This window comes from Clostridium autoethanogenum DSM 10061, assembly GCF_001484725.1.
Lineage (GTDB): Bacteria > Bacillota > Clostridia > Clostridiales > Clostridiaceae > Clostridium_B > Clostridium_B ljungdahlii.
In genome coordinates, this window is sequence record NZ_CP012395.1 from 1,095,759 (window position 1) to 1,211,101 (window position 115,343).

The following is a 115,343-nucleotide window of genomic DNA, read 5'->3' on the forward strand; positions in this document are numbered from 1 at the left end:
TAGACTTGCCTATTGGATGGTAAGTTGAGTCATTCACCTCAATCTCAATGTTTGTACCATATTTTTCTTTCCAATCAATACCTACAATATTACTATCATCATATACAATAGCATTTGAATCACCACGTAATACTTCTGAACCTTGTATAACTGAATCATCTGTTGTACGCATAATGATTGGATTCTCATTAAAATATTCACATAAAGAAATCTTATCTCTTCCTTGCCAAACATAAAATATATCTTGATTTGTACTACACTTTCCTTTCAAATCACAAGATATCACTTCTTCAATTTCTCCATATTTAACTGAGATATTTACTATATCACTTTGAATGCTATTTATATTCATTGATAAATCTGTAATGAATCTTATAGCTTGCTTCTTATCTTTTAACTCAATAAGTGGATCAGAACTATAAGTTTTACCATCAAAATCAACCAAAAATATATTATCTTCATACTTTTGCAATTTTTGCGGCATAGGTAGGAAATCATAATTCGTTCCAGTTTGAACTTTTAATTTAGAATTAACAATTTTCCTTCCATTATTATCACACCATTTTATATATTCTTGCAATGACAAGTATGCACTACTCCACATTTTAGAACCACTACTATAACCTATTGTTATTTCACTATCTTTAAGATTCGCTTTACAAAAGACATGCCCTGGAGAGTACATTCTTCCAGTACTTCTATCTATAGTCTGGCTAACATCTGAGCCTGCAGAAATCTTATAAGATTCTCCTGATTCATTATATCGATTTAACATACCAGAGTTAAATATATCAAAATCATTCAGACCAGCTAAAACCCTATTCATATCATAACGAGGTATCTTTTCATATCTACTTGTAAAACTCTCTACAATACTTTCATACATAGCCTCACTTTTTATTTGTGAATAGATAAAAAGTAGCTTTGTTTCCTTCTGATAATGTACAATATATAATAAGTGTTCTTCATTTTTAATCAAATCTGAATCCAACCATTTTGGTGTTGATAACCCTTTAGCCACTGCAACAATGGTATTTTCTTTCTTATTTACGTAAGGTTCTATTTCTAAATTACAACTTTTAGGTAAATCATTGTTTATATTAAAATCTTTTACTCTGTATATTTTGGCATGACAATTTGGTCGTACACCATATAGAGAAAAATTACTTAAAGTTGCTTTTTTATCTGATGTTTGCTGATATTCTTCAATATATTCCTTATTTTCAGCTTCACGTCTAATCTTACTTTCGCTTATATCAACTATAATATCTTGCCATATAGCATCGGATGCATATAGCTTCTTATTTTCAATTATAAGATCTTCATCATTCATTGCTATAAATTTTGCTGCTCCTACATTAATCGCATTTGTTCTTGCAAATCTTCCAATAAATTGCAAAGTATTAGCTAAAGACCTATGAGCTACATGAATAGCTGCAATTTTTAAATTTGGAAAATCAAACCCTTCTCCCAACATATCAACACAAATTATTCCGTCTATCTCGCCCTTCTTTAATTTTCTAATAAATTGTTTAGCTATAGCATTAGACATAGAGCTATCTATTCTTCTCAATCTTAATGATGTCTCTGATGAATATAATTTTTCTAATTGTTTTGCTTTATCCTTCGTATCTGTTCTAACCATTATACAATGCTTATATCCTTGAGCTTTATCAGCTAGAAAAATTTCTTCTGCTTTACGAGCAATTAATACATCCTTATTTTCTAAATCTTTATCAATTGGTATGTATGTAATTTCACCAAATATTTCATCCTGATATGCTAAAGCAAGTGAATATTTAAAAATTAGGTTTCCTTTTATTTCTTTTCGATCCATTCGAAATGGTGTTGCCGTAAAAAGTATCTGTCTAGCTCCTATTGTACTTATCAGAATTTGTTGCCAAGTACGTGCTGGAGAATGATGTGCTTCATCTATTAGAACCAAATCAAATTCAACAGTCTTATTTTCTAATATAGAGTTTGCTCCCTGTGGCGTTGCTACAATAACATCTGCCTCTAAGCAAGTTTGTTCATAACTACTATCATATAGATGTTGTAATTCAATCACTACTGGTTTTGCCATTTTTTTAGGCACAACCTCTGCTTTTATTAAGGTATTCAGATTAGAAAAATCCTCAAATATTTGCTCTCTTACCATTCTACTTGGTGTTACAACTAGTACCTTTTTACTACGTAAAATATAGGGTGACATCATTAACACTGCTGTCTTTCCTGAACCTGTTGGCATTACAACAATTCCAGGATTTTTCTTCTCAATAGTAAAGTATGATGCTATTGCATGTATCGCACCAATCTGTGCATTTCTTAACCCAGGTATTGTTTCATTGCCTATAGGATATTTTATAAAATTATAATTATCTGAAAAATACATTCAAATGACACCTCATTTCTTATGTACATTAACGTTTTAGTGCTCCCTTCAATTACACCCTATATCTCAATTTTTGATTTTGCCTTCCTCTATAATCTTTAAATTTCTTTAATATACTCTTTATATATCTTTCTATTATCATATTTACTTAAACTTCATAAAAATTCAATTTTTTTATTATATAAGTCTCATTAAATATATCCCGTCACACCACATTTTTTAATAATCTCTATAACTTTTCAATATTACTATGTTGCAACCTTATTTATGCTACTGTTTTTCTATACGTATCTCAGTTTTGCATAATCTATGAACTGATACTATCCCTCTAAATTTTATTTAACTTTTGTCTAATCATATTAACTTCTAAATATAAACATTATCTAGATTACATTCCCACTCCAGATACACCCACAATTTAATTATTATATATATTTCTACAAAAAAACTATATTTCCTCTAAATTATGGTCATAATGCATAAAATAGCAAATATAATTTACATATACCTAGAAGCATCAAAATTAAACCTCTAAGGGCGTAAAGACTATTGCTTCTTCTTTGCAAAATGTTGCATATAAAATGTATATTATAGATATTGATAAAAGTAATTACACATATTTTGAAAATTAAACAAAAGCACCACAAAATTCAGCTTGAATAATGTGGTGTTCAATTAAAATATTCAATTTTTATAATCAATTTATTAAAAAAAGTAATTTAGTAAATTATCAGTACCCTTTGTATTATCTACTTTATTTAATTGAAAATTATACTTAATTTCACTTTCAAGTTCTAATTGTTCATAATAATTTTCTATTTGATGCTGCTCTTCATCATCATCTTCTTGTTTTTTCTTTTGTTTTAATTCTCTAGCTTTTTCAATTTCAGCTAGTTTCTTAGGTGATGGTACAGATCCGCAACTTTCAACCCATAATCCATCTTCATTAAAAGTTATAGTAGCTGGGGTTGGAATATCACCTCGAGCTGCAAGAAAACTATTATGAGCAGGCTGCTGTGCAAAAAATCTTTTATAACACTGTCAACATACTTCTTTTTTTCTGGATTAGCAGCCATTTCTTTCTGCAATTTAAGTGGTATTGTTATAGTTGTCATTGTTCCAAATTCATCACAAACAACACTTGTAGAATTATGTTTACCGTCTAAACTACTAATTAAGTCTTGTTCATTCATTATTTCCTTAAAATCACACTTAGTATTTACCTGCTGCTTTAAGTTTCTTTCTAAGTTAAAATTATTGTTTAACAGACTACTTACTTTTTCCATGGCAAATTCCACCCTCCATAAAATACACATATCATTTACTGTATCTTTTTAGAAATAATATTCGTAATATTAACTCCATAGTTATTACATAAGTGTTTTAAATATATATTATTTTTAAATATCACGCTATTAACTTTTTATAGCTAATCTCTATAGTGCAAGTCAACCATTTACATCCTGCTAAATAAAACAGGGAAAATTGGACTTCTCCAATACGATCATATGCCATAAAATCTACCCCTTATTTTTATGCTTTTTTACACTAATTTCACCTTTAACTTGAATAGTATCTTTATCATTATTTTGCTCTTTTGAATCAACTTTATTATGTACTTCAACTGTTTTATCATCTGCATTACGCTTATTTTCTGTAGGTTTTGTCGGATTATCTTTTTCCTTGAGTTTATCCAATTGCTTTTTATATTCTCCAATTCCTTTTTGAATTAACTTTGCACTTTGTGATGTTTTTTTTATCTCAGACGAAGTATAATTTAATGCTATTTCAGCTTGTCCCATATTTCCTTTTGCTTTAGCCTTTTTATATTCAGAATATGCAACTCTTCCATTTCTTTCATGAAACGAAGCTGACATAAGTCCCATCATAACTTCTTTATTTATACTCTGAGATTTGTCATAAGCTTCTTCTTCCGTTTCTTGTTTAGTATCTTCTTTAGTTTCTGATTTTTTATCCAACTTATTAGACTTTTCTTCTAACAAACGTTTTTGAATTTCCTTAATTGACTCATCTTTTGTTTCTTCAGAAACATCACTTTCCTCAATTTTTTTCATTTGCTGCTGCAGCTGTAATTTTTCTTTATCTAGAGAACTTGACTTGCCAATGCTAGTACTTGCTTTATGTTTCATATTATTAATCATTGTATTTGATATAATATTTATTTTCATGTATATACCTCCATTTCGTCAAATAAAATTATATATAAATTCTCGGAAAGTATTTACTTAAAATAATATATATTGTTGTGAACATGCTTTTATTTGTAGTGAATATATATCAAATTTGAAACATAATATTTAATATAAACATATTTTCTCTGCTTTCAACATATGTATTTCCAAAATATTTGTCCGCAATATTTTGTATGTTCATCATACCTATTCCATGATTTACGTAATCACATTTATCAGTAGAAATATGCTTCTCTTTTATATAGCCTTTCATACTATTTTTTATTTCAAACACTATAAATGATTTATTAATAGTACTCGTTATATGTATGTATTTTTTTATGCTATTATCTGTAATTTTTTCACAAGCTTCTATCGCATTATCCAATGCATTACCAAGTACTATACATAAATCAAAAGGATCAACTTTTATTTTACTAGGTATCTTGGCATCACACTTAAAATCTATCCCTTTGTCTATACTTATATTATATTTCTCACTTATAACGGCATCTGCAAATGAATTTCCTGTATTTACACTTAAACTAATTTTTTCTAATGAACTGGTTATTTTTTTCAAATAGTTTTCTGTACTTTTTATGTCACCCTGAAGTAATAAATTTTTGATACAAATCAAATGATTATTTATATCATGTCTAAATGTTCTTGTATTTCTAATTTGTACTTGTAAATCTTTGTAATGCTGAGTTTGTATGCTAAATTGTTGTTTTAAGAGTAATTCCCTTTCTCTTATAATAGTTTCTTGTGCAATTTTAGCTAAAGTTATTACTGTAAACACGGCACAAATTAATCCAGTGAATGCAAACCCCAACATCTTGATATTACCTATTAAAGAATCTCTCATATTATTTTTATAATAGAGTTTAAAGTATTCACATATTAATGATACTATGAATACATTAGGAACAACAAAAAATATCGTATACTTAAAATTCTTAAATTTATAATCAAAATAATGATTTTTCACTATAAAATTGAGTATTAAGAGATACAACAATTGTAAAATAATTAAAAATATATAATTAATTATTGCTCTCACTTGTTCTGTTTCATAAGATGAATTTGCTATAATAACGTAATAATCTATCATATAAGCCACAGGAATTGTGACATACTGAATAAGTTCATTGAAACAAACATATGCTATAGTTATTATGATTTTTTTTAGGTATGTACCTTTACAAAATATTAAAGAAAAGATAAAAATCCATATAGCTGTTGGTATCCATTGATACACACTTTCAATGTTAAACTTACTTACAATTAGAAAAGGTATATTACATGTTATTAACATTAATATAATTACATACTGGGATTTTACTTTAAATCTTAAAAATTTTTCTAGTAATATATATGGAATAAAGAAATTCAGTATACATGAAGCAAAAAATAATAGATTTTTTATTATACTAAAAACAAGCATATTCTATACTCTGCCTTTCTTTATATATCTTAAAAACGCTCTAGAAAATTCATCATATTTACCTTTTGCTAATATTATTTTTGTATTATTATCAAGCACTATTTCAGTCTTGTTAAATTTCATTACATATTTAAAGTTTACTATGTAACTCCTATGACACCTAAAGAAACTTTCTTTAGGAACCTGTTTTTCCACATTTGCTATCTTATCATAATACTGTATAATTTGTTTTTCAGTATGTATACTTATAATTCTATTTTGTACCTCAAAAAAACTTATATCATCTAAAAGTACCTTTATTGTAGTATTTTTTCCCTTATTAACTATAATGCACTTTTCATTATTTTTTTCATCATCAAACATCTTTAAAATTCTATCTACAACTTCTAATATTTTTTTCTCATCTACAGGCTTTATAAGATACTGAAATGCACATACATCAAAGGCTTCAAAAACATATTCTCTAAAAGCCGTTATAAAAATAATCTTGGTAGTATTATTGTTTTTTCTTATTTTTTTAGCTATATCTATTCCAGAAAGCTTGTCCAGCTTTATATCTAAGAACACAATATCAAAATAGTATCCAGAAGAAATCAATTTTTCTCCACTACTATACTCTTCTATCTCATAACAAATATTGTCATAATTATTTTCTAAAACATTTCTAACTTTCTTTACAATATCTATCCTTTGAAATACTTCGTCATCACAAACTGCAATTTTAATCATAAGTGCCTTCCTTTCTATAACCAACTTTTATTATTTTATCATATATCTATAGATATAGGTTTACGCCCATCCGCATGAGTATTTAATACAAATCACCCTTTAAATACTTGCCTTGCTGCTTCATAAAGCAGAAAAAATTTGTACTTCTCCATAATTTGCTGTAAATTAATAATTATTAATTTAAATATTTTAAGGAGTAAAGATATGAAGGGAACTATTCAAAATTTAAATATAAATGAGCATCATTGTTCACTATACCTTCCACCTAACTATAATATACTTGATGTTAATTATCCTGTTGTATACATGAATGGAGATAATAATACGGAAGAAATAATAAATTCTATAGAATCTCATTTTGATGTAGACTGCAGTGGTTTTATACTTATAAGTATTGAATCAAAAAACTGGAATCATGATTTTTCTCCATGGCCTGCACCAGCCTTATCAAAAAACAGAGAAGACTTTAGTGGAGGTGCCTATGAATATCTAAGCAGCCTTACTAAAGTTATCAAACCTTTTATATATGCACATTACAGGACAAAAACTGAACCTGAAAACACTGTACTAATTGGATATTCCCTAGGTGGACTTGCGACTTTATACAGCCTTTACCTATTTGGAATCTTTGGAAAAGTAGGAAGCTTGTCTGGTTCATTATGGTATGATGGGTGGATTGAATTCATGAGTTCCAATTCTCCTATAAATACTGCTTCAAAAGTATACCTTTCTCTTGGCAAAAGTGAAGAACGCAGTAGAAATCAACATATGGCCAAAGTTGGAGATTGTACTCAAAAGACCTTTTCTATATTGTCAAAGCAGCTTGTCTCTGCAGAAAACATACTACTGGAATGGAATAATGGCGGCCATTTTACTGAAATTTCTAAAAGATTTAGTAAAGCACTGTTATGGCTTATGCATATATAAGTATACTGAATGGAATAGGCTTCCACCATAGCTTTCTCACCATCCTATATCTATATTCTATCATAGGCTAACCTTATTTAAACGAAAAGTCTTGAATATTAAAATTATAGATTTCCTGAGGTACGAAAGAAATCATCTTTATTTGTTCTTTGAACCTTGTTATTTTCAAAAGCTTTGCTTCGCAGAGTTTTTATTATATGATTGTAATATGATATTCATATATAAAAATATGCAAATACAAATAAAATTGGAGGCATTAATGATGAATAAAACATCAAATATATCTCATTATGATATTAAACTTAATGAGGTAAAAGAAGTGCTTTATAATTCGCTTCTAAACAATTATGGTATAAAAGAAATATTGAAATTAGCTCATAATTATTTAAAAAATGCTATTACCATTTGTAATTCCACTTATTCCATAATAGAAAACTATCCTAAAAGTGAATATATAGAATTGCTTGATGATAAAAATGGGACCCTCTACTTGCCATTAACTAATTTAAAAACCATGCAAAAAGAAAAACTTATGGAGAAAATTTTTGAAGCAAAAAGTGCATTTTTCTTTGAATCTAAATATTATAATTACCACATGATTTTCTGTCCAATACGTATTCGTAAATCAGTGGTTGGCTATATCTGTGTACGTGACACAAATAGAAATTTTACTGATTTGGATATTGCAATCGTAGATATTTTATCAGGTATTTTATCCCTAGAGATGCAGAAATGTGATTTTTATTATGGAACCTATGAAGCTCAATCTGAATATCTCTTAAGTGATTTAATAGAGAAGACAATTGATAACCCTGAATACTTCAAGGAGCGCTTTAATCAATTAGGACATCCTCTTTTATCTAACTTCTGGTTCTTAATAATTTCAAGTACTGATAAAAAGGATTACAATTCTTCTAAAGCAAGCTATCTGCAAAATCAATTGCATGTTATTTTTCCAGCAGATTTAGTAGCCTACTATAATAGGCATTTAACTGTACTTATTAGCAAAAATTCAAATGAACCCTTTAGTCAATTAGAAAAATTTAAGCTCAACAGTTTTCTTCATTTCAATTATTTTATTGGCTCCTTAAGTTATTGCTGTACTAACCTTTTAAATCTTCGCCAATACTATCATCAAGCATATAATCTTTTAAATACTCCATCTGTAGTAGAAAAAGCTTCTAAGTCCAATCAATCTATTATATATTATGAAAATGAAGTAACAGACTCCCTTCTGCTGCATTGTATTGATAGACACTTTTTATTTGCTGCAATTCATCCAGATATTCTTTTTTTACTTGAACATGATAAAAAATTCAACAGTGAACTGTTTTTAACTTTGCGTACATATTTGGAGCAAAATCGCAATTCAGTGAAAACTTCAAAAGCACTTCATATTCATAAAAGTACATTTTTTTATCGTCTAAATAAAATCACAGAATTGCTTCATTTGTCACTAAATAATTATGAAAGATTATATAATTATGAACTTTCTCTTCATATTCTTGATTACTTAAATTTAACAGATACAAATAAATAATGCGAAGTAAGAGTACCTTGGAACATTAAACAAAGATAATAAATCTAAATTGTTCCTTTATCACTGTTACTTCGCTCTAAGAATAGATCAAGATAAAATTTTCTCTGCACCTTGGGAATTTTGATTCAATATAAAATTATATAGTTTTAAATTGTATTTTTTCATATTTCTCTAGTTTTTTATTTACAACTGCTCTTTTTTCTGAATCACTGAAAAATCCACCTTGTGTTTCCTTGATTTCTTCTAAGTGCTTTGCACGGCCAGCTACAGTTGTTCTGTCTTTTAACAAACCATCCTTCTGAATTACAAACTTCCACTTTCCATCTTCCGTCTTTTCTAAATTTCCACCGGCTCCACATACCTGACATTCAACTGGGTAATGAGTTCCATCCCACTGCTTTTCTCCAAGAACCAATGCATTTGAATGACAATTTGGACACCACCCCATATCTTCATCACCAAGCCATGTTCTTTTTTCTTCCGGAGTATTTACAGCTTTCATAATATTATCTCCAATTTTAGCTGCACGCGCAATAAGTTTATCATCAAGCAAACACTGTGCAGGTGCTGGAACCCTTGTTGCAAGAAGCATATCAACGACTTTGAAATCACAGGTAAACATAGTTGCTTGCATACTTTCAAGTGCCATAGATTGCCATGAACGTGTGGAACCGCCAACTGCAATTAATGCACTAACTCTAGCTTTGTGTTCAATAGCCCCTATTGTTTCTAAGAACGATGTCTCACAACTTAAATTTCTTGTCATAAATCTTAAATAAGTAGCACATGTTATAAGATCATAAGTTGGAGAAGGAAAAATAACTGCATCAGCATTTAACATTACCTCATTGATTTTTTTCTTGTCATCCTTCTTATCTAAAACACATCCAATATATTTACCTTCAGACATAGCTTTGGTACATGAAGTACATCCTGTACAATCCATAATATTATAATCTCTAAGGTTTATCATAGTTACATCTGAGCCTTGATTTTCACAACTTAATAATGCTTCCTTTAATAAAATTTCACTGTTGCTATTTTTACGCCCTGCTGTAATGCCTAATATTTTTTTACTCATCCTTACTTTTCCTCCTAAATAAATTTTCTATTTTTATCTGCATTTTGTTTACAATAACACCAACATACCATACTCCAACAAGCATAGCTGCACCTATCTGAACTGGCAGTGTTCCTAACTTTCCATATCCTACTGGTGCAAGTATAGTAAGACCAATTGCCCATCCACAAAGCAGTGCTGGACAAAAAACCCACCTTTCTAACAATGCTGAAATTATCACTCCAAGTCCACCTAAAATAAAAAGCGTTATAAATAAATTTATATCTTTATTAAAAGGCAAATAATTCATAATAAAAAGTGCAAATGCTGCCCAAAAATCTCCCATTAAAAAGCCAAAAGAAATTTTAACAGCATCTGAAGCTTTATTTCCATTTGTTACATACAAACCTGCACAAATAAGTGCAACTGCACCAGTTGTAACACCTACATATGGTGCAAGCACTGCCCAAATTGGCGGAAATAGCGCAATACAAAAAGCTAATATAAATACCCCTCGTTTTAATTTTTTCATCTCTTACCAGTTATCCTTTTCTTCTGAGTATACTTTGGGAAGAATTGCTGTAAGATTAGAAAATTCTTTAATGTTATGTCCAAATAGCATTTTAGGCATTATATCCGGCACAGCCGCTCCATCAGGAATTAACTTAACAACTTTTCCTTCTTTATTAAGACCATATCCCATCCAAAATCTTGACTCAAGAATAATACCACCATCTACTTTTCTACACTTATGTGTCATAAAAGCTGGTGCCTTGCCCTCTCCTACTGCACATACCATAGCAGCACATCCTTTTGTGCCAATTTTATTCATATCATAACCTAAATCACCTGGTTTTTTAAAGCAAAGTGTCAGCGGATCTGGTCCCATACCAATGTCCTCTAAAATACTATGATTTACTCCCCAAGTTTTCTCGCTGCAAGGTACTTTAGGATCTTTTACATACTCAGGTTTATCCGCTCTTGCATAATAATGATCCTCTTTATCCCAAATTTTATAACGCAGATCACTTCCTATTGAATGCCATCCAAACCACCAACTAAACATCTCAGGTGTAACACCTTCCATATAAGTTGAATTAGTTACATAACCTGTGCCATTTTGGGCTACACAGTATCCAACCTGAAAGCCAGGCACCTCTTCCTCTAAAAACAAGTTACGGTTTTCTATAGCTAAAGCTCCTCTATTATCTGCTGCGGGACCATTCCATATATCTAACTTTTCCTGTGGAATCTCAGCAAGCGGCATATAATAATATTTTGCATAAGGTAATTTTTTCTCTTCCTCTGTAATTACACTTGACATCTATCTTTCCCCTTTCTTTATACTTCTTCAATATACTCTGCGGCACTTTCTCCAGCCATACGTCCTGAATTAATTGCAAATCCCATGCTGTTACCAGGAAGAGTAAAATTATAGCTGTCTCCATAAATTGTATTAGCATCAGTACCAGCGCTATAAAGTCCCTCAATTGGATTAAAGCTTTCATCTAAAACTTCACAATATTTATTGATACGAACACCACCAATTGTTCCATAAGCTCCAAGGTAGAATTTTCCAACTAAATATTTTCCCTTTCCAGTGATAGGATGGAGATATGCCTGTTTTTTATGGAATTTAGTGTCTACTCCCGTTTCACAGGCTTCATTATATTCATCAATAGTATCTTGTAATTTTTCAGCATCAATATTAAGTTTTTTAGCAAGCTCTTCTACTGTTCGTGCTTCAAAATATGATTCATAACCTTGTTCTACTGCCTTAGCAATCTCTCCATCAACTGCAAGGAAAGCATCTGCTGGATGAACAATATCAAAAATATCTGGACCATTCTTTTTATAATGTTTTAAAATTCCTTCATCCATAATGCAGTAAGCATAATTGCCCGGCTGCATTGCAATGGCATTTCCAGTAAATGTAGTATTTCCCATATCTCCTTCATTCATAAAACGATCACCAAGTTGATTAATTAAAAGATTTGGCTGACGCAGCACTGCATCTAGTAAAAACCAGTTTAAATTATCAGGAAGCTGATAAATTGCCTCAATATTTTCTCCATATTTCATTGCACCTGCTTCCCACATCATTTTCAAGCCATCACCTGTTATTCCAGGAACCATAAATGGGAAATAATCTTCTCCAATTGTCAAACCAAATTCAGATTTTATCATATTCTTGTTATTGCCAAAACCACCAGTTGCAACAATAACAGCTTTTGCCCTGACTTCAATAATATTACCTTCACTATCTTGTGCTTTAACACCACATATTCTTCCATTTTCCTTTATTAAAGAAACCACTGGTGTTTCCAATAGGATTTTTGTTCCAAGTTCTTTTGCACGTTCTGTCATTATTTTTGCCATTCCACTAGCTGCACGTGGTCCAATAACTCCATTTTCCGGCTTAACTATATGCCAAGTTGCCGCTGATTCTTTAAAATAGCGAAATGCTCCTGCAAATTCTACTCCCATATCCTGTAACCATTCAATTGTTTCTGCACTCTTATTAAAGTATGTCTGAACTAAATCCTCATCTACACGATAATGAGTATATTTCATATGCATGTCAAGGGCTTCTGCTACACTTATATTGTTAAAGTTATCTTTCTGAATTTTAGTATCTATTCCAAGTGGTCCCATACCCATGTTTGCTGCTCCACCTGTTGTACTAGATTTTTCAAAAAGAATAGATTTTAAATTGTTCTCTCCAGCTGTAATAGCTGCTGCCAGTCCTGCTGGGCCTCCTGCTGCGATTATAATATCTGTTTCCATCTTTTTCATAATAGTACCCTCCTTTGACTTTTTAATCTCTGATATTTTCTCAGATGCTTTATTATTATCTTTTTTAAGTGGAATAACAAGCTTAGTTCTGTGTCTTTTTAAATTGTGCCGTTTTTTCTTCTCTGTGTCCTCTTCTGTTATATTTTTACTTCCTTTTACTCTTGTTAGTTTTGTAGGAAGTTTAGGGGTTTTGCCATTTACCTTAACAATTGCATTATTGGGACATTCATCTATACATATGCCGCATTTAGTGCAATCAAATTCGTCAATCATGGAAATATAGCCCTTTTTTGCTTCAATACAATCCTCTGGACAAACTTCCAAGCATTTTCCACAACCTTTGCATTTTCTAGGATCTACGTATATATTTGTAAAGGCTAAACACTGGCCAGCAGGACATCCCCTCTTCTTTATATGCTGCTCTACTTCTAATTTAAATTCTGTTATTGCACTTGCTGCTGGTTCTCCTGAGCATTTTCCTAATGAGCAATTACATGAAAATTTCATTGCACTTGTTAACTCTTCTACCATAGCAAGATCCTCTTTCTCTGATCTGCCTTTTATCATGTCATCAAATATAACATCAAGCTGATATAATCCTTCACGGCAAAAAGTACATTTTCCACAGCTTTGCTTTCTAAGATTTTCTAGTTCTTTTTTTGTTTTTTCTACTATGCAATCATTTTCGTAAATTATATGAATAACACCACTTCCATAGGAGTTTTCCTTTATAATGCCATTATTTAATACATCTAATCTATAAAAATGGTGGTTAATCATAACCGATTTAACCTTAGCTGTGTCTAAAAAATCCACAAGTTTTGTACCGAATTTAACTTCCTTAGGTACATCTTCATCTACTGCTATAATAATTCCTGGTGCTGTGCCCGTAATTTTATCGGCAATTCCGGCTAAAGTTTCTAAATTAAAAATAATATGCTCTTTATGTGCCCTTACATCAACTAGTTCACCTACTTCTACTCTAAGTTTTACTCCTGCTGTTTTTGCACTGGCTAATAATTCAGCTTCATTATCCGTATTACGAAGTTCTAATAGGGCCTCTTCTGCTCCTGATGCCTTTGCTAATACTGAAAGACCTGCTGCAAGTCCAGCTGGATTTGTTTTTGCCAAAATATTAAGCATTCCATCTGTATCCGAATTGTTTAGTGCTCCAACTATAACTTTACAATTAGGTTTTTCCTTTATCATATCTAAAACTTTCATAGGACTTGTGCCATAATCATACATTCCCTGTAAACATGATAGTGCAGCTTCTTTTCCAATCTTTTCTGCCAATATAAGTGCCTCAGTATTATTAGTTAGCATTTTTGTTCACCTCCACTTCATTGCTTATAGAATAATCGCTCCAAACACGATGCTTTGTAATATCAAATCTAAGGTCACACTGCAAGCATCTTCCTGCCTCACTGCAAATATCATCATTACAAAGTCCTTTATTTACATCATTAAAGTTATTCTTTCGCTTATCTGCTTGTACAATGTCTTCTTTTGCACGCCTTAAATACCCAAATCCTTCTATTCTTCCAATGTTTGAAAGCTTTTGTTCCTCAGGTGCTAACACTTCTGAAATGTCTCCATCTCCTCCAAGGAAACGATCAATTTCACTGGCAGCAGCTCTTCCTGATGCAACTGCCTCAATTACAGTTTTAGTTCCATACACTGCATCTCCACAGGCAAAAATTCCTTCTACACTCGTCTTAGCACTTTTCCCAATTTCAACTGCAATGGAATTTCCACGCCCAAGTTTTAACCCTGCATCTTCATTAATTGCAGTTCTCTGTCCAACTGCAAATATAACAGTATCTGCATTAATAATGTGCTCTGAATTTGGTTCCTTTTCAATGATGGCTTTACGATTTTCATCAAAATAAAAGTTCTTAACATTGCAGAAAGCAGCACCGGTAACTTTATCATCACCAACAATTCTCTCAAAAGTTTGTCCAGGATGTACAAAAATACCTTCTTCACCAGCCTGTAAAATTTCCTCATCATCAGCTAACATCACTTCACGTTTTTCTAGACATGCTAAATGAACTTCTTCTGCCCCAAGCCTTTTAGCAGTTCTTGCACAATCAAAAGCAACATTTCCACCTCCAAGAACAATAACATGCTTTCCAATTCCAGTATCTTCCCCCATTGAAGCCTTTCGCAAAAATTCTGTATTAACTGTAATACCATTGAGCTCATTCCCTTCCATAGGAAGACGTACTCCATTATGGGTTCCTATAGCCATAAGTACTACATCAAATTTCTCCAATAATTCTTTAGGTTTCTCTACTCTAGTATTTAATTCAACTTTAACCCCAACTTCTTTTACATAGTTGGCTTCTTTGTCTACAATCTCACGAGGCAACCGATAAGATGGAATTCCATACTGCATTTGCCCACCAAGCCTTGGATATGCTTCTTTCAAAACAACTTCATGTCCCTGCTTAGCCAAATAAAATGCTGCTGCGAGTCCAGCTGGACCACCTCCAACTACGCAAACTGTTTTTCCTGTTGATGGAAGATGCTTACTGTTTTTCTTCCATAATTTATTATTGTCATGTTCTGCAGCAAATCTTTTAATATCACGAATAGACACAGCTTCATTAACTTCACCACGCCTGCATTTGCTTTCACATGAATGTGCACATACACGACCTAAACATTCTGGGAAAGGAAGTTTTTCATGTATTACTGCTGTAGCCTCGGCAAATTTACCTTCTTTTGCAAAACGTAAATACTTAGGTATATTCGTACGTACAGGACAAGTAGCTTCACATGGAATTAAAGTATCACGTTTTTCAATTGGAGAATAATTTAACATGTCACGAATAGTTCCTGTTGGACAAACCTCTGCGCATGCTCCACAAAAACAGCAATCAGAATCTTTTAATAGTTTATCCTGAAGAGTTCCTACATATGTTTCCATGTCCTTCTTATTGTATTGAAGAACCTTTACTCCCCTCAAATCATTACAAGCACGCACACATCTTCCACACAGTACACATCGATTCATATCATGAATTAAGAGAGGATTTTTTTCATTGCTTTGAAATCCTTTTACTCTTGTCCTCATTCTTGTTGCCGATACTTCCATATATTGTATCAATGTCTGAAATTCACATCTTCCATATTTGGGGCAAGTTGAACAATCTTCAGGATGAGCTGCAAGCAATAATTCCATTGCTAACTTTCTTAAATGATCAATCTTTTCACTTTTTGTACAAATATTTAGTCCATCTTCTACTTTAAGTGTACAGGAAGTAAAAACTCCTTCCCTTCCTTGAACTTCAACTATGCATAAGCGGCAGGATTCAATTTCTGGTAAATCCGGATGATGACACAAATGTGGAATATAAATTCCATTTTGAAGTGCTGCTTCTAAAACGCTTACACCTTGAGGAACTGTAATTTCTTTTCCGTCAATTATAATATTAACCACTTCTCTACCCCTTCCTTATCTTTAATTAGTTATAAACAATATATAATAATTGTTATTTCTTTAACAATTATTATATATTGTTTTTTTGATAAATACTTCCTTTGAATATTGAAAAATTAGATTTAAAAATAGGTAAATTTCAGACATTTGTCTTAAATTTAAATTAGAACAGTAAAACAAATAAATTTTTGATTACTTTACACATTATCTAGCTTCATTTTGCGAACACTTGTTCTTTTAGGAAAAATGAGTTATAATTAATTCATAAAAGTGCAAAGATTGGTGATGAAGTATGGAAATAGGTGAAAAGTTAAGAATTTTATCTTCTGCAGCCAAATATGATGTATCTTGTTCATCTTCGGGCTCAAATAGACATTCAAAAAAAGGCAGTCTCGGTTCAGCAGATGTAAGCGGTATATGCCACAGTTTTACTCCAGATGGACGATGTGTATCCCTGCTTAAGATACTTCTAACAAATTGCTGCATATATGATTGTTCTTATTGTATTAATAGAAAATCCAATGATATTGAAAGAGCTTTTTTTACTTGCGATGAAATTGTAGATTTGACAATGAACTTTTACAGACGCAATTATATAGAAGGCTTGTTTTTAAGTTCATCAATTGTGAAAAATGCCGACTTTACCATGGAACTGCTTACAACTGTTGCTTATAAACTAAGAAATGAATATAACTTCAGGGGTTACATTCATATGAAAGCAATTCCCGGAGCTGACAAAGACCTTATAAAAAAGGCCGGTTCCCTTGTAGACAGAATGAGTGTAAATATAGAACTGCCATCAGCAAAATCGCTTAAATTATTGGCACCTGAAAAAAATAAGCACGATATTTTTAAACCTATGGGAGATATTAAAAATAATATTATTGCAAATAAGTATGACCGTAGAAAATATAAAAATTCATCTATATTCGTGCCTGGAGGACAAAGCACCCAGCTTATTGTGGGAGCTACAAAAGAAAATGATTTAAATATACTGAATTTAACAGAAAATTTGTATAACAAATTTGATCTAAAAAGAATTTACTATTCCGCATATGTTCCTGTTAATAGCAATCCCAATCTTCCAGATATTAAAACTCCACCTACTTTAAGAGAACACAGATTGTATCAAGGTGATTGGCTGCTGAGAGTTTATGGATTTAAAGCAGAAGAATTATTAAATGAAAAAAATCCTAACTTTGATATCAACTTTGATCCTAAAACAACCTATGCCTTAAACAATATTCATCTATTTCCTGTTGAAATAAATAAGGCTCCTTATAACATTCTTATAAGGGTTCCTGGAATTGGTATACGCGGTGCACATAAGATAATAAGTGCCCGCAGAATTGGTTCACTAGACTTTTTTGATCTAAAAAAACTGGGCATAGTAATAAAAAGGGCACAATATTTTATTACTTGCAAAGGCAGATATTATGGAGCTGTGAAATTTGATGATATGCGCATTAAGAAAGCTCTTTCTCCTAAAGTTGATTTAAATTCAATAGATAAGGGAAAACAACTAAGTTTCTTTGATAATATGAACAATTTAACTATCCCTAAAATTTCATCGAATAATAAACTGCTTTTGTTAAATGATAAATCCACCTCAATTACTGGTGAATTATAGGAGGTTCTGTCTTGAAAGAATATATATATGATGATACTTTTGAAGGTTTACTTACAGCTATTTTCTATGCCTACAGCTGCAGAGAAAATTGTATCATAACAAAGTCAAGAGACTATATACCTTCATTTCTCAATGAAATTTTAAATATTCCAACTGAGTACGATAAATTTGATAGAGTTTATAAGAGCATCATAAAAAAACTTAACAAAAAAGTTTTAACAAATATTTATTACTTATATCTTTGTGAAATTTCAGATTCCAGTTCTATTGCTTTAAAGTATCTTAAACTTTGCTATAAATATGGTACAAATATTAATTTGGCTAAAAATAATGATATTATAATTTTAGTTGACAAGTATACTAGAAAAGTTACTTCTGAAGCTCATAACTTCAATGGATTTGTAAGGTTTAAAGAAATAGCACCATTAAGTTTTTATGCTCCTATAGAACCTGATCACAATATTTTACCATTGATACTCAATCATTTTACAAAAAGATTTTCCGACCAGAATTTTATAATTCATGATTTAAAAAGAGAACTGGCAATCATATACAACAAAAAGGCAGCTATCATAACTGAATTTAAAAAGGAAGATGCTAAAATTTTAAACTCAGCAGATGGCAAATTTGAAGCCCTTTGGAAAACTTTTTATAAATCCGTCAACATAGAAGAACGCAAAAATTTAAGGCTGCGCAGCCGCTGCATGCCAAGAAGATATTGGAATCATCTTACGGAATTTAAATAATAAAGTATATTTTCACAACACATTCAAAGTCTATATTCATATAAAGAAGACTATATCTACAATCCTTTTTGTTGAATCATTCAGTCTTGTCATCAGACTAAAAACATTTCCTGATGAATCTGAAATGTCTTTTACTATACCAGTAATATTATTAACTAGTTTTCCTCCATTCTTTATCTCCTCTTTCATTTTTAAGCTCAATGACTTTGTCTCATAAACAACATCATTTATGATTTTTGTGGATTTCATCAAGTCATCAACATCTCCTAAAACTTCTTCTAATGTTGATTTACTTGATGCTGTTTACTGATTTCTGACTTTTCTTCTCTTAAATTACTTATCTTAATTTACAATTTTAAAGGATATTTTCCATAGGTTCTTCCAGCTTCCATAAACATTTCAACCTTTTCTATTGGAGTGTTCATTGGAATTTGGCAGCCTGTGCTTAAAACATATCCTTTTTTAGAATCATGTCCTTTTCTAATACATTCTTTAACTGAGTTGAAAATATCTTCTTTTGTTCCTTCATACATAACATCCACTGGTGGAACATTTCCTGTAATAACCACTCTGTCCCCCATTATTTCTTTAGCTTCTTCTAAATCTTCATAATCGTCGATACTAAAATTAGAAACACCTGCATTTACAACATCTTTCCAGATATCCTTGCTTTTGCCACAAATATGTATTGCAGGAGAACTTCCTGTCTTTTCTTTTATTCTATCAATATTTTTCTTAAGGGCAGGTAATGAAAACTCTCTAAATTGTTTTGGACTTATAAGACTAGTGGATGAAACTGGATCTGCAAATCCAATAGATACACCTAACTTAGACACTTCATCTATATATCTATTATTACATTCTGCTATTATATCCATTAAAGTATGAACCTTTTCAGGACACTTAATTATCCATTTTAACAAATTTTCTGTTCCAACTACTGAAGCTGCAACACTAAAAGGCCCTGACATAGCAGCCCCAACATCTACTTCATCCATAAGTGCATTTTTAGTGAGCTTTATAGCTTCAATTAAAACTGGCAAATTACCATCTTTTAAAGGATCAATAATTTTGAGAGATTCTATTTCCTCTACAGATTTAATTGCTGGCTCTATTAGATAAGATATGCCATGATCAGGATACCCTATTTGGGCTCCCATGGCTTCAGCAACTCCTCTAAGACTAGTTGATATACTTGCCCCATCGTGACGAAGTCTTTTAAATAAAGCTATTTCTAGATCCGCCATAAGTTGTGGTGAATGATAATATTCACTAGCTTTAACTCCAATAAAAGGTGTCATGGTAACCCCCATATCAGGTACACATACTATTCTATCAATTTCTTCTCCTTTAGAAAAAGCTTGTACTCTTTCTTTTGGTGTCATTTCTTCTTTAATCAACAAGATCAACTCCCTACTTTATGTCTTTAGTTGAATTCTATCATTACAATAATAATTTTTCTATAACCATATTAAATACCAATAGGTCAAACTCTTTCTATAAGACTTTAATATATGGTACAAATATTAATTTAGCTAAAAATAATGATATTATAATTTTAGTTGATAAGTATACTAGAAAAGTTACTTCTGAAACTCATAACTTCAATGGATTTGTAAGATTTAAATATGCTTCATATGTTTATATCTCTAACTTTCATCAATTTTTAATATAATAAGAGGAAGATATTAAAACCTTCCTCTTAATCATAAAATTACTTTTTTATTAACTCCTTAATTTCATTTTCAACTTCAGTAGTTACAGCTCTTGTTCCACCAAAAATCGTAACATTTTTTAATTTAGCATCTTCTAAATATTCTTTTTGTTCTTCTGTAAGACTACTTGCCACAAGTATTACAGGTGATTTATTATTTGCTGCATAACTGCTGCCTGCTAACGCATCTGGGAAGTTTTCTCCTGACGCTACAGATACCTTTTCCACTGATGTATTAAAGTATTTTGCTACATTAAGAGAAGTTTCATATCTATCCTGTCCACCTATTCTTACTACATTTGTTTTGCCTACTGAAGCTTTAAACTGATCTTCAACTCCTACACTTACGGCTCCTTGTAAGCCTATTACATAGACTTTACTTGGCTTTATAGTTGAAATTTCCTTCTTAACTACATCTGGATTTTTATCTTTACTTACCATAAATATTGGGTATTGATTTACTGCTGCAGTACTACTTACTGATATTGCATCTGGATAATTGTCTCCTGATACAATAATTACTGGTGTTCCTTCTTTAACTCCTACTGTATCAGTAATTTTTGCTGCCGTTTCATATCTGTCTGCTCCACCTATTCTGGTGATATTACTAAAACCAGCTGCATTTATTTTAGCTTCCATATCCTTGCTTACTGAACCTATTCCTCCAAGAACATATACATTTCCTGTGGGATTCATATTTTCCTTCATATAAGTTATTACTTTTTCTTGATCTTCAACATTTTTTCCTACTAACAGTATTGGTGCTTTTTCCTTGTAGGCTAATACACTTCCCGCTAGTGCATCTGGATAATTGTCTGAAGATGCAAAAATGACCTTTGAAACCTTATCCTTATATGTCGCTTTTGCAATAGCAATAGCTGTACTTACTTTATCTTGTCCATATATTCTTTCTAATATCGCTTTTGCAGGTGATGGTGCTGTTCCACTGCCACCACTTGATCCTCCACTGGAGGATGATGTTGTGTCCTTTACTGTAATTACCAAAGTCTGAGCATTTCCTGCACTAAAATTAAAAGTTAATGTAGTTGTTCCTATACTTTGTTGTGACAAGTAATTTTTCTTAATTGTTACTGCATTATCTTTTACTTCATAGTCTGTTCCATTTACTAAAGTTTTGCTTAGGTTTACAACACTTACTAAAGTGTTGCCATTTAAAGTCATTGTTGTGCTTACATCTGCTTGTTTGGAAGTATTTTTATCAAACTCTGCTGTAATTGGATTTATTGTTGAATTTTGTACTGGTGGCACTGATTTATTCATTTTAAAATCATGCTTTACAATTTCCTTTTCCACAGAAATAGTAGGGCTTGTGTATTTATCATAGCCATCTTTGGATGCTACTATATAATAATCCGTATTAGGGAATACCATAAATCCATAAGCTCCAGCAGCATCACTTACTTGTGGGTTTTCATTATTGTTAGGTTTAAAACCATTTATAGCTGGAAGTTGCACTACAGTATCTGGTTTCCTACCTGAAGCTATATTTCTTGGAGTGTTTGCATAATAAAGTATTACATTAGCTCCATTAATTGCCTTTCCATTTGATGCATCTGTTATTATACCATAAGGATCAATTAATGTACTGTTTAAGCTTACATCCCCATTTTCAGAAACCTTAACATCAATAGTTCCGATAATAATTTTCTGCCCAAAACCTAAATCAAAAGTTACATTAATTTTTGATTCCGTACCCTTTGCTAAATTTTCAATTTTAATGGTTCCATCTGATGAAATTGAAGTTCCTTCTGATGAAAATCCTAGTTTCGAGATATTTATTACTGGATTTACTTTACCATCTGGAGTTCTTAACACTATAGCTTCCTGTGATTTCACTGACACAGTTTCAGTTCCATCAACTTCTTTTGTTACCTTTGTTTCTATACTTTCGACTTCCTTACCTGTTTCTGGATCTATAACAGTACCTTTTGAGATTATTTCAGGTGGCGTCGGTGTGTGTCCGTCTGCTGTTACTGTTACATTTGCTGTCGTTCCACTGCAAAGTGTCTTTAACCCATTTACATCTACTGCTACCACACCTACATATAAGTTTTCTCCTGCTGTCCAGTCAAAGGTAGCTGTCTGTATTCCTTTTGCTATACTTGTTTTTCCTGCCACTGTATCACTAATTCCTGGTGCTGATCCTGCCTTTGCTACTATTTCATAGTGATCTACTGTGACTGTCCCTGAATCTGTCCAGCTTACTGTTACACTGCTCTTTCCATCATCATTTACTCCATTATCTGCACTTGTTGGCTGGTTTACTGTAAATGCTGCTGGTACTATTGGTGAATTTACTGTTACTGTATACGTCACCTTTGTTGTTCCATCCTCTGCCGTCACTACTATCTTGTCTCCACTTACTACTGGATCATGCAATCCTGTTTCATCAAAGCTCTCATGGGATTCTCCCTTAGTCAGTGCTGCTACAAAATCTGATTTTGTCGTCCCATATGGTACATTTGTTATTGTTTCATTTGATGTGCCTCCTGCACTTACCGTATAGCTCCCTGATGTTACCGTTGCTACCGTGCTCTTTGGTGCTGGTTTTACTGTAATTGTATACGTCACCTTTGTTGTTCCATCTTCTGCTGTTACCACTATCTTGTCTCCGCTTACTACTGGATCATGCAATCCTGTTTCATCAAAGCTCTCATGGGATTCTCCCTTAGTCAGTGCTGCTACAAAATCTGATTTTGTCGTCCCATATGGTACATTTGTTATTGTTTCATTTGATGTGCCTCCTGCACTCACTGTATAGCTCCCTGATGTTACCGTTGCTATCGTACTCTTTGGTGCAGCATTCACTGTAATTGTATACGTCACCTTCGTTGTTCCATCTTCTGCCGTCACTACTATCTTGTCTCCACTTACTACTGGATCTGATAACTCTGATACATCCCAAGTCTGGCTTGCATTTCCTTTTGTCAATTCCGATTGAAATGCTATTTTTGATGTACCATATGGTACATTTGTTATTGTTTCATTTGATGTGCCTCCTGCACTTACCGTATAGCTTCCTGACGTTACCGTTGCTACCGTGCTCTTTGGTGCTGGTTTTACTGTAATTGTATACGTCACCTTTGTTGTTCCATCTTCTGCTGTTACCACTATCTTGTCTCCGCTTACTACTGGATCATGCAATCCTGTTTCATCAAAGCTCTCATGGGATTCTCCCTTAGTCAGTGCTGCTACAAAATCTGATTTTGTCGTCCCATATGGTACATTTGTTATTGTTTCATTTGATGTGCCTCCTGCACTCACTGTATAGCTCCCTGATGTTACCGTTGCTATCGTACTCTTTGGTGCTGGTTTTACTGTAATTGTATACGTCACCTTTGTTGTTCCATCTTCTGCCGTCACTACTATCTTGTCTCCACTTACTACTGGATCTGATAACTCTGATACATCCCAAGTCTGGCTTGCATTTCCTTTTGTCAATTCCGATTGAAATGCTATTTTTGATGTACCATATGGTACATTTGTTATTGTTTCATTTGATGTGCCTCCTGCACTTACCGTATAGCTCCCTGATGTTACCGTTGCTATCGTGCTCTTTGGTGCAGCATTCACTGTAATTGTATACGTCACCTTTGTTGTTCCATCCTCTGCTGTTACCACTATCTTATCTCCACTTGCTACTGGATCTGATAGCTCTGATACATCCCAAGTCTGGCTTGCATTTCCTTTTGTCAATGCCGATTGAAATGCTATTTTTGATGTACCATATGGTACATTTGTTATTGTTTCATTTGCTGTGCCTCCTGCACTTACCGTATAGCTCCCTGATGTTACCGTTGCTACCGTGCTCTTTGGTGCTGGTTTTACTGTAATTGTATACGTCACCTTTGTTGTTCCATCTTCTGCTGTTACCACTATCTTGTCTCCGCTTACTACTGGATCATGCAATCCTGTTTCATCAAAGCTCTCATGGGATTCTCCCTTAGTCAGTGCTGCTACAAAATCTGATTTTGTCGTCCCATATGGTACATTTGTTATTGTTTCATTTGATGTGCCTCCTGCACTTACTGTATAGCTTCCTGATGTTACTGTTGCTACATTTGATGCTGTATGTCCATCTGCTGCTACTGTCACATTTGCTGGTGTACCAGTGCACAATGTCCTTAACCCATTTATATCTACTGCCACCACTCCTACATATAAGTTTTCTCCTGCTGTCCAGTCAAAGGTAGCTGTCTGTATTCTATTTGCTATGCTTGTCTCTCCTGGCACTATATCACTAACTTCTGGTGCTAATCCTTCCTTTGCTACTATTTCATAGTGGTCTACTGTGGTTGTTGCTGAATCTGTCCAGTTTACTGTTACACTGCTCTTTCCATCATCATTTACTCCATTATCTGCACTTGTTGGCTGGTTTACTGTAAATGCTGCTGGTGGAACTGGTTCTACAACCGATGAATTCCTTGGAAATGGGGTGTTACATACAACAAAATCACTTGCATTATCATCTGTATCCCACCCATTTCCATTGCCACTACCGATATATGGCGTACTGCCATCATTTGCCTTACGTAAAAGACTCTGAGTAACAGATTGCGTCGGAGCACTATTTCCTTCTGAATAAGAGTACTTACCAATCCCATACCCTACTGCATCAATAATATTCGCACTTCTTGGACTTCCAGTTATATCAGTAAATGTTAAAGCATCTTGTGTATTAGCAAGAATAACTTTTTGCTGAGATGTATTTATTTTAAAATTATATAACACATCTTCTCCTACAGGTATATCTTGACCAACACTCCCAGCAATCGCTGACACAATTAAATAATATCCATGTGCTTGAATAGTACCAGTAAGGTTTATTTTAACACTATTAATAGATTTATTCTCCTGACATTGGAGGGACCAGGTAGATAAATCTACACTGGAATTTGTAGGATTATATAATTCTACAAATTTACGATTATAGGTTGGATTACCTACATCCAAACCTCCTCCAGCATAAATTTGGCTAATCACAACATGATTTGCCAAAGCTGCATACACTTTATTTCCTCTACTAAAAGGCACGCCCCACATGATTCCTACTAACATACATATGACCTGTATTAATGAAATTAATCTTTTCTTAAATACATTCAAAATTTCTACTCTCCTTTACTAAATCTACTTATAGTTTCCATATTGAAATTACCCTTAATCGTCGAAACCTCAGGACGTACAAAATCCGTCTGTATATCCTATCTGTTATAAGACACTTGCACTTAGCTCAATTAGATTTCGCATCAAGAAAAGCAAGCCTGATAATAGTACGCTTCTTGATCCCCATCAAGTGGAAGCATTGGAGTCATAAATATATGAAAAATACCAACTTTCTCTTGCTCTATCTCATATGTGCCTTGATTTATAAATATATCTTTCTTTCTTTTAAAAATAAGGGTAAATGGATCTCTTTTAGCATTAGACATCTTATATTTTCCCTCTGAAACCTTCACTAGAACAATTTCAAAAAAATTTTCTTCGTCATCAGAAACCTTGAAAATATCACCTACACTAAAAGTCTTATTTGTAAAGGCGCCCAACATTATAATCTCTCTCCTCGCTATCAACATTATTAATCTCTTGAAGGATACAAGCCCTGAAGGGCAATAATGTAATTCATAGCAACATATGGAGACATCGTGTTAATAGACTGTCCAGCACCTGTTGCAGCAGTAGTCCCACCGATAGTACCTAATGTACCTGTTACTGCAGCGGATGGTATATTTATTGTACCTCCTGGCATTTGCACATTATCTCTATCGCCAGAAGCAGGCTCCTTATATATAGGTGTACTATTACCACTAGTTGGATCTTGTGTCAACGCAAGATAGGTTTTATCAGTTGGTGTAGTAACAGTTGCTGTATTAGGACTTGCCGGAATAGTGTAAGTCCCAGTTCCAGCCGCTGTACTCAAGTTCATTCCTTGTGTCTGTGCAGTAAAAGTATGGTTATGAGGCGGCAAATTATCAGTTGTTAATTTGACTGCAGACAACCCTCCATATTGTCCCAATGTAGAAGTTATCCTTCCATAAATTGTTGGAGTACCACAACCAATAGGTACAGCACCACGAAGATCCGGCAGTGCAAAGGTACTTGACCCATTTCCTCCATAATTAGTACCTAGTATCGAATATAGTGCCGTATACTGACTGATTTGGAGCATCTGCCCCCAACAAAAAGCCCACCCTTGTGGTGCAAAAGTGCCTGCAAATAATACAATTGATCCTATATAAGCTTCATCCATTTTGTTAATCTCCTTCCATTTTATTTATTATCTATAATCAAAGGCATAATTAAATACACCTGATTACCAACATTAGTAAATTAAATTATATATTGCATTTCACAAAAAATATTATTATTTTCAGTAATTTTAAAACCAAGTTTCTCATAAAATAAAAAAGCTTTATTATTAAACCAAATTACTTGAAGACTTAAATTTTTTCTTTCTTTTATAGCGTTCTCAATTATTAATTTCATAGTTCTCCTTCCAATACCTTGATTTCTATATTGCTCTAAAAGTCCTATTTCCAAAATACGATAGTTAGCCTCTCCACGATGTAAATATAACCTTCCTACCGATTCATCATTCAATTTTACTATATAAAATTCAGCCTTAGGATACATTCTCGCTAACTGCTGCTGCTGTATTTTAAACTGTTCTACTATAATATCTTCCTTTTTTTCTTCACTTAAATTGCTTATAAAATTTAATTCTGGTCGACCTTCTTTAAAAACTTTTAATAAAAATTCATAATCTTTTGGTTCAGCAGGACATAATGAAATACTATTACTTTCATTTTCATTCGTAGTTTCTTTCATTTTTATATAACCATCCTTTCGTTTAAGTTACAAAACATCATGGAAAATTTCTTTCAAACTTATTTTTCCTTCCATATCTAATTAATTAATTTATGCCTGAATCCTGGAATTTCATTAATAACATATTGAAAATTTACTTTCTTTACATTATCACCATTACCTATATTCATAATTTTTAAAGGTAATGTTAATGAACACTGTAGATATGATAACCTTTCTTCTTCAAAAACTTGTATATTGGTAAACAAATTTAAATTTTTATATCTTTTATCAGCATCAGATGGAATTTCAACTTCAACCTCCTCAAAAAAGTATTTTCCTTGCATTTCCATCCTTGCAGTACTCTTATTTAGCTGAAATATTTCATTTAAATGGTAGCAATAATCCTTATCTGCTCCTTCTACTCCCATCATTCTATCCATATCTCTTTTAGTGTCTAATAATCCTGCTTGAATAACTACATTTTCTGGTATTAGAATTCCATCTGGCTCCATTTGAGGGACTAAATTTAAAGTTATAGCAACTTGAGGTTCTTTCTGTAGTGCTCTCTGCATAGTTTCTGTAACAATCATATGAATAGGTTTGTCTCTATCTGCCTTATATTCAGCTGCATCACATTGAACTATCTTCTCAACATATTCCTCAACTTTAAAAGTTTTAATCACCTTTTTAAGATTTTCTACACTACGTAAATTTATTTCAAGTAAAGTAAATCCAACCTCACTGCTAGAAAAAATTGTGGTCAATGGCAGCATTAAAGTGGCAAATGGTCCTGTACCTGCATATAATATATTAATCTTCCTATTAGGGAATTTTTCTTTTGCACATTTCATTCCTAAAAATACTCCACGGACAAATTTCTTTGTTCTCATAAATTCTTTTATACACATTCCTGCCCAAACTGTTCCTATTGCCTTTCCTTTTGGTAAATAGTAATCCTCCCTACAAGCTTTATCATCTTCCTCTAAACCAGATACAGTTACAAAAAGATGGTATAAATCATCTGCAGCTTTTTTTATTTCTCCATAATTGTCTTCTTTTTTAAGCAGCAATCCTGTAATTCTTTTTAGTTCTTCTTTATAATCTTTCATAAACTACCTCTTAATATTTCTTTAAAAAATTATCAAAATACAACCTCGTATACAATTTATAATTATGGCATACAAAAATTAATATACATATACTCCTTTTGGAGTATTTTTTATATAAATTTTAATAAAGTAACTATAATCAAGATTATTTTAATCATACTCATAATTATGAAATATACTCTTTTATGCTTAATACTATATATATATTCTGCTAAGCGTATTTTTATTTAACGTCATATCTACTGTAATGATATTCTCTAGATACTATAAAACGGTTTTACCATTAATTTCTTGGCAATTATATTTATAATATTGGGTATTTCTTAAAAAAAATTAGCACAATTTTCTTATTTAATAAATTATTAATTATTTTTTTAATATAATAATATATTTTTTATATTATCTCGCATATAATTTTTATCACTTTCCATTTACTATCTAAATAATTCTTCTATATATACTTCAAAAGAAACCATATCTACCGTTTAATATCGTAGGTTCTATCAGAACACTTGTTCTGTAGTAAAAAATGAGTTATAATTAATTCATAGAAATGCAAAGATTGGTGATGAAGTATGAAAATAGGTGAAAAGTTAAGGATTTTATCTTCTGCAGCCAAATATGATGTATCTTGTTCATCTTCCGGCTTAAATAGACATTCAAAAAAAGGTAGTCTTGGTTCAGCTGATGTAAGTGGTATATGCCACAGTTTTACTCCAAATGGACGGTGTGTATCCCTGCTTAAGATACTTCTAACAAATTGCTGCATATATGATTATGCCTTAAACAATATTCATCTATTTCCTGTTGAAATAAATAAGGCTCCTTATATAACATTCTTATAAGGGTTCCTGGGATTGGTATACGAGGTACACATAAGATAATAAGTGCTCGCAGAATTGGTTTATTGGACTTTTTTGATCTAAAAAAACTTGGCATAGTCATAAAAAGGGCTCAATATTTTATTACTTGCAAAGGCAGATATTATGGAGCTGTGAAATTTGATGATATTCGCATCAAGAAGGCTCTTTCTCCTAAAGTTGATTTAAATTCAATAGATAAGGGAGAACAATTAAGTTTCTTTGATAATATGAACAATTTAACTATCCCTAAAATTTCATCGAATAATAAATTGCTTTTGTTAAATGATAAGTTCACCTCAATTACTGGTGAATTATAGGAGGTTGTGTCTTGAAAGAATATATATATGATGATACTTTTGAAGGTTTACTTACAGCTATTTTCTATGCCTACAGCTGCAGAGAATCTTGTATCATAACAAAATCCAGAGACTATATACCTTCATTTCTCAATGAAACTTTAAATATTTCAATTGAGTACGATAAATTTGATAGAGTTTATAAGAGCATCATTAAAAAACTTAACAGAAAAGTTTTAACAAATATTTATTACTTATATCTTTGTGGAATTTCAGATTCCAGTTCTATTTCTTTAAAGTATCTTAAACTTTGCTATAAATATGGTACAAATATTAATTTGGCTAAAAATAATGATATTATAATTTTAGTTGACAAGTATACTAGAAAAGTTACTTCTGAAGCTCATAACTTCAACGGATTTGTAAGATTTAAAGAAATAGCCCCATTAAGTTTTTATGCTCCTATAGAACCTGATCACAATATTTTACCATTAATACTCAATCATTTTACAAAAAGATTTTCCGATCAGAATTTTATAATTCATGATTTAAAAAGAGAACTGGCAATCATATACAACAAAAAGACCGCTATCATAACTGAATTTAAAAAGGAAGACGCTAAAATTTTAAACTCAGCAGATGGCAAATTTGAAACTCTTTGGAAAACCTTTTATAAATCCGTCAACATAGAAGAACGTAAAAATTTAAGGCTGCGCAGCCGCTGCATGCCTAAAAGATATTGGTCTCATCTTACAGAATTTAAATAATAAAGTATATTGTCACAACACATTCAAAGTCTAAATTCATATAAAGAACACTACCTGCAAAGCAGGTAGTTACAAGTGCTGACTTTGTAAATCCACTTGGAAAGTTTAATCCATTGATTTTACACTGTTACTAATTCACTAGCAATACTGCTTATAGCTTCATCCACAGAAGAAAGTCTCTTCTTTTCTTCAATTATTTGTTCAGAGGCTGAAACAGAATACGAAGCTGTATTGTTCACTGATTCAGCTACATTTTTCATGCAAGTAGATATTTTCTCCGATTGCTCCGACTGTATACTTGATTTTTCAGCTATGTACTCAATTCTTTTATCTACTTTTTCAATTTCCTCAGTTATTCCATTATTCTTTCGAGTGTCCTTTCGGAGGCGTCTACACCGTCTTTAATTCTTTCTTCGGACACCGTAATTGCTTTTAATATATTACCTGTTTCCTGGCCTATTTGTTGTACAAGAGTATTAATATCCATTGTTGCAGTCTTTGACTGCTCTGAAAGTTTCTTTACCTGATCCGCTACTACTGCAAAGCCTTTACCCTGTTCACCTGCTCTTGCCGCTTCGATTGCTGCATTCAACGCTAAAAGGTTTGTTTGTTCCGACACCTGATTTATAAGATTGACTATATCTACAATCCTTTTTGTTGAATCATTCAGTCTTGTCATCAGACTAAAAACATTTCCTGATGAATCTGAAATGTCTTTTACTATATCAGTAATATTATTAACTAGTTTCTCTCCACTCTTTGTCTCTTCTTTCATTTTTAGACTCAATGACTTTGTCTCACAAACAACATCATTTATGATTTTTGCGGATTTCATCAAGTCATCAACATCTCCTAAAACTTCTTCTAATGTTGATGAATTCTCCTGAGCATTAGCTGAAATACCACTAAGTTGAGAAGATGCACTTTCCATGCTAACTTTAGCTTCTTCAAATGCATGTGTAAGATTCTTAAGCAAATTACTAAGGTCATATTCCTTCTCAAGAGATTTTGCAAAACCCACTGCACCGATACATTTTCCATCTTCATCTCTTACAGGAAAGGTTACAGCCTTGAAAGGAAAACCATAAACATGTTCTGGTACTATTTGGCAGACTATTCTATTTTCACTTACTGTCTTATGTAGTGGATCATCTTTTGGCACATCCTCTCCAGTCTTAATGTCTGCAACCATCTTATCTCCAGGAAAATAGCCAAGAAATTTTTGGCCATCCATCAAACAAACCATGACATCTTCCTGTATTATTTCTTTTAAGTTAGGAAGTACCATCAAATAATTTCGATAAATACCTTTTGTTGATGAGAAAATCATAAATAACATACCTCCATTTCTATACATAACTTTTAATAAATATGTTTAATAAATTATATCACAGATTAAACCATTTATTTTGAGTAAAAACTATTTAATTCTATAATTTTCGACAGAATTATACTCTTATATGTATATTACTTAGCTGATTCCAAAATAACATTTGTAAAATTCAAATAATGAAAACTCTCTAAATTGTTTTGGACTTATAAGACTAGTGGATGAAACTGGATCTGCAAATCCAATAGATACACCTAACTTAGACACTTCATCTATATATCTATTATTACATTCTGCTATATAACTACTACCCCAGGGGTGCAAATACCGATCCTTGTTTTGAAACTAAAGCTTCTTTTGTAATTTTAATGAACTCATGACATGCCTTTGTTATATAATCTCCTTTTCTATAAGCCACAGCAAGTATGAAGTTTATGTCATCTATTAAAAAATAGTTCTTGTAATTGTTTGTGTTAAAAAACCTTATTACACTTTCTGGGACTAAGGTAAAGCCCATACCTGCATTTGCAAGATTATATGCAGTATCAATATTTCTAGTTTCAATAAGAATATTAGGTTCAAATTGTGCACGTTTAAACAATTCATCTGCAATAAATCTTATTCTATGCCCTGGTTTTATTAGGATGAATTTTTCATTTTTTAAGCAGGTGAAGTCGAACTTTTGCCTTTTTTCAATTTCTATAAGAGAGCGGGTATGCTGTCCAAGAGGAGCTACTAAAAATACCCTTTCAATTGATATAGGTTCATATACTATACGACTATCTTGTATTGGTAAATGCATAATGGCAATATCAATTTCTCCTGCAAAAGTTAAAGTAAGAGGGCTTGTAGATCTGTCAAATAGTTTTACTCCTAATTGTTTTTCCAATCTCATAATATACTCACTTAAGGATGGTTGTGATATATAAAGTTTTTTTGCTGCTTTAGAAAAACTATTTTCTTCTGCTATAGCTATTACATATTCTAATTGATGAAAATTCATAGTAATAAAATTCTCTCTTTGTACGAATTTTAATTTATTAAGTTAAGTCATTATAGTATTATCCTATCAATTATATAACATTAATAGTATTATTCAAATAATATTATTGAATTTATAATAGACTTGAGTATTATTTGATACAATATAAGAGGTAATATAACATGAAACTAATATCAAAATTAAACATTACATTTTCTGCTCTTAAGCATAAAAACTTTAGATATTTTTGGACAGGGCAGTGCCATTTCATTTAAAGAATATTGAAACTTGTAGTAACATTTAATACCAAAGATGAAATACTTGAAAATGTAGACATATTAGTAGAAGGTCCAAAAATCACTTCAATAGGTAAGGAACTTAGTGTACCTGATAAAACAGAGCTAATAGATTGTACCAATCTTGTAGCTTTACCTGGATTTGTAAATATCCATCACCATTTTTAACATATTATCAATACTTTAAAAGTCCTATAATTCTTTATTTATTCAAGTTTTCTTACATTAAATCATTGTTTTAATCGACCTTTTTTTAATTTATGTAATTAATTTTTTATTTGGTTATAGACATACTAAAAACCCTCAAGTACATCACCTATACTCAAGGGTTCTACTCAACTATATTTTCTTTTTTCAAATTTTAAACTTATTCATTTCTTCTATCATTTGGTTAGTCATATTATTGAGCACTTGTGCTGAAGAAGCCACTTCTTCTGTTGAAGCGTTCATCTCCTCTGATGATGCTGAAATTTCTTCTGATGATGCTGAAGATTCCATTGAAATTGAAGATAATTCATCTATTCTAGTCAAAATAGTTTTCTTATCATTTTCTATATTCTCAGCGGAACTTTTAACTGTTTCAATCTTAGGAATTACTTCGTCCACTGCTTGTACTATTTTCTTGAAGGATACTATTGAATTGCCTACAATTTTAGCTTGATTCATCATTTCATCACTCATCATACCAGATTCTCGAACTATAGTGTCAGCATTCTTGGATATTACATTAATTAATTTGCTAATGTTTTCTGATGAATTTTTTGATTGTTCTGCAAGTTCTCCTATTTCCTCTGCAACTACTGAAAATCCTTTTCCCGCTTCTCCTGCTCTAGCTGCTTCAATATTAGCATTTAATGCCAATAAATTTGTTTGTTCTGCAATACTATTTATTAAACTTGTGATTTCATTTATTTCATTTATATCTTTTCCAAGTGTCATAATTTTACTATAGAATTCTTTAAATGAACTGCTCACATTTATTACCGACTGATTTAATTCATTCATTTCCCTACTACTATCATTTGCCATTAAACCTATCGCTCTAGAATTTGAATCTACAACCTGTATTTCCTTAACTATTCCAGATAATTTTTCACTAAATTTATTAAGAATATCGGTTATATGTATTAGATTTTGTGATTGATTACTTGTTCCTTCCGCAACTTGAGATATTGCTTCTGTAACATTCTGTGATACATTTGCTATTTCTTCTGAAATAGACGATAAGTTTTCTGACTGCATATTAATATTTGAAGAAATCTCTTTTATTTTTTTAATCATGTTTTTTAATGACTCCTGCATTACTTTCATCGAATTAGTCATATCGCCAACTTCATCTCTTGATTTCAAATACTTAGTAGAAACTTCTCCACATAAATTGCCTTCTGCCAATAATCTCAAATGCTTAGAAGTTGATCTTATTCCTTTAGATATATTATTAGCAATTACAAAAATTACACCAAGTCCTATTAGTATAAATATTATGGATGATGTCATAACAGAATTTCTTAAACTGCCTAGTTCTGATAGTATCTCATTTTTTTCTACTTCAACTCCTACAGACCAGTCCGTTCCACTTACTGGAGCATAACCAATGTATTTCTCTGTTCCACCATATTTATATTCACCCATTCCTATTTGCCTAGCAATCATTTTATTTTCAATATCTGCTAAAGGCTGCAAGCTTGCATCTTTTTTTGACTCTTTAATCATATTTTTCATTTTTAGTACTGAATTTCTATCCTTATTAGCAATAGTAGTTCCCACTTTATTTATCATAAATCCAGTTCCCGTTTGTCCAAATTTAATTTGATCAGTTAAACCACTTAATTTATTACCATCTCGTGCTTCAATCAATACTCCCACAATTTCATTATTGCATTTAATAGGAACTGCATATAAAACAACAATCGTTCTATCAATTATGCTCACTGTTGGATCTGATACGTTGCTTTTACCTAATAGTGCTTTTTTAAAATAGCTCTTACTTTTAGAAATAGCACTTTCCCCTTGAGTATTATGTGAATTCCCATCCGTATCTACAATTGCCATCCTAATACTGCCAATTCTTTTGGATTCCTGTAAAAGAATTGGTAGTTTTTTTTGCCAAGGAATGTTAGGATCTTTTATATCATCTCTCGCAGCAATTGTCCCTAAGGTACTTAATTCACCATCTATCCTTCCTTGAATATTGCTTGCAGTTTGCTCTGCAATTTTAGGTAAAGTCTTTTTTAAATTAGACTTTAATGCATTTGATGAAGTCGTAAATGAAATTATGCCTAGCCCTATACATATAACTCCTATTAATAATGTAAAACATGTCATTAATTTTGTTTTTATACTTTCCATAATACCTCTCCTTGGTAAAATTAATACTTAAAAATAATTAATCATCTTCTATTGCTTAGTGACAGTTCAGTTACATCGCATATTTCGTTATAGCCTCTATTTTGAAGTAAAAAAGGATTTTTTAAGACAACAACGCTCAAGCTTTACGGCAAGGTACATGGCAATAGTTTCAAAATGTTTACGCATAAATGCTGCTGACATTTGATATCCACATTGATTTTTCTTCTTTAAGAAATATGCTTCAATTATTTTTTTGCTGTACTACTGTGGAAACTTATTCACATTAATTAATCTTAGTTTGTACGAAATTTAGGTAATTACATAAAACTGCAGCACCTTTTAGTCCTCATCATCCTTATAATAGTTAAATTTCCAGGTAAAAATAAAAGGAAGGCTTCCTGTAGATAAAGTGCTTCCTTTTATTTAAAGATTTGTTTTTGAACTTGTTCAGATGATTCATAACGTACATCTTGAGTAAGCTCTCTAATATTCTATAGAACGATTTCACTACTGCATACAATTCTAAACTGTACCAGAAACACTCCATTCTAGGCAGTAGCACCTCTTTATATGTATAAATAAAATTAATATATACTAAAGTGCAATCTTTTAATAATTAATTAAACTAATTTAATCAATTAATTTACAATATTACATTAAAAACGTTTTATATAGTATAGTTATAAATAGTACCTTAAATAATAATGCAAATGGATAAGTTGCACCATATCCAGTAGCCGCCTCATCACTACCTATTGCATCAACAGCAGCTCCCAATCCAGGTGTTGAAGTCATTCCTCCACATATAGATCCTGCTAATATAACCCAATTTAATTTAAATATGTATCTTCCAACTAAGAATCCCATTAAGATAGCTACACAGACTACTATCAATCCCATAAGAGCTAACATTGCTCCTGCTCCTGCAAATATGGTAATAACATTATATCCATAACTTAAACCAACTGTTGCTAAGAAACATACTAATCCAAACTGTCTTATTGCTCCTAATATTTTTCCATTCATTCTGAAGCTAATCATACCTATTTTACCTACGTTACTGAATACAAGAGCACTTATTAATACCCCTCCCGGCGTACCTAATGAAAACTTTCCTAGTTTTCCTAAACCAATATTTATTGATCCTATAAAGTATCCTACAAAACACACTAAGGCGAATGCAGCAAGATCAAAACCAATTTCTTTAATATTTCCCTTTTCACTATCAGCAGCAACTTCGCTCATAGCTGATGAAAACATTTCTTTTTCTTTTTCTATATCTATTCTAAAAAGTTTAGGAAGAATAGCCATAGACAATATAATTGTTACTACACCAAAAGGAAATGCTGCTGTAAATCCTGAGCTTACATCTGATTGGACAGCTTTAATAATTGATGATTTTTGTTCATCTGTTAACTTAGTAGTATTTTCTGGTGTTAATTTTCCCGATTTGTCAATCATTTTTAATACTTCTTTTTTCTGTTCAGTAGATAAAGAAGTATATGTTGATGCTATTTCATTTCCATGTCCTTTAGCAGCATCAAGTGAAGCCGCTAAACCTGGTGAACTTGTAAGAGCACCAGAATATATGCCAGATACCTCATGAGAATTAAAACTTTTATTAGTTTTTAAGAATACACAAGTTAGTGCAGCTCCTGTAAATGTAATTACTAAACCTACTATAATCAGTTTAGCTCCATATTTTTTTAATACACCTTTTATATCCTTTCCAGCTAAAAGGCCAACCGCACCAATAAATAAAATAAGAAATAAATTAAAAAGGTCTTGAGATATAAGTCCCTTATTTATTGCTTGTTGTGCTGCCTTGTACACTGGAGAACTACTCTTAATATTCCTTGCATATGTTAATACTGACCAACTTAAAGCAATACCCGAAAACAATGCTCCAGAAAGTCCAAAACGAAATTGGCCAATTCTTATTTTTCCAAATAAAATTCCTAAAAATACTGCAGCAAATAGTAATACAAATGGGTTGAGTATAAAATTACTTAAATTAAACATTTTTTAACACTCCTTCGTATATGATATAGCTTTTTATTAACTTACACCATTCTATTTAAATGACAAACGATTACATTAATATATTAAGTAGTAATATTTATTACTACTTAATATTGTCCCTTGTATAAACATAACCTTCCATTATTCTACGTGCTGTTCTAACAACTTTTACACATTCAATTTTTTTTCCATTCATTTTAGCTGCTGTCTCCATGACACCACCTGGATGTCCTATTCTTACCTTTCCATTATTGATTCTTGTTATCTTATTAACTAAAGTTCCTTCAATGCTTGCTGCTGTTGTTATACATACTGCACCTGTTATCGCTAGCGCCTTATGAGGTTTTTGCATTGACATCATTCTGACAACTAAATCCATATTATCTTTACTTATTTCTTTCCCACTTAAATCTACATATTTATTAGGCATTGATATTATTGTAGCTTTTGGTACTGCTGGAGATTTCTTTGTTGCCTCATCTTTGCTTGCAAATCCACATAGTTCTGCTGCTATAGAACGTATTTCTTCTATTAATTTTAAATTATTTTCTGTAAACTCATCTGGTAACTCAGTACCTTTTAAACCAATATCATCAGCATTTATAAATACTAATGGATTTGCAGCATCAACAATAGAAATACTTATTTTTCCTACAGAAGTTTCTATGGAATCTAGTACATTTCCTGTAGGTAATAATTTTCCTGTAACTGCACCCTCTGAATTATAAAATGAAAGATAAACTGGTGATCCTGGATTAGGTACTCCAGGTATATATGTATTACCTTTTTCTTTTGCTTGTTTATTTTCAATTTCTACTTCTGATACTATCAATTTATTTGTGTTTGTATTTAATATTTTAACTTTTGCTTTATTACCATCTGCCTTTATAATACCTTCATTAATTGCAAATGGTGCAACAGCTGAAGAAATATTCCCACAATTTCCTTTAAAGTCAACCATTCTGTCAGTTAAGCTAACCTGTGCAAATGTATATTCTACATCGTAATCTTCTTTATCTGATTTTTTTATAATTGCTACTTTACTAGTCAACGAATTTGCTCCACCTAATCCATCAATTTGCTTAGCATCTGGACTTCCCATAACTTCTAAAAGGAAATCACTCCATTTATTTTTATCTTTTGGCATATCCTCATATTTAAAGAATGCACCTTTACTTGTTCCACCTCTCATAAGAGTACATTGAGTTTTATTCATTATAACTCCTCCTTAAGCATTAAATTGTCAACATTTTTTGTTTAACATTGTATACAGTATACCTGTATACAATGTCTTTGCTAACTATATCATCTTTTTAACATAATTTAATTGACCGCCGCTTATCATTACTTCTTTTTGTCTATCTGAGAAAATAACAAAAGCCTTTATTTCAAATCCTTGAGTTTTATCTATTACAATAAACTCACCCTTACTAACTTGCTCTCTAACATTTTTAACAACCAATACATCACCTTGATTTATTTTGTCATAATCAGCCTTATCTTTAAATCTCAATGGCAAAATTCCATAATTAATTAAATTATCATGATGTATTCTTGCAAAAGATTTTGCTAAAATTGCTTTAACGCCTAAATACATAGGTGCAAGTGCAGCATGTTCTCTACTTGATCCTTGTCCATAATTTTCTGCCGCTACAATAATTCCACCATTATTTTCTTTTGCTCTTTTAGAAAATGTAGGATCTATTCCATTAAATACATATTGTGATATAGCCGGAACATTCGATCTTAATGGAAGAATTTTAGCACCTGCTGGCATTATGTCATCAGTTGTAATATCATCTCCTACTTTTAAAAGTACCGCTGTATTTATTTCTTCTTCTAAATCTCCTCTTAATGGAAGTGGTTTAATATTTGGACCCCTTCTAACAACAACATCATCTGTTTTATCTTTTGGTGCAATTATCATTCTATCATCAATAATTCTTTCTTTTGTGTCTTTTATTTTACTTATAGTTTCCAAATCTATGCCATCATAATCTCTTGGATCAGTAATTACACCAGTTATAGCACTAACAGCTGCAACTTCTGGACTTGCTAAATAAACTTTTGCATCCTTTGTACCACTTCTTCCAATGAAGTTTCTATTATTTGTTCTTAAGGAAACCCCTCCTGATTGAGGTGCTTGTCCCACGCCAACACAAGGCCCACAAGCACTTTCCAGAATTCTAGCTCCAGCAGAAATTAACTTTTGAAGTATTCCATCTCTAGCTATCATTTCAAAAACTTGTTTTGATCCTGGTGCTATGCAAAGACTTACATTAGGATTTAAGCATTTTCCATCTAAAATAGTTGCTGCTTTAGCTAAATCAGAATAAGATGAATTAGTACAACTTCCTATAAATACTTGACTTACCTTAACATCACTAACATCTCTTACCTTAACTACCTTATCTGGCATATGTGGTTTAGCAACCAAAGGTTCTATTTCATCAAGATTTATTTCTATTAGTTCATCATATTCAGCATCTGAATCAGCTTTAAGTTCTATCCAATCAGCTTCTCTTTTTTGATCCTTCATAAATTCATAAGTAACTCTATCACTTGGGAATACAGATGTAGTAACTCCTAACTCTGCTCCCATATTAGTTATAGTACATCTTTCTGGTACGCTTAAAGTTTCTACTCCTGAACCACTATATTCTATTACTTTTCCTACTCCATTTTTAACAGTCATTCTTCTTAAGAGCTCTAATATTATATCCTTTGCTGCAACTCCTGTTCTTAATTTTCCAGTTAACTTAACATTTATAACTCTAGGCATAACTAGATGAAATGGCTGTCCAGCCATAGCCATAGCTACACTCATTCCACCAGCACCTATTGCTATCATACCTAAAGCACTAGAAGTAGGAGTATGACTATCTGAACCTAGTAAAGTTTTTCCTGGTCTTGCAAATCTTTCTGAATGTACTTGATGACATATTCCGTTTCCTGGCTTTGAGCAGTATATCCCATATTTTGCAGCAATAGTCTGTAAAAATGCATGATCATCTGCATTTTCAAATCCTGCTTGTAATGTATTATGATCAATATAACTTACTGAAACTTCAGTTCTTACTCTTGGTATTCCTAATGCTTCAAAGGATAAATATGCCATTGTACCTGTAGCATCTTGTGTTAGTGTTTGATCAATTTTTATTGATATCTCTTCTCCAGCAATCATTTTTCCTTCTACTAAATGTGATTTTAAAATCTTTCTAGTTATATTTTCTCCCACTATTATTTACCTACCCTTCCTAAAAATTAAAATGTTTGCTTCACTAATTGTATACCTGTATACAATTAGTAAGCCAATTTTATACTACTTTATTTTACTTGCTTTATAACATCGATAATAGTACCATCTCTATATTCAACTACACCAACAATCTTGTCACCATATTCAATTGCCTTAGGCTTTCCTGTAATTTCTTCTGCCTTTTCTCTTAACTCTTCTATAGTACATACTGGAAGCTTTGCTTTCTTAAATTTTTCAAGTAAATCTTTTCTAAGAGGATTTACTGCTATTCCCCTGTCTGTAACTACTACATCTACTGTTTCTCCTGGAGTTATTATAGTATTTACTTTCTTCACAACAGTAGGTATTCTACCTCTAATAAGCGGACAAACTATCATAGAAAGTTTTGCTCCTGCTGCAGTATCACAGTGTCCTCCTGATGCTCCCCTAATTACTCCATCTGAACCTGTAATTACATTGACGTTAAAGTCTGTATCTACTTCCAGTGCACTTAATATAACTATATCCAATTTATTAGAAATACATCCATTATTATGTGGATTAGCATATAGGGATGAACTTATTTCATAGTGATCTGGATTTTCTCCTATGGATTTTGCTGCTATTAAGTCAAAGCTCTGTACATCACAGATTTTTGAAATAAGACCCTCTTTTTGCATTTCTACAAACTGGCCTGTAATTCCACCTAATGCAAAGCTGGCTTTAATATCTTTTTCGATCATCTTTTCCCTTAAAAATCTTGCTACTGCAAGGGATGCTCCACCGGAACCACTCTGGATTGAAAATCCTGGTACAAAATATCCTGAAGCTTCAATTGCTTCTGCTGCATACTGTGCAATCAAAAGTTCTCTTGGGTTCTTTGTATATCTTGTTGCACCGGATGCTATTCCCTTAGGATCTCCAATTGCATCTACCTTAACTACATAATCTACATTGTTTTGTTCTATACTTGCAGGTACATTTGGATATGGTACCAAATTGTCTGTAATAAGTACTACTTTATCTGCATATTCTGCGTCTATTTTAGCGTATCCTAGTGAACCACAAAAGGATTTTCCTGTATATCCATTGGCATTTCCATAGTCGTCACAGCTAGGTGCACCTAAAAATGCCACGTCTATTTTTAAATCTCCTGCTTCTATAGCTCTCGCTCTTCCACCATGGGAACGTATTATAATAGGTGTATCTAAAATTCCATTTGATATAGCTTCTGCAAGTGGTCCTCTAACACCACTAGTTATGATTTTAGTAACAACACCATTTTTTATGTGTTCAATTACTGGTTCATGGACACTGCTTAAAGAACTTGGCGCTAAAGTTAAGTTCTTTATTCCCATTTCGGCTATGACATCCAGCACCATGTTTAATATGTAATCTCCTGCTCTAAAGTGGTGGTGGAATGATATTGTCATGCCATCCTTTAATCCTGTCTTTATTACAGCTTCTTTTATGCTCTCAAGCAATTTACTTTCTCCAGGTTTTATACTGGATATTTTTCTTGCAAATTTTTTCTTTGTTGGTTTGAAATCAAATGGTCCCCCATAAGGTACCAGCTTTCCAATTCCTTCTATGTAATCTGGTATTTCTCTTCCTATTTTATTCTTAGTCAATGTCTTCTCCTCCTTCACTTACGCATATACCTGAAGCTTCTGCTAACATCAAAGCTCTCTGTGCACGTTCTATAATAGGTTTATCTACCATTTTTCCATTTAGTGAAACTACTCCAGATCCTTTTTCTGCAGCATCTTTTGCAGCTCTTATAACACGAACGGATTTATCTATTTCTTTTTGTGAAGGTGTATATATCTTATGGACAGGAGCAATTTGTCTTGGGTTTATTACGGACTTTCCGTCAAATCCTAACTGCTTTATAAGCTTTACTTCATTTATGAATCCTTCTTCATTGTTTACATCAGAAAATACTGTGTCAAAGGCGTATATTCCTGCTGCTCTGGCAGCTAATAATACATGGCTTCTTCCTGCAAGAAGTTCTATTCCATCTAAAGAACGGGTTGTCTTTAAATTAGTAACATAGTCTTCTGCCCCTATTGCTATTCCCATAAGTCTTTTGCTTGCTGTAGCTATTTCATAGGCATTCATAACTCCTATAGCGCTTTCAACAGCTGCCATAATTTTTGTCTTTCCAACAGGTATTCCTGATTGTTTTTCAATTCTTTCTATTTCCTTTTCTACATCTATAACATCTTGTGCACATTCTGTCTTTGGAAGTCTTATAACATCAGGTTGTGCCCTTACTATTGCCTCTAAATCTTCCATTCCAAAAGGTGTATCAAGTCCATTTATTCTTACTACTGTTTCTGTACCTTCATAATCTATGGATTTTAGTGCATTGTATACTAAGAATCTAGCTGTATCCTTTTCATTTAGGGATACTGAATCTTCTAAATCAAACATTAGAGAATCTGCTCCATATATATGTGCATCCTTAACCATTCCTGGATTGTTTCCCGGTACATACATCATTGTTCTTCTTAACTTGTACATTACTTTTCCACCTCCCAGTTGAATTTTGTTTCTTCTGCTGCCCTCATAACTGCAGCTTGTACCCTTGCTTTTATAACACAATCTAAGGCTCCTTTGTCATTGGCACCTACAATGGCACTTTTTACATCTAGTTCTTCTAAAGTGTCCATTATAACTTTTTTTATCTTGTCTCCAAATTGTTTTTCCACGGAACTTTTTAACTTTATAGCCACCTCATTCTCCGGATTAGGCTGTACTGATATTGTAATATCGCTGGACTCAAATGTTCCTGCTATAGCAGCTTTTTTTATTTCCATAAGTGAACCTCCTATATTAAATCTATTTATTTTGAATTTTATTAATTATCGGTATTGCCTCTTTTGAACACAAAAATCTGTAGGTAGTGTTCGGTACTAAATTTTTTACCTGTGAAAGTTTCTGCTCTTTATCAGATTTCTTACCTTATGCTGTAAATTTATTATTTCTTTTGTGCTACATCCATAACTGCTTTGGAAACTGCATCACAAACATTTCTATTAAATACACTTGGTATTATATATTCTTCATTCAATTCATCTTTCTTTACTAAATTTGCAAGACCTTTAGCTGCTGCAATTTTCATTTCATCACATATTTCCTTAGCTCTTACACTTAAAGCTCCCTTAAAAATTCCCGGGAAAACTAAAACATTGTTTATTTGATTTGGAAAATCTGACCTTCCTGTTGCTATAACTTTAGCTCCTGCTTTTTTTGCTTCCTCAGGCATTATTTCAGGTGTTGGGTTGGCTAATGCAAAAATTATACTATCTTTGTTCATACCTTCTACCATTTCACCAGTTACTACATTTCCAGCAGAAACACCTATAAAAACATCTGCATTCTTCATTGCATCTTTTAATGTTCCCTTTGCTAAGCCTCTATTTGTTACCTTTGCTATTTGTTTCTGAGGTTCGTTTAAGCAATTATCTCCTTCGTAAACTATACCGTTTATGTCACAAAGTACTATGTTTTTTACTCCTGCTGAAATCAAAAGCTTAGCTGTTGCAATACCTGAAGCACCAGCACCGTTTATAACAACTTTTATATCACTAATATCTTTATTTACTATTTTCAAAGCATTGTACAGGCCTGCTAACACTGCAATAGCAGTACCATGCTGGTCATCATGATATATTGGTATATCTAATTCTTCTTTTAACTTATCTTCAATATAGAAACATTCAGGTGCTTTTATATCTTCAAGATGTATTCCTCCAAATCCCGGTGCAATGTTTTTAATAGTATTTACTATATCATCAGGATCTGTAGAATCTACACATATTGGTATTGCATTTACATTTGCAAATCTTTTAAGTAACAATGCTTTTCCTTCAACTACAGGAAGACCTGCTGCTGGTCCTATATTTCCAAGTCCTAGTACTGCAGTTCCATTTGTAACTACAGCTACTGTCTTTCCCTTTATTGTATACTCATATGCCTTTTCTTCATCCTTGGCAATTTCCAGACATGGACCTGCTACACCTGGTGTATAAGCTACTGCCAAATCATCACCGTTTCTCAATGGCATTGTTCCAACGATTTCTATAGTACCGTGTTTTTCTCTATGTAATTTTAAGGATTCTTCTTTTACATTCATAACCATACTTTTTTAATCAAATTGCAAAATTCCAACAATCTGATTACACCTCCTTATTTTCCTATTTCTATTTTAATAGCTACTTCTAGAATTAAATAAATTTTTTAATATATAATGCCTTTTCATTTGCTTATAATTGTATACAGGTATACAATTGTAAGCAAAAAATATAAACATAAATTATTTTATATTACACTTTTATTCTTATATTTTACATCGTATACTTGTATACAATGTAAAATATAACTAGGAAAAGCTTTACTGTTTTTATAATAATACATATTTAAGAATTTTGCAATCGTTTTTTGTGAAATTTAAATATATATAGTATTTCAAGTCTAAAAATAGCTTATACTAGCCATATACATACAATTTTTAGCACATTAAAACTTTTAATAAGTTTTAACCTCAATATTTTTAAAACAATTTTGTTAGTATATTTTATCCGATGATTACCTACTCTACTACTCCAACTTCTCCAAATGTACGTTACGAGCAGCTACCTCCCTGAATAACGATTTTTCCTAAAGGATAACGCCTTCTAAGTGCTAAAGCACTAAGAATTCTGTTTCTAAGCATCAGGTGGAGTCAAAACTCAACCCGATGCTTAGAAATCTGTTTATGTATAAGTTATTTTTAATTAGGAACCCTATTTAACGAAAATCTAGAACAACGATTATCGTGCAATTAAAAAAACCACTTATTTGTGGTTTAAAAATGATTCTTACACTAGTTAAAATGCTATTTTGAATTAAGCAAAGTAACCTTCAATGTACTCTATAATGTATCTTTTTATTAACTTAACTATAACAATATGACAAAAAACACAGCCATATTTTCATTACTATTTGTACCGTTGGCAGTAATAGTTACAAAATAAAACTTAAAATAAATGAACTTCTTTTTCAATAAACTTCTTAGCATTTATAGTATGCTTTCTGCCTATTTTTTCAGCTAACTTTTCATCTTTTTTTTCAAAAGCTTCTATAAGTTCTTTATGTTCCTTCATAGCTTGCTCTCTTCTTTTATCCATAACCAAAGTAGCCTTTCTCAATTTTGATAAATATTGATAAATTTGCTTCATCTGATCTATAAGTCTTTTATTACCAGTTAAATATAGTATGATATTGTGAAATTCTCCATGTACTGACCAATATTGTGCTATATTTTCATCACCAATATACTGATCCATTTTACAAATTTTTTCTTTTAATTCGACTATCTGTTCTTCAGATATTCTAGAACATGTTAACCTAAATGCTAACCCCTCAAGTACTTCCCTAATTTGATAGATCTCTATAATATCTTCTTTTGATATTCCCTTAACAATAGTTCCTTTTCTAGGAATATTTTCAGCCAAACCTTCTATTTCTAGTTGTCTAAAAGCTTCTCTAACAGGTGTTCTACTAACTCCCATGTTTTCCGCTATAAAAGTTTCAACAAGTCTATCTCCTGGTTCAAGATTACCATCAATAATTGCCTTTCTTAATCTTTCAAAGACTATTTCTCTGATGGGTCTTAAATCTGTAACTTCAATTTTTTCAAATAGTGAACCCATATAATCTCCTTACTTAATTTAATATTTAATACCTTATCAACGATCACTTACAGTTATTATAATATATACATTTTTAAATTACAATTATTTGAGATCATTAGTTTGTGTCAAGTTCTAGTGGGCAACTTCTTGGTTAAAATTTTTCCATTATAAATTCAGTTAAAATCCTCCTCTCAATGATCTTTGCTCTCGGATAAAAAGGGCACACTTCTCCAAATGCCATTAAGTTAATGATTTTGCGTCAACTGAAAGCATATATGCTTTTGATTAGTGCTTCAACATTAGGTGCCAGCACTGCATTCATACATCTAAAATAGCGCAGGCAAATTGATAAATCCTCTCTTTATATGAATTTTAATTTATTAAATTAAGTCATTATAGTATTATCCTATCAATTATATAACATTAATAGTATTATTCAAATAACATTATTGAATTTATAATAGACTAAGAGGATTAATAATAGGAAAAGAGGATTTAATGAATGCAATCTCTTTAAATTCTACAGTTATTAATTTGGCAAAGATTGTTGGACCTTCTATTGCAGGTATCTTGATGGTGAAACTCGGTACTACTACCTGTTTCTTTATTAATGGAATAAGTTTTATACCTGTTATTTATGGAATATGTAGAATAAAAGTTAAAGAGAATAAGTTAAAGAGAAATAATCAGAATGTAATAAAAGAAATTAAAGATGGTATTAAATACATAGCAGACAATGATATTTTAAAATTTACAGTTCTACTTATGATTATAGTATGTGTATTTTCAGCAAATTCGGAAGTTATAATACCAGTATTCACAAGTGAAATACTAAAAATGGGAGCAAAAGAATACAGCTTTCTTTTATCAGCATTTGGTGTAGGAGCATTAAGCGGTGCTATTTTTATGGTACTAAGAAGTAAGCTTGGACTTAGCAAAGCCATACAAATTGGAGATGCAATATTAATATCAATAGCTCAAATATTTACATACTTTTTTAGGCAATATTATATAGTTGCTATTTTGATAGTGTTTATAGGATTTTTCTATTTGACATTTTTAAATATGTCAAATTCTATCTTGCAGCTTAATATAACAAATGAGTATAGGGGACGGGTTATGAGCGTATATTCTTTAATTACTTCAGGTTCTGCTCCTATTGGAAATTCATTTGCAGGAGCTGTTATGCAGCAGGCAGGTGCAGGCTTTGGATATTTTACATGCGGTTTATTTACACTACTATTAACAGTTACTTTATTAATCATGAAAAGCAAATCCAAGAATAGAATTTAAATAATAAAAAGCTATACAAGCATTCATAAAATTGGTAATATAATGTTAGAAGAAAAACAACTTTATATTTAAATCAGTGTCGAGTTAACCACTTTGAATATACTCATTCAAAGCGGTTTTTTTGTTTTCTAAGGGGGATTTTATTATGGAAGCATTACTTTTAAAGAATATTGGAACTGTAGTAACATTTAATGACAAAGATGAAATACTTGAAAATGTAGACATATTAGTAGAAGGTCCAAAAATCACTTCAATAGGTAAGAAACTTAGTGTACCTGATAAGACAGACATAATAGATTGTACCAATCTTGTAGCTTTGCCTGGATTTGTAAATACCCATCACCATTTATATCAAACCTTATTTAGAGGAATAAAAGAAGTTCAAGAAAAACCGCTTTTTCCATGGCTTATTGGATTATACGAATTTTGGAAAAACATAACTCCCGATGCAGTATATTATGGTGCTTTAGTTGGTTTTAGTGAACTATTAAGAACCGGATGCACCTTAACTTCAGATCATCACTACGTGTTTCCAAACAATCAGCCTCAAACTTTAATAGATGATGAAATCAGAGCAGCAAAAGAAATAGGAATTCGCTTTACTGCCACAAGAGGTTCCATGTCTTTAGGACGGGATCAAGGAGGGCTTCCTCCAATGACAGTTGTTCAAGAGGAAGATAAAATATTAGAGGATAGTTATAGACTTATAAGCAAGTATCATGATGTAAATGATTTTTCAATGACAAGAATCGCACTAGCACCCTGCTCACCATTTTCAGTTACGAAAGAGTTAATGCTTAAAACGAAGGATTTAGCTAGAAAAAGAGGAGTTATGATGCATACTCATCTTGCAGAAACGCTGGATGAAGAGAGATTTTGTATTGAAAAATACGGAAGAAGACCTTTTGAACTTATGGAGGAACTTGAATGGGTTGGCTCTGATGTTTGGTATGCACATGGTATATATCTTAGCGATGCAGAAATAGATAGATTAAGTGGAACAGGTATTGCACACTGTCCTTCATCCAACATGAAACTCAGCAGTGGAATCTGCAGGACTTCTGAAATTGTTCAAAAAGGCGGAAAAATAAGTATAGGGGTCGATGGAAGTGCTAGTAATGATGGTTCTAATATGTGGGAGGAAATTAGACGTGCCTATCTTCTAAATCATTTAAAGTATGGAACAAAAGGACTTAATGCTTATGAAATGTTAAAAATTGCAACAAGAGGTGGTGCAGATGTACTTGGAAGAATTGATACTGGAAGGCTAGATAGAGAAAAAGCTGCAGATATAATATTATTTGATCTTAGTGGAGTTGAATATGCAGGATGCCATGATCCACTTGTTTCGCTAGTATGCCTTGGAAACTCAAGTTATACAAAAATGACCATTGTTAACGGAAAAATAGTTTCAATAGATGGAAAACTTATTACCATGAATACAGATGAAATAGCAAAAAACGCCCATAAAATTGCTCAAGATATAGTTAAACATGAAAGAGAAAATAATCTGTAAGGCAAGGAACACCGATTAATAATAAACTTTGCTATAAGTATAGTACAAAAGTTACTGACGAAACTCACAAATTCATTGGATTTGTAAGATTTAAGGAGGTAGAACCCTTAAATAGAATTCCTATCTGCGGAACCTGCCTCCTTGTCTGATAAAAAATATCCGTCGCATCTTTGACTTGCTATTTTCTTTCAAATGCCTTATAAAAAGGTCTTGTAGTCATCGTAATTCTTTTTTAAAAGTTCCGGAGTGTTTAAGCCATATGGACATTTGCTCATACACTTGTTACAGTGAATACAATCCTCTATTTTTTTCATCTTCTCCTGCCATTCTTCTGATAAGTAAACATTCTGCGGTGCCCGTCGGAGAAGAAGACTCATCCTTGCACAATCATTAATTTGAATCCCAGCAGAACAGGGCATACAGTACCCACATCCACGGCAGAAATCTCCTGATAATTCTTTTCTGTCATGTTCAATCTGTTTTTTCATATTCTCTGTCAAAACTGGTGGATTATCATTATAGGACAAGAATTCATCTAGTTCATTCTCACGCTGTATACCCCAAATTGGAGCAACATGTTGAAACTGTGCAAGATATGCATATGCCATGGCAGAGTTTGTAATAAGTCCTCCTGATAAAGCTTTCATTGCAATAAAACCCATATTATTTTTCTTGCATGCTTCCACAATTTCTATATCTGCATTGCTTGCAAGATAAGAGAATGGGAATTGCAGCGTATCATATAAATTTGATTCTATTGCCTCTTTTGCTACTGCCAATCTGTGATTTGTAATTCCAATAAAACGAATTTTTCCCTGTTTCTTTGCCTCAATCATTGCATCATAAAGTCCCGATTCATCGCCAGGTTTTGGACAAAACGCAGGATTATGAAACTGATAGATATCAATATAATTTGTCTGAAGATTTTTAAGACTCTGCTCTAAATCCTTCCAAAAATCATTCGCATTTTGTGCTGCTGTTTTTGTGCTTATAGTAATCCTATCTCTTATGTAAGAAAAGGCAGCTCCAAGCTTTTCCTCACTGTCTGAATACGCTCTTGCAGTATCAAAATAATTGATACCATTATAAAATGCCTTCTGCAATAAGTATACGGCATCTTTCTTTGAAATACGCTGTATTGGAAGTGCCCCAAATCCATTTTTGCTTACAACTAGTCCAGTTTTTCCTAATGTTACAGTTTGCATATTATCGTCACCCTCCTTAAAACCCTAGATAATATTATACACTATTACTAATAAAATATTATGATTGATTTTCCAATACATCATTTAGAAGTTCTTTAAATGTAGTATTGTATTTGCTGAAAACCAAAATAAAATCACTGCAAGTCTGATATTGGAATAACTGGTTTTGGATTTTCAGAATGCTCTCCAATAATTTTCTCCATCCAAATCATATCATACCAGTTTCCAAACTTGTATCCACACTTTGTAAAATGTGCAACTTTCCTGTATCCTAAATGCTCATGAAAATACATGCTAGCATTTGTAAGATATGCATTATCAGTAGTTGTATAGGCTATACACGCATTCAAGTTAATGATATTTTGTCTCTTTAATATTTTTTCCAAAGCTAAATACAATTTTTTTCCTACACCTTTACCTCGACAGTCCTGACTTAAATATATAGTAGTTTCAACAGCCCAATTATATGCAACTCGTTCCTTAAATGATGAAACATATGCATAACCAATAATCTGATTGTTATCTACCGCTACTATGTATGGATATTTTTTTAATATGTTATTAATTCTCTCAGTAAATTCTTCAATAGATGGAACATCATATTCAAAAGAGATTGCACTATTCCTAACATAAGGCTCATATATATCCAAAATTTCTTTTGCATCTGCTTTAGTTGCCATACGCATTGTAACATTTGTCACTGCTTTACCTTCTCTCATAAAATATTAATTTGCAATAACGATCATACCAAACCTTCCACCCATAATTATAATTTAAACCTTTGTACAAGTTCATTAAGTTTCTGAGCACTGCATGCCTGAATTTGTGATGTTTTAGCCGCCTGTTCAATTCCCTGTGTAGTTTCATTTATACTTTCTTTTATCACAAATGCATCTTCTGAAGATTTCTGAGCTACTTCTGCCATATTCTGTGCTGCTTCACTCACCTGATTCATGGTTGCAGTAAGTTCTTGTGACATAGCCGCAATTTCTTCCGACGTTTTACTTACAAATTCAGCCTCACTATAATATTGATTGCCCATATTTCCAAAAGCTTTAAATTCTTTACCTACATCTTTATATACAAAATCCAATATATCATTGCTGTTCAATGACAGGTTTTTAAATGCTTCATGTACCTTTGAAATAGTGTCCTGAATACCAGTTGTTGCTTCTGAAGACTGCTCCGCAAGATTTCTTACTTCATCTGCAACTACAGCAAATCCCTTCCCTTTTTCTCCAGCTCTTGCTGCTTCTATTGCTGCATTTAATGCAAGTAAATTTGTCTGCTCCGCTATACTCGATATCGTATCAGCCATAATTTTTATGTTTTCTACTACTTTACCATCTTCAATTGCCTTCAATGTTTTTTCTCTTTTTTCATTATAGACTTTTGTTGTTTGTTCGATTGCCCTGTTACCACTTTTCTGTACGGTTAAAGCATGCTCTTTTGACTGGTTTGCACTATTACTTCCATCTAAAGATTTTTGTGAAAGCTCACTTATACTCGAATTTACCTCCTGAATAGATGCTGTAATTTCTTCAGTAGATGCACTTGTTTCTTGTGCTCCAGATGCAATATCGTCCACAGCATTTTGCATGTTTTCAGTTTTAGAATAAAGCTCCTCAACAGTAGCAGATAATTCTTCGCTGGCTGCACTCATATCCTGAGAATCTTCCATTATATTCTCAATAAGATTTTTTATATTGTCTCTAGCATTTGTAAGCGCAACTACAGTTTCTCCAAATTCGTCTTTTCTAGCCATTGAAGATTTATATGATAAATCATATTTCTCTAATTTATGTGCAAAATTAAGTATGTCATGAAGTACCTTGTTTATGTCATTTGATGTAAGCAATCCTATCAATATCGCAAGGCCAAATCCAAAAATTACCAATACAGTCATTATTGCACTTGACATATTATATAATTTTATATCGTCTTGATTATCGTTTTTTGCATAATTGAGATTTAAGTTTATTAAATCATTTAAACTTTTAGACATATTTTCTCTCATAGGTGTAGCTTTATTTATCAATTCACTTTCTGCAGATTCGTAATCCTTTTTTGATGAAAAATTATTGATATTTTTAACTTCATCATTATAACTTTTCAATTGACTTTTAAATGTTTCCCACGCACTCTTTTGTGAAGTATCCATTTGAAATGTATCAAAAGTTTTAATATATTCCGCATTATTGCTTTCTTTTTCATTTATATCTTTTTCAGCATCTTGCCTTTTTGTATCGCTCTTTTGATAAACCATTTTTAAAGTATCTGACCTTATATCAGATAAATTCCTATTCATATCGGACAACTTATAAACAATCTGCATATTTTGATTATACATGTTTTGGGAATTATTCGAAACCTTCTTTAAAGATATTGTTCCTACTATTCCTACAATTAAAATCAATGCAGCTACAATTAAATAGGAAATAAGTAATCTTACTTTTACTCTTACATTTTTCAATAAGTTCATTAGAGACCCTCCTCATATTAAACAAAATGAATATTTTGTATAGAAAATAATATATTCATGCCTATTTGCTATTTTTTTATTTTGATATTATTCCATAAACTGAAAATTATGACATATATTATTCCATTTTATTTAAAATAATAGTAATATTTTGATATTTTTTTTATAATCAACGGATTTTACTTAATAATATGTTATAATATGTTATAATTTATTAGTCAAAATATTCATAATGTATAGTTATTTTAAAAAAGGGATTTAATTAGCTGATAATAGATTAAACATAGTCTATTTATTTTTAGAAGTAAAAAATTTTCAAAAATTACATTAAGAAAATTACTATACATCTGATTCCATTGAATGTGTTTCTGGACTTACCTTCAATGCAGCACAATTGTGGGCAGACCGCGGAGAAGAACAGGTTGTTGAAAATACTCGTGAAGTTTACCCTGGCCTTTATGTATCCGGTATGGCTGCTAATGGAACTTTTGGTGGTCAAAGAATGGGACCAATTTTGGGTGGTATGTTAATTTCAGGACAGAAAGTTGCCCAGGAGTTAATAAAGAAAATTAAAAATTGTTAACATATGGACATGCATAGGTTAATTAATTTATTTGATATTTAAAATAAAAATGTATCCTGCAGGATAGACACAGAAATGATATCGTGTATAATCTTACAGGGTACTCTTATCTGATGACTACCTACTGTAACACTCCCACTAAGTAAGATTCATTAATATTTAGTCAATAACCTTAGATATCATTTTCTCAAATGTCTTATCAGATAAGATTTCATTTGTAACAAATTGGCCATTATAAAACAAACTATATGTAGTGAATGGTGCTGGAGACATTCTTGCTTCTTTAGTTGATTCAAATCGGATTGATTTAAAGGCAATTTTTTTCTCCGAAGCAACCTTTTCAATGATAGGCACATACTTTGCAGTAAATGGACACTGATTTGAATAATACAAAACAAAACCTTGTTCTTTAATTGAATGTGCTTTTATATGCTTCATAAAACATGGTTTAGGTGCATTTTGACTAAATGGCAAATAAAATAATTCATAGAAAGGCTCTGAAGTATCAGCCAATTGAAATTTCTTATATTTTAAATACTTAGGATCTGAAATATAGGGAATTTTCTTTTTAGCAGACAATATGACTAACCCTAATTTTCCTTTTTCCCTGCTATCAGAAATACAGGCATTCAAAAGTTCATTTGAATATCCTTTCCCTTTAAATCGCCCTGATACCCACAGGCAGTCAATAAACATATAACCCTTTGCCTCAATAGGACACCATGCATTTTCTGATGGCACATATTCTATAAAACACTTTCCCCTGACATTTCCTTTTAAAAATACCAACCCTTCTTTAAAACGTTTCTTCAGCCATTCTTTTTTTGAAACAACCTGGCAATCTTTATTGCTTGAAATTGCACAGCAAATATGTTCTTCATCTATGTTTTCTTCCGTAACCTTTACTAATTCCATTTTAGCACCTTCCTATGTTTTATTTTACCATACAATATATCAAAAATAACATGACAACTGCATGTCATGTTTGATAATTATATTTCTATAAATTCATATTTTCTGCACAATCAAGAGTATAACTTGATCTATAGTAAATGGAAATATATACTATTTATTAAAAGTAGAAAATGGCCCTAAATTGTGATATATTGTTAATAAAATATTTCACAAAATTATGAGAGAAGGAATTATAAATGGAAAAAATTTTTCAATCATTGATTAATACTGCACCAGTCATAAGTGAAGCACTTGAGGGAAATACAGTTATCACAATTTGGGACAAAGAAAAATGTATATATGCTCTAGACAGTAAAAATAAAAAATCTACTGTAAAAGTCGGTGACAAATCCGATATGAATCTCATGAAAAATACTGGTGCCAATGATACCATTTTTAATAAAAAAGAAACATTTAGAGCTGTATTTAATAAAAATGAACATGGTATAGATGCTAAAGTTACCATAATTCCCGCAATTAATAAAGATGGCCAAGTTGTCGGAGTATTAATTTTATCAACAGATATAGAAGACCTCATAAAAATTAAAAAGTCCACATCAGAATTAAAGAGTTCTCTTCAAGAAACAACCTCAAGTATATCAGAAATTACTAACGATGCTGTTAAATTGTCTGAAAAATTAAATTATATTATAGAAAATACTGAAGTAACAAAAAAACTAATAACCGAAAGCAATGAGGCTATTAACTTAATTGAAAGCATATCAAAACAATCTAATCTTCTTGGACTTAATGCTGCAATAGAGTCTTCAAGAGCTGGAGAATACGGAAAGGGTTTCTCCGTAGTAGCAGGAGAAATGAGAAAATTGGCATCAAATAGTAGTGAATCTTCCAAAAAGATCTCTTCGGCACTTGTTGAGATGAACAACAATATGAAAGTAATAATAGATACTATAAATGAACTAGGCCAAATAGCCACAACTCAAGCCGCTTCATTAGAAGAAGTATCTGCAACAATAACACAAATCACTGAAAATTCACAGATATTGGTTGATAATATGAAGTTAAATTAATATGAGTTGAAAAACCTAAGTTTACTTTTTCTCAATTTTGTGATTAACTAATAATGCATCGCCTTTGTATGGTATAAGGCGATGCATTATATATAAAATCCCCTATGATTTTCTTTTATCCGATGACTACCTGCTCTAATACTCCCACTTTTCCAAGTGGTAGTAAAGAGCAGCTACGTCCCTGGATAACGATTTCTAAGCATCAGGTGGAGTCAAAACTCCATCTGATGCCAAGAACTCTGTTTATCCGATGACTATAGCGTAACTATCTAATAATTCTTACCATCACAACCCCATCGATTGCCTTAATTTTTTCCAATACTTCGGAAGTTACATTACCATCAACATCTATTATATTATATGCAATTTTTCCCTTATGACTATTTAACAGACTGGCAATATTTATTTCATTTTGTGCTAATATAGTTGTTACCTGTCCAACCATATTAGGAACATTGATATTTCCAACTAAAAGTCTTATGTGACCTTTATACTCTAGATCACAATTTGGGAAATTTACTGAATTTTTAATAGTACCTCTTTCAAGAAAATTTCTAAGTTCCTCTACTGCCATAGCTGCACAATTTTCCTCTGACTCGGGCGTTGAAGCTCCTAAATGAGGAATTGTAATAATATTATCATTTCCTATTAATTCATCCTCCGGAAAATCTGTAACATAGCAACTTACAGTGCCATCTTCTATTGCTTCAAGTAAATCTTTATTTACAACTAGTCCACCTCTTGCTATATTTATTATTTTCATACCTTTTTTCATAATTGCAAACTTTTCTTTATTAATCATACCTTTTGTATTATTATTTAATGGAACATGAATAGTAATATAATCTGCTTCAGCAAGTAAGTTATCAAAATTCGTCTCTTTTTCTACCTTTCGAGAAAGATTCCATGCTGAATCTACAGATATGTATGGATCATACCCTATTACCTCCATACCAAGTGCAAGTGCATCATTGGCAACTGCTGCACCTATAGCACCCAGCCCTATAATTCCCAGCTTTTTTCCTTTAATTTCCGGGCCTTGAAACTGGCTTTTGGATTTCTCCACTAACTTTACAACATCTTCACCTTTTCCTTTAAGAGACTTAGTCCAATTTATTCCTCTATATATCTTTCTTGAAGAAAGAAAGAGAGATGCTAAAACTAACTCTTTAACACCATTTGCATTAGCTCCTGGGGTATTAAATACAACAATTCCATTTTCAGAACATTTGTCTATTGGTATATTATTAACTCCAGCTCCTGCCCTTGCAATTGCTTTAAGACTTTGAGGAAGTTCGGCATTAAGTAAATTGAAACTTCTAAGAAGAATTCCGTCTGGATTATCGAAATTTTCCCCAATCTCATATAAATCATTTGGCATTGTATTAAGTTTTTCTTGTGAAATGTTATTGTACTTCTGAATTTTAAACATTTAATTGCCCCCTATATCGTTTATCTGATGGCTTCCTATTGTAACACTCTCACTAAGTAAGATTCATTAATAGAAAATAGCTTGACCATTTGTCAGATTTATTATTATATTATCAAAATTCAAGCATTTGGGCAACTCTACTATAATACAAATGATGAATTATTTACTCAACTTTCACAGTTTAAAAATATTGCGAAACAATTTTCTTAAAGAACAAAGTTCAAAGTTCAAATATCAAATAAAGATAATTTTCTTCCTAACGTCAGAAAATATTAAAATTATAGGTTTCCTGAGACACGAGGGAAATCATCTTTATCTGTTCTTTGTTATTTGAACTTTGTTATTTTAAAAAGCTTTGCTTCGCAATTTTTTTATATTAAGTCAAAATTTTATATGTACGAAAGTTGAGTTATTTATTTATACTACTATAAATTTAACCTATATTTAAGGTTACAATGTTATCTTTTATATTAGAAATTGAAAATAACTATTTCAGCAAGGAGGAATACATAATGCAGCAGTCTAAATATGACATTAAATGTAAAACGCTGTCACCTGAACATGAATTCTATAAAGAATCTTATATACTATTAGAAGGAACAATTATTGAAGTTATCTCCAGATTGGATATTATTCGAAAATACAAAGTAGCAAAGCAATGTAAAGATCCTATTGAACACTGTAAGGCGAGAATTAAGTCAGCTGAAAGCATGAAAGAAAAGTTGGTGCGAAAAAATTTACCTGTTACGGTAGAAAGTGCTTTAAAGGAAATCCATGATGCAGCTGGGATCCGTGTTATCTGTCCATTCTTAGATGATATTTATTGGATTGTAAACATGCTAAAGAACCAGCAGGATATTAAGATTATTAAGGAAAAAGATTATATTCGCAATCCGAAACCCAATGGCTATCGTAGTTATCATATGATTTTACAAGTACCATTACATCTAGAAAACCGGGTTGAAATGGTGTACTGTGAGATTCAAATACGTACTATTGCAATGGATTGTTGGGCAAGTTTAGAGCACCAGTTAAAATACAAAAAAAACATTTCTAATGAGAAGATGATTATTAATGAATTAAAACGGTGTGCAGATGAAATTGCTTCAACAGATTTAAATTTGCAGACTATTTCAGATATGATAAATGAAATACAATATTAAGATGGAGAAGATATATTATGAGAATTTTACTTGCGGAAGATGAAAAAGAATTGTCAAATGCATTGGCTGCCATTTTAAAACATAACAATTATTCAGTGGATGCTGTGTATGACGGAGCAGACGCTTTAAAATGTGGATTATACAAAAGTTATGATGTGATTATCTTAGATATTATGATGCCAAAGATGAATGGACTTGAAGCATTGGGAAATTTAAGGAAAGAAGGAATACATACACCGATTTTGATGCTTACTGCAAAGGCTGAGATTGAAGACCGAATTCTTGGACTAAATACAGGAGCAGATGATTATTTGAGCAAACCTTTTGCTATGGGGGAATTGCTGGCCAGAGTTCATGCTATGACCAGACGGAAAAGTGAATTTGCACCAAGTTTACTTAAAGTAGGAAATATTAGCCTCAACAAAGAAAACTATGAATTATCAAGTAAAAAATCCTCTCTAAGACTTGGCAACAAGGAATTTCAGATGCTTGAGATGCTAATGAATAATCCAAAATGTTTGATTTCCACAGAACATTTTATGGAACGAATTTGGGGATATGATGAAGAAGCTGAAATCAATGTGGTATTGGTATACATTTCTTATCTGCGTAAAAAGCTGTCATCTTTAGGTGCTAATGTAAAAATTAATTCAAGGAGAGATGCCTGCTATACATTGGAGGAGATTAAATGATTAAAAAATTACAGAGAAAATTCATTATGATTACAATGGGTTCACTGGCTTTGGTTGTATTCATTCTCCTTGGCTCCATTAATATAGTTAATCTTTATCAGATAGACCGTAAAGTGAATGGTGCCCTTAAAATTCTTTCAGAAAATCAGGGAAAGTTTCCAATATATAAAAAAGGGAAGCTGCCACCTAATGAGCAAAGATTTGGTTTTCAAATGAATGCAGAAACCCAGTTTGAAACACGATATTTTGTAGTACATGTCAATAAAGACGGCAGTATACGGGAAATTGATACAAACCATATTGCTGCTGTTTCTTCAGCCGATGCAGCAGGATATGCCAATAAGGTACTGGGCAGTGGTAAAACTAGTGGATATAGTGATATCTATAAATATATAGTAGTAAATAAACCGGATGGTCTAATGCTTGTATTCATGGATTGTAGAAGTCAGATCCAGATAGCTACTTTATTTTTACTAACTTCTTGTGGAGTTGCACTAATAACCCTTTTGCTTGTGTTTATCCTTGTGTCTATTTTTTCTAAAAAAGCGATTAATCCTATTATTGAAAATATGGAGAAACAAAAGCAATTTATTACTGATGCAGGACATGAGATCAAGACGCCACTTGCCATTATTTCAGCTAATGCAGATGTGCTGGAGCTAACTCACGGTAAAAGCGAATGGATTACAAGCACTCGAAATCAAATTTCCCGTCTTGACAAGCTTGTAAAAAATTTACTAACACTTTCAAAGATGGATGAAGGAAATGTTAAATTGGTGTTTACTGATTTTGATTTGAGTGATTCAGTTTTTGAAACAACAGCTCCATTTGGGACTATTGCAGAGGCACAGAATAAAAAGTTTCTAATGGATATTAAGCCAGGAATAAAATTACATGGTGATGAAGATAGTATCGACCAACTCGTTTCTACTCTTGTGGACAATGCTGTAAAATATACTAATGAGAAAGGAACTATCAAAATTTCTTTGTCTACTGCAAAAAAATGCTCAAAACTAGAAGTATATAATACAACCGACGAAATTGATAAAGATAACTTAGACAGGCTATTTGACAGATTCTATCGAGTGGACTCCTCAAGATCCAGAGAAACTGGAGGTTATGGAATTGGGCTTTCCATTGCCAAATCCATTGTACAGGCTCATCATGGAAAGATTTCAGTTAGAAGTGAGGATGGAAAATCCATTTGTTTTACTGTTCTAATCTAATTAAAGTATCTATTACTGCTTCTGTAACTTTAAGTCAATGCTTAGAAATAAAAATTTCTACAAAAAACTTTGAAATTATGTATATTATACCTTAAAATTATGTATATAATATATCAATCATTTTAGAGGAGCATATCAATGTATGGAATTTTATTCGGTATAAGTTTTATAGTTTCTATAACTTTATTAGCTTTTCTGTATAGAATAAGAAATACTGTCATGGGAAAATTATTAATCATAAACACTATACTTGTTTCTTTGTGGCTTTTAATGGAGGTACTTAGCTATTATACAGAAATAGAGAAAGCAGATATCTTATTCCAAAAAATAGAATTTATTAGTACAGTATTTATTTCTCCACTTTACCTGCTAATAATAAATGAATATGCTAATAAAAATAGAAAAAATCTTTACTTTATTTTATTAATTTTTATTATACCAGCATTATCATTATTGTCTTTAACTTCCAACAGCATACCTTACAAATTTATGTCACATGTTAGTATGTCATATATTAAAGGTATTCCCATATTGTTGTACGCGCCAAATATTGGATTCTACATTAATCTCATTTATACCTAATGCAGTATTTTAGTAGGATGCTGCATTCTTATGATAAAAGCAATAAAGTCTCCCAAATTATACCGCAGGCAAAGTACATTTATTTTTACAGGTGCAATTGTATCTATCGGAATTAACTTTTTATTTATTAGTGCTAATTTTAAGTCAGTCTTTATAGATGTTACTCCTATTTGCATGCTATTAACATTGATTGTGTTATACTTGGGAATGTTTCATATGCCTAAGTTAGTAATAGTGCCAATTGCCAGAGATCTTTTAATAGAAAATATTAAGGACATTGTTATTATAGTAGATTCTTCTAACAAAATAATAGATATCAATCCAGCAGGCATCAAGCTTATAATGTCTTTCAAAAATAAAAAATTTAATATTAAACAAGGTATGAATTTCATAGGAATAAAATTTAATGATCTATTAAAATTTGTACCAGATATAAAACATGTTACTACAGTAAGCGATACAAGCAATGAATATACAATTACTTTTAACTTCAACAATAAAACTTTTTACTATAGAGTATATAAATCTTCTATCTTTGATACAGATAAATCTGAAATTGGCAGATTATTTACCTTTCACAATATAACTAAAATGCAGGAATACACTAATAACCTTAAACAACTAAATGATGAATTATTAATTTCATATAGAATAATCGGCACTGCAATGGAAGGTATATTGATGACAGATGCTTCTGGAAACATTATTAAAGTAAATGATTCTTTTCAGAGAGTATCTGGGTATAAAAAAGATGATTTAATTGGAAAAAATCCTAGAATACTAAAATCCGGGCGTCATGACAAAACCTTCTACTTAAATATGTGGCACAGTTTAAGTACTAATGGTTATTGGGAAGGTGAAATCTGGAATAAAAAGAAAAACGGCAAGATATACCCTAAATGGATGTCAATAACCTCTTTAAAAGGATCAGACGGAGCAGTAGAAAATTATATTTCTATATCTACAGACATCAGTAAAATAAAAAAGACAGAAGATAAACTTCACAGTCTTGCCTATTATGATTTATTAACAGGAATACCAAATAGAACTCTCTTCTATGAAAGACTTGAAAGATCACTTATAAGGGCTAATGATAACAAAAAAGCAGTAGCTTTACTTTTTATGGATTTAGATGGTTTTAAAGTTATAAATGATTCTTTAGGTCATGCAGCTGGAGATTTGCTTCTCAAAGAAGTTGCAGCTCGCATTAAATCTAGTATCCGTAAATCTGACACTGTATCAAGGTTAGGAGGGGATGAGTTTACTGTAATACTTGAAAATGTAGACAGCCATGAATATGTACAAGCTGTATCAGAAGTTATTATTGATAAAATACTGCTTCCTTATAGTATACTTGATCGGGAAATAACTTTAGGGGTAAGTATAGGAATAGCATTAGCACCCTATGATGAATCTACTGTTGAAGGATTAATGAGAAAAGCAGATGCTGCAATGTACGATGCGAAGGAATCTGGAAAAGGAAAATATTCTTTTTCTTCAAAAGAAATTGAGAAGAGAAACCAGGAAATTCTCGAAATGCAAATAAGGCTCAATGCAGCGCTTCATAACAAGGAATTTATATTATATCTTCAGCCGCAAACTGCATTTGATGGAAATGAATTTAAAATAGTTGGCGCTGAAGCCCTTATTAGGTGGGAAACAGCAGATGGAAAAATATTTACACCTGATAAATTCATACCTGTATCTGAAAACAATAGAATGATAATACCTATTGGTAATTGGATATTAGAAGAAATTTTTAAAATTGATAGAATACTAAAAAGCAGTGGTATTAATATTAAATTATCCATTAATGTTTCCTCAAAGCAATTTGAAAATAACAATTTAGTTTCAAAAATTAAAGAAATTTTCAAAGAGAATAGTCCTCAAAATATTGATTTAGTAATTGAAATAACAGAGAGTTTTTTGATGCAAAATACTGAGAAAGCAATACAAAACTTGCAGAAAATAAAGGAATTAGGAATCGGTATTTCAATAGATGATTTCGGCACAGGGTTTTCTTCTCTAAGTTATTTAACTCGTTTGCCTGCCGACTATTTAAAAATTGATAAATCCTTCATAGACGATATTGCAAATATAAATCACAAGAACATTACCCCAAGTATTATTTCTATGGCAAAAACTCTTAATTTAAAAACCGTTGCAGAAGGAGTAGAAACTCAAGAACAAATTAACAGATTGATAGATGAAGGTTGTGATGAACTGCAAGGGTATTATTTTAGTAAGCCCCTTATTATCAGTGATTTTATCAAATATATAAAGCAATATAATAAAATTTAATTTTCTCCAAGTTATATAGATTGTTAACCCTATAACTTAACTTGTATTCCATATCATAACTAGTTTAGTTTTACAGTTAACTATCTATATATTAACTTAGGACAATTAATATTATACACCACATATAGGTCTATTGCAATATTAATAAATAATAGGCTTAAGTATTGTTAATTTTTTAATAATTAAAAGTTTATTATACTAGTTTTACAATGCAATACAAATTACTACTGCTGCCGAGGCAAAAGCAAATGAAATAAAGGTTCCCATGTATATTACTATTGACGATGCTGATGCAAACTTAATTTGAATTAATAGAATGGCTGACGCAATTTTAGCTAGTGAAAAAATATCACAGGGTAAAGCATATATTGCCGTTGCACTAAAAATGCCAACTAGTAAACTTACATCTCTCGCTCAGCCAGGATCATCTCTATATGGTATACAAAATAATAGCAATATAATTATTTTGGGTGGAGGTTTCCCTCTACTACTAAATGGTGAGGTTATTGGTTCTATTGGTGTAAGCGGTGGTTCTGTTGACCAAGACATGCAAGTAGCTCAAGCTGCTATGGATGTATACAATGCAGAATTGAAAAAATAGTTAAAGAAAATAAAATTTTTAAATACAAGAAAAGAAGGTAGCAGCCAGCTATCTTCTTTTTCACTTTCAATTAACTTCTTGTTTAGCAAGTATATAATTGTAATAAAGTAAGTTGCTATTATAGATAGTTTTGTAATTAAAAAAGTTACTGGAGTTTTTTTACTACAGAAAACATAATATTTATGATATGATTGAAAATAATGGACTCTATTTTAGGAGGAAATAATATGGAAAAAGTTAATACAAGTAATAAAAGTATTAGTATGAATACATTAATTAACACCATGTCAATATTTGAGACGTTATATGACGTAATTAGGGTAGTAAACCCAGTAAAAAAACAATTATTAGATTTAAAGTTAAACAAGGTTAATGAATTGGAATCTTCTTGTTATAATCTTTGGAGGATGGGAAAAGTATGTAGTAATTGCGTTTCTGGTAGAGCTTATAATGAAAAAGAAACTTTTGTAAAAATAGAGTACACTGGCACAAAAGTCTACATGATCACTGCTATACCAGTTGAAGTTGATGATTTACCAGTAGTTCTTGAACTTCTCAAGGATGTAACTAAAAGTGGAGTCATAGAAAATATAGAAAATAAAGATAGCGACACTATACGCCATGCAGTAAATCATATAAATGAACTAATAGTATTAGATCCTCTTACACAAGTTTTTAATAAACGATTTATATACGAAAGACTTCCAGCTGACATAATAAAGAGTTTATTAAACAATAAACCATTGTCATTAATAATGGCAGATATAGATTTTTTTAAGAAAGTAAATGACATTTATGGACATGTAGCTGGAGATGAAGTACTTAAAGTAATCGCTTCTATACTTAGTGCTTCTGTTAGAAAAGATGTAGATTGGACAGCCCGTTATGGTGGAGAAGAATTTATAATTTGTTTAAAAAATGCAAGTGAAGATACAGCCGTAAAAGTTGCTGAAAAAATGAGAAAAGCAATAGAAAACACTATAATTAATTATGAAGGTGCCTCTATAAAAGTCACTGCAAGCTTTGGCGTTAAAACATTATTTAATGAGAACCTTAATGAAGAAGATCTAATAAAAGAAGTAGATAAAAAATTATACGAAGCTAAAAATGCTGGAAGAAACAAGGTAATCGCATAATGTGATAATTTGTGTGTCATGTATAAATAATTTTATTCTACACATAATATTGTATGAATTCAACATTAGCCTTCTTCGATTAATTTTTTTACCAGGGATATTTTAAATCCCTGGTTTTTTAATTATCTTTTAAATTACATCAAAAAAGCTTATTTGATCACTTTCTGGAAGACCTTTTAAACAGCCAAACTTTTTAAGTAAATCTACAGCAGAATTTCCAATTTTAGCACGTTTCTTTACATCCTCTATAGAGCTGAATTGCTCTTCTCGTGCTGCACTAAATATACTTTCCGCTGCGATATTTCCCATGCCAGATATACTATTTATAGGTGGTCTTAAACCATCTTCCTCTACTATAAATTTGGTAGCATGAGATTTATACAAATCAATTGGTAAGAATTTAAATCCCCTCTCATACATTTCCAGAACTATCTCTAAGTCATCATACATATCCTTATCCTTAGGAGTGGCTTGATTACCCATGATTTGAATTTCTCTCATCTTTTCTATAACCTTTTCTTTTCCAAATATCATAAATTCACTGTCAAAGGCCTTTGCTCTAATAGTAAAGTATGCTGCATAATAAGCCTTTGGTATGTGAACCTTAAACCAGGCTATTCTAAATGCCATCATTACATAAGCTGCAGCATGAGCTTTAGGAAACATATATTTTATCTTTTTACAGGAATCTATGTACCATTCCGGTACTTTATGTTCTCTCATTAAAGCTTCATACTCTGCCCATTTTTCAGGCTGCTTCGATACTTTTCCTTTACGTACCAGCTCCATTATCTTAAATGCACTATTTGGCGGCAGACCTTTTTTGATAAGATAAATCATAATATCATCCCTGGTACATATTGCTTCACTTAATGTAACTATTCCATCATCAATTAAGTCCTTTGCATTTCCAAGCCACACATCGGTACCATGAGAAAGTCCTGATATACATATTAAATCAGAAAATGCTTTTGGCATTGTATCTACAAGCATTCCCCTTACAAACTTAGTACCAAATTCAGGAATACCAAAGGTTCCTACCTTAGAATTTATCTGTTCTGGTGTTACTCCTAGAGCTTCTGTAGATGAAAATATAGACATAGTCTCCTTATCATCCATCGGTATCTCATGGGGATTCACCCCAGTTATATCCTGCAGCATTCTTATAACTGTTGGATCATCGTGTCCAAGTATATCAAGCTTCAATAAGTTCTGGTCAATAGAGTGATAATCAAAATGTGTGGTTATAATATCTGAATTAGGATCGTCTGCAGGATGCTGTACAGGGCAAAATTCAAAGATTTCACGCCCCTTTGGCACAACTATAATTCCTCCCGGATGCTGTCCAGTGGTTCTTTTTATACCTGTACAACCTGCTGAGATTCTTGTTATTTCTGCCTTGTTTACTGGAATATTCTTTTCATCAAAGTACTTTTTTACGTATCCAAAAGCCGTCTTTTCTGCTATAGTACCTATAGTTCCAGCTTTAAAGGTTGTGCCTTTTCCAAAAATAACCTCTGTATATTTATGAGCCTTTGCCTGATATTCTCCTGAAAAGTTTAAATCTATATCTGGCTCCTTATCTCCATTGAAGCCTAAAAAGGTTTCAAAAGGTATATCTATACCATCCTTAGCTAGCTTTTCTCCACAAACAGGACACACTTTATCCGGTAAGTCAAATCCATTTTTAACACCGTAATCTGAAAAGTCCGAATACTTGCATTTAGGACACCTATAATGAGGTGGCAGAGAATTTACTTCCGTTATACCGGTCATATTTGCTACAAAAGAGGAACCAACAGATCCTCTAGAACCTACTAGATAGCCATCTTCATTTGATTTCCATACTAGCTTTTGAGCAATAATATACATTACAGAAAATCCATTTTTTATAATAGATTCCAGCTCCCTATCCAATCTGGACTGAACAATTTCTGGCAGTGGATCTCCATACAGTTCATGGGCCTTCTTATAAGCAATGTCCTTAATAGTCTGTTCACAGCCATCTATATGTGGTGGACATTTCTCCGGTGAAATAGGACTAATTGGCTCACACATATCTGATATCTTATTGGTATTTGTAACTACCACCTCATAGGCCTTTTCTTTTCCCAAATAAGAAAATTCCTCAAGCATCTCCTCTGTAGTTTTTAAATACAATGGAGCCTGATTATCTGCATCCTTAAATCCCTGTCCTGCTTCCAGTATACGTCTGTATATCTCATCCTCCGGGTCCATGAAGTGAACATCTCCTGTAGCAACTACAAGTTTATTTAACTTTTCTCCCAGGGCTACAATTTTTTTATTAATTTCCTCTAGATATTCTTTACCAGGTACCTGCTCTGTCCTTACTAAATAATCATTATTTCCTAGAGGCTGAATCTCCAAATAATCGTATCCTTTTGCTAATTCTTCAATTTCCTCATCGGATTTTCCAAGTAGTATTGCTTGATACAGTTCACCTTCACTACAGGCACTACCAAGAATTAAGCCCTCAGAATATTTTTTATACAAACTCTTTAATATACGAGGTTTTTTATAAAAATAATCCAAATGAGAATAAGATACCAGCTTATATAAATTCTTTAATCCCACATAATCCTTTGCTAGTATTATTGCATGATAAGTTTTAAGCTTTTTATACTCTTCCTTTTTAGCTGCCTCATCACGGCCATATATATCTATATCTTTAAGGTTTTCTGCTCCCCTTTCTTTTAGCTTTTCAAGCATTACATTAAACACCTTAACAGTAGTTGCCACATCATCCAAAGCTCTATGGGCAACTTCCACCTTTATACCAAGGTTTTTAGCAATTCTCCCTAATTTATAGGTTTTAAAATCAGGGAAGACCTCCTGTGCTAAGGACAAAGTATCTACATATGTAAAATCAAAGTCACACCCTAAAATTTTGGCATTATGCTTTAAAAATCCCACATCAAATTCAGCATTATGTGCAACCAAAACACTATCCTTTATAAAATCTAGCATTTTAGGAAATACCTGCTCTATGGTTTCTGCATTTCTTACCATATCATCAGTTATATTTGTAACCTCTACAACTCTTAATGGAATTGGCTTTTCAGGGTTTACAAAAGTGCTGAATGTGTCTATTACCTTTCCATCCTTGATTTTCATGATTCCTATTTCAGTAATTTTTTCTGTTACTGGCGAAAATCCTGTGGTTTCTAAATCCAATACACAATAAGTGGTATCAATACTCTGTCCTTTAGGATTTGTTACAGATGGCTTTTTATCTGGTGCCAGATAAGCCTCGACCCCATATATAATCTTCATATCTGGATTATCTCTTCCTAAAAGTTTATGTGCTTCAGGAAAAGCCTGAACTACTCCATGATCTGTTATAGCAATTGATTTCATGCCCCAGCTCATAGCTCTTTTAATTAAATCAGTAGCACTAGTCATAGCATCCATCTGGCTCATTTGCGTATGCATGTGAAGTTCTACCCTCTTCACCTCAGATTTATCTTGTCTTTGAACTTTCTTCATGCCTTCTGTTTCAATTATAGTATTGGCAATAATCTCAATTTCCTGAGAAAACTTGCTATAACCTGAGTTTCCAGAAAGCCTAATACCCTTAGCCTTTTTAAGTCTTGATAATACCTCACTGTCTTCACCGGGCTTGCAAAATACCTTACAGGTCATGGAACTTGAACCATCATACAAGTCAAAGGAAATTAGTATTTTTCCACTTCGGAGTTCCTTTGTCTCCATGTTGGATATTTCACCTTCTATAGCTATCCTACCTTCATCTGGTGTGATATCAGTAATTTTTACTACAGGCTCTCTAATACTATTACTTCTACCTAATATCAAGAATGGATTATTAGTTTTTTTCCTATGATTTTCTACTTTCGTTTCCTGATTTTTTTCTACAGGCTTATTTGGCAATTTAGACACATTATTGCTTCGTGCACTATTAATTTCCTTTTTAATAAACAGCATTTCGCTTTCACGTTTATCCTCTTCAAACTTTATTAATTCTTCACTTCCTAATTTATCAACAAAGTTTATTTTATATTCTGTACCGTACATGCTTTTTATAGCCTTAGAAATTTTTTTATCATAATCCATAGATTTTAGAAACTCTGATACTGAAATTTTTAAATTGAAGTTTATGGTATTTCCATTTACTTCATATTCACTATTATTTAAGAGTATTGCTCTTAAAGCAGGGTGCTTATCTGCCACCAAAAATATAATATTTTTCAATTCATCTTCTATGGGTTTTTTATCTGTATCTTCAGCATACCTTACATCAATTTTAGAATTCTTTAGTGAAAACCTTTCTCTTATAAATTTATTAAGACGCTGGATTTCTTTTATTTCAATATACTTATCTGAGTTAATTTTCATTTCTAAAGTTTTGGTTTTTTTACTTAATACTACAGATTCTACAATGGCAGCATTTATGTTACCTTCTGTTTCATAATCACTAAAAATTTCATTTATTCTTTTCATACTACTTTTTAACCTTCTCCCAAAAATTTTTAGTATGTTACTATTATATAAGATAATCTTATGCCTTGTCATGTAGGGAAAAAGTGTGTATAACACCGTTTATCCATTTTCACTACTTTCTTGCAATTATATTATATCCTATCTAAATAGGAAGTTATCATAATTTTATTGTTCTTTTCATCAAAATGAACTTACCTCAGAATTATGATAAGCTTAAAATATCTTCAATATGATATAATATCTACAATAGAACTCTGTTTATATTAAAAAATTATGAAAAATTAGTGAGGAGAAATACTAATGGTAAATATGTTATTTAGCTTATATAATTTTAATGATACTTGGGCAAAAGATGCAGTATCAAAATATATAAATTGTAGTAATAAGGTTCTAATAATTCCATTTTCTTTTGGTGAAAACATAAAAAACAATGTGGATTGGCAAAATGAGTTTGGCAAAGATAATGGAGATCACTATAAAGCTATCATAAAACCTTTTTTAAGCTACGGAATCAAGGGAAAAAATATAAACTGCATAAATTATTTTGAAGACACAAAGGAAAATGCAAAAATCAAAATAAAAAACAGTGATATACTATTTTTCACTGGAGGTCTGCCTGATAAAATGATGTGCCGTTTAAAGGAGTTTGATTTAATAAATGAAATTGAAAACTTTACCGGAACAATTATTGGCAGTAGTGCTGGAGCAATGATTCAGATAAAAGAGTATCATATCACTCCCGATGAAGATTACGATACATTCTCATATAATGAAGGATTAAATTTCATTAAAGATTTTGACATTGAAGTTCATTATAAAGGAACAGAAATACAAAAAAACTATATAAATAAAGTACTAAATGAAAAAACAGATTTAATATATGCAATTAAAAATACTGGTGGAATAATTGTTGATAATAACTCCATTAAATTATTGGGAGACACGCAGACATTTAGTAGATAATTTTATCCGATGACTAACTGCTCTAATACTCCCACCTGTCCAAGTTGGAGTAAAGAGCAGCTACGTCCCTGGATAACGATTTCTAAGCATCAGGTGGAGTCAAAACTCCATCTGATGCCAAGAACTCTGTTTATAGAATCTAAGTTTAGCAAAATTAAATTTTATAAATTATTCAAATAATGTTCACAAACCGGAAACAATTGTATATAATATAAATAAGAGATATATTAAACTATTTCAAATTTAGTTAAAATGTGGATGTTCTGTAAACGTATACTTAAATAAGAATTAATGAAAAGAAGATTTTTGTTTAAGTATAAAATTAATATAAGGAGGTGTATATTGATGGCAAACTTAGGTTCTCTAGGACAAAAATCAATAGAAAAAGATCATACTGTACAGCCGCCAATCGAAGAATTAGACAAACTTAATGATAGGCCTGTACCAGAAGATGACATACCACCTGCAGTATTAGTTGTGTTTGCAGTTATTCCTATGGCTATATTGCTTATATTATTCACGTTTTTTAATTAGCATTCAATATTTACAATTTAAATATCTGCATTATAAAAATAAGCACTGGTTTCAGCCAGTGCTCACTTTTATCTGATTTAAATTATCAATTCTTTAGCATATGGTAGAGTTTCAATCCACTTACAAAATTCTCGCCATTCTGGTAATCTATGATTTCTTCTCTGGCTATATACACCCTTTAAGCATCTATAATTAGTAGTTAACCTTGCAGTAAGTTCAAATCCTGCAGGATTAGAGTATAGAAGCTTTAAATAATCTTCTTTGTCCTGAGTTTTATTGTATGTATTCTTTAATTCTTCTATAATGTCAATAATCCTTTTATCTACATATTCATTATACTGCTTAGATAAATCAAATTTTGATATTCTATGCATTGTACTCTGACTGCTTACAAAAGTAATAAATCTATATCTTTCTAATTCAACCCATGCCTTATTAGTAAATGTTAAATCAAAGGCAACACGTATTCCTGACAAAAATTGATCATGAGCTTCCCCTTTAGGTGATTTAGCTAGACTTTTAACCCTATCTGTAATATCAGAATTACATTTATCAGTATCTACTGCCATAGGATATTTACTTGCTCTTATGCTTTCTTCTAGATCATATACTTTTAAATTTTCTATTTTCATTATTTTACCTTTCATCCTTCCTTAACTCATATATTCTATACTAAGTTTATCATCTTTTATTAGAACTAACCAGTAACTTTGTTTCAAAAATGGTAATTCTATATTCCCGATACTTCATATTTGAATAAATTATAATATAATGGCAAATAGAGTGGATGCACACATTCACTCTATTTTTGGGTATTTTGCAATATAATATTACTTTCATCAATACGTTTTAATATATATTTTTTTAGCATTTCATAAAACAATATATCAGTCTCATTATTTCTTTTATGTCTATTTTCATGTTCACTATTTAAACTTCTATGAAATTCATTATTAGATTTGATAATTGAATGAACTCGCATTTTATCACCCCCAATTATATATACGAAACGTACATCACTTTTTATGGTATCCTTAAGTAAATTTTCTAATGAATTTAAATCTTTCCTGTCTTAAAAAAGTAAAAGAAAAGCACCCGTTGAATTGAACTGCTTCCTGTCAAGTAGACAGGAAGCAGTTCAATTTTCAATCGAGTGTTTTTCTTTACTATACTTGTAAAATCTAAAGGAAGCAATGATTTTTATTGGTAACCGTCATATAAAGTTTCTAATGTTGTAACTACATCTTGTTCCGTAATTGTTCCTCCAAATGACATACATAGTGGTTCTTTATAAATCATAGGTTTTGCAGCTAATATCTGTTCCTTCGTAAATCCTTGCTCTTTAAAAGAAGGAATTTGTATTTCTTTGCACAACTTTCTAACTGCATTACCTACTGCTTTTCCAATTGCTTCTGGTTCTTCTGATGAAAAAGTAACTCCCATTATTTCTCCAATTTTTTTCATTTTCTCAGGATATGTTTTAGCAGCAAATTCTATAATAGCTGGAGTTACTAACGCACAGCATATACCATGAGAAATATGGTACATATGCCCCAAGGCATGTGCTGTTGAATGTCCCATATGCACTCCTGACTCATTAAATGCAATACCTGCAAAATTACTTGCTAGGGCTAAATTTTCTCTTGCTTCTGCATTGTTTATATCTTTTACTGCAATTGGCAGCCATTTTGTTATTAATCGAATAGCTTCGTAAGCTAACAAATCAGAATGTGGTGTATTTTTTCCTTCCGTTAATGCTTCGTTGGCATGTGAAAATGCATCCATTCCTGTAAATGCCGTAATAAATGCCGGACATCCAACTGTAAGTTCTGGATCTACAATTGCATAATCAGGGGGACAAGGAAGTCCAATTTTGCATTGCATTGTTTCCGAGGAAATAACTGATACAAAGGTACTCTCTGAACCTGTTCCTGAAGTTGTAGGAATTAATAGCATTGTAACTGGTTTTACTGCATAATTCTTTTGACCAGTTAAATAAAGTATAATTTCCTGTAATACTTCATCACCATTTGGAATTACTGCTGCAATGGCTTTTGCACTGTCAAGCGTACTACCGCCCCCAAGTCCTACAATACCATCAACTGCTTTTTCCCTACCTATAGCTGCTGCCGCTGTTACTGTATAATCAGGGCAATCTGTTTCTACGCCATCCCATATAACAACTTGCACATCCTCCTCTCTTATAATATTAGCTACTTTTTCTGCATAACCAATTTCTGAAATTTTCTTATCTGTTACTAATAATACTTTGTTCATACCCAATTCTTTTGCTTTTTTACCTACTTGCTGTAAAGTTCCATTTCCAAAAAGTACTGGTGATAGTTGTGTGTAAACTCCTGATTTTAACATTTATCATTTCCCCCTTTTTTAACCTATTATTTTTATAATTCAAATGCTGCTTTATATCCGCTGCCAACAGCTGCCTCAATACGCCCTGCTTTTGCCGCATCGCCAAGCAATACAACCTTGTCAAATACTGTCTTTATTTCTTCTACCAATTCTTTATTAGATGCTGTTCCCAAAGAAACTACTACTGCATCAAAATCAAAATTTTTGGTTTCCTTAGTATTTGTCGTTTCTACTGTCACATTAGTTCCATCAATTTTTACCAACTTATGCTTTGGATATAGTTTAATTTCATGTTCTGCTATTCTTCCCATAACATCAATCAAGTTTTGAAAAAATATTCCCGGTCCTATTTCATCTGCCATTTCAAATACTGTTACCTTATTGCCTTGTGATCCCAATAATTCTGCAGTCTCAATTCCTGTCATTCCTGAACCAATAACACCAACCTTTTTACCTTTAAGTGTTACTTTTCCACTCAAAATATCTACTGGTGTATAAACCTTTTCTCCATCAAGTCCTGGAATAGATCTTGGCATTATAGGATTAGATCCTTGTGCAACAAATACTGCGTAGGGGTTTAATGCCTTTATTTCATCTATTGTTGGTGCATGATTTGTTTTTACCTCAACACCAAGTTCATCCAATTGCCCCTTTTGGTAATCAATTAACCATGCTGTTTTTTCCTTTTTAGGAGGCTTAGAAGCATATACAATTTGTCCACCAACCTTAGAATTCTTTTCAAAAACAATTGGCTTGAATTCACGTTTTGCTAATATACGAGCTGCTTCCATTCCTGATGGTCCGGCACCAATAACTACAACTACACGTCCCTTACCATCTTTCTTTAATAGGTGGTCTCCATATTGATTTTCTCTGCCTCCCTGATAATTAATTGCACATGCCATAGGTGCTGGTCCCATATCTGCAGACATTAACGTTTCCATACAATACAAGCAAGAGATACATTTTCTAATACTTTTTTCTTTTCCCTCTTGTGCCTTATTTCCCCATTCTGGGTCAGCAAAGAATTGTCTGGCTGATCCTATAAAATCTACTTTTTCTTCTTCAAGAACCTTCTCTGCAAATTCTGGCTCACGAATTACAGATACACCAATTACCGGGATAGAAACTGACTCTTTAATCTTAGCTGGAATATTAATTTTCCATCCTTGATCAAAACCAACTGGTTCCCAAGATGTATTCATTGTTTCATAAATACCACAGCTTACATCAAGTGCATCAACTCCTTGTGCCTCTAAATGCTTTGCAATCTTTACGCCTTCATCTAAATGTATTCCTAATTCTGGATGTCCAGCATAACCCATACATTCATCTGCAGAGTATCTTACAATAATAGGATAATTTGATCCACATTCCTTACGAACTCCTGCAATAATCTCATCTAAAAATCTCATGCGGTTTTCAAAACTTCCACCATATTCGTCCGTTCTTTTATTCGTATACGGGCTTAAAAATTGACCAATCATATAACCATGTGCTCCATGAAGTTCAACTGCGTCAATTCCAGCTTTCTGCAGCCTTTTAGCTCCCTGAATGAATCTGTCGATTGTATCTTTAATTTCTTCTTTTGTCATCTCATGAGTTGGTTGATGAACCACCTGACATTCTGTAACACTAGGTGCTTGCATGGTTGTATTTCCATTAACTACCGCTATACCCTGGCGACCTGGATGATAAATTTGAACAGCTATGACTGAGCCATATTTATGGATTTCATCTGCCATTCTTTTTAATCCCTCAATGTATTTATCATCATCTACTGCTATCTGCCTACAATTTCCTTTTCCAATTTCTAAATTGATGCAAGCACACTCTGTAATTACAAGGCCTACTCCGCCTTTTGCTCGTTCTCCATAAAATGCTATATCTGATTCTGAAACACTTCCATCTGCTTCTGCCAAATGGTTACCCATTGCAGTCATAACTATTCTATTTGGCACAGTCATTGATCCAATATTTTTTGACGAAAATAATTTTTGATACATATTTTTTCTCCCTCCAAGCTGTATATTTTTAAATTACTTGCCTATTTTTTTTAACACCCCAAGCCAACATCAGTATAGTTAAGGCAGCTGCCACAACTGCTCCTATAATAAAACACATAAAGTTTACACTGCGGCCGCCGCTAATTGATGCGGCAATTGGATTAATAATATATGGGCAACAAAATTGGCCAAAATTTTGTGCACAGGTTACAACTGAAATTGCCATACCTGCTGAAAATACATCTACAGACATCCCTGTATTGATAAAAATACCAGGTAAAGCAGCAGAAACGGCCATACCAACAAGTATGCTGCCAATATGGCACACAATCATACTGTTAGCAAATGCTATGACTACATAAGCTACTGCCAGCATCAAACACCCAACTGCAATTGCACAGTTTTTAGTCCTCTTTGCCAGACTGCCATATAACAATCCCATAATAATACCGCCAATTGCAAAGAATGCTAATCCTAGTCCTGAATCTGCAGCAGTTCCAAGATTTTTTTCTGTTACAAGAAACGACAATGAAATAGAATATACTTGTACACTGATAAATAGGATAAACATGAATATAACCCATCCCCATGTAGCACTTGTAAGCTTTGTTTTTTGCACATCACCTGTTGTTGTCATTTTTTCCGGTTTTGTATTTGGTACCATAACTGCTACTAAAATAAGTGATATGATTGCAAGCAGATGAACATAAAATACATAATTCCATCTCACTTCTGTCAGCCACCCACCTGCAAATACCATAATAGCCGCTCCTGCCATTTGGCTTGCTTGTAACGTACCCTGTACTTTTTGTTGTTCAACTCCGCTAAAATTCTCAGCAACAATTGCAGTACTAACAACTTGACATATGCCTATACCAACACCAAGTATCCCTCTCATAATCAGAATAGTTGTAAAAGATGTCATAAATGCAGGTGCTGCTCCACCTATAAGGAAAATTATAATGCCTGCTAGTGCAATATTCTTTTTGGAAATCGTTTGCATAAGCTTGCCGACTACAATAGTTGTAGGTATAATTACAATACATGGTATTGAAATTAGATTCTGAATCATCGTTTGTGACGCTTCAGGAAATTTAGCTCCTATTGTCGATAAAGAACTAGAAATGCCGATAACACCCATCATTAATAATCCAATGCCGTAGATTCCTAACTTGATTTTACTTTTTGCATTTTCCATAAACATTTCTCTCCTTTCATATAGTAGGGTTATTTCTTAAACTAATTTTATCACGTACCTACCTTTCAATGCATCGTCTAAAAGTGAAATTGTTAAATTATTATCATTAAATATATTGCATTTTATTTTTATAATTTATTGATAATTCATTAACTCTAGTTTGCAATAAATTGCAATATACTTCATAATGTCGCATGTTTAGACACCTATCATCTTGCTTGTTTACACTACTTACTATATAATTTAATAAAGACTATATTATGGAGGAATTATTATGGCAGTAAAAATTAGCAGCTTATTAGAATTTCTTTCAGAATTTAAACCAACTTCTACATGTAAATGTTATCATGAGGTGCGTACTTTTCGTTTGTTAAATAACAATTTAAGTGACTTACATTCAGACTGTATATACATAGGTAAAGCTTCTCAACTACCATCTATTCAAACAACTGTACCAACAACATTTTTGCTGATAAAGGATAGTGACACTTTTGCATATGATTCTTTAGTCCCTAAATGTGACTATATCTATGTTGAACCTAGTACAGACCTTAATATGCTATTTAACTCAGTACAGGATTACTTTGATAATGCTATGTACGTATCTGAATGTGCTCTCAAAATTATGCAATTAAATAAGAATACTTCTACTTTGCAGGAAGTACTTGATTTAGGCCTGGAGTTATTAGGGAATCCTCTCTTGCTAGTAGATGTTTCACTTTGTTTTATCGCTCATGCTGGTGGTAATACCGTCATTAATGAACCTTTATGGGAATGGACATTATCTAAAGGATATGTAACCGAAGAATATGTTAACTCTGTAATGATGGATGGATTAGCTGATGAAAGAACATATCCACAAAAACCTCTTTTAATATGGGAAAAGGGTATTTTAAATCATGACCAATTAGTTTTTCGTATTTTATACAATAATACTCCTGTAGGATATCTTAAAACATTAGCATATAATAAGCCAATATCTGAAACAGACCAACAGATTATTACACTCATAGGAAATTGTCTTTGCCAGTTTTTAACTAATAACCATGCAGAGCAGGCTTCTTGTTCTCCCCTAATAGAATCATTTTTAATATCTCTATTAAATGAAAAATTATATGATCGTAATGCAATTAATGAACGTATACACCAATTTAATTTGAAATTATACGATAATTTGATATTGATAGTTATTGAACTAAAAAATGACCTTTTACAAGACAAAGATAAAGCTTTTCTATTTAAACGAAAGCTTCAAAACTTCTTAGGACGAGATAACATTGTATATTACGATAATCACCTTGTAGCTCTTTATGATTATAAATCAAACGAACCGTTCACAGAATTTGAATGGACTAATTTTGAAAATCTATTACATTCTTTTAATTGTCGTGCTGGTATTAGCTTACTATTTAACAATCTTTATTCATTACCTGAATGTTACCGTTCTGCTTGTGAAGCACTGCATACCGGTTGGAAATTACATTTTTCTAAACCGATTATTAAATATTCAGATATTATTCTTCAGCATGTTTTCTTGACTTATGCCAATCAGAAGGATTTGTCACCTTTGATTCATCCAGCTATAAAAACTTTACAAGAACTGGAATCAGATAAATGTCACATGTTACTAGAAACCATAAAAGCATACATTACCAATAGGTTAGAAATTGTACCAACTGCTAAATCATTATTTACTCACTATAATACAATAAAATATAGACTTAATCGAATTGTAGAATTAACAGGACTAAATTTTACAGACTATCAGACTATATTTCAATTACAATTATCATTTCTTATTATGGACATGCTTGAACAGCTAAAAAAAACTGATGAGTAAATTTAGAATCTTCTAATGCAAAATAAGCACCTATTTTAACCAGTGCTTATTTTGCATATTTGAATTATCTTACTAAAATTATTTCAGATGTTAAACTTGTCATTTTTTCTATTAACTATTGTTTTTGTTCAGCCGTCATTTGATCACCTTTTAATGTAATGTATGACACTTTTATTTGATTATATTCTTTACTTAGACACTAAAGACTCCAATAATTTCCCCATACTATTAGCTTTAAGGATTGTATCTTCCTGCTCTTCAAAACTAGGTGGAAGATGTTTCTTTTCGATTTTATCCAAAATACCATATTTCTTAACCACATTCCCTGCATTACATTTGTGACCAAATCCACATGTGTAACATTGGGAATATCCATGAGCGGATACAGCACCAACTACTGACATCTTATTAACCATCATAGATTTTTTTATAATCATATTGACTAAACTGGCTCCTTGCTCACTATAGCTAGCACTGACTGCTATACCAAACTTGCCAGATAAACTAAAAGCTTCTCTGTGTCGAAAGCAAAAAGTTCTTTCCAAGCATGCATGGCCAAGAGCATTTATAGTCCCTCCATAATTAGGCGCCCCAAAAACAATTGCATTTGCCATTAACATTTTTTCTGCTATTTCATTCCAGTCATCTTTAACTTTACACTGATTATCAGCGGCGCAAAGTGTGCATCCAATACAACCATTAATTTTCTTGCCTGACAATGAAATGTATTCATACTCTGAATTACTTGCTTCCAATATAGCTTTCACTGTCTTGCTAGTAATCCCATCTTTTCTGCCGCTTGCACTAATTCCTAAAATCATATATCCATCCCCTTAATATATTTAGTGTACATTACTATACTAAGTGCTATCCTTATGTGACTGTCACCTAGCTTATGATGATAATATTATCTGTTATTTGCATTAAATAGTATTCTATATTGAATTAAAAATTCCTTTTCTAGAACTTATCTTTTGCAAAGAAATCATTACAGTTAATATACAAAAATAAAACCTAAAATAGCTTTTACACTACTCTAGATTTTATCCGATGACTACCTGCTCTAATACTCCCGCTTCTCCAAGTGGTAGTAAAGAGCAGCTACGTCCCTGGATAACGATTTCTAAGCATCAGGGTGGAGTCAAAACTCCATCTGATGCCAAGAACTCTATTTATTTTTTATTGAACTCTGTTTACGATACGTTACCTCCAGCTGCTGTATCAGCCTTTTGTACAGGAGTTACAGTATTCTGTATATTAGCTAGCTTTTGCTTCAACTTTTCATTTTCTTTCTGTACTTCAGCTAAATCCTGCTGAACCTTTTGAATTTGTGCATTTTTTTCAGTTTCTGTAGGAATAGCATGTCCTAAGTCATTTACTGCCTCTTGGATAAAATCACTAATAAGCTTTTTTTGGTTCATTGTAGGTTCCACATTAATTTCTTTAAGTGCAGCATATACCGTGTTCTGAGCGGCCTTAAATCTGTCTTCATCAGTTTGTAATATTCCTGAATGGTATAGTTGTTCAGCTGCTTTTACACCTGCTTTTGCTTTTTGTTCCATCCAATCTATTAAACTTCCAGCAGGTTTTAGAGCAGGGAAAGTCTCTGAAATTTTTATAAGTGGTTCTGCTGCAGTTAAAACTTGTTCTGTTGTATTTAATACCTTGTCTACATTAATATTCCTTTTGTTCAAATAAGGTGCTAACCCAAATATGCCTCCGATTACACCAACTAATACTCCACCTATGGCTACAATATCATTTACGCTAATCATATAATTTTCCTCCACTTTAAATATATCAACACCCCACTTTTAAAGTATTCATCAAACTTCTAATTTGTTCATGTAGGTTTTCTATTTTTAATATAAAAAGATCTGTAAAACACTCAATATAGCTTAGTGTGAATTCAGTCAAAAATTTTAGTATTATATTTTCTATATTGTAAATAATATTAATCAAAGTAGATGATAAGGGAGGAATTGATATATGAATTCACAAGCAAGAGATAATATTCATAAAGTAAAAGAATCATTGAAAAGTGCTCAGCAAGGTTTGCAAATGGCTGCAAATGAGGTGGAAAATTCTAATATTAAAAATCAAATAAATACTCAGTTAAACCAAGTTTCTACTTGTCTTGACGAATGTGAAAAAATAGCTTCTGGATTAAGTCAATACAAAAACTACCATCCATAAAAAACATCGTATAACACAAACTATTAAAGCCACCAATTTGTAAATAATTGGTGGTGCATAATCAAGATCTACTAATTACAACATTTTAATAGAAATCTTAAACTCTATTCTTCGATAAATTTCATTAATTCTTCATTAAATTTATCTTTCTCATCATAAAATAATCCATGTCCACTATATTTAAATGGTATGAATTTTGAATTTCTAATACATTTATTTTGTATTTCTCCCAATTCAAAAGGTACAACCTTATCATGAATTCCATGTAGTATTAATGTTGGAACACTTATTGAGGATAAATCATTAAACAGTTCTTCTCGTATCCATGTATTTGCTACTGCAATAGTTGACCAACTTGCTGCCTGTAATCCCAAACTTAAGAACCAATCAGCAAAAGGTTTAGTTATATGCTGGTAAAAGAATATATCACCAAAATCACTTAACATTTTAGGTCTATCACTATATGTTTGACTAATAATACTAGTTACAGTTTTCTTATCAAGTCCATATGGAAAATTAGGACGTTTAATAAGGCTAGGAGCTGCTGCTGCAAAGTTCATAAGTTTTGATACACCGTATTCTTTATACCTTGACATATACCTAACAGCAATGGCTCCTCCTGTAGAATGACCTGCTAGCGTAAAATTTTTCAGTTTTAAAGCTTCCACCACTTTTCTAACATCATCTGCCAGCGTATTATAATCATACCCTATAAATGGTTTATCAGATTTACCAAATCCTCTTTGATCTATGCCAATACATCTATATCCATGTTTAGGGAGTATATTAAATTGATATTCAAATAAATTATGATTTCCAGGCCAGCCATGTAAAAACACTATGGTTTTATTTCCATTAGGATTAATATCCTCCACATAAACTTTCACCCAAGGTTCCACTTTAACATAATAACCCACTAAAATTCCTCCGATATTTAATATTTACCTCTACATATTATTCTGGCAAATATAATTTTGTGAGAATCTAGTTTAACTTAATATAAACTTTCTATTACTTTTTTCGCATTTTCCATTTTTTCATATGTATTTTCTAATATATGTTTTTCTAGCATTTCATAAAACAACATACCCATCCCATTATTTCTTTTATGTCTATTTTCATATTCACTATTTAAATTCCTACAAAATTCATCATTAGATTTGATAATTGGATACACTCTCATTTTATCACCCCTAATTATATATTCGAAACATACATTAAATGCCTAATATATATTGAAAGCTTAAATGATATATTTGTATGTCTTCTAATTTATTTGCACTATAAGTTATAATAGAATTCGGAAAATTATACACCTTACTCACCCTTTCAAATAATTGTTTCTATTTTCGCTAAGGTTATTTCTTATGTATTTTCATATATATACGAAACACGCATCACTTTTTAGGGTATCATTAAGAAAATCTTTTTTATTACGCAAAATAGGCATCCTAGATGACGGATGCCTACTCTACAATAATAATTGGGGATCTAATTTTATCTGATGGCTACCTACTGTAACACTCCCACTTCTATCAAAGTGGGAGATAACAGTAGCTACGCCCCTAGATAATTCATCTAAACTTAGTGGGAGAACCAAACTCCCACTAAGTAAGATTCATTGATATACTTTCTTGTGGCAGTTGCACTTAAGTTTAATGTGCCCTGCAACTACAGACACGAGGAGGATAATTACCTTTACTTTTCTTTCATATATGTAAATACATTATTTTCATTTTCGCTAAGGCTATTTCCTTAGGACACTTATAAGTATATACGGTATTTGTTACGATTTAATGTCATACAAGTGAATTATTTATTTATTTTTTGAATATCATGTAAATAATATAAGAAGTTATATCATTTATTCTTAATAATATTACAGCGATGTAGGCAATTTAGATTTGATCATTTCAATACAATCAGTATTGTCTTCTAATGTTTGTGTAGTGATTTTGATAGGCTTAGCAAATATAGTAGGATAATCAACTTCATCATACTCTGCACGAATTGGAAATGCGAGTTGTTCCCTATCTATTAAAAATTGAGCATTTCTACCATTTGTATTGCCGCGGGTATCTATTCTAATCCACTTGTTTATATTTGAAAGAAAAACTGCATTTAGAGCATGTATGCAATATCCTGTTTCTGGTATATCACCTAAAGTTAATCTTTGATAACAGAAACCAGTTGGAATACCTTGACACCTTAATAGTGCTGCCAACAACATTGACTTTGCATAACAGATTCCTTCTTTATACTTCAGCACCTCTGACGCAGTTCTTGTTACTCTTTTACTTTGAATATCCCAAGAATGTGAAATTTCATCTCTAACATATTCAAAAGCAACTTTTATTTTTTGAATTTCATCGAAATTATCACTAAACAATTCGCTAACTTTATTTTGTATAATTTTTTTATTAAAATCAACATATTTATCGGCTAATAAATAATTTGATAAATTTTTATATTCTAATATAAGATTCATTTAGTTTCCTCCTTTTTATATTTTAGTTGCTTCGTATTTATTTCTTGAACCAACTCATTATTTATACTGTAGAATCATCTGGCATAACAAGGCAGGTTGCAACAAAGCCCAAAATACAAAATGACACATTAGAAATGTGTTAAAAATAATTTACCACAGTTTTTATATCTTATTTGAATCATTCAACTTAACCTCTTTATAAATAAAAAAGAGAGCCACATATAGGATCTCTATTCCTACATACGGCTCTCTTGGGCTCAATTATTATAATCACTAACCTAATAATTTTTAAGTTCAGGCATATACTTTTTAAGTTCATCACGAGTTAATCCTATTTCATCAATTATACCAGTTGACTTCATTTCTTGCCATATATCTGATGTATCATTTATAGCTGAGAACTCTGCTGACTCATATCCCCAAGAGTGCCATGTAATAAATATACGTCTACCACCAAAGAAAAATACATTTGGTAAATCTGCCTGCATATTACCTTTAGTTACATAACGTTTCTGAATATTATTCGTCATATTGTTAAATTCTTCTCCATGCCCTGGAAAAATTGCTTCACATATTACTGAATATGAAGATTCTACGTTATTTAACGTATCTTTGTCCGTACTTGTACAGCCTAGCATGGACATTCCAAAATCAATAGTTGGTTCATTATTAGATCTACCACCGCCGAGAGTCCAAACATCATACAATGTTCCCCCTTTATTATTCCAATTATAGTAAAGCGATATATCGTTTGTATGCTTTCCTGTATACGGATAACTATCATATATATATCGATAAACATTTTTTCCTATACCTGCATTTTCGACCTTATCCCTTACTACATTCCAAGTATATGTCATACCATTTTCAGTAGTTTCTTTACCATCTAATGCTAAAAATGATTTACCAATCACTAATAAATTTTTATTTAGCGCTAATTTTACAATTTTATCATCACAATCATCATCCATCAAAAGTATAGGTTGATTTAATTTACTAGCATAAGGTGCCGCAACAAGTGCATCATGATAGTCTTTGCCAGTTACTACTGTAAATTTATCTAAGCTGCTATCAAATTTTTTTATTATAGCTTGAGAAGTTTCATATCTACTATTTCCAGGTAACGTTTCAACAAAAGGATCTGGTCCATCTAAAAAATTAGTAAGTTGATCAAGAACATTTTCAGATATAACCCCTGGTCCTCCTATTAAATAAAACTTATTAACATGCCATTTTTTAATAGCCTGTATAGTTGCTTCCGGTAAACTATCTTTATTAGTTAACAGTATTGGAGCATTTTTTTGACCTGCAAATGTTGCAGCAGATAGTGCATCTGCAAATCCATAAGCATTACTTATAAATACTGTATCCGTTTTGCCTTTATCTACAATTTTCTGACCAATTGCAACTGCAGTGCTAAATCTATCATTACCTGCAAGTCTGCTTATAGAATATCCCTGTCCTCGTAGAGTTTCTTCCACACTAGAACCTATAGAACTTAAACCACCTAATATGTAAATATTCTTTGCATTTAACCTCTTTAACTCAGTTAATACAGAATCATCAATATTATCTTTACTGGCAAAAAATATAGGACAGTTCATGCTAATACCTAAAGATGTTCCTCCCAAAGCATCTGGAAAATCCTGTGAACTTGCAATAATAGCATAATCTGAAGTAGTCCATCCTTTTTGGCTTATTTTTATACTAGTATCTACATAGTTTGATCCTTTAATTGAAGTTACAGCATTGCTACTTGTTTGAACACTATCTGAGGCAAATACTGTACACTGAAATAATAAAGATACTATAGCTATAACCAATGTTGTCATTAATTGTTTTTTCATATTTGTGATCCCCCTATTTTCGTTTCTTTCTAATTTAGCTTGATATAACTATATTAAATTGTAAATGAATATGCAACAATATATTTAGCAATCACTGTTTTATTCTCATATAAAAGTAATACATAAAATACTATAAATACTATTTAGTTATCTACACTATATTTCTTTATAAGAAGGTTTATACACAAAATTGATAAAACAATTACAATTGTTTTTAGTTGAAATGTCAATATAAATATTCCCATACCGTTTTCGAGGTCATACCAAGGTGACCATTTAAAGTTAGTGGTTGTTATTAATATTTGAGCAGCAATTAAAAGCACATCTAGCACACCAGTTAAGAAAATTAACATAAGTTTTGCTATTTTCATTTTCCACCTCCCATAAAATTTACCTGATAATAATCTGCACTTATGATATATTTTAGAAATTTACAATAATTATATTGGGAACTTTTGCTGTACTTGCACATTCAAAAGAAAAAGCTATCCTCAAGTATAAGAATAACTCTAAAAATAGCAATAAAGAATTGTTTATTATCAATTATCCCTCTCCAATTTCATCAATTAACCATGGTGAATTCCTGTCTTTTCTAATAAGAGTACACCATTTAATATCTTTTCCACTATCTTCAGGACCAATTCCATCTTTTTTATATTTAACTGTATACTCAACCTTATAAATTTTTATGTTTTCAGCTTTTGCATGAGTTATTGTACCACGGCCATATTTCATATAAGCTTCCTTTTGTGATGGCCTTTTATCTTCAGATATACTATCAAGTTTAACATGTTTAAGATTTTCATCTATGTCTTCCCATTTCTGTACTTGTGTTGAATTAATTCCTTTTAAATCTTTTCCATTAAGATATTTAAAATAATTTTCTACTACCTGTTGAGCGGGATCTATCGACTGCTTCTGCGGATTTGAAACTTTCCTTTTTGTTATGAAACAGCCAGTAATTACAACCACAAAACATAAAATTACCAACATTATTTTTTTCATTTTCCACCCCCATAAAATCTTCCATATACCAATTCCATGAGTTAATATTATCACATTTTTGAAATATTTCGTACTAAAATAGCCTTGGATATATTTCAAACTCTTAACGTCTTAGTACGCAAAAATATTCTATTACTACATAAAATATAATTATAAATAATTTTATGGAGATTAATATGAACTCATTTAGACAAAATCAATATTCCAGGGCTGATGCTGTAAAATACGCCATTATATATGCGCTTAAACCTAACCCTGCTTATAGATATTTTCCTCTAACAAATAATAACACTAGTGGTGATTGTGCTAACTTTGTTTCTCAATGTTTACATGCCGGTGGTGCGCCTATGAATTATAGCACTAGAAACCCTTGGTGGTATAGACATAGTAGCATAAATATAAATAGAGATACTTGGTCTATATCTTGGGCAGTAGCAAATTCTCTTTACTGGTACTTGAAAATAAATCAGGCGTCACACTTGCCCGGTGCCAAAGGTTTAGAAGTTCAAAATGTTTCCTTGCTTAAACCAGGCGATCTTATATTCTTTGAAGATAACAAAGGCTTTATTTTCCATTCTACAATAGTTACATCACTCTTACACAATAAGCCACTAATATCTCATCATTCTTTTGAGGCCTTAAACATACCATACCAAAGTTCATGGCCAGCATATAAAATGCATTTTTTGAAAATAAGCATTTAAAGTATAGCTGCGAAAAAGGGAGGCTCAGCTTCCCTTAAATTATTATTCCATTTTTACTACGCAAAATAAGCATCCTAGATGACGGATGCCTATTCTACAAATAATTGGGGATCTAATTTATATACTTTCTTGTGGCAGTTGCACTTAAGTTTAACGTGCCCTGCAACTACAGACACGAGGATGATAATTACCTTCACTTTTCTTTCATATATGTAAATGCATTATTTTCATTTTCGCTAAGGCTATTTCCTTAGGACACTTATAAGTATATACGGTATTTGTTACAATTTAATGTCATACAAGTAAATTATTTATTTATTTTTTGAATGTCCTGTAAATAATATAAGAATAAGCACTAGCTTTAACCAGTGCTTATCTTTGTTTAATCATGTTTTCGTCTGCGTAAAAAGACCGATTTGCAAATTTATTGATAAAAATATTACATTGCTGTGAGAATTAAAATTCATTTAGATAATTTCATTGTATAATAACCAGTTTATAATATTATAGTTAGTATTTATACATCTGATATAGTATTTTAAATACCTTTTATGAAAAAAAGGTAACAACTTATTGTTATATAATTGAGTAATCATTTCTAATTTGTTATACTTTTCTTTCATACTTAACTAATTCGTGCCGCTAATTTAAGGAGGAACTTTTTATGGCTAATACTGATTTTTGTACATGTAAAAATTATAGTTGTAAGTTTAACCCACGTAATCATGATCAAGGTTGTAATCTCTGCATTAAAATTTGCCTAAATGATGGTGCACTCCCATCATGTTTTTTTAGGGCTGTTTCCGAAGAACTAAGGGATGTAACAGTAATTGATGACTCATCATATGAAGCTTTTGCAAAACTTGTTCTCAATAACAAGAAATAATTAATACCATTAGTTATTCAATATAAATTTCTATTTAGCACGAATTAGAAATTTTTTAATAATTATAAAATATTCTTTACTTAAGTTTTTGGGAAACAACCTTTTAGTATCCTTGAGCCTCGTAGGTTCTGTCATTATTCAATACTAAAAAGTCTGAACTGTATGTTATTGCCTTTTCTTCACTGCTGCCTTCCTGAAAAACAAACCTCGGTTGAAGTACAAATCTAGCTATTTTTCCAGAATAAAATAAGATCTTTGACTGACAATACCTTCTCATTTCCAACTGGCTCCCAAAACATGTATACTATCTATAACTAATGTGTTAAATGCATTAATCTAAAACTATGGTGTAAAAATGTTGTAAATTTAAAACATCCACACCTGTTGATAACACTTAATTTAACACATTTCCTCCACTATAAAATATAATAGCCACTGACACGCATATATAACTTATATGTTAAAAGTATTATTGCTCGATATACCACTTTCAATGCTTAATTCCATTTATAGATGTTAAATCTTATAATTACTATTATTTAGTTAAATAAATATTATCAGCGAAACAATTTAAATCTATATTCTTAAAACCATTTTTAGATATGCTTTCCTTTATATCTTTTATTGTTTCTTTATTTTTGCTTAATATTATTACATTATTTTGTAATGTCTTTCCAATATAAATATTATATCCCATAAGATCAAGTATTGGATTTATATAAAACATATTTCCTTTACAATACAAATATCCTAATAAAATTTGTGTAAGAATAGCAGTGATAACTATTTTAGAATCATTAGTCCTTATTTTAGGAAAATCAGTTGTTACAAATGATACTATATAAGCTAAAATATAATCTAAAACTTTTTCATTTCCATCTTCGATCTTCAACAATTTTATAGGTTCATCATATTTTTTAGAAATTGATATTAAAATATATAATATTACATTAGGTATTACTATTAAAAGGAATAAACCATATAATAATATATCTGAATATACAATATTTTTTACATTAGATACTTTAATAATTGCCTCTTTTATATCTAAAAAATTATAATTTAAAGTTATAGTTAATATATATAAGGGTGAATATGATGATAAAAACATAAATATTTTTGCTAAAGAACTCACCATTTCACCTCCTACATATTGTTAAATCTTTGTTTTTTTATCCGCTACAAAATTGTTACCAGATAAATTTGACTTAAGGTAATCATCTTGAATTAAGTGTATTAACTCAGAAGTATCATTTGAAATTATTTTTCCATTTCTAACTTCCATATCTAAATTAGCCTTAGATATAATATTTTTAATATCTTCAATATTACTTTCTACTTTCTCTTTAAACCAGTTAATGCTTTCATCCTTAATTTTAGACATCTTTTTCTTTATAGTTATTTTTTCACAATCGCTTTCTATATTATCAATATTTTCAATAATATTTAATTTTTTAATTTTAGAAATAGTTTTATTTGCTTTTTTTGTATATTCATCTTTATAATCAAATATTTGTTCAAAATATAATTGAGTGAATATAGCAATGTCTTCTTTATACATAACACAATCAAATTTATTATTTAATGATAAAATATCTTTGTCTATTTTTTTCATTTTACCTTCACTTAATAAAATTTTAAATTTACTTTTTAGATATATAGAAGATAAAAATTTTTTAAATAATATAACTTTATTATTACTTTTTCTATTATTTAATATAATCGCATATGCTCTACTCGTTTCTATATCACTAAATTTATCAATTAACTTTATGTTGCTGATGTCATCAAACTTATCTTGCATATTATTTAAATTAGGTATTTCCTGTATATTAATACTGTCTATACAATCATCCAACTTTACAATAGGATCATATTCTACTACTTTTTTCTCTTTAGTACTACGTAAAAACCGATCTATAAAACTTTTTATTAAATCATCTTTCAGTTCTTTTTCAATTAAAACTTTAGATAACTCAAAATTTTGTGATATAAATATACAACTCAAACTAATATCTTCTTTACATTCTAATTCCATTTTAGCATCCTGCAGTTCAAACATATTTTTACCTCCATTATATTAGATTTCATTAAATATGTGCTATAATAGAGGTATATTTAATGAAATACATTTAGTTTTAAGAAACCATTATTGATTGGTAGTCCATATGGTTTCTTTTGTTTTATTGTAAAACTTTTTGTAAAAAAGGACAAGTATTGTCAATAAAAATAAAGCTTACCAACAAAAATTTAGGTAAACTTTATTTTCTATATTCCTCTATGAACTTAATCAATCATAAAATTTTTATTAATATTACATCAAAAGGCACTTATTATTAACAAGTACCTTTTTCATGACTTTTTATCCAGTTAACTACATTCTTTTGATCTATTTTACCAGATTCAATATCTGTTGCAAAATTCACAAGTTCATTCTGGCTAAACCTTATCTTTATTTTGTTATATTCAAGAAGTACTAACATTACATAAATTCCAGTCCTCTTGTTTCCATCTACAAATGCATGATTTTTCATTATATTAAAACATATGTTTGCGCACTTTGATTCAATAGTTGGATATAAATCTCGTCCATAAAAAGTAGCTTTAGAATTTTCAACTGATGATTTCAAAAGTTTCAAATTTCTTACACCACTTGTCCCTCTAACAGCCTTTATTAACCTATCATGAAGTTTTAAAATTTACTAATAGTAATATAATTTTCTCTATCCAGATATATTTCCATATTACCATCAGCTCTTGGTTCTACATAAAATTAAGGCTGGCCTTGTGAATCTATAAGCCAAGGTGAATTTTTATCTTTTCTAACTACGAAGAACCATGATGTATTTTTTCCATTGTCTTCAGCTGTAATAGCATCTTCTTTGTATTTTACATCATAGTCAACTTTATATACTTTTACATTTTCTTTCTTGACACCATTAATACTTCCTCTACCATTAGATAGATAACCCTCTTTAAAGACAGGATTCGTTTCTTCTTTAACAGAAATAAGCTTAATATATTCACGAACATCAAATCCCCATTCCACATTTGGCGCCTTCTGCCATTCAGTTATTGTTGTAAACAAAGCCTTTTTATTCTTCTCATTAAGATACTTAAAATAATTTTCCACTACTTGCTTAGGTTGCAATAACCGCTGTGAGTCTGATGCTTGTTTTTGCGAACTAGTCTGTTGTGTTTTTGTTGTAGAGCAACCAGTAAGTATAATAAACAAAGATAAGATTACCAATACTATCTTTTTCATTTTACACCCCCATAAAATCTTTCATATACCAATCCTATGAGTTAATATTATCATATTTTCGAAATATTTCGTGCTAAAAAAGAGTCCTGAATTTCTCCAAAATTCTCAATCTATTTCACCCAATAAAATTATTCTACTCCTTTAGCTAAGCCCCTTCTTCAATTGGTAAGTTAACTGAAACTGAAATTTCTATAACTGCAGAAGATAAAAACTCAAAAAATTAAAATGCATCCCTAAGAAAGTGCATTTTAATTAATCTCAATCTCTAAAAAATTTTAAACTAAAACCGCAATGTATGCCTCATTAGTTCAATTACATCAGAAAAGGAAAGGTCTTTATCTCTACCTCTCCAAGACTTCTTTCTATTATTTTCTTTTAATTCCTTATGTCTATTCAATTGCTCTACATCTGATATTTTCTCAACTTTCATGCCTCTCCCCTATCTTTACATTAGATTTTATCCGATGGCTACCAGCCGTAATACCCCCATCTTCTTATAAAGTGGGGGATAACGGCTGCTACGCCCCTGGATAACGATTTCTAAGTTTCAGATGGAGAAAAAAACTCCACCTGAAACCAAGAACTCTGTTTATTCCATTATTTCTGTTATTTATATAATGATTACTTTACACGTGTAATAAGACGTATAATAATACAGTTATAGGAAATGGATAACTTAAAAGATGGATGTGGCAATTAAATATATCCATCTTTTTTATAACACAAAATAGGCACCCTAAATTGAGGTGACCCCTAAAAGTTAGACTTTATTAGCGGGACAGTTTCGGCTGCCTCGCTAATTTCATACAGCCAAGAGGCTGAGTCTGTATTCAACAGGACTCATCCATCCTAGTTTCTCTTTGATTCTATGTTCATTATAGTACTTTATATATTTCTCTATCGCCTCTTTTAGTTTATCATAGCTGTAATAGACTAATCCATAATACATTTCCTGCTTCATAATTCCAAAAAAATTTTCCATAACCGAATTATCATAACAGTTTCCTTTTCTGGACATGCTTTGAAAGATTCCAGTCTCTTTGAGAGCGTGTGTATAAGATTTCATCTGATAAGCCCAGCCTTGATCTGAGTGAAATGTTCTTCTGTATGGACAATCAGAGGTTATTTCAATTGCCTGGTTTAATGCGCCCATGATATTTGCAGCTGAGGGATGCTCAGATATACCATAACTTAGTATTTCTCTATTGCACATATCCATAAATGGATCCAGGTAAAGTTTCTTGATTATCATACGTCCTTTTGCATCTATTTCATAATATTTGAATTCTGTTGTATCCGTCGTGATTTTCTGATGAGGTATTTTTGTGTTAAATCGTCTGTGAATTCTATTAGGTGAAACCCTTCCAACCTTACCCTTATAAGAACTGTATTTACGGCTCTTTCTCCTGAATGATGTCACCTGCAGGTCATATTTCTGCATAATTCGCTGGACTTTCTTTTTGTTCACAAGATATTTCTGCTTTCTTAGTTCACCATAGACTCGTCTATATCCCCAATCTTTGTTTTCAGAACGGATTTTGAGAATCTTATTCTCAAGTTCTTTGTCAGGATTTTCTCTATCAAATCTTTTCTGCCAATACATATATGTGGCCTTAGGAAAGCCAACAACTGCGAGAATGTCTTTTAATTTGAACTCTCCTCGGAGGCTGTGGACGATTCTCGCTGTTTTTTCAGAAGAGCTTCCTCCTCTAAACGCAGTCTCCTCAGTTCTTTTAAATAGGCATTTTCTATTCTAAGTTTGAGCAGTTCATCTTCAAGCTGTTTAACACGTTCTGCACTGGTATCAACCGGAGCCGCCTCACTTAATGTTATATCTTTCTTTTTATTAGATGAGTCCAATGATTTCTTTCGTCCCTTCTTCTTTGGCCTCAATGCATCAGGACCAGCTATACGAAAGTCATTTACCCACTTTGCAATCATAGCATTATTATTAATGCCTTCACAAAGTGATAACTCCTGATACGAGACTTCACTTGATAGATATAACTCTACCACATGAAGCTTGTATTTAAAAGTATAGCTATTATTTTTTCTTGAACGCATTAACCCCTTATCACCAAATTTCTCATAATAGTGAACCCAATTTAAAACCTGTCGTCTATTCTTAACACCATACTTTTGCGCAAGATAAGAATAACCACCTTCACCACGCTGATAAGCTTCAATTACTTTCTTTTTAAATTCAAAACTATATTTTGCCAATAAAAAACCAACCTCCAATCGTTAGATTTTAGGTCTAACTTTTGGGGGTCGGTTCAAATAATAGGTGCCTATTTTGTATTAGAATGCTTTAAAGGAAATCAATTAATATATTATCTTGTGATGGTTGCATTTAAATTTTACGTGCCCTGCAACCGCAGACACAGACAGGATATTATTTTACTTTTGTGCCCTACATATGAATAAACTATTATCATTAAAACAATTCTTTATGTCGTTTTAAGTATATAAATTATTTGTTACAATTTGATGTCATATAAGTAAATTAATTCCCCATTTTTTGAACATTTTGTAAACTTCATAAAAACAAGCACCGATTTATTATATTTTATCCTAAAATATCTTTTCATAATAGCTAGTTTATTTTATTATATATATGAATAATATTCTAAAAATTCATAAATTTTCTAGGGGAATTCATATGGAAAAATTTGTAAAACTAACTATACTAGTACTGCCGTGCATTCTCTGTTTAATATTTATATTTTCTTCTAAAACATTTGCTTCTGAGGTATCTTCTTCTAAAATACAAAACTTTCAACAAGATGATCGGTCTTTAGATTGGACTGAGTTACCACTAAAAGAAGACGTTCCTAGTAATAAAATTTGGACCATTACATTTAACAAAACAATTGATAAATCTTCACTAGATAATGCTCCTATTTATGTAACAGATAATTATGGCTCAATCATAAAAAATGTAGATTTACAATTAAATAAAGACGGCAAATCTGTAAAAGTAGTACCTAATTTCGCTTACTTACCAGCACATGCATATTACTTATACATTACTAACAGAATTAAAGCAACTTCAGGATATCCTCTATCTAAACCACAGTGCATGACCTTTACAATTAATGCAAATGCTACAAAGATTGATAAATATTATAATAACCATAGTATAAAATTAAAAAGTGGTGATATTATACAGTTAACTCTTCCTGAAAACAGAGATGGTGGTTACTTCTGGAATTTTAAGCCTGACTTAGATAGTAATATACTTAAAATAATTGATACTATTAATATCTCTCCTTCTTCTTCTCCAAATCTTATTGGCGGTGTAGGTAAAAAACGCTGGTTAATTCAAGCTGTAGGCGCTGGACAGACTTTAATAAATTTAAAAGAATCTAGTTATCATTCAGAAATTTTAGATACATTTAACCTAACAATCACTGTTGAATAGCACCATTCTGGGTATACGTACTTACATTTTACAATATATAAGATACTTGTATCCAGACAATTCATTTTATAATCTATTCCCCCTCTGCCCTTCCATGATTATTGTGCTCCTCTATCAATAAAATAGATAATTACGTTATTTATTTTGAGCCAATGCTATTTATTTCAAAAATGTTTTAAAAGGGTTGATTTTAATGCTAACTCAACTGTACAAGTTTTATTAGTTCACAGTAATATAAAAACAGTTAATATTTTATTTATTATTACAAATAAATGATCCACCTAAAACTTATGTGGGAAAACTGTGGAAAACTAAAAAAATAAGAGTGCTTTAAAGTTCTTCAAAACACTCTTATCTAGCCATTTAGTAGTCCCTAGGAGAATCGATCTCCTAATTTTATTTTTAATATATTACAATTATATATGATTTTCTGTAATCCCCTGATTATAAAGACTTTATATCTATAATAAAATATTGTTATGTGTATCAATCTAAAACTATGGTGTAAATATGATTTGTTTCTAAGACAAAGTCATACCACTATTTTTAAGTAACCTTTATTCTTATTTAGATTACCAAAATAAAAGGCACTTATTATTAAAAAGTACCTTTTTCATGACTTTTTATCCAGTTCATTATATCTGTGATATTTACCATCACATCTTCCTACTAGGTTGTGTTTTCTCTGAACTCTGTTTATATTAAAATTCTTATATAGATCTCTTACAAATTCGCAATCATTATATGAAAGAATAAATTTACCTTTTACATTCTTTAGACAATCATTTAACCTCAATGATCTTATTTTGAAAACTTATTCTGATAGTACCTCTTATGTTTCAGATAGTTATATCATGTGTAAACATATTTTCTCTTTAAAAGTAAAACACGGATATATATCATTACAAATATACTTAATAATCACAAAGATATGCTATAATATTTATAAGAGAATAATGTGTTTTTAGTTAGTCACCTTCCAGAATTTATCTCTTGCAAAGAGGCCGTTGCGGTAATTTAACAACAGAGGGGGTGACAATATGAATGCATATGTTATTATTGTTTCCATAGTATGTGTTACAATAGTAGGCATAGTAAGTATTTTTGCTATGTTAGCATACTTAAAAGAAAAAGCTATTCTTAAATATAAAAATAACTTTAAAGATAGTAATAGTGAAATTTCTATTACCGTTGATGATGATAAAAATGATCATTCAAAAAATTAAAAATGCACCCTTCGCCAAGTAGTGCATTTTTAATTTAAACTAAAAACTTTACAAACATAAAACCGTAACGGCTTCTTTTAAATATATTATATCACAATGTACAGTATTTTAAACTAATTTATAAGAATATGTATTGTATTTTATACAAAAATAAAGCCTAGAATAGCGTTTATACTACTCTAGGCTTTAAATTATTACTGAACAATATCTATATTTAATACATTACCTTTAATTGTTGTATCAAAGTCTTATACAGAAGCCGATAACATTCTGTTCAGTGTTTGTACAGTGCTTGATGCATCCTGTACAATATTGATAGTACCTGCTACATCAGCAGTATCTTTATTTGTATTAAAACCTGAGGCCAAAATTATCTTACTTTTCTGACATAGGTCGTATTGTTCCATCAGGATTTAAAAGTATTATATTTCCGGTTGTTTTATTTACACATATTGCATAATCATTTGCAGAGTGATCACTTCTGGTTTCTGAATAAAATACATAATAATTATTCACTATATTCCGTGGAAGCATACTTTTATCTATAGCTACACCTTCAAGAGCTACATCAAAATCTGGAGAAACAGAGCATGCTATAGTGTGCGCCTCTCTAGCTGTAATTCTTTTTGTAGTGTTATCAGAATTATTTGAAGAAGTTGCTTGTGCTTGTTGTTTTTGAGCTTGTAATTGTGTTTCAGTATTAGCTTGCTGCTTTTGTTGTTCAATTATTTTAGAATATGAGTCTTTTAAATTTTTAGCTTCTGAATTATTTGGATCTAATTTTAAAGCTTCATCTAAATATTTATTAGCATCATCATATTTACTATTTTTAGCTGAATTGCTTGCAAATTGAATATCTTTATTTATTTCTGCATTTTTATCATTTTCTTTTTGTATATTTTGAACAGTTGCTAATGCTTTTTCTTTTTGCATAGTAATATCATTCTTATATTTACTATACTTATACATTCCAAATGCTGATATGCAAAAACATATAATTAATATTAATAAAATCATTAATATATTTCTTATCTTCTTCAATTTTATCCCCTCTTTATTATAATTTATTTCAATTATAACAAAATTCTTCAAATAGAGTAAAATTTTTTTGCTTTAAATTACATTTTAATCTATATTAGCTTATTTCTAAAAGAATAAATATTGACAATATGTAAAAAGGCCTAGGTTTAAAATTATTGTTGTTCAAAAATTGTAGCGCTTTATGTAATAGTCATATTTTCTTGTTGTATTTTTGTAGCACCTACCACATCAGCAACATCTTTACTTTCATCAAAGGCCGGGGCTAATATCTTGTTAGCTATAACCTCTGAATTTATCTTTCCACAAATAGTCTCCCTAAAATGGTTCAGTTCTTCCTGATATATTCCTGGGATCTTTTCACCTAGCAACTTATCAAATACTCTTCTCTTCTGTTCTCCTGCCTGAGATATAAATTTAAACTGCTGTTCTATTATAATGATTGTCCTAGACTTAATCCATGACTCTCTACCTACTTACTTTACATTATTTCTTAAGGTAATAAACCCTAATCCTTTTGCCTTTTATAATTTTTAACTATCATTTCATCAATTGACCTATCTTTTAATTCAGATAAATTGTAAAATTTACAATTTTGTCTCTCATTAGCATCTTTAGAATTAGCTATTAAATAAGGTCTAATGTCTAGGATAATATAATCTCTATGACTCCAATATGTCAATATGTTTTTACCTCTAGTCAAAGATTTCTCATAAGCTTTAGCTGGAACGACTATAATCCCATTATCTCCTCTTTTAATTATAACTACATCAGAAAAGCCTTGGACAATAGTATTTAAATATTCTGTCATATCTACAACTGCTTTATTTGCAAATTGATTGCATTTTATTGCTTTTAATATATTTCCCATAAATTATACCTACTTTCTAATAGAATTATACAATTTATAGTTATTTTATCATGTTTTAATACTTTTAGGCAAAATAAAAAGGATATATCTAGTTCCTAGCTTTCATCATTCTTATTTCAAATTTATCTTCCTGTTTTATTAGAAATTTTGGTACATATACCGATTTTAAATACCATCAAATAAACCTCCTATAGTTGATGTAACATAACGAAAAGAATATCCCATATTTATATGAGATGCCTCTGATCCTAACCCAATAACATTAGGTTTACAATTTCCTGCCATAGTACATTCACCACCTAATAATTTATTTTTATATCTCCTGCAAATTTTATAAGTACCTGAAACTGTGTATTTGAAGAATACACTACATCATAAGTATCTTCTTTAACTTGTACCCATTTATTATTAGAGGTTAATCTTACTTTACCAGTACCTATATCTCTTGAGTAGTATCTACTGCAAAGACAACTTGGACTACATATTTCTAAATGAACAAGGTAACTTAATTAACGCTGGAAATCTGGACAAGACATGGACAAAATTTTTAAGATTCTTAAATATTCCTCACAAAAAATTTCATGCTTTAAGGCATACGTATGCTGCTAAGCAATTTGAAAATAATATACCTTTAAAAACTATTTCTATGCTATTAGGTCACAGCAGTATTGAAATAACTGCCAATATTTATACTCATATTTTAAAAAAAGGAAAAGAGAAATCAGCTGACATTATAGCTGACATTAAAACTATAGTGTAAAAATAGTGTAAAATTTTAAAAAAGCACATCTTAAATCAAAAAATAAGAATAGCTTAACTATTGTAGTTAAGCTATTCTTTCATTTTTGGTAGTCCCTAGGAGAATCGAACTCCTGATTTCACCGTGAGAGGGTGACGTCTTAACCGCTTGACCAAGGGACCATATTTAATTTTCGCAATCAACATTTAATATTATATATCCTGCTCAACAATTAGTCAACACTTTTTTTATTTTTTATTCAATATTTTTTCTAAAAACTTTATTTTATATAGCATCCATTCTAGATACACAACTAAAAGCATTAAAAATTGAATTAGAAATTAATATTTTTAGTTGCAACTAGTTCGCAACTAGTTATATAATAGTATATGTCGGTCTTATATGTACTGCACCTATCGTGTACATTGATATAAATGGAGGAAATCATTAATGATAGAAATTAAAGATCTGACATTTTCCTATACAGGTAAATGTCCTTATTTAATAAATAAAGTAAACTTAAACATTCAAGACGGAAATTATGTTTCAATTTTAGGCGAAAACGGCAGCGCTAAAACCACCCTTGTAAAATTAATTTTAGGACTGTTAAGTCCTTTAAGTGGCAGTATACACATAGCATCTGAAAGAATTGGATATGTACCTCAAATAGTAGATAATTTTAATTCTGAATTTCCAATTACAGTTTCAGAACTACTGAGATGTCATAGTAAAGTTTTAAAAATTAAAAATAAAAAATCTGCAAATATATGTCTTGGTTCTGTTGGAATGGGTGATTTTAAAAATAAACTGATAGGGAATCTTTCTGGCGGCCAGCGTCAAAAAATATTCATAGCAAGAGCTCTCATTGGCTACCCTAAACTCCTAATATTTGATGAACCTTCTACTGGAATAGACGTTCCAAGCCAAAAAGAAATATACAGTATAATAAAACATTTAAATAGGCACCAATCCATAACGGTTCTAGCTGTAGAACACAACTTAAAAGCTGCTCTGGAAAATTCTACCCATATCTGTACCATGAAGGATGGCAATTTAAAAATGTATACTGTTGAAGAATACAAACAACAAGTACATAATCTATCTGATTTTAATTAAATTTTACTGGAGGAAAATCATGTTACAATACGGTTTTATGCAAAATGCAATTATTGCAGGTATATTTATATCTATACTTTGTCCTGCTGTAGGCATATTTTTAGTCTTAAAAAGATATTCTATGATTGGAGATACCCTATCTCATTCATCCCTCGCTGGAGTTGCAATAGGTCTAGTTTTCGGATTCAATCCAATACTAACTGCTTTTATATTTACTTCCATTGCAGGACTCGTAATAGAGTTTTTACGAGATTATTATAAGAAATACGCTGAATTAATACTTGTTATAGTCCTTACATTATCCGTTGGTATTGCCATTGTACTTATAAGTACTGGAAAAGCCAATGCAGATGTAAACTCCTTTCTTTTTGGAAGTATACTTACTGTATCTGAAAATGACATTTACACAGTAGTTATATTAAGCATAATTTCTGTTATAACTTTAACTCTTTTACATAATGAATTATTGTATATAACCTTTGATGAAAATGGAGCAAAAGTGTGCAAAATAAAAGTAAAGCTTATAAATTACATATTTGCCCTTTTGGTAGGTGCTACAATTTCTGTTTCTATACGAATTCTTGGGATTCTTGTAATTTCATCCATGATAGCTATGCCCGTGGCTGCAGCTCTTCAACTTCACAAAGGATTTAAAATTACATTTTTATTTTCAATAATATTTGGATTTCTAGACATAATGATTGGATTATTCCTATCCTATTATATAAACAGTGCCCCTGGTGGTACTATAGCAATTACTTCAGTTGTATTGCTTTTAGTGGTTATTATAGGTAAAAAGTTATTCAATAAATAGTGAATGTTATTTTTCTCCACTATGTTATGAAAAATCTTAAATTTAAACTTATACATAAAATGTAATGATAAAATTGAAATCAGGTTTTTAAGGTGATGAATTTTTTCATTATATAATTTAGTAAAATCACCTATCAAGCTAAAAACTCTATATAAGTCTTCTAACTTAAAAATCAACTTATACGCAGAAATATTTTTACAATAGTGAAGCTCTTTTAAATATTTTGTATATAAGTCTTAGTAAAAAATTTTTAAAAAATCTAGAACTTTTGAATTGTTTGAGGTACGAGTTTTCAAAAGTTCTCAGTATTTTTTTAAATTTTTTACTTAGCCTTATCAAAATATTTAACGAGCTGAAGGTTGTAAAAAATATTCGGAGTATAAGTTGATTTTTCGTTTAGAAACTCTATATGCTAATTCTCTATTCCAACTCTTGCTGGGACACCTTCAGTATAATAATGCTTTATTTCCTTCATTTCTGTAACTAAATCTGCTCTTTCTATTATTCTCTTATCTGCATATCTTCCTGTTAGTATTACTTCAGTCTTTTCCTGCTTTTTATCTAAAATTTGCAAAACTTCATCTACTGTAAATAGCTCATAAAATATAGCTATATTTATTTCATCCAATACTACTACATCATAATCTCCCTTTGTAACTATTTCTTCAACTTTTTTAAGTCCAGTTTTAGCTGCTTCTATATCAGCTTTGCTTGGTTTACCGCATATAAAGCAATTTCTTCCAAACTGTTCTAATGTAAAATTAGGTAAATATTCTTTTGCCTTTAACTCACTGTACTCCATTCCCTTAACAAATTGTCCAAAGAATACTTTTTTACCAGCACATACAGCTCTAAGAGATAAACCTAGTGAAGCCGTAGTCTTACCTTTTCCGTTTCCAGTATAAACTTGAATATATCCTTTATCCATAACAAACAACCCTCTTCCTTATAATAAGTTATTTTCTTTCAAATGCCTAAATTCTTTCTCTTACTTTAAGTTTATTAGTATGCATATATTATGTCAATAATTATTATAAATAGAATTTTTTCAATCACATAATCATACTAAATACATTCCACTGGCAGTAAAATTTCACTTAAAGCCTTTACTTTATATATCTTTATATTTTTTAAATTTAATCCTCCTAGGAACTTTTCTTCAAATTTAAACTTTTCTGCATCATCATATATTATTCCTAAAACATTTCCACTATGTGCACCTATTATTCCAAGGCCTGAAGTTTTTTCTTTTATATCCATCACTAAGTTTAAAAAGTCATAATAAAGTCTTTTCTGATTTTTCACTATACTTTCAGTTGATACATAGGCTAGCTTATGTAAATCTTTTTCTTTCACTGCTTCTTTAAGTATTGGAACTAAGTCTTTAACATCACATAAATTAGGTAAATTTTTGTGATTAAATTCAACTGTATCTACTGTTTTATCTCCTTCAAAAGCAAGTATATTATAAGATAAATAATCTCCTATGGTGAATTTATAATTACCACTTTTGTAATCAAATAAAGTCATCTTATTAAATACTATACTATCCGTAGGTTCGATATCTATACAGTTTTTCACAAGTTCTACCTCATTGAACTTTTTATTAAACATATTAATAAGACAATAATAAACTCCACAAAGATCTGCCGTACTACTGGCAAGTCCCTTTCCATATGGAATCTCGGAGTTTATTTCTATATCTAGACTATCAAAATACTTTTCATATCCCCAGGATTTAAGAATATTGTACAAAAAACTAGAAGACTTTTTTAGGTACCTTTTCCTTATGGGATTATTACATTCTATAAGCTTAACTTTAGTATAAATATTTACTGGACAAGACAATAAAAGATCTCTATTTTCTATTTTTCCCTGAAGTATCTCTCCAAAACTTCCAGGATAAATTGTTGAAGTCTCCATAAAATACACCCTTTACAAATTTTTTATTGTCTTTATATATTTCACAAGTTCATTTACATTGTAAAAAACATTAATACTATCATAATTCATTTTTTTTCTTCCAATTATAAAAGCATATATTCCACAATCCAGACAGGCCCTTATTTTTTCATAAGTTCCGCCTTCCCTGCCGCTGTCTTTAAGCAGCATGGCTTCAGCCTCATAGTCTTTTATAAAGGCACAATTTAGTTCATAACTTATAGGCCCTTTTAAAGCAATTATATCTGCTAAATCTATATTTCTATCATAACATTCCTTTATAACTTTAACAGACGGCAAAACTCTATAAATTATTCTATTTTTAAGACCCATTCCCAATACTTTATCCAAACTCCTACTTCCTGTAGTATTTAGTATAGTTCCTTTTATGTCTTTAAGCTTCAATTTAAGCTCATCATAATCCTTTACTTCTATAACTTTATCTTCATTTTTAAATTCATCTATACAAGAAGGTCTTTCATATCTTATATACTCTATGTTTAACTCATCACATGCCTTAATTACATTTTTAGTAACTTCCACTGCATAAGGATGTGAGGCATCCACTAGTACTTTTACACCTTTTTCCCTTAATTCACTTATAAGATCATGAAGATCAAGTGGTTTATTATTCATATAAGCATATTTATATTCTTTAAGAAGCTCTCCACCATATTCCGTTGCTGTAGATACAAATATATCAGAAGTAAATTCATTTAGCAAAGAAAGTATTTTTCTACCTTCAGAAGTTCCAAGAATTAATCCTATCATATGAAAATCTCCTTACATTCTAACTTTCATCTTTTCATCCATAAGAGGATTGCCTTCTATACAATCTCTAATGTGCTGCACATATATCTCCTGAAAAGCCTTGTTTTCCCCTAGCCCATGAAGATATGTATTTATTTCAAATCCTTTAGATTCAAGTATTTGTTTCCAAGAATCCTTGTCTTCACCTGCCATGTCATTTGTGGCATGATCTCCTGCTACTAACATAAAAGGCATTAATGTTACTTTCTCAATATTGTTTTTTTTCAGCTTAGGTATTACATTATCAATTTCAGGATACCCCTCTACAGTAGCTATAAAAATATTTCTTATTTTCAAATCATCTAATACATATTGAAAAAGAGCATAACTAGAATTACTATGATGCGAAGAGCCATGTCCCATTAACACTACAGCTTCATTTTGACTAAGAGGTGGAAGCTGCTTTTCTAATGCCCTTGCAGCTATTACATAATCGCTTTGCCTATAAAGTACAGGGCGACCTAAAACCAGTTTACCAAAAGACCCTTGATATTCATTTATACAGCGAACTACCTTGTCATATTCATCTCCTGGCATTATATGTAGGGGCTGAACATAAACTTCTCTAAAGCCTTCATTTTTCATTTTATCCAGGGCCTCAGGCACTGTGTCTATATAAATTCCCTTTTGATTTTTTAATTTTTTAATTATTATTCCGGAGGTAAAAGCTCTTCTAACTGCATATCCCTTAAATTCATTTTTAATTTCATTTTCCGTGTCTTCAATACAGTTTTTAAGTGTTTCCAATATGCTCGTACCAAAACTTACCACAAGTATTCCTCTTTTTGCTTCCTTCAAATCTTATCACCTCTTTTAAGAATAGTTTTTAATTCTACTGTGGAATTTTGTAACCACGGGGAGTTATAAATACCCCATCTTTTATATAACTGTTACTGTTTCCTATTATAACTACAGACATCATGTCAACTACGCTATCATCAAAAGAATCAAGTGTAAAAAGCTTATGCTCCTGACCTTCTCTAAGTGCATTTTTAACTACGGCTATAGGGGTATCGCCTTTCCTGTATTTTTTCACAATATCAATACATTCTTTTAAATAATGAGGTCTACCCTTACTTTTAGGATTATAAAGTGATATTACAAAATCTCCAGAAGCTGCAAGTTCAATTCTCTTTTTTATAAGCTCATAGGGAGTCATAAGATCACTTAAACTTATGTTACAGTTATCATGCATAAGAGGTGCTCCAACTATGGAAGCTGCTGCAGAAGAAGCTGTGAGTCCTGGAATTACTTCTACATCTTCATCTTTTCTCATTTCTAAGATGAGCCCTGCCATACCATATATTCCTGGGTCACCTGTACTCACTATGGAAACTACGTGGTCTTTTGAAAGTTCAAGTGCTTTTTTACATCTCTCCACTTCAGCTCTCATACCTGTTGAAATTACCTCTTTATTTTTAATTAGATCTTTTATCATCTCTATATACTTAGTATATCCTACAATTATTTCACTATTTTCTATTACCTTTACAGCACGTAAAGTCATATTTTCATATCCACCTGGTCCAATTCCTACTACATAAAGTTTACCCATTTTACACACATCCTTTATTTAATGCACAATTCACAATTTACAATGCACAATTTTTTTATGTACTTCACCTATACACAAGGTCATTCCATTTGCCTTTATTTTATTCGTAATTAAAGATGCTCCCGTAAGTTCTGTACAAGGCTCGCACACTGCCCTTACACCTATGGTCTTTTCAACAAAGTCACTGCCTTTATAGTTATGATGTACCTTCTTTATATCTTCTATAGAATATATTTTTAAATCGCATTTGAAATATTCTGCAAGTTTTAATATGGCCTCTTCCTTTGCCTTAATTTCTACAGTAGAAATATACTTTACAGCCCTTTCATCTATATTGTAATCTAAAAGCAGCTTTTTAACTGTTTCTATCATCTGCTTCGAATCGAAATTTTTCCTACAGCCAACTCCCAGCACAATATTTTTTCTTATGAGTTTTAATGTTTTTATATCTCTAAAATTTTCCTTGCCAAAGGCTTTACATTTATTTGTAACATACAAAAGTCCTTGTATATCGTCTGAATTGATGCTGTAACCTTTGGGAGCATCCAACAATTTATCCTCATCTATAAATCCTACTTTTTTGCCTTCCACCAAAAGGGCAGCTATGTATTTAGCATCTTTTAAATCATTTATAATGAGTCCATTTTCTTTTGCAAAAACATCCGGTGCTTTTACCCCAATATTGTCCGTAGCTGTAGTTATTACAGGAACAGCTTTAAGGATACTTGCCAATTTGCATGTAAGTTCATTTGCCCCGCCTAAATGACCACTTAAAAGGCTGATTATGAATTTACAGGAACTGTCTATGACAACTACTGCAGGATCCTTATCTTTTGATTTTATAAAGCTTGCTATGGCTCTTACAGCTATACCCGTAGAACTTATAAATACAACTGCCTTGTAATTTGACATGGCAGTTTCCGCTGCATCTTTAAGTTTAAAACCTTCCATATTATTTTTAGAATAAAGATCTATAGGAAAATGCTTTTTTATCTTATCACTTATTTTATCTCCTGCAGTTGTAACGCTAATTACCGCTATTTTCATTTTTTGCCTTTCTGAACATATGGGTAAAATTTTCATCGTACAAAAGGCTCTTATCATATTTGCAATTGATAAAATCTCCTACGAGTATCTGCGCTGTCTTTGTTATATTTTCCTTCTTTACTTTTTCTACAATATCATCTAAAGTTCCTATAACACACTTTTCATCTTCCCAAGTAGCTTTTTGAATAACTGCTATAGGCACATTTCTACCATAGCCTTTCTTTAATTTTTCCACTACCTTGTCTATCATACTTACAGACAAAAACAGTGCCATGGAAGCTCCTACAGAAGCTAATCTTTCCAAATTTTCTTTCTCTGGTACGGGAGTTCTTCCCTCTACTCTTGTGAGAATTATAGTTTGACTTATACTTGGAAGGGTAAATTCTCTGTTTATAGCAGCTGCTGCAGCCGTAAAGGAACTTACTCCTGGAACAACTTCATAATCTATTCCAAGCTTGTCTAGTTCATCCATCTGCTCTCTTATAGCCCCATATATGGTTGGATCTCCTGTATGCAGTCTAACTATTTTCTTTCCTTCTCCATGATATTTTTTTATAACATCGATAACTTCATTTAAGGTCATGGAAGCAGAATTATATATTTTTACTCCAACTCTACAGTATTCCAAATGATCTTTGCTTACGAGTGAACCTGCATATATAACCACATCTGCAGTTTTTAGTATATCTCTTCCCTTAACTGTTATTAAATCAGCATTTCCTGGTCCTGCTCCTATAAAGTAAACTTTATTTGTCATGTTCTTCCTCCTTTAATCTCTTTGGGCTATTATAAGAGACATATAATCTCTGCTTTTTAGTATATCTTCTCTATTTTTAAGTACTTCCTGTCCTTCTCTATAAGCTCTCTTTACACATATGTACTTGAATCCTTTTTCTTCTAATACATTTAATACATTTTCTTCTTTTCTATACACTTTCATTATTACTACAAACTTCTCATCTGTTATCTTATCTACCTGCGATGCAGGAAGGATCAGAACCCTTTCATCTCCTATAACAATGCTCTGTCCTGCCAGACTTGCAGCAGCACAAAAAGATGTTATTCCAGGCACAGTTTCTGTTTTATACCCCTTGTTTTTAATATGCTCCAAAAGATATATATAGGTGCTGTATACAAAAGGGTCACCTATAGTCAAAAATGCAACATTTTTACCTTCATTTAATCTTTCCTCTATAGTCTTAAAAGCTTCAAGTATCTTTCCTTCCTGCTCTTTTCCACCCATTGGAAAGTGTTTTATTATAACTTCTTTACTTTCATCTACAAAATTTTTAGCTGTATCAAAAGCTATGCTTCTATCTCCATCTTTTGCTGAAGGTGCAACTATTACTTCACATTTCTTTATTACATTTACAGCTTTTAGCGTCAGTAATTCTTCATCTCCAGGTCCAACTCCTATACCATAGAGAGTACCCATCTTTAAGGTATCTTTTTCCATAAGTTTTCACATCCTCACTACATAATACAAAATTTAAAGTCCAAATATCAAAGTTCAAATAATGATGACTTCCTTCGCACCTCAGCAAATCTATAATTTTAATGTTTTGTGATATTAGAAGATAAATTGTCATTATTTGTTATTTGTTATTTAACAAATTATAAATTACGAATTGCACTTACTATAAATATACTGTTATTAGAAGTCATCATATAGCTATTTGCCCTGGTCTTGTTTATTGATACTTGTATACATTCTACTTCACATTTCATACCTTTTAGAGTATCAAGGGCTTTATACAAATTATTTAAAGTTATAAAATTAAGAACCATTTTCCCATGTTCTTTTAGCTTTGCACCATATCTTTTTATTATTTCCTCTATATTTCCTCCGCTGCCGCCTATAAATACAGCGTCAAAAGAAGGTTCTATGCTTTCCTCTACCTCAAGTGCTTCTCCTTTTACAACTGTTAAATTGTTTACATTGAATTTCTCTATATTTTTTTCAATTACAGAAAGTGCTTCTTCATTTTTTTCAATGGCAACTACCTGTCCCTTAGAGCATATCTTAGCCATCTGTACACTTACAGAACCTGTTCCAGCACCTACATCCAACACTCTAAAATCTGGCTCAATTCCAAGTTTTGCAATGCTAAGTATTCTAATTTCCTCTTTTGTCATGGGACAGTTTCCTCTTATAAATTCATCATCTTTTATATATCTCATAAAAATTTCTCCCACTTTTATAGAGTTTTATTTTCAATTACAACTACACAAAGACCTCCAAAGTCTTTATTTTTTAGCTCTGCAGCACTTCCTGAAGTAATTTTCTCATCCTCATAAGAAAGATTTTCTCCTACATGCACTACTGCATCTACAGTATTTTCTTCTAAGATGCTGCACAGATAATCCGGCGAATGCTTTTTATCCGTAAACCATATAGAAATATGATTGTCCTTTACTATACTTAAAAAATCTTCCTCTCTGCCGTGGAGACTTCCTAAAAAAGCTCCCTGCCAGCTAAGTTTTACTTTTGCCATCATATATTGAAAAGAGCTTATACCTGGAATGACTTCTATATTTCCATCATAATTCTTTTTTAAATACTCTGTTATACCATAGTAAAGTGGATCTCCAGAAGCCGTAACTGATACAACCTCATATTTTCCAGATTGCAAAGTGTCAAGTATATCCTTTAACTTTTTTACCTTTATCTTATTACCATCTACAAAATCCAAACTATCTACTGCTCTTTCAAAGCCCAATATAGCCTGCGACTGTTTCATTACAGCTACAGCCTTTGGAAGTATGTAATCTTTATTTCCAGGTCCTATGCCTACTATAAAAACCTTTGTATTCATAACCACACCTACTATTAAAATTTTACTTAGAAAGACTACTGTAGAGCACTCCTCTTTTCATTGAATACATTATAACATCTGCTTCTATTGAATTATAGGTGTACTGTTCTATTCTATTTTTTACCTTAATACCTATATTTTCATAAAGCTTGTCATATCCATCTCCTAGAAGTTCTACAGCTCCTTCTGTAGTTTTTTCATTATACACTTTTTTTACAAGTTGCAAGTTTTCTCCCATTAAAGCAAGTTCCAGTGCCATTGTCTCAAGTCTTACATCTGATACCCTGCTGTGGGTGTTAAAACATCCTGAAGCAATTTTACTCATCTTACCTATATGTCCAATTACAAGTACTTTCTTTATATTTTTATTCATGCAGCATCCAAGTGCAAAGCCAACATAGTTAGACATTATAACCATCTTGTTTTTGTCCAGCTTCAAACTAGCTGCCATATTTTCTCCCATGTTTCCAAAGAGAAGTATAAGATCTTTGCACCCTTTAGCTATCTTTTGATTTATCTCAAGTTCCACAGACTGTTTAAGTGCTTCCTCAGACATTGGCATTACAATTCCACTTGTTCCAAGTATAGAAATTCCTCCTACTATATTGAGTCTTGGATTAAATGTCTTCTTTGCTATTTTTTCACCTTCAGGTACAAATATAGTTATTTCTACACCTGAGTTTTCGGGAAGTACTTCTTTTACTTCTTTTTCAATCATCTTTCTAGGCACAGGGTTTATAGCAGCTTCACCTTTTTTCACATATAGTCCTTCACCTTTAACTATTCCAACCCCTATGCCGCCTTTTAATCTATATCCTTTAGATATTTTATTTGCTCTTGCCCATATCTCTATGCCATTTGTTATGTCTATATCGTCTCCACCATCTTTTAAAACACAGCACTCTACAAAATCTTTTCCATGCTTTACTTTTTCAATAGGTATCACAAGTTCAATACCTTTTGGAGTATCTATTTTCACTTCTTTTAAATCAGTTTTAAAATATAGCATAGTGGAAGCAGCCTTTGCAGCTGCTGCCGCACAAGAACCTGTAGTATATCCACATCTAAGTCTTTTTCCATCACAATTTACATACATGTCAAGCACAATATCACCACCTAAAAGTGCTAAATTATCTAGTTATCATATACATAAGTGCATTTACTATAGCAGCTGCTATGTTACTGCCGCCTTTTCTTCCCCTTATAGTTATCATAGGTACATCAAGTTTTTCTATTTCCTCTTTGGAGTCTGCAGCTCCTACAAATCCTACTGGTGCTCCTACTATAAATTTAGGCTTTGCCTTTCCGGCTAAAGTAAGCTCCTTTAATTTATAAAGTGCTGTAGGGGCATTTCCAAATACAAAAAACTCCACACCTTCTTCTACAGCTTTTTCTACAGCTGCCATAGAACGAGTTATTTCTTTTTCTTTAGCTATATCTGCTATTTCACTTCTACTTACAAAACATTCTACTTTACAATTCAGCTTTGCAAGTACTTTTTTATTTATTCCTGCTGCAGCCATATTTGTATCTGTATATATGGTCACCCCTTTTTTTAAAAGTTCCAAGGCACTGTCTACAGCTCCTTCTCTTATATATAGTATATCTTTATATTGAAAATCTCCTGTAGTATGTATTACCCTTTTTACTATAGAAAGTTCTCTTTCAGGGAAATTACATTCTCCCATTTCTTCTCCTATTATTTCAAAACTTCTTTTCTCTATTCCCATAGGTGATTTTATATAATCCATAATAATCTATTCTCCATTTCCTTATATGAAGTTAAAAACTACTTTTCCCTTATATCTATAAATTTATCTGAATTTTTTACATCAGCTTCTTCAAAAGTTGCCATATTGTCCATAGTATAAAGTGCGGCCTCTATTACTGAAAACTCTAAAGGACATCCTGAACCTTCTCCAAGTCTCATATCTAAATTTAACATAGGCTTTAATCCCAGTTCCCTCATCACATAGCTTATAGCTGGTTCTGCAGAAAGATGAGAAGGAAATAAATAATCTCCTACCTTTTCGTTTAATTTAAAAGCACATAAGGCAGCTGCCGAAGATATAAATCCGTCAATTACAATAGGTACTCTATTTTTTGCAGCTCCTAAAAAACACCCGCACATTCCTGCTATATCAAATCCACCTACTTTTGACAATACATCAATAATATCTTTTGGATCTGGTTTATTTACATCAATAGCAGCTTGTACAGCTTTCTTTTTACTTTTAAGTTGTTCATCTGTAATTCCAGAACCTTTTCCAACTGTAAGATCTACAGGTAAACCTGTGATTGCACTTAAAATTGCAGAACTAGTGGCAGTATTACCTACACCCATTTCGCCTGTTCCAAAAAGGTTATATCCCTTTTTTACAAGATCATCTACTGACTCTATTCCCGCTTCAATGGCCTTTATGCATTCTTCTCTAGTCATGGCTGGTCCTTTAACCATGTTTTTAGTACCGTAGGCTACTTTTTTATTTATTATTTTAGGATCATCAAAGTCATAATCCACTCCTACATCTACTACAGTTATGTCAGACTTGGCAAAATCTGAAAGCACACAAACTCCTGTTATACCTCTTGCAAAATTTTTAGTAACTGTTACTGTAAGATCTTTAGGACAGTTACTTACCCCTTCTTCTACTACTCCATTATCAGAACACATAATAACTATATTTTTTTTATTTATTTTATTATGTATTTTTCCTGTAATTCCTGCCATCTTGGCAGCTATTTCTTCAAGTTTTCCAAGGCTTCCTATAGGTTTTGTCAAGCTGTCCAATCTTTTCCATGCCTTTTTTACAGCCTCTTCATCTTTTCCCTCTATGCACTTTAAAGTTTCTTCAAATAAACTCATAATACATACCCCCAAATTTACTTTTAAAATTATTAAATTGACCCTTTACTATATAAGACACTAAAAACACAAAAATAGTAACGCATTTTTTAAAACTTTTTTATTTTTATTTTTTTGATGCCCCTGAAATCTTTTGTAACATATCTAAGTTTCCAAAGAAGTGAATGTGGGCATAAGCTCCTAAAGTATTGTTCTTAACGTACCCGCAGTTCCACTTTTTTATTTTTCCATCGTAAGTATCTTTAGTCACGTTATAAATTTTTTCTTCTTCTGAATCGATATAAGATTTATGAAACTCATGACAATTTACTTTAAGTCCTAAAGGTAAAATGTCATTTTTCTTAGCCACTTCTATCTCGGCATATCCAAAGTTTTGCAATCTTGAAGTCATGTGAGCCTTTCCTTTAAAAAATCCAACTGTGTCAAAGACAGCACTTTTATCTACATTTTCCATGCCTTCTGTCAAATACATAAGTCCTCCGCATTCAGCATAGCATCTAAGTCCCGCTTTTAATTCTGTTTTTATACTTTCCATCATAGATCTATTGCTGCTAAGCTCTTCTATAAAAACTTCAGGATATCCGCCTCCTATATACAAAAAGTCTATATTAGAAGGTAATTTTTTATCTTTAAGGGGACTAAAAAATACAGTTTCACCTAGTTCCTCTAAAAGTTCTATATTTTCCTTGTAATAAAAGCTGAAGGCTTTATCGTAAGCTACTGCCGTTCTTATCTTCCTATTTTCAATATGATACTCGTCCTTAAAGTTCTTGTTTTCCTTAAAACATCCCAGCAGCATTTCAACATCCACATTTTTTAAAATGAGTTCACTGCATAGGTCTATTTTTTCATTTAAGTCACCTACTTCACTGCTTTGGACAAGTCCTAAATGTCTGCTCTTAAGGGAAAGCCTTTCATCCTTTGGAATGTAGCCAAATACCTTTATATTACAATTTTTTTCTACAGCAGCTTTCAAGAGTTTATAGTAACTATCTCCTATATTATTAAATATCACTCCTGCTATATTTAAATTTTCAAAGTTCACTATTCCATTTATTTCAGCACATAAGGTAGTACTTTGAGACTTAGGGCTCATGACAAGTACCACAGGCAAGTCCAGTACCTCAGCTATATTAGCTGTAGAATACTTGCTGTCTATTCCCTTGCCGTCATATAATCCCATAACACCTTCAATTATTCCTAGGTCTCCTTTTCCCCTACTGAAAGAAGCCTTTACTCCCTCTTCTCCCATAAGATATAAATCCAAATTTCTAGAGCTAGTTTTAGTTATACTTCTATGAAATGCAGGATCTATATAATCTGGTCCTACTTTGTAACCTTGAACTTTATAGCCTTTTTTCATAAGTGCCTTCATTAGTCCAATAGTTACTGTAGTCTTTCCGCCTCCACTGCTGTTTGATGATACAATAATACTTTTCAATACCCATCACCCTATTTCATTTTTTACTTGAAATCTTCTTTAATCCACCTGCATATGTCAAGAGCATAATAAGTAATTATCATTCCTGCTCCTGCCCTCTTTATGCAAGTTAGCATTTCCTTTACTATAGCTTTTTCATCTATAAGACCAGCTTTAGCTGCTACTTTAACCATGGCAAATTCTCCACTTACATTATAAGCAGCTACTGGCAAGTCAAATTTGTCCCTGGCAAGTCTCACTACATCCAGATAAGGAAGAGCTGGTTTTACCATTATTATGTCTGCTCCCTCTTTTATATCATCTTCTATTTCCAGCATAGCTTCTCTTACATTGGCTGGATCCATCTGATAACCCTTTCTGTCACCAAATTTAGGTGCTGAATCCGCTGCATCTCTAAAAGGTCCATAAAATGCAGAACAGTATTTGGCACTGTAAGCCATTATAGCTACATTTTTAAATCCATTTTCATCTAATATGTTTCTAATAGCTTCAACTCTTCCATCCATCATATCAGATGGTGCTACCATATCTGCTCCAGCTTGTGCATGAGAAAGTGCTATTTTAGCTATATATTTAAGTGTTTCATCATTGTCTACTTCATGTCCATTGAGTATTCCACAATGACCGTGGCTTGTATACTCACACATGCATACATCTGTAATTACATAAAGTTCTGGATCTAATTCTTTCAGTTTTCTAACTGCCTTTTGAATTATTCCATTTTCCTCAAAAGCTGAAGTTGCCACCTCATCTTTATGGTCTGGAATTCCAAATAAAATTACGCTCTTTACTCCCGCATCTTTAATTTCTTTTACAGCTTCAGGAAGCCTGTCAATAGAATAGTGGTAATTATTGTCCAGTGAAGATATTTCTTCTTTAATATTTTCTCCTTCTACCACAAATAATGGGTAAATAAAATCACTTGGATTGAGAACAGTTTCCCTAACCATATCTCTTATAATTGGATTCTTTCTAAGTCTTCTGTGTCTTCTAAACATGTTTTTTACTTCCCTTCTAATAGTCGTTTTATAACTCCGTCTGTAGTATATTCTTCAGACATTTCATAATCTATATCATGCTTTTTCAGCTCTTTACCTGTTATAGGTCCTATAGAAATTACCTGTTTTTCCTTTATAGCAGAAAGTCCTACAAGTTCTATCATATTTCTAACTGTAGTTGGACTTGTAAAAATAACTGTATCTACATCATTAAAACAATTTTTATCAGTTAGGCTGCCAGCTATTGTCTCATAAGTATAACATTCATCTACCATGCAGCCTTCTTCTCTCAAGGCTTCTGCCAAATAAGGTCTTGCATTTTTAGATCTTGGAATAAATACCTTGTCTCCTTTTTTTATGAAACCTTTCATTTTATCGTGGAGACTTTCAGCTACAAACTTTTCTGCTACTATTTCAGGTATAATTCCCTTATTTTTTATAGCTCTTTCTGTGGCAGGACCTATAGCTGCAAATTTTCCTTTTATATTTCTAATATCATAATTTTCGGTTAGAAGTCGTTCAAAAAAGCTGTTCACCCCATTTACACTGGTAAAAATAATATAATCATACTCCGGCAATTTACCTAAATACTCTTTGATGTTTTCTGAAGTATATTTTATTTCTATAGAATGTATCTCAGTAACCTGAGCTCCTAAATCAAGAAGTTTTTCTCTCATTTCACGTGACTGAGCCTTTGACCTTGTGATACATACATTTTTTCCAAAAAGAGGCTTTTTCTCATACCAATCAAGCTGCTCATTGAATTTTATAACATCTCCTATAACTATTATGCAGGGAGAAGTTAGTCCTGCCTCTTCAGCTTTTTCTTTTATGTCTTTTATTTTTCCTACAACTTTTTTCTGCTTTGAAGTAGTTCCTCTCATAACTACTGCACAAGGAGTATTTTCATCCATACCATTTTCCTTAAGCTTGCTGCATATTACTTCCAGGTTTCTAAATCCCATTAGGAAAATCAGTGTTCCTCCTATTTTAGCTGCAGCTTCCCAATTTATATCCAGCTTTTCAGCAGTCTTTCCTGTAAAGATATGAAAACTTCGAGCTACCTTTCTATGAGTTACAGGTATTCCTGCATAATTTAAGGCTGATATTGGAGAAGTGATTCCCGGTATGACCTCAAACTCTATATTTTCTTTTAAAAGAGCTAGAGCTTCTTCCCCTCCTCTTCCAAATACATAGGGATCTCCGCCTTTAATTCTTCCTACTACATGTCCTTTTTTAGCAAGTTCAACTAACATGCTATTTATTTCATCCTGATTTTTATAATGGCATCCTGGTTCCTTACCACAGTAATATATTTCACAGTCATCATTTACATATTTCAAAATTCCAGGTCCTGCTAATCTGTCATACATAACTGCAGTACATTCACTGAGTTTTCTCACTGCCTTTAAAGTTATAAGTTCCTCATCTCCAGGTCCTGCACCAATAAGATAAACTTTACCCATAGTATCCTCCTTAAGCTTTCAATATCATTTTTGCAAGTTTTTCACCTAAAACCATATAATCTTCTTTATTCCCTGTTACATCTTTTTTTATAAGTTTATTTCCTACCATGAACATTCCCATGATATTTATAGTATCTTTATCTATCTTTGCATAGGCACCTATGGTGGAATGACAATCTCCATTTAATGTCCTCATAAAACTTCTTTCAGCTTCTACACAAATTCTTGTATTTTCATCGTCTAATTTACTGAAAAAGCTCTTATTTTTACTGTCTTTTTTTGTTTCTATGCCAAGAGCTCCTTGTCCAATTGCAGGTACCATATCTTCCACTTTAAAATACTCAGTAACTAGTTCATCTAAGTGAGATCTTTTAATTCCTGCAGCTGCCAAAACTATGCCATCTAAGTTTTGACTTTCTATTTTACTTATTCTAGTCTGTATATTTCCTCTTATAGGAGCTATCTCTATATCCGGCCTTAATATCTTTAACTGTTCTGCTCTTCTATTGCTGCTTGTCCCAATTTTGGCTCCTTTAGGAAGTTCATTAAAAGGTACTTTATCTTTAGATACAAAGGCATCTCTTACATCTTCTCTCTGCATAATAGCAGCTATTTCAAAATCTTCCGGCACATCAAAAGGTACATCTTTCATACTATGAACTGCTGCATCTGCTTCATCTTTAAGAAGTGCCAGCTCAATTTCCTTTAAGAAAAGACCTTTTCCACCTATTTTATTTAGGGCTATGTCAAGTCTCTTGTCTCCCATTGTTTCTATAAGTACTTTTTCACACTTTGCATTATAATCTTTTTCTAGT

Annotated in this window: 104 protein-coding genes, 1 tRNA gene and 3 pseudogenes (2 of these 108 cut by a window edge); 31 read left to right on the forward strand and 77 right to left on the reverse strand. The window is 31.5% G+C overall.

What is annotated here, in order from left to right:
- From CLAU_RS04835 to CLAU_RS04855, 5 genes are all read right to left on the reverse strand, one after another.
- Window positions 1-2,392, reverse strand: the 5' portion of a protein-coding gene (locus CLAU_RS04835) for a DEAD/DEAH box helicase (protein ID WP_023162066.1). The gene continues 491 nt to the left of window position 1, outside the view; 2,392 of the gene's 2,883 nt are visible here — the first part of the coding sequence; it begins with the start codon at window positions 2,390-2,392; its stop codon lies beyond the left edge, outside the window.
- Between the two features lie 953 nt (window positions 2,393-3,345).
- The gene (locus CLAU_RS04840; RefSeq protein WP_023162067.1) at window positions 3,346-3,678 is read right to left on the reverse strand and encodes a hypothetical protein; all 333 of its coding nucleotides are present in this window, start codon (window positions 3,676-3,678) and stop codon (window positions 3,346-3,348) included.
- A gap of 234 nt (window positions 3,679-3,912) precedes the next feature.
- Window positions 3,913-4,581, reverse strand: coding sequence for a hypothetical protein (locus CLAU_RS04845; protein WP_029169994.1), 669 nt, complete (start codon window positions 4,579-4,581; stop codon window positions 3,913-3,915).
- 109 nt (window positions 4,582-4,690) lie between these two features.
- The gene (locus CLAU_RS04850) at window positions 4,691-6,028 is read right to left on the reverse strand and encodes a sensor histidine kinase (protein WP_023162070.1); all 1,338 of its coding nucleotides are present in this window, start codon (window positions 6,026-6,028) and stop codon (window positions 4,691-4,693) included.
- A 3-nt stretch (window positions 6,029-6,031) separates the two neighbouring features.
- Window positions 6,032-6,757, reverse strand: coding sequence for a LytR/AlgR family response regulator transcription factor (locus CLAU_RS04855; protein ID WP_023162071.1), 726 nt, complete (start codon window positions 6,755-6,757; stop codon window positions 6,032-6,034).
- 204 nt (window positions 6,758-6,961) lie between these two features.
- Between CLAU_RS04855 and CLAU_RS04860 the strand changes: the two genes are divergently transcribed.
- Together CLAU_RS04860 and CLAU_RS04865 are read left to right on the forward strand one after the other, a co-directional pair.
- Window positions 6,962-7,684 (forward strand): alpha/beta hydrolase, encoded by a 723-nt coding sequence (locus tag CLAU_RS04860; protein WP_023162072.1) that lies wholly within the window; start codon window positions 6,962-6,964, stop codon window positions 7,682-7,684.
- Between the two features lie 262 nt (window positions 7,685-7,946).
- Window positions 7,947-9,224: a PucR family transcriptional regulator gene (locus tag CLAU_RS04865; protein ID WP_029169995.1), complete on the forward strand. Its 1,278-nt coding sequence runs from the start codon at window positions 7,947-7,949 to the stop codon at window positions 9,222-9,224.
- A gap of 136 nt (window positions 9,225-9,360) precedes the next feature.
- On the opposite strand, the gene CLAU_RS04870 is transcribed toward CLAU_RS04865, so the two are convergent.
- Genes CLAU_RS04870 through CLAU_RS04890 form a run of 5 tightly spaced genes read right to left on the reverse strand, consistent with a single transcriptional unit; the run spans window position 9,361 to window position 16,528 of the window.
- Window positions 9,361-10,305: a flavodoxin family protein gene (locus tag CLAU_RS04870; RefSeq protein WP_023162073.1), complete on the reverse strand. Its 945-nt coding sequence runs from the start codon at window positions 10,303-10,305 to the stop codon at window positions 9,361-9,363.
- A complete protein-coding gene (locus CLAU_RS04875; RefSeq protein WP_013239661.1) occupies window positions 10,298-10,816 on the reverse strand; it encodes a DUF1097 domain-containing protein in 519 nt (172 codons plus the stop codon). The genes CLAU_RS04870 and CLAU_RS04875 overlap by 8 nt, the downstream gene beginning before the upstream one ends.
- A gap of 3 nt (window positions 10,817-10,819) precedes the next feature.
- Window positions 10,820-11,608 (reverse strand): DAPG hydrolase family protein, encoded by a 789-nt coding sequence (locus CLAU_RS04880; RefSeq protein ID WP_023162075.1) that lies wholly within the window; start codon window positions 11,606-11,608, stop codon window positions 10,820-10,822.
- A 17-nt stretch (window positions 11,609-11,625) separates the two neighbouring features.
- Window positions 11,626-14,406 (reverse strand): FAD-binding protein, encoded by a 2,781-nt coding sequence (locus CLAU_RS21440; RefSeq protein WP_013239663.1) that lies wholly within the window; start codon window positions 14,404-14,406, stop codon window positions 11,626-11,628.
- On the reverse strand, window positions 14,396-16,528 hold the full coding sequence (locus CLAU_RS04890; protein WP_023162076.1) for an FAD-dependent oxidoreductase: 2,133 nt from the start codon (window positions 16,526-16,528) through the stop codon (window positions 14,396-14,398). The genes CLAU_RS21440 and CLAU_RS04890 overlap by 11 nt, the downstream gene beginning before the upstream one ends.
- Before the next feature lie 292 nt (window positions 16,529-16,820).
- Between CLAU_RS04890 and CLAU_RS04895 the strand changes: the two genes are divergently transcribed.
- Window positions 16,821-18,158, forward strand: a complete 1,338-nt coding sequence (locus CLAU_RS04895; protein WP_013239665.1) for a putative DNA modification/repair radical SAM protein — start codon at window positions 16,821-16,823, stop codon at window positions 18,156-18,158.
- A gap of 11 nt (window positions 18,159-18,169) precedes the next feature.
- Window positions 18,170-18,904, forward strand: a complete 735-nt coding sequence (locus CLAU_RS04900; RefSeq protein WP_013239666.1) for a TIGR03915 family putative DNA repair protein — start codon at window positions 18,170-18,172, stop codon at window positions 18,902-18,904.
- A gap of 36 nt (window positions 18,905-18,940) precedes the next feature.
- Here the strand turns inward: CLAU_RS04900 and CLAU_RS04905 are convergent, their stop codons facing one another.
- Window positions 18,941-19,156 (reverse strand): hypothetical protein, encoded by a 216-nt coding sequence (locus tag CLAU_RS04905; RefSeq protein WP_035787820.1) that lies wholly within the window; start codon window positions 19,154-19,156, stop codon window positions 18,941-18,943.
- A gap of 95 nt (window positions 19,157-19,251) precedes the next feature.
- Window positions 19,252-20,304 carry a methylcobamide--CoM methyltransferase gene (locus CLAU_RS04910; protein ID WP_029169997.1) on the reverse strand — a complete coding sequence of 351 codons (1,053 nt, stop codon included), beginning with the start codon at window positions 20,302-20,304 and terminating at the stop codon, window positions 19,252-19,254.
- A 20-nt stretch (window positions 20,305-20,324) separates the two neighbouring features.
- On the opposite strand from CLAU_RS04910, the gene CLAU_RS21535 reads away from it, so the two are divergent.
- The gene (locus tag CLAU_RS21535; protein ID WP_242825682.1) at window positions 20,325-20,579 is read left to right on the forward strand and encodes a DUF4130 domain-containing protein; all 255 of its coding nucleotides are present in this window, start codon (window positions 20,325-20,327) and stop codon (window positions 20,577-20,579) included.
- Between the two features lie 39 nt (window positions 20,580-20,618).
- On the opposite strand, the gene CLAU_RS04915 is transcribed toward CLAU_RS21535, so the two are convergent.
- The 5 genes from CLAU_RS04915 to CLAU_RS04935 form a co-directional block, all read right to left on the reverse strand.
- Window positions 20,619-25,745 carry a cell wall-binding repeat-containing protein gene (locus CLAU_RS04915; protein WP_023162078.1) on the reverse strand — a complete coding sequence of 1,709 codons (5,127 nt, stop codon included), beginning with the start codon at window positions 25,743-25,745 and terminating at the stop codon, window positions 20,619-20,621.
- 143 nt (window positions 25,746-25,888) lie between these two features.
- Window positions 25,889-26,188 (reverse strand): DUF6916 family protein, encoded by a 300-nt coding sequence (locus tag CLAU_RS04920; protein ID WP_023162079.1) that lies wholly within the window; start codon window positions 26,186-26,188, stop codon window positions 25,889-25,891.
- 29 nt (window positions 26,189-26,217) lie between these two features.
- Complete coding sequence (locus CLAU_RS04925; RefSeq protein ID WP_013239672.1) at window positions 26,218-26,889, reverse strand: phage tail protein; 672 nt, start codon at window positions 26,887-26,889, stop codon at window positions 26,218-26,220.
- Between the two features lie 80 nt (window positions 26,890-26,969).
- A complete protein-coding gene (locus CLAU_RS04930) occupies window positions 26,970-27,467 on the reverse strand; it encodes a GNAT family N-acetyltransferase (protein ID WP_023162080.1) in 498 nt (165 codons plus the stop codon).
- A 77-nt stretch (window positions 27,468-27,544) separates the two neighbouring features.
- Window positions 27,545-28,558, reverse strand: coding sequence for an SAM-dependent methyltransferase (locus CLAU_RS04935; RefSeq protein ID WP_023162081.1), 1,014 nt, complete (start codon window positions 28,556-28,558; stop codon window positions 27,545-27,547).
- 575 nt (window positions 28,559-29,133) lie between these two features.
- Here CLAU_RS04935 and CLAU_RS21540 point away from each other — a divergent pair.
- From CLAU_RS21540 to CLAU_RS04950, 3 genes are all read left to right on the forward strand, one after another.
- Window positions 29,134-29,403 (forward strand): hypothetical protein, encoded by a 270-nt coding sequence (locus CLAU_RS21540; RefSeq protein WP_023162082.1) that lies wholly within the window; start codon window positions 29,134-29,136, stop codon window positions 29,401-29,403.
- A gap of 62 nt (window positions 29,404-29,465) precedes the next feature.
- Window positions 29,466-29,738 (forward strand): hypothetical protein, encoded by a 273-nt coding sequence (locus CLAU_RS21545; protein WP_013239676.1) that lies wholly within the window; start codon window positions 29,466-29,468, stop codon window positions 29,736-29,738.
- Window positions 29,739-29,749: 11 nt separating this feature from the next.
- Window positions 29,750-30,484 carry a TIGR03915 family putative DNA repair protein gene (locus CLAU_RS04950; protein ID WP_023162083.1) on the forward strand — a complete coding sequence of 245 codons (735 nt, stop codon included), beginning with the start codon at window positions 29,750-29,752 and terminating at the stop codon, window positions 30,482-30,484.
- Between the two features lie 119 nt (window positions 30,485-30,603).
- On the opposite strand, the gene CLAU_RS20695 is transcribed toward CLAU_RS04950, so the two are convergent.
- The 4 genes and pseudogenes from CLAU_RS20695 to CLAU_RS04960 all read right to left on the reverse strand — a co-directional run bounded on the left by CLAU_RS20695 (window position 30,604) and on the right by CLAU_RS04960 (window position 32,817).
- Window positions 30,604-30,744 (reverse strand): hypothetical protein, encoded by a 141-nt coding sequence (locus CLAU_RS20695; RefSeq protein WP_158212045.1) that lies wholly within the window; start codon window positions 30,742-30,744, stop codon window positions 30,604-30,606.
- 92 nt (window positions 30,745-30,836) lie between these two features.
- On the reverse strand, window positions 30,837-31,814 hold the full coding sequence (locus tag CLAU_RS04955; protein ID WP_023162084.1) for a methyl-accepting chemotaxis protein: 978 nt from the start codon (window positions 31,812-31,814) through the stop codon (window positions 30,837-30,839).
- A 177-nt stretch (window positions 31,815-31,991) separates the two neighbouring features.
- A pseudogene (locus CLAU_RS21095) lies at window positions 31,992-32,114 on the reverse strand (methylcobamide--CoM methyltransferase); the annotation flags it as partial.
- 7 nt (window positions 32,115-32,121) lie between these two features.
- Window positions 32,122-32,817 (reverse strand): LysR family transcriptional regulator, encoded by a 696-nt coding sequence (locus CLAU_RS04960; RefSeq protein ID WP_023162085.1) that lies wholly within the window; start codon window positions 32,815-32,817, stop codon window positions 32,122-32,124.
- A gap of 260 nt (window positions 32,818-33,077) precedes the next feature.
- On the opposite strand from CLAU_RS04960, the gene CLAU_RS04965 reads away from it, so the two are divergent.
- Window positions 33,078-33,260 carry an amidohydrolase family protein gene (locus CLAU_RS04965; RefSeq protein WP_029170214.1) on the forward strand — a complete coding sequence of 61 codons (183 nt, stop codon included), beginning with the start codon at window positions 33,078-33,080 and terminating at the stop codon, window positions 33,258-33,260.
- Window positions 33,261-33,446: 186 nt separating this feature from the next.
- Here the strand turns inward: CLAU_RS04965 and CLAU_RS04970 are convergent, their stop codons facing one another.
- From CLAU_RS04970 to CLAU_RS05010, 9 genes are all read right to left on the reverse strand, one after another.
- Window positions 33,447-35,441, reverse strand: a complete 1,995-nt coding sequence (locus CLAU_RS04970; protein WP_023162086.1) for a methyl-accepting chemotaxis protein — start codon at window positions 35,439-35,441, stop codon at window positions 33,447-33,449.
- Window positions 35,442-36,092: 651 nt separating this feature from the next.
- On the reverse strand, window positions 36,093-37,463 hold the full coding sequence (locus CLAU_RS04975) for an aspartate-alanine antiporter-like transporter (RefSeq protein ID WP_023162087.1): 1,371 nt from the start codon (window positions 37,461-37,463) through the stop codon (window positions 36,093-36,095).
- A gap of 103 nt (window positions 37,464-37,566) precedes the next feature.
- A complete protein-coding gene (locus CLAU_RS04980; RefSeq protein WP_013239683.1) occupies window positions 37,567-38,679 on the reverse strand; it encodes a 2-methylaconitate cis-trans isomerase PrpF family protein in 1,113 nt (370 codons plus the stop codon).
- A gap of 84 nt (window positions 38,680-38,763) precedes the next feature.
- On the reverse strand, window positions 38,764-40,701 hold the full coding sequence (locus tag CLAU_RS04985) for an aconitate hydratase (protein ID WP_023162088.1): 1,938 nt from the start codon (window positions 40,699-40,701) through the stop codon (window positions 38,764-38,766).
- Window positions 40,702-40,790: 89 nt separating this feature from the next.
- Window positions 40,791-42,332 (reverse strand): citrate lyase subunit alpha, encoded by a 1,542-nt coding sequence (gene citF / locus CLAU_RS04990; protein ID WP_023162089.1) that lies wholly within the window; start codon window positions 42,330-42,332, stop codon window positions 40,791-40,793.
- Window positions 42,325-43,227 (reverse strand): citrate (pro-3S)-lyase subunit beta, encoded by a 903-nt coding sequence (citE, locus tag CLAU_RS04995; RefSeq protein ID WP_013239686.1) that lies wholly within the window; start codon window positions 43,225-43,227, stop codon window positions 42,325-42,327. The genes citF and citE overlap by 8 nt, the downstream gene beginning before the upstream one ends.
- Entirely contained in the window at window positions 43,227-43,523 is a 297-nt protein-coding gene (citD, locus tag CLAU_RS05000) for a citrate lyase acyl carrier protein (RefSeq protein ID WP_013239182.1), read from the reverse strand. The genes citE and citD overlap by 1 nt, the downstream gene beginning before the upstream one ends.
- Window positions 43,524-43,684: 161 nt before the next feature.
- On the reverse strand, window positions 43,685-44,848 hold the full coding sequence (locus tag CLAU_RS05005; protein ID WP_023162090.1) for an NAD(P)-dependent malic enzyme: 1,164 nt from the start codon (window positions 44,846-44,848) through the stop codon (window positions 43,685-43,687).
- An 877-nt stretch (window positions 44,849-45,725) separates the two neighbouring features.
- Window positions 45,726-46,400, reverse strand: a complete 675-nt coding sequence (locus CLAU_RS05010; RefSeq protein ID WP_013239688.1) for a GntR family transcriptional regulator — start codon at window positions 46,398-46,400, stop codon at window positions 45,726-45,728.
- 462 nt (window positions 46,401-46,862) lie between these two features.
- Between CLAU_RS05010 and CLAU_RS05015 the strand changes: the two genes are divergently transcribed.
- Together CLAU_RS05015 and CLAU_RS05020 are read left to right on the forward strand one after the other, a co-directional pair.
- Window positions 46,863-47,675 (forward strand): MFS transporter, encoded by an 813-nt coding sequence (locus CLAU_RS05015; protein WP_275935559.1) that lies wholly within the window; start codon window positions 46,863-46,865, stop codon window positions 47,673-47,675.
- Window positions 47,676-47,820: 145 nt separating this feature from the next.
- On the forward strand, window positions 47,821-49,191 hold the full coding sequence (locus tag CLAU_RS05020) for an 8-oxoguanine deaminase (RefSeq protein WP_023162093.1): 1,371 nt from the start codon (window positions 47,821-47,823) through the stop codon (window positions 49,189-49,191).
- Window positions 49,192-49,388: 197 nt separating this feature from the next.
- Here the strand turns inward: CLAU_RS05020 and CLAU_RS05025 are convergent, their stop codons facing one another.
- From CLAU_RS05025 to CLAU_RS05035, 3 genes are all read right to left on the reverse strand, one after another.
- Window positions 49,389-50,396 carry an aldo/keto reductase gene (locus CLAU_RS05025; protein WP_023162094.1) on the reverse strand — a complete coding sequence of 336 codons (1,008 nt, stop codon included), beginning with the start codon at window positions 50,394-50,396 and terminating at the stop codon, window positions 49,389-49,391.
- Window positions 50,397-50,530: 134 nt separating this feature from the next.
- The gene (locus CLAU_RS05030; RefSeq protein ID WP_029170228.1) at window positions 50,531-51,115 is read right to left on the reverse strand and encodes a GNAT family N-acetyltransferase; all 585 of its coding nucleotides are present in this window, start codon (window positions 51,113-51,115) and stop codon (window positions 50,531-50,533) included.
- A 47-nt stretch (window positions 51,116-51,162) separates the two neighbouring features.
- A complete protein-coding gene (locus CLAU_RS05035; protein WP_029170229.1) occupies window positions 51,163-52,878 on the reverse strand; it encodes a methyl-accepting chemotaxis protein in 1,716 nt (571 codons plus the stop codon).
- A gap of 394 nt (window positions 52,879-53,272) precedes the next feature.
- On the opposite strand from CLAU_RS05035, the gene CLAU_RS05040 reads away from it, so the two are divergent.
- The gene (locus tag CLAU_RS05040; RefSeq protein WP_029170178.1) at window positions 53,273-53,461 is read left to right on the forward strand and encodes a ribulose-1,5-bisphosphate synthetase; all 189 of its coding nucleotides are present in this window, start codon (window positions 53,273-53,275) and stop codon (window positions 53,459-53,461) included.
- Between the two features lie 159 nt (window positions 53,462-53,620).
- Here the strand turns inward: CLAU_RS05040 and CLAU_RS05045 are convergent, their stop codons facing one another.
- Window positions 53,621-54,376, reverse strand: coding sequence for a YoaP domain-containing protein (locus CLAU_RS05045; RefSeq protein WP_023162098.1), 756 nt, complete (start codon window positions 54,374-54,376; stop codon window positions 53,621-53,623).
- A gap of 236 nt (window positions 54,377-54,612) precedes the next feature.
- Here CLAU_RS05045 and CLAU_RS05050 point away from each other — a divergent pair, with 236 nt between their 5' ends.
- Window positions 54,613-55,446, forward strand: a complete 834-nt coding sequence (locus CLAU_RS05050) for a methyl-accepting chemotaxis protein (protein ID WP_013239697.1) — start codon at window positions 54,613-54,615, stop codon at window positions 55,444-55,446.
- A gap of 265 nt (window positions 55,447-55,711) precedes the next feature.
- Here CLAU_RS05050 and CLAU_RS05055 read toward each other — a convergent pair whose 3' ends face one another.
- A complete protein-coding gene (locus CLAU_RS05055; RefSeq protein ID WP_013239698.1) occupies window positions 55,712-56,878 on the reverse strand; it encodes a phosphoglycerate dehydrogenase in 1,167 nt (388 codons plus the stop codon).
- Between the two features lie 512 nt (window positions 56,879-57,390).
- Between CLAU_RS05055 and CLAU_RS05060 the strand changes: the two genes are divergently transcribed.
- From CLAU_RS05060 to CLAU_RS05090, 7 genes and pseudogenes are all read left to right on the forward strand, one after another.
- Window positions 57,391-58,041, forward strand: coding sequence for a GTP pyrophosphokinase (locus CLAU_RS05060; RefSeq protein WP_013239699.1), 651 nt, complete (start codon window positions 57,391-57,393; stop codon window positions 58,039-58,041).
- A 17-nt stretch (window positions 58,042-58,058) separates the two neighbouring features.
- The gene (locus CLAU_RS05065) at window positions 58,059-58,733 is read left to right on the forward strand and encodes a response regulator transcription factor (protein ID WP_013239700.1); all 675 of its coding nucleotides are present in this window, start codon (window positions 58,059-58,061) and stop codon (window positions 58,731-58,733) included.
- Window positions 58,730-59,959 (forward strand): sensor histidine kinase, encoded by a 1,230-nt coding sequence (locus CLAU_RS05070; RefSeq protein WP_013239701.1) that lies wholly within the window; start codon window positions 58,730-58,732, stop codon window positions 59,957-59,959. The genes CLAU_RS05065 and CLAU_RS05070 overlap by 4 nt, the downstream gene beginning before the upstream one ends.
- Before the next feature lie 138 nt (window positions 59,960-60,097).
- Window positions 60,098-61,120: pseudogene (locus tag CLAU_RS21445) on the forward strand (histidine kinase N-terminal 7TM domain-containing protein); the annotation flags it as partial.
- Between the two features lie 12 nt (window positions 61,121-61,132).
- Complete coding sequence (locus CLAU_RS21450; protein ID WP_338032506.1) at window positions 61,133-62,842, forward strand: putative bifunctional diguanylate cyclase/phosphodiesterase; 1,710 nt, start codon at window positions 61,133-61,135, stop codon at window positions 62,840-62,842.
- A 316-nt stretch (window positions 62,843-63,158) separates the two neighbouring features.
- Window positions 63,159-63,443, forward strand: coding sequence for a GlcG/HbpS family heme-binding protein (locus CLAU_RS05085; protein WP_013239704.1), 285 nt, complete (start codon window positions 63,159-63,161; stop codon window positions 63,441-63,443).
- Window positions 63,444-63,670: 227 nt separating this feature from the next.
- Window positions 63,671-64,579, forward strand: coding sequence for a GGDEF domain-containing protein (locus CLAU_RS05090; RefSeq protein ID WP_013239705.1), 909 nt, complete (start codon window positions 63,671-63,673; stop codon window positions 64,577-64,579).
- Window positions 64,580-64,708: 129 nt separating this feature from the next.
- Here the strand turns inward: CLAU_RS05090 and polC are convergent, their stop codons facing one another.
- Window positions 64,709-69,058, reverse strand: a complete 4,350-nt coding sequence (gene polC / locus CLAU_RS05095) for a DNA polymerase III subunit alpha (protein WP_023162099.1) — start codon at window positions 69,056-69,058, stop codon at window positions 64,709-64,711.
- Window positions 69,059-69,358: 300 nt separating this feature from the next.
- Between polC and CLAU_RS05100 the strand changes: the two genes are divergently transcribed.
- Both CLAU_RS05100 and CLAU_RS05105 read left to right on the forward strand, forming a co-directional pair.
- Window positions 69,359-70,021: a Type 1 glutamine amidotransferase-like domain-containing protein gene (locus CLAU_RS05100; protein WP_023162100.1), complete on the forward strand. Its 663-nt coding sequence runs from the start codon at window positions 69,359-69,361 to the stop codon at window positions 70,019-70,021.
- 345 nt (window positions 70,022-70,366) lie between these two features.
- Complete coding sequence (locus CLAU_RS05105) at window positions 70,367-70,555, forward strand: hypothetical protein (protein WP_023162101.1); 189 nt, start codon at window positions 70,367-70,369, stop codon at window positions 70,553-70,555.
- Between the two features lie 77 nt (window positions 70,556-70,632).
- Here the strand turns inward: CLAU_RS05105 and CLAU_RS05110 are convergent, their stop codons facing one another.
- The 5 genes from CLAU_RS05110 to CLAU_RS05130 form a co-directional block, all read right to left on the reverse strand.
- The gene (locus CLAU_RS05110) at window positions 70,633-71,202 is read right to left on the reverse strand and encodes a hypothetical protein (protein ID WP_023162102.1); all 570 of its coding nucleotides are present in this window, start codon (window positions 71,200-71,202) and stop codon (window positions 70,633-70,635) included.
- 155 nt (window positions 71,203-71,357) lie between these two features.
- The gene (locus tag CLAU_RS05115; RefSeq protein ID WP_023162103.1) at window positions 71,358-71,537 is read right to left on the reverse strand and encodes a hypothetical protein; all 180 of its coding nucleotides are present in this window, start codon (window positions 71,535-71,537) and stop codon (window positions 71,358-71,360) included.
- Window positions 71,538-71,755: 218 nt separating this feature from the next.
- Entirely contained in the window at window positions 71,756-72,925 is a 1,170-nt protein-coding gene (locus CLAU_RS05120; RefSeq protein WP_023162104.1) for an iron-containing alcohol dehydrogenase, read from the reverse strand.
- A gap of 32 nt (window positions 72,926-72,957) precedes the next feature.
- Window positions 72,958-74,931 carry an oxidoreductase gene (locus CLAU_RS05125; protein WP_023162105.1) on the reverse strand — a complete coding sequence of 658 codons (1,974 nt, stop codon included), beginning with the start codon at window positions 74,929-74,931 and terminating at the stop codon, window positions 72,958-72,960.
- 28 nt (window positions 74,932-74,959) lie between these two features.
- Window positions 74,960-76,129, reverse strand: coding sequence for an MFS transporter (locus CLAU_RS05130; RefSeq protein ID WP_023162106.1), 1,170 nt, complete (start codon window positions 76,127-76,129; stop codon window positions 74,960-74,962).
- Window positions 76,130-76,403: 274 nt separating this feature from the next.
- Between CLAU_RS05130 and CLAU_RS05135 the strand changes: the two genes are divergently transcribed.
- Window positions 76,404-77,969, forward strand: coding sequence for a PucR family transcriptional regulator (locus CLAU_RS05135; protein ID WP_023162107.1), 1,566 nt, complete (start codon window positions 76,404-76,406; stop codon window positions 77,967-77,969).
- A gap of 188 nt (window positions 77,970-78,157) precedes the next feature.
- Here CLAU_RS05135 and CLAU_RS05140 read toward each other — a convergent pair whose 3' ends face one another.
- Entirely contained in the window at window positions 78,158-78,790 is a 633-nt protein-coding gene (locus CLAU_RS05140; protein WP_023162108.1) for a flavodoxin family protein, read from the reverse strand.
- Window positions 78,791-79,162: 372 nt separating this feature from the next.
- A complete protein-coding gene (locus CLAU_RS05145) occupies window positions 79,163-79,744 on the reverse strand; it encodes a hypothetical protein (RefSeq protein WP_023162109.1) in 582 nt (193 codons plus the stop codon).
- A 214-nt stretch (window positions 79,745-79,958) separates the two neighbouring features.
- Here CLAU_RS05145 and CLAU_RS05150 point away from each other — a divergent pair, with 214 nt between their 5' ends.
- Window positions 79,959-80,165, forward strand: coding sequence for a hypothetical protein (locus CLAU_RS05150; RefSeq protein ID WP_013239717.1), 207 nt, complete (start codon window positions 79,959-79,961; stop codon window positions 80,163-80,165).
- Between the two features lie 104 nt (window positions 80,166-80,269).
- On the opposite strand, the gene CLAU_RS05155 is transcribed toward CLAU_RS05150, so the two are convergent.
- From CLAU_RS05155 to CLAU_RS05180, 6 genes are all read right to left on the reverse strand, one after another.
- Window positions 80,270-81,082, reverse strand: coding sequence for an alpha/beta fold hydrolase (locus CLAU_RS05155; RefSeq protein ID WP_023162110.1), 813 nt, complete (start codon window positions 81,080-81,082; stop codon window positions 80,270-80,272).
- A 77-nt stretch (window positions 81,083-81,159) separates the two neighbouring features.
- A complete protein-coding gene (locus CLAU_RS05160; RefSeq protein ID WP_023162111.1) occupies window positions 81,160-81,348 on the reverse strand; it encodes a hypothetical protein in 189 nt (62 codons plus the stop codon).
- A gap of 696 nt (window positions 81,349-82,044) precedes the next feature.
- Entirely contained in the window at window positions 82,045-82,653 is a 609-nt protein-coding gene (locus CLAU_RS05165; RefSeq protein ID WP_023162112.1) for a transglutaminase-like domain-containing protein, read from the reverse strand.
- Between the two features lie 278 nt (window positions 82,654-82,931).
- Window positions 82,932-84,500, reverse strand: a complete 1,569-nt coding sequence (locus CLAU_RS05170) for a cell wall-binding repeat-containing protein (protein WP_023162113.1) — start codon at window positions 84,498-84,500, stop codon at window positions 82,932-82,934.
- 143 nt (window positions 84,501-84,643) lie between these two features.
- The gene (locus tag CLAU_RS05175) at window positions 84,644-84,871 is read right to left on the reverse strand and encodes a hypothetical protein (protein ID WP_023162114.1); all 228 of its coding nucleotides are present in this window, start codon (window positions 84,869-84,871) and stop codon (window positions 84,644-84,646) included.
- Window positions 84,872-85,043: 172 nt separating this feature from the next.
- Complete coding sequence (locus tag CLAU_RS05180; RefSeq protein WP_023162115.1) at window positions 85,044-85,505, reverse strand: DUF4829 domain-containing protein; 462 nt, start codon at window positions 85,503-85,505, stop codon at window positions 85,044-85,046.
- Window positions 85,506-85,675: 170 nt separating this feature from the next.
- Here CLAU_RS05180 and CLAU_RS05185 point away from each other — a divergent pair, with 170 nt between their 5' ends.
- Together CLAU_RS05185 and CLAU_RS05190 are read left to right on the forward strand one after the other, a co-directional pair.
- A complete protein-coding gene (locus tag CLAU_RS05185; RefSeq protein WP_420806599.1) occupies window positions 85,676-86,209 on the forward strand; it encodes an amidase domain-containing protein in 534 nt (177 codons plus the stop codon).
- A 664-nt stretch (window positions 86,210-86,873) separates the two neighbouring features.
- Window positions 86,874-87,095 (forward strand): DUF6485 family protein, encoded by a 222-nt coding sequence (locus CLAU_RS05190; RefSeq protein ID WP_023162117.1) that lies wholly within the window; start codon window positions 86,874-86,876, stop codon window positions 87,093-87,095.
- Between the two features lie 103 nt (window positions 87,096-87,198).
- On the opposite strand, the pseudogene CLAU_RS19940 reads toward CLAU_RS05190, so the two are convergent.
- From CLAU_RS19940 to CLAU_RS19945, 7 genes and pseudogenes are all read right to left on the reverse strand, one after another.
- Window positions 87,199-87,381, reverse strand: a pseudogene (locus CLAU_RS19940) (DUF1064 domain-containing protein); the annotation flags it as partial.
- A gap of 249 nt (window positions 87,382-87,630) precedes the next feature.
- Complete coding sequence (locus CLAU_RS05195) at window positions 87,631-88,230, reverse strand: hypothetical protein (RefSeq protein WP_029170181.1); 600 nt, start codon at window positions 88,228-88,230, stop codon at window positions 87,631-87,633.
- 21 nt (window positions 88,231-88,251) lie between these two features.
- Window positions 88,252-89,157, reverse strand: a complete 906-nt coding sequence (locus CLAU_RS05200) for a Kiwa anti-phage protein KwaB-like domain-containing protein (protein WP_029170182.1) — start codon at window positions 89,155-89,157, stop codon at window positions 88,252-88,254.
- Window positions 89,158-89,431: 274 nt separating this feature from the next.
- Window positions 89,432-89,794 (reverse strand): type II toxin-antitoxin system death-on-curing family toxin, encoded by a 363-nt coding sequence (locus CLAU_RS05205; protein WP_029702578.1) that lies wholly within the window; start codon window positions 89,792-89,794, stop codon window positions 89,432-89,434.
- A 74-nt stretch (window positions 89,795-89,868) separates the two neighbouring features.
- On the reverse strand, window positions 89,869-90,360 hold the full coding sequence (locus CLAU_RS05210) for a DUF4829 domain-containing protein (protein ID WP_023162123.1): 492 nt from the start codon (window positions 90,358-90,360) through the stop codon (window positions 89,869-89,871).
- A 280-nt stretch (window positions 90,361-90,640) separates the two neighbouring features.
- Window positions 90,641-90,790 (reverse strand): hypothetical protein, encoded by a 150-nt coding sequence (locus CLAU_RS20845; RefSeq protein ID WP_023162124.1) that lies wholly within the window; start codon window positions 90,788-90,790, stop codon window positions 90,641-90,643.
- A 372-nt stretch (window positions 90,791-91,162) separates the two neighbouring features.
- Window positions 91,163-92,583 (reverse strand): IS3 family transposase gene (locus CLAU_RS19945; RefSeq protein WP_242832315.1). Its coding sequence is split into 2 segments (ribosomal slippage): window positions 91,163-92,097 and window positions 92,097-92,583, totalling 1,422 coding nucleotides; the frame shifts between segments, so codons are not numbered across the junction.
- A 439-nt stretch (window positions 92,584-93,022) separates the two neighbouring features.
- Between CLAU_RS19945 and CLAU_RS05225 the strand changes: the two genes are divergently transcribed.
- Together CLAU_RS05225 and CLAU_RS05235 are read left to right on the forward strand one after the other, a co-directional pair.
- Window positions 93,023-93,784, forward strand: coding sequence for a protease inhibitor I42 family protein (locus CLAU_RS05225; protein ID WP_023162125.1), 762 nt, complete (start codon window positions 93,023-93,025; stop codon window positions 93,782-93,784).
- A 1,040-nt stretch (window positions 93,785-94,824) separates the two neighbouring features.
- Window positions 94,825-95,010 (forward strand): hypothetical protein, encoded by a 186-nt coding sequence (locus CLAU_RS05235; protein WP_023162126.1) that lies wholly within the window; start codon window positions 94,825-94,827, stop codon window positions 95,008-95,010.
- A 375-nt stretch (window positions 95,011-95,385) separates the two neighbouring features.
- Here CLAU_RS05235 and CLAU_RS05240 read toward each other — a convergent pair whose 3' ends face one another.
- The 3 genes from CLAU_RS05240 to CLAU_RS05250 all read right to left on the reverse strand — a co-directional run bounded on the left by CLAU_RS05240 (window position 95,386) and on the right by CLAU_RS05250 (window position 96,919).
- A complete protein-coding gene (locus CLAU_RS05240; protein ID WP_023162127.1) occupies window positions 95,386-96,051 on the reverse strand; it encodes a tetratricopeptide repeat protein in 666 nt (221 codons plus the stop codon).
- A 179-nt stretch (window positions 96,052-96,230) separates the two neighbouring features.
- Entirely contained in the window at window positions 96,231-96,419 is a 189-nt protein-coding gene (locus CLAU_RS05245; RefSeq protein ID WP_023162128.1) for a hypothetical protein, read from the reverse strand.
- 137 nt (window positions 96,420-96,556) lie between these two features.
- Window positions 96,557-96,919: a hypothetical protein gene (locus tag CLAU_RS05250; RefSeq protein WP_023162129.1), complete on the reverse strand. Its 363-nt coding sequence runs from the start codon at window positions 96,917-96,919 to the stop codon at window positions 96,557-96,559.
- 472 nt (window positions 96,920-97,391) lie between these two features.
- Between CLAU_RS05250 and CLAU_RS05255 the strand changes: the two genes are divergently transcribed.
- Window positions 97,392-97,679 (forward strand): tyrosine-type recombinase/integrase, encoded by a 288-nt coding sequence (locus CLAU_RS05255; protein WP_242832226.1) that lies wholly within the window; start codon window positions 97,392-97,394, stop codon window positions 97,677-97,679.
- 86 nt (window positions 97,680-97,765) lie between these two features.
- On the opposite strand, the gene CLAU_RS05260 is transcribed toward CLAU_RS05255, so the two are convergent.
- A tRNA-Glu gene (locus tag CLAU_RS05260) sits at window positions 97,766-97,840 on the reverse strand.
- 268 nt (window positions 97,841-98,108) lie between these two features.
- Between CLAU_RS05260 and CLAU_RS05265 the strand changes: the two genes are divergently transcribed.
- Both CLAU_RS05265 and CLAU_RS05270 read left to right on the forward strand, forming a co-directional pair.
- A complete protein-coding gene (locus CLAU_RS05265; RefSeq protein WP_023162131.1) occupies window positions 98,109-98,774 on the forward strand; it encodes a metal ABC transporter ATP-binding protein in 666 nt (221 codons plus the stop codon).
- Between the two features lie 19 nt (window positions 98,775-98,793).
- Entirely contained in the window at window positions 98,794-99,588 is a 795-nt protein-coding gene (locus CLAU_RS05270; RefSeq protein WP_023162132.1) for a metal ABC transporter permease, read from the forward strand.
- A gap of 412 nt (window positions 99,589-100,000) precedes the next feature.
- Here the strand turns inward: CLAU_RS05270 and cobO are convergent, their stop codons facing one another.
- The 17 genes from cobO to hemC all read right to left on the reverse strand — a co-directional run.
- Window positions 100,001-100,516 (reverse strand): cob(I)yrinic acid a,c-diamide adenosyltransferase, encoded by a 516-nt coding sequence (gene cobO / locus CLAU_RS05275; protein ID WP_023162133.1) that lies wholly within the window; start codon window positions 100,514-100,516, stop codon window positions 100,001-100,003.
- Between the two features lie 137 nt (window positions 100,517-100,653).
- The gene (locus tag CLAU_RS05280; RefSeq protein WP_023162134.1) at window positions 100,654-101,511 is read right to left on the reverse strand and encodes a GHMP family kinase ATP-binding protein; all 858 of its coding nucleotides are present in this window, start codon (window positions 101,509-101,511) and stop codon (window positions 100,654-100,656) included.
- A gap of 12 nt (window positions 101,512-101,523) precedes the next feature.
- Entirely contained in the window at window positions 101,524-102,300 is a 777-nt protein-coding gene (locus tag CLAU_RS05285) for a cobalt-precorrin-6A reductase (RefSeq protein WP_023162135.1), read from the reverse strand.
- A 12-nt stretch (window positions 102,301-102,312) separates the two neighbouring features.
- Entirely contained in the window at window positions 102,313-103,137 is an 825-nt protein-coding gene (locus CLAU_RS05290) for a sirohydrochlorin cobaltochelatase (protein ID WP_023162136.1), read from the reverse strand.
- A gap of 34 nt (window positions 103,138-103,171) precedes the next feature.
- The gene (cobJ, locus tag CLAU_RS05295) at window positions 103,172-103,894 is read right to left on the reverse strand and encodes a precorrin-3B C(17)-methyltransferase (protein ID WP_023162137.1); all 723 of its coding nucleotides are present in this window, start codon (window positions 103,892-103,894) and stop codon (window positions 103,172-103,174) included.
- 30 nt (window positions 103,895-103,924) lie between these two features.
- The gene (cbiG, locus tag CLAU_RS05300; protein ID WP_023162138.1) at window positions 103,925-104,941 is read right to left on the reverse strand and encodes a cobalt-precorrin 5A hydrolase; all 1,017 of its coding nucleotides are present in this window, start codon (window positions 104,939-104,941) and stop codon (window positions 103,925-103,927) included.
- Entirely contained in the window at window positions 104,922-105,698 is a 777-nt protein-coding gene (cobM, locus tag CLAU_RS05305) for a precorrin-4 C(11)-methyltransferase (RefSeq protein ID WP_023162139.1), read from the reverse strand. Before cobM ends, cbiG begins: the two co-directional genes overlap by 20 nt.
- A 12-nt stretch (window positions 105,699-105,710) precedes the next feature.
- Window positions 105,711-106,376: a cobalt-factor II C(20)-methyltransferase gene (locus CLAU_RS05310; RefSeq protein ID WP_029169886.1), complete on the reverse strand. Its 666-nt coding sequence runs from the start codon at window positions 106,374-106,376 to the stop codon at window positions 105,711-105,713.
- Window positions 106,377-106,555: 179 nt separating this feature from the next.
- Window positions 106,556-107,122: a precorrin-6Y C5,15-methyltransferase (decarboxylating) subunit CbiT gene (cbiT, locus tag CLAU_RS05315; protein WP_023162141.1), complete on the reverse strand. Its 567-nt coding sequence runs from the start codon at window positions 107,120-107,122 to the stop codon at window positions 106,556-106,558.
- A gap of 17 nt (window positions 107,123-107,139) precedes the next feature.
- A complete protein-coding gene (gene cbiE, locus CLAU_RS05320) occupies window positions 107,140-107,757 on the reverse strand; it encodes a precorrin-6y C5,15-methyltransferase (decarboxylating) subunit CbiE (protein WP_023162142.1) in 618 nt (205 codons plus the stop codon).
- A 22-nt stretch (window positions 107,758-107,779) separates the two neighbouring features.
- On the reverse strand, window positions 107,780-108,862 hold the full coding sequence (cbiD, locus tag CLAU_RS05325; RefSeq protein WP_023162143.1) for a cobalt-precorrin-5B (C(1))-methyltransferase CbiD: 1,083 nt from the start codon (window positions 108,860-108,862) through the stop codon (window positions 107,780-107,782).
- A gap of 25 nt (window positions 108,863-108,887) precedes the next feature.
- Window positions 108,888-109,508 (reverse strand): precorrin-8X methylmutase, encoded by a 621-nt coding sequence (locus CLAU_RS05330; protein WP_023162144.1) that lies wholly within the window; start codon window positions 109,506-109,508, stop codon window positions 108,888-108,890.
- Between the two features lie 38 nt (window positions 109,509-109,546).
- Window positions 109,547-110,623, reverse strand: a complete 1,077-nt coding sequence (gene cobT, locus CLAU_RS05335; RefSeq protein ID WP_023162145.1) for a nicotinate-nucleotide--dimethylbenzimidazole phosphoribosyltransferase — start codon at window positions 110,621-110,623, stop codon at window positions 109,547-109,549.
- 106 nt (window positions 110,624-110,729) lie between these two features.
- On the reverse strand, window positions 110,730-112,064 hold the full coding sequence (locus CLAU_RS05340) for a cobyrinic acid a,c-diamide synthase CobB (protein ID WP_023162146.1): 1,335 nt from the start codon (window positions 112,062-112,064) through the stop codon (window positions 110,730-110,732).
- Window positions 112,065-112,087: 23 nt separating this feature from the next.
- Complete coding sequence (hemB, locus tag CLAU_RS05345) at window positions 112,088-113,062, reverse strand: porphobilinogen synthase (RefSeq protein WP_023162147.1); 975 nt, start codon at window positions 113,060-113,062, stop codon at window positions 112,088-112,090.
- 5 nt (window positions 113,063-113,067) lie between these two features.
- Window positions 113,068-114,528 carry a uroporphyrinogen-III C-methyltransferase gene (gene cobA / locus CLAU_RS05350; RefSeq protein WP_023162148.1) on the reverse strand — a complete coding sequence of 487 codons (1,461 nt, stop codon included), beginning with the start codon at window positions 114,526-114,528 and terminating at the stop codon, window positions 113,068-113,070.
- Window positions 114,529-114,538: 10 nt separating this feature from the next.
- On the reverse strand, window positions 114,539-115,343 hold the 3' portion of the coding sequence (gene hemC, locus CLAU_RS05355) for a hydroxymethylbilane synthase (RefSeq protein WP_023162149.1). Its footprint extends 68 nt past the window's final position; only the last 805 of its 873 coding nucleotides appear in the window; the start codon falls outside the window, past its right edge; the stop codon is at window positions 114,539-114,541.

What these genes read in the sequence shown, in the direction of transcription:
- CLAU_RS04895 (WP_013239665.1), top strand. Translation starts at nt 16,821, where the DNA reads ATGGAAATAGGTGAAAAGTTAAGAATTTTATCTTCTGCAGCCAAATAT.
- citD (WP_013239182.1), bottom strand. Translation starts at nt 43,523, where the DNA reads ATGGAAATAAAAAAAGCTGCTATAGCAGGAACATTTGAGTCCAGCGAT.
- CLAU_RS05235 (WP_023162126.1), top strand. Translation starts at nt 94,825, where the DNA reads ATGAATGCATATGTTATTATTGTTTCCATAGTATGTGTTACAATAGTA.
- CLAU_RS05010 (WP_013239688.1), bottom strand. Translation starts at nt 46,400, where the DNA reads ATGGGTTCACTATTTGAAAAAATTGAAGTTACAGATTTAAGACCCATC.
- CLAU_RS05055 (WP_013239698.1), bottom strand. Translation starts at nt 56,878, where the DNA reads ATGTTTAAAATTCAGAAGTACAATAACATTTCACAAGAAAAACTTAAT.
- CLAU_RS05280 (WP_023162134.1), bottom strand. Translation starts at nt 101,511, where the DNA reads ATGGAGACTTCAACAATTTATCCTGGAAGTTTTGGAGAGATACTTCAG.
- CLAU_RS05090 (WP_013239705.1), top strand. Translation starts at nt 63,671, where the DNA reads ATGGAAAAAGTTAATACAAGTAATAAAAGTATTAGTATGAATACATTA.
- CLAU_RS05025 (WP_023162094.1), bottom strand. Translation starts at nt 50,396, where the DNA reads ATGCAAACTGTAACATTAGGAAAAACTGGACTAGTTGTAAGCAAAAAT.
- cbiT (WP_023162141.1), bottom strand. Translation starts at nt 107,122, where the DNA reads ATGAGATATATAAAAGATGATGAATTTATAAGAGGAAACTGTCCCATG.
- CLAU_RS05170 (WP_023162113.1), bottom strand. Translation starts at nt 84,500, where the DNA reads ATGAAAAAACAATTAATGACAACATTGGTTATAGCTATAGTATCTTTA.
- CLAU_RS04960 (WP_023162085.1), bottom strand. Translation starts at nt 32,817, where the DNA reads ATGAATTTTCATCAATTAGAATATGTAATAGCTATAGCAGAAGAAAAT.
- CLAU_RS05210 (WP_023162123.1), bottom strand. Translation starts at nt 90,360, where the DNA reads ATGAAAAAGATAGTATTGGTAATCTTATCTTTGTTTATTATACTTACT.
- CLAU_RS05165 (WP_023162112.1), bottom strand. Translation starts at nt 82,653, where the DNA reads ATGAATCTTATATTAGAATATAAAAATTTATCAAATTATTTATTAGCC.
- CLAU_RS05065 (WP_013239700.1), top strand. Translation starts at nt 58,059, where the DNA reads ATGAGAATTTTACTTGCGGAAGATGAAAAAGAATTGTCAAATGCATTG.
- CLAU_RS05330 (WP_023162144.1), bottom strand. Translation starts at nt 109,508, where the DNA reads ATGGATTATATAAAATCACCTATGGGAATAGAGAAAAGAAGTTTTGAA.
- cbiG (WP_023162138.1), bottom strand. Translation starts at nt 104,941, where the DNA reads ATGAAAATAGCGGTAATTAGCGTTACAACTGCAGGAGATAAAATAAGT.
- CLAU_RS04970 (WP_023162086.1), bottom strand. Translation starts at nt 35,441, where the DNA reads ATGGAAAGTATAAAAACAAAATTAATGACATGTTTTACATTATTAATA.
- CLAU_RS04975 (WP_023162087.1), bottom strand. Translation starts at nt 37,463, where the DNA reads ATGTTTAATTTAAGTAATTTTATACTCAACCCATTTGTATTACTATTT.
- CLAU_RS05140 (WP_023162108.1), bottom strand. Translation starts at nt 78,790, where the DNA reads ATGATTTTAGGAATTAGTGCAAGCGGCAGAAAAGATGGGATTACTAGC.
- CLAU_RS05160 (WP_023162111.1), bottom strand. Translation starts at nt 81,348, where the DNA reads ATGAGAGTGTATCCAATTATCAAATCTAATGATGAATTTTGTAGGAAT.
- CLAU_RS05200 (WP_029170182.1), bottom strand. Translation starts at nt 89,157, where the DNA reads ATGTTTGAACTGCAGGATGCTAAAATGGAATTAGAATGTAAAGAAGAT.
- CLAU_RS05135 (WP_023162107.1), top strand. Translation starts at nt 76,404, where the DNA reads ATGGCAGTAAAAATTAGCAGCTTATTAGAATTTCTTTCAGAATTTAAA.
- polC (WP_023162099.1), bottom strand. Translation starts at nt 69,058, where the DNA reads ATGAAAAGAATAAATGAAATTTTTAGTGATTATGAAACAGAAGGTAAC.
- CLAU_RS05250 (WP_023162129.1), bottom strand. Translation starts at nt 96,919, where the DNA reads ATGGGAAATATATTAAAAGCAATAAAATGCAATCAATTTGCAAATAAA.
- CLAU_RS20845 (WP_023162124.1), bottom strand. Translation starts at nt 90,790, where the DNA reads ATGAAAGTTGAGAAAATATCAGATGTAGAGCAATTGAATAGACATAAG.
- CLAU_RS05100 (WP_023162100.1), top strand. Translation starts at nt 69,359, where the DNA reads ATGGTAAATATGTTATTTAGCTTATATAATTTTAATGATACTTGGGCA.
- CLAU_RS05310 (WP_029169886.1), bottom strand. Translation starts at nt 106,376, where the DNA reads ATGGGTACTCTCTATGGTATAGGAGTTGGACCTGGAGATGAAGAATTA.
- CLAU_RS04840 (WP_023162067.1), bottom strand. Translation starts at nt 3,678, where the DNA reads ATGGAAAAAGTAAGTAGTCTGTTAAACAATAATTTTAACTTAGAAAGA.
- CLAU_RS05030 (WP_029170228.1), bottom strand. Translation starts at nt 51,115, where the DNA reads ATGAGAGAAGGTAAAGCAGTGACAAATGTTACAATGCGTATGGCAACT.
- CLAU_RS04880 (WP_023162075.1), bottom strand. Translation starts at nt 11,608, where the DNA reads ATGTCAAGTGTAATTACAGAGGAAGAGAAAAAATTACCTTATGCAAAA.
- CLAU_RS04865 (WP_029169995.1), top strand. Translation starts at nt 7,947, where the DNA reads ATGAATAAAACATCAAATATATCTCATTATGATATTAAACTTAATGAG.
- cobM (WP_023162139.1), bottom strand. Translation starts at nt 105,698, where the DNA reads ATGACAAATAAAGTTTACTTTATAGGAGCAGGACCAGGAAATGCTGAT.
- cobA (WP_023162148.1), bottom strand. Translation starts at nt 114,528, where the DNA reads ATGGGTAAAGTTTATCTTATTGGTGCAGGACCTGGAGATGAGGAACTT.
- CLAU_RS05125 (WP_023162105.1), bottom strand. Translation starts at nt 74,931, where the DNA reads ATGTATCAAAAATTATTTTCGTCAAAAAATATTGGATCAATGACTGTG.
- CLAU_RS04980 (WP_013239683.1), bottom strand. Translation starts at nt 38,679, where the DNA reads ATGAATAAAACTCAATGTACTCTTATGAGAGGTGGAACAAGTAAAGGT.
- CLAU_RS05120 (WP_023162104.1), bottom strand. Translation starts at nt 72,925, where the DNA reads ATGTTAAAATCAGGAGTTTACACACAACTATCACCAGTACTTTTTGGA.
- CLAU_RS05060 (WP_013239699.1), top strand. Translation starts at nt 57,391, where the DNA reads ATGCAGCAGTCTAAATATGACATTAAATGTAAAACGCTGTCACCTGAA.
- CLAU_RS05130 (WP_023162106.1), bottom strand. Translation starts at nt 76,129, where the DNA reads ATGGAAAATGCAAAAAGTAAAATCAAGTTAGGAATCTACGGCATTGGA.
- CLAU_RS21535 (WP_242825682.1), top strand. Translation starts at nt 20,325, where the DNA reads ATGTCTTTAGTTGAATTCTATCATTACAATAATAATTTTTCTATAACC.
- CLAU_RS05190 (WP_023162117.1), top strand. Translation starts at nt 86,874, where the DNA reads ATGGCTAATACTGATTTTTGTACATGTAAAAATTATAGTTGTAAGTTT.
- CLAU_RS21440 (WP_013239663.1), bottom strand. Translation starts at nt 14,406, where the DNA reads ATGCTAACTAATAATACTGAGGCACTTATATTGGCAGAAAAGATTGGA.
- CLAU_RS05110 (WP_023162102.1), bottom strand. Translation starts at nt 71,202, where the DNA reads ATGAAAGGTAAAATAATGAAAATAGAAAATTTAAAAGTATATGATCTA.
- CLAU_RS05175 (WP_023162114.1), bottom strand. Translation starts at nt 84,871, where the DNA reads ATGAAAATAGCAAAACTTATGTTAATTTTCTTAACTGGTGTGCTAGAT.
- CLAU_RS05180 (WP_023162115.1), bottom strand. Translation starts at nt 85,505, where the DNA reads ATGAAAAAAATAATGTTGGTAATTTTATGTTTTGTGGTTGTAATTACT.
- CLAU_RS05225 (WP_023162125.1), top strand. Translation starts at nt 93,023, where the DNA reads ATGGAAAAATTTGTAAAACTAACTATACTAGTACTGCCGTGCATTCTC.
- CLAU_RS21540 (WP_023162082.1), top strand. Translation starts at nt 29,134, where the DNA reads ATGAAAATAGGTGAAAAGTTAAGGATTTTATCTTCTGCAGCCAAATAT.
- CLAU_RS04925 (WP_013239672.1), bottom strand. Translation starts at nt 26,889, where the DNA reads ATGGATGAAGCTTATATAGGATCAATTGTATTATTTGCAGGCACTTTT.
- CLAU_RS05070 (WP_013239701.1), top strand. Translation starts at nt 58,730, where the DNA reads ATGATTAAAAAATTACAGAGAAAATTCATTATGATTACAATGGGTTCA.
- cbiE (WP_023162142.1), bottom strand. Translation starts at nt 107,757, where the DNA reads ATGAATACAAAGGTTTTTATAGTAGGCATAGGACCTGGAAATAAAGAT.
- CLAU_RS04935 (WP_023162081.1), bottom strand. Translation starts at nt 28,558, where the DNA reads ATGAAAGATTATAAAGAAGAACTAAAAAGAATTACAGGATTGCTGCTT.
- CLAU_RS05285 (WP_023162135.1), bottom strand. Translation starts at nt 102,300, where the DNA reads ATGATAGGATTAATTCTTGGAACTTCTGAAGGTAGAAAAATACTTTCT.
- CLAU_RS05020 (WP_023162093.1), top strand. Translation starts at nt 47,821, where the DNA reads ATGGAAGCATTACTTTTAAAGAATATTGGAACTGTAGTAACATTTAAT.
- cobO (WP_023162133.1), bottom strand. Translation starts at nt 100,516, where the DNA reads ATGGATAAAGGATATATTCAAGTTTATACTGGAAACGGAAAAGGTAAG.
- CLAU_RS04955 (WP_023162084.1), bottom strand. Translation starts at nt 31,814, where the DNA reads ATGATTTTCTCATCAACAAAAGGTATTTATCGAAATTATTTGATGGTA.
- CLAU_RS05085 (WP_013239704.1), top strand. Translation starts at nt 63,159, where the DNA reads ATGGCTGACGCAATTTTAGCTAGTGAAAAAATATCACAGGGTAAAGCA.
- CLAU_RS04850 (WP_023162070.1), bottom strand. Translation starts at nt 6,028, where the DNA reads ATGCTTGTTTTTAGTATAATAAAAAATCTATTATTTTTTGCTTCATGT.
- CLAU_RS04920 (WP_023162079.1), bottom strand. Translation starts at nt 26,188, where the DNA reads ATGTTGGGCGCCTTTACAAATAAGACTTTTAGTGTAGGTGATATTTTC.
- CLAU_RS05035 (WP_029170229.1), bottom strand. Translation starts at nt 52,878, where the DNA reads ATGAACTTATTGAAAAATGTAAGAGTAAAAGTAAGATTACTTATTTCC.
- CLAU_RS04855 (WP_023162071.1), bottom strand. Translation starts at nt 6,757, where the DNA reads ATGATTAAAATTGCAGTTTGTGATGACGAAGTATTTCAAAGGATAGAT.
- CLAU_RS04845 (WP_029169994.1), bottom strand. Translation starts at nt 4,581, where the DNA reads ATGAAAATAAATATTATATCAAATACAATGATTAATAATATGAAACAT.
- CLAU_RS04860 (WP_023162072.1), top strand. Translation starts at nt 6,962, where the DNA reads ATGAAGGGAACTATTCAAAATTTAAATATAAATGAGCATCATTGTTCA.
- CLAU_RS05115 (WP_023162103.1), bottom strand. Translation starts at nt 71,537, where the DNA reads ATGCGAGTTCATTCAATTATCAAATCTAATAATGAATTTCATAGAAGT.
- CLAU_RS20695 (WP_158212045.1), bottom strand. Translation starts at nt 30,744, where the DNA reads ATGAAAAATGTAGCTGAATCAGTGAACAATACAGCTTCGTATTCTGTT.
- CLAU_RS05045 (WP_023162098.1), bottom strand. Translation starts at nt 54,376, where the DNA reads ATGGAATTAGTAAAGGTTACGGAAGAAAACATAGATGAAGAACATATT.
- CLAU_RS05005 (WP_023162090.1), bottom strand. Translation starts at nt 44,848, where the DNA reads ATGGTTATGAATGTAAAAGAAGAATCCTTAAAATTACATAGAGAAAAA.
- CLAU_RS04930 (WP_023162080.1), bottom strand. Translation starts at nt 27,467, where the DNA reads ATGAAAGAAACTACGAATGAAAATGAAAGTAATAGTATTTCATTATGT.
- CLAU_RS05265 (WP_023162131.1), top strand. Translation starts at nt 98,109, where the DNA reads ATGATAGAAATTAAAGATCTGACATTTTCCTATACAGGTAAATGTCCT.
- CLAU_RS05150 (WP_013239717.1), top strand. Translation starts at nt 79,959, where the DNA reads ATGAATTCACAAGCAAGAGATAATATTCATAAAGTAAAAGAATCATTG.
- CLAU_RS21450 (WP_338032506.1), top strand. Translation starts at nt 61,133, where the DNA reads ATGCAGGAATACACTAATAACCTTAAACAACTAAATGATGAATTATTA.
- hemB (WP_023162147.1), bottom strand. Translation starts at nt 113,062, where the DNA reads ATGTTTAGAAGACACAGAAGACTTAGAAAGAATCCAATTATAAGAGAT.
- cobT (WP_023162145.1), bottom strand. Translation starts at nt 110,623, where the DNA reads ATGAGTTTATTTGAAGAAACTTTAAAGTGCATAGAGGGAAAAGATGAA.
- CLAU_RS04875 (WP_013239661.1), bottom strand. Translation starts at nt 10,816, where the DNA reads ATGAAAAAATTAAAACGAGGGGTATTTATATTAGCTTTTTGTATTGCG.
- CLAU_RS05145 (WP_023162109.1), bottom strand. Translation starts at nt 79,744, where the DNA reads ATGATTAGCGTAAATGATATTGTAGCCATAGGTGGAGTATTAGTTGGT.
- CLAU_RS04870 (WP_023162073.1), bottom strand. Translation starts at nt 10,305, where the DNA reads ATGAGTAAAAAAATATTAGGCATTACAGCAGGGCGTAAAAATAGCAAC.
- cobJ (WP_023162137.1), bottom strand. Translation starts at nt 103,894, where the DNA reads ATGGGTAAACTTTATGTAGTAGGAATTGGACCAGGTGGATATGAAAAT.
- CLAU_RS05105 (WP_023162101.1), top strand. Translation starts at nt 70,367, where the DNA reads ATGGCAAACTTAGGTTCTCTAGGACAAAAATCAATAGAAAAAGATCAT.
- citE (WP_013239686.1), bottom strand. Translation starts at nt 43,227, where the DNA reads ATGTACAAGTTAAGAAGAACAATGATGTATGTACCGGGAAACAATCCA.
- CLAU_RS05270 (WP_023162132.1), top strand. Translation starts at nt 98,794, where the DNA reads ATGTTACAATACGGTTTTATGCAAAATGCAATTATTGCAGGTATATTT.
- CLAU_RS05050 (WP_013239697.1), top strand. Translation starts at nt 54,613, where the DNA reads ATGGAAAAAATTTTTCAATCATTGATTAATACTGCACCAGTCATAAGT.